The following is a 115343-nucleotide window of genomic DNA, read 5'->3' as shown; positions in this document are numbered from 1 at the left end:
GGGAATCATTTAATTTACCTGAAAGGAGTGTCTTGAGGATGCCTGGTGTAACCTCACCCAACCCAAACGATCCGCGCGTCATTCGAACACGTAGATTAATTCTCGACGCATTCGTTGACCAATTAAATAAGAAAGACTTCTACACGATTACGATCAATGACATTACCCAAAAAGCCACCATTAACCGTGCCACGTTCTATGCACATTTTCAAGATAAATATGCACTGCTTGAAACCCTTTTGTCAGACGCATTTTTGGAGTATGTTATCAAGAGGATTGATGCTGAGGCACGTTTGTCGGAGGAGATCATTCAGAAACTTATTCTTTCGTTATGTGACTATCACGACTCAAGTAACCAATGCGTTCATAAATATAATTCAGTGGCACCGATCCTGGAAGAACATATTAAGAATCAATTAGAGCAATTCATACTTCAACTCATAACAAGAGAAGCCAATAATACAGACCAAAGAACGTTAGAACTTGCCGCGACCATTTTAAGCTGGTCCATTTATGGTGTAACCTTTCGCTGGAATGTGGAAGGAAAAAAAGAGTCTCCTACAGATTTAGCCGAGAGAGCTGTGCCTTTAATCTTCAATGGGGTTGTCTTATCTCTAGTCTCACAAATCTCTTAGCAGAAAATGCGAATAAAAAGGGCCGTTCCCAGTATACTTCGATCAGTTCCTGGGACAGCCCTTATAGTATTTAGTAAAATAATTGCATCTTTTATTTAAAGAATTTTCTTAAACATCTCGATAACTTGTTCTTTGCTAGGTATGAACGGATTGCCCGGAGCGCAAGCATCCTTCATTGAGTTCTCGGCAAGCAGATCCAAATCCACTTCATTTACACCCAGTTCAGAAAGTTTGGAAGGAATCCCCACTTCCTTCGACAGGTCTTTGATTCTTTGGATTACATAGTCAGCGCATTCCTTATCCGTTTTCCCCTTATCTTCAAAACCGATGACCTTAGCGATGGCACGAAACTTCTCTGGTACATGCTTGGCGTTCTCCTCTTCCACAATCGGCAGCAGCATGGCATTGCAAACACCATGAGGCAAATCGTATACGCCGCCAAGCTGATGCGCCATCGCATGAACGTAACCCAATCCGGCATTATTAAATGCAAGTCCTCCCAAGAAAATAGCGTATACCATTTGCTCACGTGCTTCTATATCATGACCGTTGCTCACTGTACGAGCCAAATGATTAAAAATAATCTCTACTGCTGCCAACGCAGTGGCATCCGTTACAGGATAGGAACCTGGTGTAACCAAAGCTTCAATAGCATGGGTCAGAGCATCTAGCCCTGTAGCTGCCGTTAATGCGGCGGGTTTGTCTACCATCAGCTCAGGGTCGTTGACCGAAATCGTAGCTACACTATTCTTATCAACCATAACCATCTTGACCTTGCGCTCTTCGTCCGTAATGACATAATTGATCGTGATTTCAGCCGATGTTCCTGCTGTGGTATTAATAGCCACAATAGGAAGCGATTTGTGCTTGGATTTATGAACGCCCTCATACTCGGTTATATGTCCCCCGTTGGTAGCAATAATGCCGATTCCCTTAGCCGTATCCTGTGGTGATCCTCCGCCAATCGAAATTAAAAAGTCACATCCGTTTTCTTGCAGAAACTGAACACCATCATGTACATTTTTACAGGTCGGATTTGGTTTTACTTCATCGTATACCGCATAGTTCAATCCAATATCATCCAGCAAAGATGTAACCTTGCCTGCAATGCCACTCTTCATCAAAAATTTATCCGTAACGACTAGAGCTTTGTTTAAATTCAGTTCTTTTATATACGGCCCAACTTCATGCAAACAGCCTGTTCCCATAAGATTGATAGATGGTACAAAAAATACATGTGCGCTCATATAAAATCGGCCTCCTAAAGGATTCACTTCTTGTTGCCTCGCTAAATACGGAATTATTCTATAAAGTGAAATATTTCACATTTATAATTTTATCTTTATTTTATTTTGATGTCAATAATAAAACACAGATATTTATTGGTTTTATTTTTGTTTGTTTTGTTTTTTTAGTGAATCCAATATTTGGTACACAACTAATCGGAGGAAGCCTCGTACAACTTAGATGAACACATTAACAACGAGGTGATGACAGCATGACAATCAACAAGGGAGTATTGCTGGCTCTGCTGGCAGTATCGCTGCTCCAAGCAAACCCGTCTTATGCGAAGTCGGTACCGCTGACTCCAGTGACGACCGTTTATGTGGATGACCACCCGCTTCAGCTTGCCGCCGAGCCGCTGCTGCTAGACGGGACAACGCTCGTCCCCATGCGTCAGTTGTTTGAGGCGCAAGGAGCTGTGCTTTCCTGGAACGGATTCAGCAAAACCGTAACAGCAACCAAAACCGACACGGTGCTGACCTACCACATCGGGGAACTCGTTGCTACCCTAAACGGCAAAACGCTGTCCCTGAATGTTCCGGGACAGATCGTTGAGGGCAACACGATGATTCCACTGCGTTTTGTGAGCGAAGCACTTGGGAGCACAGTGAAGTGGGATGCCCTTACCCGGACAATCCGGATTGCCTCCAGGGACGATTTTTTCACAACAGTTCTTTCCAGGGTCAACCTGCGCAGCGAACCGGATTCATCGGGAGCTTCCCCTTCCCTGCGGCTTATTCCAGCCAGCGAAAAGGTTCACGTCATCCGCGAGGTCAATGCTCTCTGGCTGGAAGTGCGCACTAAAGACAACCTGACCGGATACATATCGGCAAAACCAAAATACAGCGACTATTCCAGCCCATCCCTGGCGGAACGGCAGGGAGATGAACTCATCGCCTACGGAGAGAAATTTCTCGGTACCCCTTATGAATTCGGCGCAGCAACCGGACAGACATCGACCTTTGATTGTTCTTCTTTTGTGGGGGAAGTGTTCCAGCATACGCTCTCTATCGACCTCCCCCGTGTCTCTTACGATCAGGCTAAAGAAGGGCGGGAGGTCGGGCTGAACGAGCTGCGCAAAGGCGACCTGCTGTTCTTCAGCGCACGCGGGCTAGAGATCGGCCATGTGGCTATCTATGCAGGGAACAACAAATTGCTGCATACATTCTCCAAAGAACGCGGCGTTCATTTTGACACGCTTGACGATAAATGGCAGAAACGTTTCGTAACAGCGCGCAGGCTGTTTTAGGACGAACCAGATAGCCAGTAACAGTAGGCTATTCCAGTCCACATTCATTATCTTCTAATTGCCTTTTGCCGGACGCTCCCTTGCGGATTGCGTTCAGGCGGCAAAAGGTCTGGATTCATTGTAAAATGGAGGTCATAACGTTTAAAGACTACGTTCGCTTAAAAAATTGGATTGAGGTATTAATCGTTTTGAAATACTAGGTAGAGTCTTTTGACTATAGACAGGAGGAATAAATAATTATGCAATTTGAGACAAACCGGCTCATCATTCGTGATATTTTCAGATCTGATTGGGAAAGTATACATACGTACACGTCATTGCCTGAAGTTACTAGATATACAGCCTGGGGACCGAATACAGAAGAAGATACAAAGGCATATATAGAACAAGTTTTAGCTTCGCAGCAGGAACAGCCACGACAAGACTACGAACTAGCCGTTTGTCTGAAAAATAATGGAATCCTGATCGGCGGTATGGGTATTCATGTCAAAGATACTAATGCAGAATTGGGTTACGTTTTGAATCCAGATTATCAAGGGAAGGGTTATGCAGCAGAGGCAGCACGAGCGTTACTAGACTTTGGATTTAGCACACTTGCTGTCCACCGTATTTATGCAACATGTCGTCCAGAAAACAAGGCTTCTGAGAAGGTTATGCAACAGATCGGAATGCAACGTGAAGGTTTGATGCGTGAACACTGGTACTATAAAGGCGAGTTTCATGATTCATGTTTGTACTCTATTCTTGCTGAGGAATATAACAGGACATAAACGGTGTTTTTTATATCTAAATATATTTTTGATTATTCAACAGACAATTACTCCTTGAGAAACATGTTACTGCGATAAAATGATATTTAAACCATTTAATGAGAAATAAGTTTGAGGAACTTTTCTGCACGATATAATTTTTAATTAAGGAGGGTCAACATGGAAGCTTTTGCAGAATATTTAGAGCATATTGATAACCCCCAACATCGGGCCCGAACGCAAGAGGTTTTGGCTTGGGTAACCAAGAAGTTTCCAAATTTAATGGCAAAAATTGCGTGGAATCAACCTATGTTTACGGATCACGGCACATTTATTATTGGCTTTAGCGTAGCCAAACATCATTTGGCCGTTGCCCCTGAAAAGGCAGGGATTAATCATTTTTCGGAGTTAATTGTGCAGGCTGGCTATGATCACACCAAGCAGTTGGTACGTATCCAGTGGGATAGTCCAGTTGATTTCTCATTACTTGAGAAAATGATCGAGTTTAATATTTTGGATAAGGCAGACTGTTCAACCTTTTGGCGGGAATAAAAAAAGGTTCCTTTTCTCGTAAAACTATACATCGAGCATCACAAATAAGTATTTTTCTTCTCGCCCCCTCTACCATCCTTCCAAATCTCATCATGCTAATCACCCTTAAAGTGACCCTATGCTATAATGTGGAAAGTATGGATTGTTACATGCACAGGAGGATTGGAGCAGAATGATTGGGAAATTTTTAATTTTCTCTCTACTATGGAGTTTGCTTGGCAACCCGTTTTTGGCAATGCTCGTACTCCTAATCGTGATCTATATATTAGATCGCAGCTTTGTCGGTGTATTGCCCAGCATCAGCAAACCATGGAAAAGAAGACGCAATGCCGCTCGATTGCGCCAACAGATTACGCTAAACGCCAACGATGTGGCTGCCAAGTTCGATTTGGCTCGTATCTGGATCGAAAGCAAGAAATATCCTCAGGCTTTGGAGCTGTTATTGGAAATTCAATCCCGTTATGAAGAATCAGCAGACTATTGGAACGCACGGGGAACGGCTGAAGTTCACACAAACCATCTGGAGGATGGAGAACAGGATTTACTGAAAGCACTGGACATTAACCCGCGGGTGCAATACGGTGAGCCTTATTTGCATTTAGCCGCTGCTTTCAAAGAACGTGACGTAAATAAGTCACTTCATTATCTGCAGCAGTTTCAGGAGATTCAGTCTTCTTCCAGTGAGGGCTATTATCTGACAGGCTTGATGTACCGTATGCTGGGACGCAAGGATGAAGCCACTATAGCCTTTAACCAGTCCATTGCCGTCTATCGTTCCCTGCCCAAATACCGCAAACGAAGTGAGCGCAAGTGGGCTGCGCGCAGCTTATTCCGTAAAATAATCGGCTAAACAGCACGCCTACTAGTGCAAAGAAAGAGGTTCATGATGGTCAGTTGCTACTGCCATGATGAACCTCTTTCTTTAATATACTTTGTCCGATCCCAAGCATCCTCTCACGCTCAGCGTAACGGCGCATAACCAAGCCGATTCAGCTCTTCCGCAATCACACGATAACCACGACTGTTCGGATGCACCCGGTCTAACGAAAGTAGTGCCCGTTCATAGCCCTCAAATGCGGGATAAATGTTCGCCACCCGGTAATTGGGTCCGCCCAATGTGTAGAGAAACGAGTTGTACTGGCGCACATATACTCCCGCCTCCCTTACCTCAGGAAAAGGATTATATAATCCCACCATCCGGATGATACATGGCTCACGCTGACCGGATTTTATCTGATACAGGGCATGTACAATTTGGCGCACATGTTCTTTGGTGTGATTCAGCGCTTGCGAAATGGAAGAACCTGACGAGCCGGAACCTCCAGCAAGGGCGCTGATGTATGGGCGCAGATCATTCCCGCCGATCGTTACCGTTATAAGTTCAGCCCGGCTGAGCGCCGACCGAAAAAGCGGATTGTTGCGGACCATTGACAGCAACTCCTGCGATGTCAGCCCGTTGATTCCCAGATTCTCGTAACTGACTGGCGTACGGAGATGTCTTTCTGCCATTCGCCGATAGATAGGTACAAATCCGCCGCTCAGCAACGTCCCCGCACCTGTTGTTAAAGAATCTCCAATCGCTGTATAGTGGTACGCCAATGAAACCCACCTCCCTCTTTCTACATAACATATCTTATGTAGAAAGAGGAACGCGGGACCCGGAGATTCGCTTATTCTTCGTCTATTTCATATACACAATGGAATTGCCCACCATCCGGCAAATCCTCTGATCCATATACGGCAAAGCCCACATTGCGGAAGAAATCTGCCCCCTCCGCATCCGTGTCCACAGTAAGCCGTTTCGGATTACGCTCCTGAATAAGCGTAAGCAGCATACCTCTGGCATATCCTCTATGACGGTTTTCAGGCAACACGGCCAGATGGCGAATTACGGTTGTTCCATCCTCCTGCTCCTCAAAGCCAACAATACCTACAATAAGTCCTTCATCTTCTACACCGAACAGCTTCCAGTCATCCGAGGCTTGATAGGTACGTAAAGCTGCTTCTCCGCGTTCAGGATGATCCAGCACAGCGTAGGTTAACAGCTCCAGAACCTCCTCACGATCTGAATCTGTTTTTATATTTTTAAACATTGTTTGTCGTCTCTCCTTAATATCCTGAAATTAGGATTACCTCTAATTCTCCATAATAAGCAACGGCCAGTTATCAAGCCACTGCTTCTCAAATACACGCTGACGAAAAGCCGTTGTGTGACGAAACAAAGGACTTTGCCGTACCCGCATATCCAGCAGATCTTCCAATCCATGCGGACAAATGACCTCTATTTGATCCTTGTCATTCAATCTAACCGCCACAGCCGTTGCCGTCTCTGGCCAGCGGCTCATCGCATCCTCTATCGAGGAATAAGGAGCCTCTCCGTTGCGAATATGCATCCGAGCCTGATTTTTGACAGACCAGTTACGTCCAGCCTGCTTACGGTTCAAGGACAATTCTAGATACTCATCTCGTTCCTCTAGCGTATTTTTCGGGTCAAAGTAAATAACATCAATATCGTTTAAAGGTGTAGCAGTTGTATAGCCATGGAGCTTGTCCCAAACCCGGTTACGTACATAGCCTGCGGCAATACATCCTTGCGGCAACTTCAGCTCTCGCACATATCGCAAGTCTTGCAGTACCTGCGGATCATTCATATATTGTATGATTCGTAGCACATTTTCTTCCGACTTCATCCTGCACTCAACTCCCTTTTTATGATGACAGTTGCTGCACCGATTCTCCTCCTTGAGCCGCGATCCGTGCTGTACGCTGCGCCAGACGGCGGCGTGCGACCAGAAGAAACGGAATGCCAATCACAACCGACAGGGCAACCGGAACAAAAACGGCAAGCGGCGCCGTTTGACCATAGATATCCAGCAACCAGCCACCAAATAAAGGAGCCAGCACGCTTCCCAAATTATTAAAGCCGATTGTACCGAAGTAGGTCCCTTTATATTGAGCATCTGCAATTTGGTCAATCAGTACGTCCAACATCGTGAACAATAACACTTCACCAACCGTAAACAGCACCATATCCAGTATAAACATCCAGCCTGAGTTTAGCATACCGCACAGCAACAGGCTGACCGCAATACATATATTCCCTGCAATCAAGGAATTCACCGGGGAAAATCGACTTGCCAATCGCACCAGCGGATATTGAAATGCCAATACACAAACCGCGTTGACCGTCAGCATGTATGTAAACCATCGGGTTCCTTCTGCGAAGGATAAGGACAAGAATTGAGGCATTGTGGAATTGGAATGAGCATAGCCCATCACACAAAATACCGTTCCCAGCAAAATCGGCATAAACACCGGATCACGGCTGGCTGTACGGAATGCCTCGCCCATCCGCAGTGGAGCCTCTCCCGCCGTTGTACCTATATGCAGATCCGATGCATACCGGGCAAATTGGATCAACAACAGTACCCCGTACAATGCGTACACACCAGCAGCTACCATAAACGGCGTCCCCGTGGATGCAGATCCTAACATTAAACCAAGCAACGGCCCTGCCACCACCCCAACATTAATGGCTGCATATCTCATATTGTAGATAAGCAGTCTTTTCTCCTTCGGGGTTACATCTGATAACAGTGCCCGTGAGGTTGGCTCGAACAAGGATCTGCACAGTCCATTCAGAGCATTAATGACAAAAAAGGCCCAGGCCGCTTCCGCCAACGCAAAAGCAACGAATACAAGCGCCCAGCTCGCAATGGACACCAGCATCACCTTTCGCCGTCCGATTCGATCTGAAATATATCCACCGTAAAAGCTGGCAAAAATGCCGACCAACGAGCTGACCGATACGATCACCCCCGTATGAAAGGGGGACACCCCTAGACGGGTGGTAAGGTAAATAGACAAAAACGGGATACTCATGGATGTCGCCATCCGTCCAAAAATTGTACCGACAATAATCGTCCAGGCCAGCGGGTGAATGGAACGTAACTGTTCTTTCATATATGTCTCTTACGTCCTCCTTCCGTATGCAAGTCTAACAAGGGGGAAATCTGTCTAGCACTGGTGAATATAGCGTTCCAGCTCTAAACACGTTGCTTGATAGACAGATTGGAGCGCAGACAACTTCGCTTTCGCATTCTCAAGTCGGTTCTCCCGTGCAAGCTGTTCAATATCGGACAGCAACGAGGACAAACGCCCGACACCCAGACTCACGCTGCCTGATTTCAACTCATGAGCAGCCTCTACTACTTTTGTGGCTTCGCCCGCAGCAGCCAGTTCTCTTAACCTATTGATTTTGGCAGGTGTATCACTAGTATACATTTCGACCAATGACTCCAGTAGTCCCGTGCTGCCATCCTCGTCCAGCATCATAATTTCACGTATAACTTCCTCATCCAAAATCGGCTTGGTTTCAGGCTTTGGAAGCCATTTGACAAGCTTTTCAGAGAGCCTTTCAATCGTTACTGGCTTCATCAAGTAATCGTTCACTCCAACCTCCTGGCCCCGTGCCTGATCCTCCTCGGACACATTTCCGGTCAAAGAAATGATTGGCACAGGTGGTTGCTGGTTTTCTGCTTCCCGCTGGCGGATCGCTTTCGCCGCATCATGACCATTCAGCAGAGGCATATGATGATCCATTAGAATACAAGCGTAGGATCGTTCGGAGGCCGCTCTTACAGCAGCTTGTCCATCCTCAGCAAAATCAATATGCTGGAATCCCAAGTGGTTAAGCTGTAATTGCACCACCTGACGATTTACCCGATTATCCTCAGCCACCAAAATAGTTTGAGAATGACTGTGCTCACGCAGCAACTCGCTAAACACCTTCAAATCACCAGTTTCATGCTTCTTCATTTCGTCTGCCTGCTCCGATCCTTTCATGAAGGGAATTTCAAACCAGAACGTAGAGCCTTGGCCTTCTTCACTGACGACCCCAATTTCTCCCTGCATGAGTTCCACAAATGAACTGCATATCCATAGCCCCAGACCCGTTCCTCCATATTGGGAGGCGCTTCCTTCACCGGCCTGTACATAGGGCTGAAACAGCTTATTCTGATCCTCCGGTGAAATCCCAATACCCGAATCCTGCACCTCAAACCGAACACGTTGGGAATCTTTTGTTTCCTCCACTAATTTTGTTCGAACGATGAGCAATCCTTCACTCGTAAATTTATTCGCATTGTTCAACAGATTGAGCAAGATCTGCATGATCCTTGCCGAATCTCCCTCCAGATGCTCTGCCACACTGGTATCGGTCTCTATACTCAACCGGTTACCCATCTGATAGATTTGCGGCTCCAACAACTGGGCAACGTGACTCATAATCGCCTGAACTCTGACATTTCCGATCTCCAGTTCCATCTGTCCTGCTTCCACTTTGGATATATCAAGCAGATTATTAATCATGTTCAACAACAGAGAGGCTGACTCACGTATCACACCGATGGCCTGCCGTTGATCTGGGGAAAGTTTGGATGAACCTAACATTTCGATCATTCCAAGTATTCCATTCATTGGCGTTCTGAATTCATGACTAACCACAGCCAGAAAAGTGCTCTTTAGGTCATTAGCCCGTACCGCTTCTTCCTTCGTCCGTGTTAATTCCGCATTACTTTTGGCAAGCTGACGCTGCAGATTGACCAGTTCGTTGTTCATTGATGAAAATTCATTCAGCAGCTTTTCTTCCTCAGCCTTGCTTTTCACAATCTCATCCGTTAATTGTTCGACCGTTTTCCGCAGGACAGCCATTTCTGCTGTCGGTTCCTTCATATTAAAAGGCCCCCTTTACAAAATGACTAACAGGTTCACAAAACTAACCTTATTTCCTGAGCGAAAGTAAGTCACCTGTAACCTCCAGTGCTTCCTCCGCACCTGGTGCGTATCCGTCCGCCCCTACTTCCTGCCACAAGTAGGAATCGAGATTAAAAGGCAAGCCTCCGACCATAATTTTCACATGGCTAGTAGTTGGGTCTTGCCGAATGAGAGCAATCAACCCTTTCACTAAATGGACATGGTAAGCCATGGTAGCTGAGATAGCCACCACATCCGCCTTGTAACTCACAATGGCCTGAAGCAGACTCCGGTTAGGTACATTGGCACCTAAATAATACGTATCCCAACCATCCATTTCAAATATATCAGCCAGCATACGCAGACCAAATTCATGCTGCTCGCTGCCTACACACGCCGCCACGAGGCAGCGTTCCTTACTTCCACTTCCCATCCATCTGGGGTACAGGCTGGAAATAATAAATTGAGTCGCGGCAGTGCAAAAATGCTCTTGACCGACGGTGATTTTGCCTTCATGCCATAGACGGCCTATTTCATATTGCGAAATTTGAAAAATATATTTATACGTATGTTGAATAGAGATACCCTCATCCAGCAAACGGACGATCCAATCCAAAGCCTGTCTGCGATTACCTGAGAGTAAATATTCCAAATATTGAGCCGCATTAGCAGCATAAGGATTATCATCTGTAATAAAAGAGGCATACTCCTCTTTCTTCCCAATTTGCTGTATCCCCAAATCCAGATGCTCCAGCACCATGGTTTTATCCGTATGATCGAAGTGCTCTATCAACGTCTCCTGGATTAATCTGAAATTGATGCTCAAATCTTCTTGGGTTATGCCGAAACCCTCCAGAAGCTTTTTTAACCAGGAAACATACTGTGTAAATAAAATAGGGCTGTTCATGATTACACTTTCAGCTAAATAGTTCAAACTATATATAGAATCCTGTTTTGTCTTTATTTTACCGTTATCCCCAAAACGCTGCAAAAGATCGGGCTGTAATTCGTATTGCTTATGGGTAACTAATTCAGCCAAAGCTCCTGCTTGCATCAATAGCGATTCACCTGCGGTATATTGCTGTATACTCATGTACAGCTCCTTCCCCGACAAGGTATTGTATTCGAAACAGATACTGGGGATTTGTTCCAGACGTGACTATTAGACAATTATACCTGATTTGCGTCTCTACATTAACCCTACTCCCCAAAATACGACAAAAAAATAAAATACCGAGAAGTCGGTATTTTATCTAAAAGCAGATTTAACCTGCACATGCACAATTTATGATCCGTTACTCTTCTGCCCCTCAGCCGTTAGTCCAAGCTTTTTTAACAGATGAATAGCCTGCTCTTTCTCTTCCACAGATAAGCCATCTACGGTCTCCATAATGACACGATGATGCTGCGGGAATATTTGCTCAAAGAAATGACGTCCATCATCAGTCAATTCTGCATAAATCACACGCCGATCATCTTGTGATGCACGACGGGTAAGCAAGTTTTTTTTCTGAAGTTTATCTACCACGTACGTAATATTCCCACTAGAGATTAGTACCTTTTCACCAATCTTCTGCAAAGGCTGTGGTCCCCGATAATACAGCAGATCAAGCACTCCAAATTCTGTTGTATTTAATCCATGACTATGAATGTCCCGATTCGTACGGGACGTGACCGAATTATAAGCACGAGCCAGAACAACGAACAAATTAAGTGCTAAGTCCTGATCATCTGGTTTTACAGACATATTAACAGCCTCCGTTACTCATATCTTTATTCCAAGATATCTTAATTGTGCACTTTTGTCAAGTTTAAGCGTTCCTTTCCCTGCTCTTACGGCCTATAAATGGAGGAATTACCGTCTATTATGAGAAGGTTACAGTTCATTATGTAAAAAAAGCCCGCTCTCAGCCAGTCTTAAAGCACTGATCCAGAGAGCGGGACGATTATGTTGTTATCCCTAACTTCTTACGTACAAATACGTAGGCAACACGGCCGCATAATACTCCCAGAACATTCAGTATGATGTCATCTACATCCATTGTACCTGCGCCCAGTAGCATTTGGGACACCTCAAGAATGACCAGTGCGATCACTATCGTTAACAACAGACTGCCTATACTTCGCATGGACACCCAAATGATAGGCACAAGGATACCGAAGGGAATAAATACGCCAATATTACCGAGCAAATTAACACCCCATACCCGAAAAGGAAACGACTCCATTGCCCGCAAGTATTGCCTAATCGTATCAAACGGAACAATATTATACGAATACGGGGGTCCTGGTCGTAATGTACGACCAAAACCGAGAAACATCCAATATAATAGAAGCCCTGTATATAAAATCAATAACATCAATGCCACATGATGAAGCAGGCGGGTCCTAGACATTACTTGTTACGGACGTCGATCTGTCCATTGGCCCGTGCGATAATAACCTGGTCCGCCATATTAATGAACAGTCCGTTATCGACTACACCCGGAATTTGATTCAAGCGGATTTCCAATTCCTGCGGATTCTCGATCGTACCATAGCGACAATCGGCAATATAATTACCATTATCCGTAAGGAAGCGCTCGCCGTCTTTCATACGCCATTCTGCTTTACAGCCCGTCCCCCGCAAAGCCTCCAACGTCCACTCACTGGCAAAGGGTACGACCTCAACGGGTAAAGGAAATGCACCCAGCACCTTCACATCCTTGGACTCATCGACAATAATGATTAATCGGTCGCTATTGCTTTCCACAATTTTCTCTCTCAGCAGGGCTCCGCCTCCACCTTTCACCAATACCAGTTGCTCGTTCACTTCATCTGCACCGTCGATGGTAACGTCAAGCCTTCCAATCTGATCAAACGGAATGATGGGAATTCCCAGCTCCCTGGCCTGATCCTCCGAGGCTTGGGATGTAGCTACAGCCTGTATATGTAATCCTTGTGCTACACGCTCACCGATTTTTTGAATAGCCCAAAAGGCTGTCGAGCCTGTACCAAGTCCTACTTTCATACCGTCCTGAATCGCTTCAACTGCTTTTTCGGCCGCTTTTTGCTTCAAATTCATTATCATCTCTCCCGCTATATAGGCTAGTATTATCATCATCCATTTTATAAGAGAACGCTTTATAATAACAGAGACAGCTTTTTACCATAACAAAGGCTGTTTTCATCGTGTTCATACTCCCCAAACCGTTCAATAGGTTCGTATCCCCGCTTGGTATAGAGAGCAATCGCTTCAGGTTGAGCCGCTCCGGTCTCCAGTTTAATTCTTACAACTCCTCGTTTGCTGGCCTCCTCTTCCAAAAAAGATAATAGACTCACCGCAATTCCTTGTCTGCGATAAGAGGAATCGACATAAAACCTTTTGAGCTCCATTTCTTCCGCATCTATAGGCCTAAGCCCTCCACAAGCCACCGGTTTTTCGTCCACATACACAACAGCGAAAACCATTTTTTTAACTTTCGGATTGGAAAAATCGACCAAGTAAATTTCGTCGGCAGGATACCTTTCCAGCAAGTCCTCATCCAGCCTTTGAATCAACTTATGCAGATCCTCATGATTACTCTCAACCTTTAAAATCGTAAGCTTGGACATTCTTCTTATCCCTCTTCTCTTTACATGGATATAAGGACTCATTTCGCAAACAATTCACAAAAACCGCGCTAAATCAAGCATTTCCAACGTCAAATATGAAAAATGTCCCAAATTGATAAGTGCATTTGACTCTATTATAAAGTATGATGGTTTCTGTTGAATAGTTGCTTATGGACTGTAATGAAGTCGAATTTCAAGTAGAAGTATAAATTGGAATATACTGAAACACAGACAGCGTTTACCTATTAAAAATTAATTTTTTATTGTGTAAGGTATTCATTTCAAGGGCTTTTCGTACGACATATATATAGGGATATCATACTTGTCTATAAAAGGACTTAAGACCTATTACTTAAAATTCAAGGGTCTATGATCTCGATTAATATGTTTGTAAGGGGGACTTGATTATCTCATTCGATAAGCGGTTCAACACCATATACAAAAATACAACCAGGGAGTGGAACATTTTGAAAAAGTGGAGTAGCTTATCATTCTTCACCAAAAACTTATTATTATCCTTCTTCAACATCGTATTGATTGGGCTAGTCCTTATTGTGTCCAGTTATTTGATCCAACGTACGATTTTGATAGACCAATTGCATGGGCAAGTGGAAAAAATCACATTGAAGTGGGCCCAGGGCATTAATTCCGATGAAGTAACCCAAGCGGTTCAAGAGAAAAATTATGATGGACCCGTTCAAACCAAACTCCGCGCGTATCTAGATAACATCATGGCGACGAATCCGAATATCTCTCATGCTTATATTTTCGGGACGGAGCTCGAAAATGGCAATCTAACATCTATTGTGGCGATGCCAACGGATCTCAGAGAAGCATTTGAAAAAGATAAGCTGCTCGTTGGCTCCATGTACGAGCAACCCAATGTCGTAGCAGTAGGCGTAACCGGTATGCTGGACAGTGGCAAACCAACATTCACCAGCTTCTACGATGATTCTTTTGGTACATGGACGACTTTGATGACTCCGATTAAAGATCCAAGTGGCAAAATCTTTGCATATTTTGCAGTCGATGCAGATGCCGGTGCCGTACCTGCAGGATTGACCAAGCTACTCATTAGCGGCGCTACCATTTTAGTGATTTTCCTACTGATCTGCCTGGCGCTTCAATATTGGGTTGTAAAACGCACGCTGTCCCCGATTAAGCAACTGATGTACGGTATCAGTGAAGTAAGCAGAGGAAATCTGGATGTTCAAATTCATGCAGGTCATGATGATTTGGGGCTCGTGAATCAGAACTTCAACAATATGGTAAGTCATATTAACAGCATTATGACCAAAGTGAAGCAGACAACGGATGAAGTCAATGAATCTGCCAAGGAATTACTCGCAATCTGCGAGCAAAACGGAATCAATTCCAACATCATCAATCAAAACATCAGTGAAATCACGGAGAATATCCGTTCGCAGGAAAAAGCAACAGGTGATAGTGCACGTGCCATGGCTGAAATGGCTTCGGTAATTCAAAATATTGCCACTAGTTCTTCCAATGTTGCGGAGGAAGCCAATTCGGTAGAGAAACGTTCTAATGAAGGCAACGAGATTGTAGGTAAGGTATCATCCCAAATGCACTTGATTACCGATACAGTAACCAATACTTCCCGTATCATCAAGTTGCTGGACAGTCGTTCGCAGGAAATTGGCAATATCATCAGTACCATTTCAGGCATCTCCAGTCAAACCAACCTGCTCGCTCTGAACGCTTCTATTGAAGCTGCCCGTGTTGGTGAAGAAGGTAAAGGCTTTGCCGTTGTTGCCAGTGAAGTACGTAAGCTGGCAGAACAATCTGCGGATGCAACCAAACAAATTACGTCCCTGATTGAAGAAATTCAAAGTGAAATCGGACAAGCTGTGAAGTCGATGGAGCAAGGAAACGTTGAAGTTCAAAACGGAATCGTCGTTGCCGGACAAGCAGGCGTGCTGTTCAATGATATTCTTCAAGCAACTAAAAATGTAGCATGGCAAATCCAAGAAGTATCCAGTGCTACTGAGCAAATATCTGCGGGTACACAGGAAATGACAGCAACAGCAGACGATCTTTCTTCCACCGTAACCAAAACAGCCAATAACAGTGTTCACATTGTGCGAACGGTGGAGGAACAAAAAGCTTCTTTGGATTCGATTATTGATTCATCCCATAAATTGACATCCATGTCTGAAGAGCTTCAAGAAATTACATCTTATTTCAAAATTGCAGACACCAACCGTACCAAATCATAATAACTATTTATCGACTCCAAAATTAATTTCATAAGTAAATCATTCGGTAATGCCTCCCTCCTGTTCATGCATTTGAAGGGATCGGAGGCATTTACTGAGTTTATCATTTATATTAAGACATCATACATTCAGGAGGTTAGCGTAATGGCTTCATTACTACAAAACAGCACACAGACAATCCCATCCCCATTCCTAGTTCCCTTGGATTGTGCACGTATACAACGCAAGCATACATCCTCTACTTATCAAGTAGAGTTAGAAGCGTCCATCTCGGAACAATTAAATCAGCAAAAAACTGCGGAAGACAAGCAAGCGTTGCTCTTATCAGCATATACTGCATGGGTATATCGCCTATCCGCAGAAGAAGAAGTTTCTTTTTCTACATTTGTGCCACAAACCGGTCTGCTTACAGCTTCGCTGACAGTCGAAAAGGAAACGACTTTTCACGAACTAGCAGACTTATTTCAGGACATGCTCCGTGAGCCTAATGCATACCTTGCGGAACCACAAGCCGATACTTCATTTTCGGCAAATCTGCCTACGGACAGCGGTGTAGAATCCCGTATTATGGACTGGGCTGTTAGTGAACACAATGGCGCTTATCAAATACAGATACGTTATGATCAATCACTCTTGCTGGAAACAACGGTTGTCCGATACGCAGAATACTTTGAAACCCTTTTGCGTGGCGCGCTAACCAACAGCCATGCACTTGTGAATTCCATTGATATATTATCGGATGCGGATCGAGCTGCTCACGAAGCTTTAAATAATACAGTTGTGAAATATCCTGAGCACCAAACTATTCATGGAATGTTTGAGGAGGCGGCTTCACAATACCCTGATCGTCCGGCTATTGCTTCACACACTGGAGAGTACACGTACCGTGAGTTGAACGAACGTGCTAACCAAGTCGCACGTGTCTTGTTATCCAAAGGTCTTACCAAAGGTGAATTCGTGACTATCTTCATGGAACGGAGCTTAGAGACCGTCATTTCACTGCTTGGTATCCTGAAAGCCGGAGGCGTATATGTACCTGTTGATCCCGCCCACCCTGCTGACCGGAGTAGCTACATTGTCGAAGACACGCGTTCTCCTTTTGTCTTAACAACTTCCGCACTCATGGAACAAGCGACTGAACTGTGCGGTTCCATTGAGACGGTAAAAGAAATTTTAGCGATTAACGGGCCACTGGCAGGCTATGCTGCAAGCAATCCGAACGTTAATGTAAGTCCGGATGATCTAGCTTATGTCATCTATACATCCGGCTCTACAGGCAAACCGAAAGGTGCCCTGATCGCTCACCGCGGTGTCGTTAACCTAGGAGCTGTCGTGCAACGCGATTGCGACATTACACCTCAGGATGTATTGACCCAATTTGCGACCTACAGCTTCGATGCATCCGTTTGGGATACAATTGGAGCCTTGTTTTACGGTGCAAAATTGTACTTGCTGTCTTCCGAAGAACGTGTATCTGTTGAAGAATTCGCTGAAGCCATTGCACGTACAGGCACGACGATTATTACCATTTTGCCGACCGTATTCTTTAATCAGCTATCTACGTACTTGTCAGACGAAGGCTATCGCAAACTCGCTAAGGTACGGATTGTTACCGTGGCAGGAGAAGCGCTGTACGGCTCACAAGTTCGAGCGTTCCAAAGCAAATTCGGTACAGATACCGACATCGTAAACGTATATGGACCGACAGAATGCACCGTAGCAACGACGACCCATCGGGTCCGTGGTGCCGTGCCTGAGCATGTCGTCAATATTCCGATCGGCAAGCCTATTTACAATTACAAAGTGTATATCGTTAACGATGATAACAAGCTTTGCCCTGTCAATATTCCGGGTGAAGTATGCATTGCTACTCCTGCATTGGCCCATGGCTATCTCCATCAGCCAGAACGTACAGCCCAATCATTCGTGGACAATCCTTTTGTTCCGGGTGAAAAAATGTACCGCTCGGGTGATATCGCCAAGCTGCTGCCAGATGGTACGATTGAATACGTAAGCCGCAAGGATTCACAACTCAAAATTCGGGGGAATCGGATTGAAATTGGAGAAATTGAAGACCATTTTTCCAAACATCCAGGTGTTCAGGACGTCGCTGTAGTAGCCGTCAAAGATCACACAGATCAGAACATGTTAGTTGGCTATTTTACCACTTCGGATGGACAATCCATTCCACAAGACGTTATTCAGTCTTATATTGGGGGCAAGCTGCCTTCTTATTTTGTACCAAGCCATGTCGTTCATCTGGAAGCCATGCCAATTTCACCAACTGGCAAGATCGATCGCAAAAAGTTGGCCCTGCGACCACTTCCGGAAGCGTCTGATCTTTCATTTGGCGGGGAACCTCTCCGAGAAGGAACCGAAACACTTATTGCCGAAGCATGGACTCAAGTGCTTGGTAAAAATAACATTGGCGCTACCGATGATTTCTTCCTGATTGGGGGCGATTCGCTTCGTGTCATTCATGTGCTGGCTATTCTAAAGCCGCGCTATGGCGCGCTGCGCATCGGAGATTTTTTCCGCTACAAAACCGTTCGCGAGCTTGCTGAATATGTGGAACAATTAGGTACGGAACAAACGCCGCAACGCAAGCCACTTGCGATTTCTCAAGAAAAAATGGACTTGAATGAGCATCCTATTGAGTTGTCTGGTGCTTCTGACTTAGCTGAAGTCCGCGACTTGCGCGTGATCTTGTTGACCGGTGCTACAGGCTATCTGGGCTCGCACATTCTGTATGACCTGCTTCAACGGACAGAAGCCAAAGTATACGCGATGGTACGCCCTTCTCAGGACGGTCCATCCGGTATCGAGCGTATTCAGTCCGTATTGACGGGATATTTTGGACAAGATATCTCCAGCTTGATCGAAGGACGGGTAAAAGCTGTCTATGGGGATCTGGAGCAAGCTGATCTTGGTCTCTCTTCCGTCGACCGCCATATGCTGGAGCACCAAATCGACGGCATCATTCACAGCGCCGCTGATGTTCGCCATTTTGGTGATTCGGCAGCCTTCGATCGCACGAATGTGACCGGAACACTGGAACTGCTGAAAATCGCTCAAGCCAAGCCAGGAGTATCCTTCCATCATGTCTCTACTATGGGAATACCAGAGGATCTTGCTAACGAAGGAAAATGGGAGTCGGCATTGGAGCTTTCTGCCTTCCCAGAAGAACTGAACGTGGACAACCTGTACACGAACAGTAAACTCGCGGCGGAGAGGCTGTTGTTCCAAGCAGCTCAAGCGGGTACGCCTGTCTCGATCTATCGCGCGGGCAATTTGACAGCCCATTCGGCCAACGGACGCTTCCAGCGAAATATCGACAGCAATGCTTATTATCGTATGATGAAGGCGATGCTGCTGCTGGGCAAAGCGCCACAAGCCGATTGGCATACGGACTTCACACCGATTGATTACGCCAGCCGTGCTATCGTAGAGCTGTCCGTTCATCAAAAAAGCGCAAACCGCATTTTCCATATCTGCAATCCGAACCCACTGCCATATGATGAACTGATCGCTATGGTAAACCAACTCGGTTACGCAGTAGAAACCCTGCCTTTTGACGATTACAGCGCTTGGCTGCTGAATCCGTCTTCCGGCATTCAGGAGGGTGCACTTCACCTTGCTATGGGACAACTGGAAGGTGACGGAGCCAAGGATTCAGCTTACCGTTACGGATGCTCTGTAACCGCAGCTCTGCTGGAACAAGCTGGCGTTCAATGCCCGGCAACCGACCTTAACTTTATTCGGAACATGATCCAGCATGCCGTCGAGATCGGTTACTTCCCGACCTCTTCATCGGTATCTGTAAAAGCAACACAGAGGTAACAAAGTTGTGATATTTCCCCCGCATGTTTTCGGTATGATAGACTAGATTTTGCTAGTTTCATATTTAGTATAAACCTCTATACTTTCAGAATTTTTTTGCATGCGGGGGATGTCATTCAATGAAACACACTTTTTTTAAAAGAACGTTGCTAATCATAAGTTTGTTGGCTATTTTAGGGATTTTGGTGTATGAAGCACGTAGCATATACCACACACCTACAGTTAAAGGGACTCATCGTACACGTACAGCTCATGCAGATCGACTGGTACGCCATTTATTCTCACTGACGCCTACACCAGATAAAGTATATTACCAAAACAAAGTCATTGTCCTGATGTATCATGAGGTGACCAAGACTCCACCTGATCCCGGCGCTCTCAAGCTTAGTAATTTAACGAGGCAGTTGGACGAAATGAAAGCTAACGGCTTCCACTGGATCACGATGAAAGAGTATACCAACTTTATTTTACATAAAGCCAAGGTTCCTGATAATGCGGTACTCATGACATTCGACGACGGCTATGAGTCCTTTTACACGGACACTTTTCCCGTGTTGAAAAAGTACCAGGTACCGGCAACCAATTTTCTCATCACGTCCACGATCAGCAATCCCAAGCACATTGGTATTCCAAAGCTCACATGGGATCAAATTCATCAGATGCATGCCGAAGGCATTGATTTCTACAATCACACCAATGACCAGCATGCTTACGGATACTCCAACACAGCCCGCACCAAACAAAAGCCGCTTCTGATGGGCCCGGTGTATTCGAAAAAGCTGGGGCGAATGGAAACAGAGAATGAGTTCAAACAGCGGGTTTATACCGACTTGGACATGGCTGACAAGAAGCTGTTCAAGCATCTACACAATGATCAGAATGTACTTGCCTTCCCTTATGGTGGGTATACCAAGGAGACGTTGGAAATTTGCCGTTCCTTGGGAATTGACGTTACATTCACGGTAAAACGGGGGATTAACTCGCCTGGGCAAATGAACGGCTATCGCGTCAATGCAGGTGGAATACACAATATTCCAGAAGTATTGGTGCAATACATGAAGGAAGGTGCTCCCCTTCGCCCACTTCCTTTTGCCCAAGGTCCTAACAAGGTATCCTAAACGTTAGCTAGCTTATTCAAGGATAAAAAAGAACCTTTAAAACCATTTATGTCGTGGGACTGACCCCATAACGTGAGACAAATCAAAACACCTTCAAGAGAATCGAACCATGTCGTAAGATATGGAGATAACCTTGGAGGTGTTTTTACGTTGGCAACGAGAGTGAGTTACCCCTTAGAAATAAAGATGAAAGCTATTGAAATGAGATTAGCAAGAGTTCCGGTAAGAGAGGTTATGGAGCAGTTGGGAATACGGAATAAAACACAGCTAAAAACATGGATGAGGTGGTATCGAAAAGGTGAAGTGCATCGTCTGGAGCAGCCTGTGGGTAAACAATACAGCTACGGAAAAGGTCCGGAACACTCTTCGGAGCTCGAAAAAGTAAAAGCGGAGAACCGGTTCCTGAAGCAGCAACTGGACCTGCTAAAAAAGTACAAGGAACTGGAAAGGAGGTGGAACCAGAGGTCGCCGTTGCCTGGATCGAATCCGTTCGAGACGAAGTGACGGTGTCTGAGGCTTGTACATGGCTCGGAATCGCAAGAGCGACCTACTACCGCTGGAAAGCAGCCGTGGAGACAGAGCGTACAGATGCTACGGTGGAGAGAATCCGGCAGCTTTGCATCCGTCATAAATTTCGGTATGGTTACCGAAAAATCACCGCACTCCTTCGGGCAGAGCAAAGAATAAATCACAAACGAGTTCAGCGGATTATGCAGCGTGAGGGGCTACAGTGCCGCGTGAGGATGAAGAAACGAAAGGCCACTGGGCAGCCCGCTCATCCAGCAGAAAATCTGCTGAAGCGGCAATTCCATGCAGAGGCGCCCCTGCAAAAGCTCGTCACGGACATCACCTATTTACCGTTTGGCGGAAAGATGTTGTACTTCTCCAGCATTCTAGACCTGTACAACGGGGAGATTGTGGCTTACAGTATAGCGGACAAGCAAGATACGTCCTTGGTTTTGGATACGCTGAATCAACTTCCAAAACGGACAAGCATGCTGCTCCATAGCGACCAGGGAAGCGTATATACGTCACAAGCTTATCAAGCTGCAGTAAAGGGAAAAGGCATTACCATGAGCATGTCCCGTAAAGGAACGCCCGCTGATAATGCCCCCATCGAATCGTTTCATTCCACACTAAAGTCTGAAACGTTCTACCTTGAAGATCTCATCTGTACAACGACTACAATCGTTGTACAGACCGTTCGAGATTACATCACCTACTATAACTCAATTCGGATTCAAACGAAACTAAATAACCAGTCGCCGGTAGATTTCCGACGACTGGCTGCTTAAACTTGAATGGTGTTTTGATCCCTGTCTCACAAACGGGGGGCAGTCCCCGTGGTTTTAAAGGTTCTTTTGTTGTATGAGATGTAGATTAGGGCCAGATGCGAATTGCCGCGATAACAGCCAGATGTACCGGGTAAAAGCTGCGCCACAACCAACGCGGTACCCGACTATAAAATCCGCTCTCTCCCGTTGCAAAACATACGATCAGAATGCTGGACAGCAGACTAAAGTGTTGGAGATTTGCGTGGTGCACCATATCATACACAACGTTCAAAGCAAAATGGGCTGCAATCATCATATATGAGCGAGTGTATCGATAAATGAGAACCAGCAGTAGACCATAGGCCCCGTAATCCATCTGGCTGAACTCCATGACCAGAGCTGAAAGGACGTACAGACCCGTTACAGCCGCCCAATGCTTCAAGCGGGATGCAGCAGCCAGCGCGAGCAACGAGGCCAGTAGCGTCCAGATTACATTCGGTCTGTATACATCAAACGCCAGCATATAGGGCACCTGAGAAATCAGAGCCAGCCCGAGTAGACGGAGCATATAGCTCCGCATATCTCGGGTACGGGTATACCCCATATACAGCGCGTAGGCATAGATTGGAAAAGCAAGTCTGCCGGCAATTCTCCAAGCCGGATCCGTCGGAAAAAACACAAGTCCGACATGGTCAATCAGCATCGTCAGCATGGCCAACCAATACATACAAGGCCCCCTTATTCATCTTTTACGTTTTTTCTTCTGTCAAGCTCAGAATGGCGTTCATGATGTCCGTTTTCGTAACCCGCCCTACCAACCCTTGAATTGGAGTTGAGGAGCTACATTGCTCGTCCAAAACTGGAAGACAATTGACCTGATGCCGAATCAGTCTCGATATCGCTTCCAGTAAAGAGTCTTCTGGAGCAAGCGTCGTCATTTGGGCCCGGCGCGTCATTGCCATGGTCACCGGGACGGTGTGAAGATCGGTATGCCCCAGCATGACCTTCAGCAAATCCTTGCGCGTAACAATTCCAATGAGCTCCTGCTCCTCCCCTGTGACCATCAGCGTGCCTGTATTTTGCTGAAACAGCATCAGCACCGCATCATAGGCGGTAGCGTCACCGGAAATCAAAATCGGATCACTAAGTATATCCGCCACAGTCAGCTTTTTGAGCATGTTGCCGATATGACTATCATATTTGGGGTAACGTCCTGGCAAGTAGCCTACCTTCGGCTTGGCATCCACCAGCCCGAGCATAACGAGCAGAGCAAGATCAGAACGGAGAGTCGGACGCGTCAGTCCCAGTGTTTCAGCAATTTTATCCCCTGTTACAGGTGCCAGACGCTGGACAATATCAACAATTTCCCGCTGTCTTTCAGACAGTTGAATAATGATTACCTCCTTATGAAGTGGGGTAGTATATATTATAAATGAGCATAGATCGGTAAATTTCAGCATCTTCCGACAATTCATCAAATTTTAATCATAGACAGCTTGTTTTCAAATTTAAAATGTGTCACAATTAAGGATGTAATACATACTAATTATAAGTTTAACGTGTGCAATATGCTACATTTAAATGAGCTAGTGTACATCGCATGTGATATGTATTATGAATTATATAAACCTGAGGAGGAAATCAAATGAAATTTTTCTTGGATACTGGTAACATTGAAGAAATCAAACGTATTGAACGTTTGGGTCTGGTTGATGGTGTAACAACGAACCCTTCACTGATCGCTAAAGAAGGTCGAGTGTTCAAGGAAGTCATTCAGGAGATTTGCAGTATCGTTGAAGGTCCCGTAAGTGCTGAGGTTATTGGTCTGAAGGCTGAAGATATGCTCAAAGAAGCTTATGATATCGCCAAGTGGGCACCGAACGTGGTTATCAAGCTTCCTATGACCGAAGACGGCTTGTACGCTTGTAACGAGCTGACCAAGAACGGAATCAAAACGAATGTAACACTGATTTTCTCCGCGGCTCAAGGTTTGATGGCAGCCAAAGCTGGCGCTACTTTTATCAGCCCGTTCGTAGGACGTCTGGATGATATCGCTGTTGATGGTATGAAGCTGATCCGTGAACTGAGACAAATTTTGGACATTCATGGTCTGAAATCCGAAATCATCGCCGCATCCATCCGCAATATTAAGCATGTAGAAGATGCTGCTCTGTCTGGTGCACATATTGCCACCATTCCAGGTTCCTTGCTCCCTTCTCTGTGGAAACACCCGCTGACAGACAGTGGTATCGAACGCTTCCTGAAGGACTGGGAAACCGTACCTAAAGCTTAATTCGCCAGTCATGGCAAACGATATTGCATTAACCCAAACAGCCCGTATTTTACGGGCTGTTTTTATATTTTGGCTTTAGTGATGGCAGAATTAAAAACGCCGAACAACTTTTTTTGACAAAATAACTTGTTGTTCATATAATTGTTATAACAACTAATTGATTTCAAAGTAATTTATGTACGGGAAACAGAAAGGAGTACCTTATGAATAACTTGCCTCCCGATTGTTCCATTGGGATGTTGCTCGGGATTACTCACCGCAAAATGAGTCAGCAGCTCTTGCAGCGTCTCAAGCCTTATGATATTTCCCCAGAGCAATGGTCGGTTCTGTACCAAATCTATCAGGCTGAGGGTTTAAATCAGAAAGAAATTGCAGCTAAGGCCGTGAAGGACCAGCCGACCACGACTCGAATTATTGATTTATTAGACAAGAAGGGCTGGGTACGGCGTGTGAATAGCCCTCAGGATCGTCGAGCCTATTTACTTCATTTGACTGAAGCAGGCCGACAGCTTGTAAAAGAGATTCTTCCTATTGAATATGATGCCAATCACGATTTTGTAAGAAGAATTTCCTCAGCCGATCTGGAGCAATTCCGCCAGACTCTTTTACAAATTCACGCCAACATGACCGAATCAGAAAAACAAGGAGATAACGATTAATATGCAACAAAGCAAGCAACCTCTTTGGACCAAGGAATTTATTGTTCTTACGGTTTCCAATTTATTTTTGTTTTTGGAATTACAGATGATTCTATCCTCTATTCCTTCTTATGTGAAAAATACATTCCACGCTAGTTCCGTTCAGGTTAGTCTCGTTACCACTTTATTTGCTTTAAGTGCGATTGCGGCACGGCTCTTTTCCGCCCGTATGCTGGAAAAAGGGCATCGCAGCACTCTGATCTTCGTGGGGCTGCTGTTTGCATTGGCAGGAACGCTGGGGTACAGTGTTTCGCCGACGATTACAGTGCTGCTGCTCATGCGGATGTTATTCGGGATCGGCTTCGGTATGAGCAGTACGGCTTTTCCAACGATGGCCTCTGACGTCATCCCGTCCAAGCGCCTTGGTGAAGGAATGGGGTATTTTAGTTTATCCACCAGTCTAGCGATGTCGATTGGGCCGACCATTGGCATCTCAATGCTGCAATACGGGAGCTTTAACCTGCTCGCCTATACGACAGCAGCTGTCATTATTGTTATATTCCCTTTGGCTCACTGGCTCATTCGTACATTACCTAAGGGGCACATCGAACCCCCTATGATTCCTTTGGAAGAGGGGCGAAAACCGGCATTTAACCGTAAACTGTGGATTCCCGCCTTACTGAACATGCTGATGTCTATTACATATGGCGGATTACTCAGCTTTATGGCGCTTTACGGAAATGAAGCAAATCTGGCGCACCCGGCCTATTTTTTCCTGTTTAATGCGGTTTCCGTGCTGATTGTGCGTCCCTTCTCGGGCCGTATTTATGATAAAAAAGGAGCAAAAGCACTGCTCATCCCCGGCTCCCTCTTTTTAATTGGCGGTCTGCTCCTGCTTTCCTACGCGCACAGTGATGATTTCATGTATGTGTCGGCTCTTTGCTACGGTATCGGATTTGGTGTGATGCAGCCAACCCTGCAAACCTGGATGATTCAGATTGTATCTCCTAAACAAAGAGGCATGGCAAATGGTATGTTTCTCAATTCCCTCGATTTCGGGGTTGCAGCCGGTGCGCTTATACTTGGCATTATTGCCAAAGCAAGTGATTATGCGTGGATGTACCGCCTTTCCTCGCTGTTTATTGTACTGTTTTTGCTGATCTATGTTATACAAATCATCGCAAGCCGTAAGCCTAAATCGCATGTTTCTCTCAATGGGTAAAGCTATTGTTTTCAAATACATTTAGTTTATAACTGCTTATAATCAAAAGCACCCGTTGCCATAGTTTCATGGACAACGGGTGCCTTTTCATTTATTTCGCAGGAGTTTTGCGTTTTAGCTTGGAAGAAAGAGGCTTTTCTCGGGCCACCCCTGTTAGCTCCTCATTTACACTCATACGGTCACTGGATTTGTCATCTGTTGGTTCATCCTGCTTGGGTTTGACCGCAAATAGCATCAGCAGAGCTGCAATGCCTCCCACTGCGGCCATCACGCCAAAGAGCAGACCATGTCCACTGCGACCCAGCAGCAAGGAAACAACCGGAGGGCCTAGCGATACCCCGACAAAGCGCATGCTGCTGTACAACGAAGTAATGGTTCCGCGCTCCTCTTTTTCAATTCCCTTCGTAATCAGGGCATCCAAACAAGGCAATGCGAGCCCAATTCCGCCGCCCCCTAACGTAAACAGTCCAATCACCGCATAAATATGTTGAAAAAATCCGAGAATGGCAAAGCTGATCGTCAATATGGTCAAACCGCTGAAACCGATCCATTTCATGCGCTTTTTGTGCTTGCCGATAATCTTGCCTCCTACATAAGAGCACAGACAGAGGGAAATAAGCGGAATGGCCAGCACAAAACCTTTCCAGACCCCACGGAGGTTGTAACGACTTTCTAGTATGTCGGATAAGTAGAACAAGACGCCAAAAATGACAAACATACAAATGCCGCCCATAGCGAAAATAGCATAGAGCCAGCGTCCTTTTTCGGCAAGCACCCGCTTCACATTTCCCACAAACTCTCGAAAAATAATCGGTTGGTTCTTACGTTTGGGCACATGGATCAGCCAAAGCACCAAAATGAGCGAAATCAGACAGAGACCTGGAATTACTGCCAATGGCAAAAACCATAGAACTGCTCCCAACGCGGCACCGAGGATCGGACTTAACACTTTACCGAATGTGTTGTAGGTCTCGACGACGCCCAGGTTCTTGCTGGCCTCATCCTCGTTTTCGTACAAATCACCTACAAGCGGAATGACTATAGGAAAAGCCCCTGCCGCTCCCGCACCCTGAAGTAGACGGCCTCCAATAATGGTCCAGTATGCTGCCGAATCGTGAAGCAGCCATGCTCCCGCCGCAGAAATCCCCCCTCCAATCACAGTCAGAATCAGACAGGGAACAATTACCGCCTTACGGCCAAATCGGTCGGAGAGATAGCCCGCAATCGGTATCAGTAAAATGGCCACTACCGCATATACTGTAATCAACATGCTAATCCGAAAAGAGCTTACATGTAGCTTACGTCCGATTTCCGGTAAAACAGGAATCAGCATGGAATTACCCAGCGTCATCATCAGCGGGATGGAACCTAACGCAAGCAGATTCCCTTTATTTTGTTGCATCCCGTTACCACCTTTGCAAAAGTAATAACACAGCTGTTCTGATTCGTTCAACAGATGTTATTGTGTTTACATTGGTGGGGATTTATGCGGTTACACTTTAAATCCACCGACCCTTGCATTCAGCAGTTGCGACATATCCGCCAGTGTATGAATAGATGATGCAATTTCCTCCATAGAAGCCAGCTGCTCTTCAGCTGCCGCACTGACGCTCTGGGTTCCCCCTGCCGACTGCTCTGCTACTTCACGTATGCGTTCCACCGCTTCCACCATTCGCTCGGAACCGCCGGACATCTGTTCTACAGACCGATTTACACTGTGAATCTGTTCGCTGACCAGTTGAATGGAACTTCCAATCTGACGAAATGCGGTTTCTGCGGATTGCATAACCTTTACGCCAGACTGCACTTCAACCGTCCCTGTCTGCATACTGGAAGCCACATTTCCAACATGCTCCTGAATATTTTGCACAAATTGTGTGATTTCTGCTGCTGAAACCGATACCTGCTCGGCCAATCTTCTTACCTCAGAGGCTACAACTGCAAATCCTTTGCCCTGCTCTCCGGCTCTTGCCGCTTCAATCGACGCGTTGAGCGCCAGCATTCCTGTCTGTTTGGCTATCCCGGTAATAACAGCTCCGATCATGCCAATCTGTTCGGCCTGTTCACTAAGTGAACGTACAGCACGTGCAGAGCTGTCTACACTTTCGCTTACCTTCTCCATCTGAAGCATAGCCTGACCTATAGATTGTTCTCCTGCTTCTGCATCTTTAGCGGCTGTATCAGACAACTCATACACCTGCTGGCTCGTAGCTGCAATATGCTCCAGTTCGTGGGCTAGTTCTTTTACGGTATCTGTAGTTTGTGTAATATCATCGACCTGATGCTCCATACCAGCCGCTAGCTCTTCCATTACACCGGAAGTATGACGATTGGCCTGATTCATTTCCTCTGTACTTACGCTAACCCGCTCTGCGGTTACGGTTAATGTACGCGCCGTATCCTGAGCATCCACTATAATACTGCGGAACCCCTCAATAAGCTTGTTGTAGGAGCTTGCAATCATACCGATTTCGTCTTTGGACGTAATATCCAGTCGGCTACGCAAATCTCCCCCACCTTCAGACATTTCCAACAGCTGCTCATTCATATGGTGTAATGGACGAATTGAACGAATCAAAACGATGGATTGAACAATACTGTAAATGATAACTAGAAGTCCTACAATACTCGTAATCAAGGATGTATTCGTCATCGTTTGGTGCGCTTGCTGTACTTTCACCGTTACCATATCTTCTTGAGCTTTGACAAAGGCTACTACCTTGGTATCAAGTTGCTTACGCAACACCCGTTCGTTTTCAAAATCATCGAGCAAATCAGAAAATGGCGGGAAAGCATCGTCTCTTGTACTCTGATACCCCGCTGTAGTCAGTAAACGATGAACTTGATTCATGTAAGTATTAATCCCCGTCTTGAGATCAGTCATTTTTTTCTTAGAATCCTCATTACCTGTATTAAGCAGAGCTTCTGTCTCCTGTAGCAACTTTGCAACTTCACTTTGCTTGTTTCCGATCTCTCGCCCGTACTGTTCATCACGAGTTAGCAAATATGCCCGCTCATCATTAGATATGCCGTTTAACAAAAATTGAAGAGACTTCGAGTTATACGCAATAGCCTCTTCACGATTCATAATATCCTTGTACTCATTCTCACTATGTACGCTTAAAATGTAATTGGTCAGCAGCATAGCTGCAATCACACTCGGAATCAGTATCGCGCTAAGAATCATTTTGGCCTTAATTGTTAAATTCATGAATCGGTCCCCCAGTTATTTCTGAATAAAATGTCCAACTTACTATATATCGTTTTATTCGATTGTTTTTTTGAATGAAACAGAAAAAGTGTATAGATTTTTAAATATACTTGTGTCTATTCAGTGAACATATATATCTTTTTTAATATCAAAGAACAAAAAAATTCAAAATTAGTAAATGAACTGTTTTCAGTTTGTACTCTTCGAATTTCGGACTATTAAAATGATATACTATGTATTGCTATGCCATAAGCCTCAAGGAGGATCTGCATGAAAAGTCTGGAACTCAAACCGCTTATTCACGTGCTTAACGAATTGGAAACCCGCAGCTGCCTGCTTGAGCAGCAGGGTAACATGATCATGAATTACTATCGTGAACCTCAAATTGCTAATGAACTCTATAAAATAAATTCCTGTACCAAAAGCGTGATTTCCGCATTAGTTAGTATCGCTATGGACCAGCAACGGGGACCGAAACCGGAGACGCCGATCCTCGAATTCTTTCCCCAGTTGGCCACAGATAGTGATTCTCGTAAGCGTGATATTACGATTGAACATCTGCTGACGATGTCCGCAGGCTTTAACTGGACGGAATTTGGCGGACAAAATTCTTTTCCTACCATGAGCAAAACGTCAGACTGGGTGCAATTTGTGCTTTCACAGCCATTATCGGATGTGCCAGGTACGCGAATGGAATACAGTTCTGGCTGTTCTCAACTTTTGGCCACCATACTACGTAATGTTTCTGGACAAACAGTTGCTGAATTTGCCGAGCAGCAATTATTCCAACCGCTCAGTATCGAAAGCTATCATTGGGAAACCGATCCTCAGGGTACTCATACGGGTGGATTCGGACTGCATCTCAGGCCGATGGACATGCTCAAATTCGGGCGGCTTTATCTGAACCAAGGAGGCTGGGAAGGACGGCACATCATCCAAACAGAGACAGTCCGATATTCAACCCGTTCGTTTCTTCCTGCTGCCAAACCACAAAAGGCATTTTACGGCTGGCACTGGTGGACTTCTTCCTTTTCAGATGAAACAGAGATAGGAACTGAAACGGACTATTTTTACGCTCTCGGCTTTGGTGGGCAATATATTGTTGTCGTCCCGTCGTATGACATGGTTGTTGTCGTTACCGCTGATAGATTTAAAAAGAAAAGGACTCCTGTAGATATTTTCCGGCAGTATATTGTACCGCTGCTACTCCAGCAGAATAAATAGAAATAAATACCAAAGCTAAAAGTTGCAACTGGTCTCTATCAAAAATCTGCATCAAAAAAGGCTTGCCTATTGGATCAGGCAAGCCTTTTTTTGCATATAATCGCTACATTATGACATACTTCATCCACTTTCTAGCGCCTTACCTAGCCCAAGTGAATCGTAAGCTCTTGCTGTCCGCTGGAAGCTGGTGTAATGGTTACACCCTGTTCTCCCGACTGGCTACTGCCTTCCTCCACTTGAACAGCCTTGTGGATACCGCGCAGGACTATCGACCATGGTTTAACAGCACCTTCTGCCTTCACCGTAATGACAGAATTCTTGCGGCTAGCAGTAACCGTTAGCTCCTCTTCACCTGACGTATTCACGATAATCGTTCGAGCCTGTTGCCCCTCACCAAGTTCAAACAAATGAAGCGCCACTTGATCAGCATAATCATAATCCGGACGACTGTTCTCATGACCGATTGCCAAAAGTGTGTTCGGCTTCACGAGCACAGGCAAAGTTGTAAAATCATGATGCTCGTTAACCCAACGACCACCTAACACGCTCTCATTCGTAAGTAAATTTGTCCACTTACCCTCTGGTACATAATACTGCACATTGCCTTCTTTATTAAAGATCGGGGCTACCAAAATGGAATCCCCCAGCATGTATTGCAGATCCAGCGTTGCACAGGTTGGGTCCTGCGGGAATTCCAATACCATAGCCCGCATCATCGGCAGTCCCTTTTCTGAGGATTCCACAGCAGAAGGATACAGGTATGGCATTAGCGAGCATTTGAGTTTTGTAAAACTGCGCACCACGTCGACTGATTCTTCATCAAACAGCCAGGGCACGCGATAGGATTCGTTTCCGTGCAGACGGCTATGAGAGGACAGAAGCCCGAATTGTACCCACCGTTTGTACACGTCCGGCGCAGCCGTTAACTCAAAGCCGCTAATATCATGGCTCCAGAAGCCGAAGCCGCTCAAACCAAGCGACAAACCGCCTCGCAAGGATTCCGCCATCGACTCATACGTCGACGAGCAGTCTCCGCCCCAGTGAACCGGGAACTGTTGCCCCCCGGCTGTAGCGGAACGCGCAAATAACGCGGCTTCATTTTTACCCAGCTTTTCCTCCAGCACATCAAATACAGCCTTGTTGTACAAATGCGTATAATAATTATGCATCTTCATTGGATCAGAGCCGTCATGATATACCACATGGGTAGGGATGCGCTCGCCAAAATCAGTTTTAAAGCAATCCACCCCCTGATCTACCAACACCTTGAGCTTTTCCTGGTACCAGGCGACTGCAGCCGGATTCGTGAAGTCAACCAGCCCCATCCCCGCCTGCCACATATCCCATTGCCACACGCTGCCATCGGCGGTTTTGACCAGATAACCATTCTCCATACCTTCATCGAACAAAATGGATTTTTCCGCAATATACGGATTGATCCATGCACAAATTTTGAGACCCTTTGCCTTCAATCTCTGCAGCATGCCTTCCGGATCCGGGAACATGTCTTGATCCCACTGGAAATCGCACCATTGGTATTCCTTCATCCAGAAGCAGTCAAAATGGAATACCGAGAGTGGCAGATCCCGCTCAGCCATCCCGTCGACAAAATGGTTCACTGTCGCTTCATCATAATCTGTTGTGAACGAAGTGGTCAGCCACAAACCAAAGGTCCAGGCTGGTGGTAATGCAGGCTTACCCGTCAGCTTGGTGTAATTGTCCAGTACTTCTTTAGGGTTAGCTCCACCAATAATAAAATACTCTAACGATTCGCCGGAGACGCTAAACTGAACCTTTGATACATTTTCCGATGCAATCTCATAGGATACCTTTTCTGGATGGTTGACGAACACACCATACCCTTTATTAGATAGATAGAATGGAATGTTTTTATATGCCTGCTCACTGCTAGTCCCGCCATCTTCATTCCAGATATCAACTACCTGGCCATTTTTTACGAATGGAGTGAAACGCTCTCCAAGTCCGTATACGTACTCACCGATGCCCAGCTCCAGCTGTTCCCGGAAAAAAGGCTGATCCTGCGGGTCTGTAATATAGCCTGGTCCCCGATGTCCGCTGCCTGTGACTTTGCGATCCTCGACATAAAAGCCTACATCCCAGCTCTTCCCGCGGCCGACTCGCACACTCAGATCGCCGCTTTTCAGTACCGCTACGTCCTCATCCACCGTAATGTCTACCTCTGTTGGCAAGGTGTGAATTTCAAAATTCGGTCCCTGATGCACCCGTCCCTTATGGTGGTTCAGACGCACCTGAATGACATTCGGCATAGGCGAGCTGTAGGTCGCTTTCAGCAACGCTCCGTTCAGCGTATCTCCTTTATGCTCGATCCGGTGGGTGGCTGCATATACCGTCATGGAAGCATCGTCCGTCACAATATCACGGATTTCAGCAGGATTTTGTATTTCATAGCCCTTGCGAACCATCCAATAGCCATCAGTAAATTTCATCTGTTTCTTCCTCCGCTTCAATCTTTATTTTCTTAATCTCAAATCGCTTGTTGGATTTTTTCGAAATCCTTACTATAATAATATTGATTTATGTAAGGGTTTACTTCTTTTATTTTGACGTATTGTATCAATATTTTGATGTTTTATATTTAAATCAGTTTGCGGAAAAGGAGTCATAGAAATGCAAAGAGAAATGTTGCGGGAAAACCGCATTCATGGCAATCCCATGTACCCAGTCAGCGTATACCCAAGCGTGGAGCAGTTGAACGGAAATAGTATACTGGAGTCTCATTGGCATGAAGAGATGGAGTTTATCATAGTCGAACAGGGGAGCGCCGTATTTCAGACGGATATGGTCTATACGGAGGTGAACGAAGGTGAAGCTCTTTTTGTCAACAGTGGTGAGCTTCACGCAGGTTATTTACAAAAAAGCGCTCGTTGCGTATTTTCTGCGGTGGTGTTTCACCCCGACATGCTGCACAGCCGCACGCAGGATACGGTGCAAACACAGTTTATTGACCCATTTATCAGTAAAAAGCTTGTCCCTCCCCCTCACATTCGTGGCGTGCAGCCCTGGGAGCAAGAGGTGCTGGCTGCATTGCGACACATTATCACCAGCCATGAGCAGAATGCGCCTGCCCGTGAACTGGCGACCAAGGCGCAGCTCTATAGCATGATCGCCTGTCTGTACCCACACATGACCCCCGCTAACGGAGAGGATGTGATTATGGCAGGGCAACGCAATAAAGTTGAACGGATCAAAAAAGCGCTGGTGTATATTAACAGTCATGCTCATGAGCCTATACGTTTACGGGAGATCGCAGATGAGATTGGAATGAGTGAGGGGCATTTTTGCCGTTTTTTTAAGCAGATGGTTCAGAAAAGCCCGGTAGAATATATTAACTATCATCGGATTCAAAAGGCTTGCAGGTTGCTGGAGCAAAGTGATCGCAAAGTGGTTGATATTGCGCTGGATGTTGGTTTTGACAATCTAAGCTATTTTATTGCGACCTTTAAAAAATGGAACGGCCTGACCCCTTCGCAGTACCGTAAGCAGCACGAAGCAGATCAGGCGCTTGCTGTCCCTTATATAACAGACTAATATGCATAGGATAAATCATTTATTTTTTTTGGGCTTCATAAGTACTAAAATTATTTTTCTTCCTCTTAACTTAGTAAATATGTAGCCAGCTACGCCTCCTAAAACAGAGGGAATTAACCACCCTAACCCTACATTATATAATGGAAGAAGATGAGTGAAAAAATCATTAATTACATTAATTTTTATTCCAGCAGCATTCAAGCCATCAAATAAACTAATGATAAAAGTTAATATCAAACTGCCTTGATATACTTCTGACCTTCCTTTAAATACGGGATGTAAAAAAGTTAAAAATATCAGAGAAATAGCAATAGGATATATTGCCATTAATACTGGCGTTGAAACCTTAATGAGCTGAGTTAAACCTATGTTAGCTACAAGGGTACTAAATATAGATAACATGAGAGCAACTCTTTTATAAGAGACTTTTGGAAATAATCCATGAAAAAAGGAAGAGCAGGAAGTGATAAGCCCCACACTTGTCGTTAAACACGCTACTGTAATCATTAAGCCTAATAGAATAGAACCATAAGATCCAAAATAATAGGAGGAAACCTTAGCTAACACCTCAGCCCCATTTCCTAAAACACCCAATTTTTCAACGCTAGAAGCTCCCATGTATGAAAGAGACGTATAGATAAAAGCTAAGAGTATAACCGCAATTGCTATCGCTTTGGCACAAATGATCATCAACTCTTTTTTGGAAGTAACTCCTCTATCCTTAATTGCATTCACAATGATAATTCCAAAAATAAAGGCTACAAGAGCGTCCAATGTTAAATAACCCTCTTGAAAGCCTTTGAAAAAGACATTCGATGTATAACCCTCCGCAGGTTCTTGGAACTTTCCTATTGGGTGAATAATAGCTACAATCACAAGTAATCCAATGAATGTCAATTTAATGGGTGTTAAAAACTTTCCGATTACATCAATAATTTTTGTAGGATTAAGTGATAACAAACATGCAACTGCAAAAAAAAGGATAGTAAATACAAAAAGTGCGACAGGATGATCTGCATTGTTTGAAAAAAAAGGTTTGACTCCAATTTCAAATGACACACTACCGGTTCTAGGAATTGCATATAAAGGCCCGATGGCTAGATAAAGAATAGTTGTAAAGACAATGCCGAATACAGGATGTACACGACTCGCTAAAGTTTGCAAATTGCTTTTGCCCGAAAAAACAAAGGCTGTGACGGCTAGTAATGGTAAGCCAACTCCAGTAACCAAGAAACCTGCATTGGCTATCCATACATTCTTTCCAGCCATTTGCCCAAGCATAGGTGGAAAGATTAGATTCCCTGCACCAAAAAATAAGGCAAATAGCATTGATCCTATAATGATAATAAAGGACGAAGAAACACTTTTCGACATAATAAATCCTCCAACTACGAATTCACAACATTTTGTTTTTATTCGTTTTCTCTTTAATTTGTATAATATATGTTAATAGGGACGTAGCCCATGTTGCATCCAAAGAACGGTATCTGATTGCCTAGAGTATGTAATATGGTGCTTTTCACAAATAATGCTCAGTTCGATCTAAATGCCATCACCAATCAGGGACAGCCATCCGCTCCCCCCTTCTGACTAGTGTAGGGTGATAACCTGTGCCTTTAGGGTGAGTGGGTTTCGTCTTAACTCGTCGTTACACAATACTCTATATACGATCACTGTTTCAAGTAACTTTGTACTTGCAAAATGAATCACTTCATCCCCTTGCTTTTACAATTATGATGCTACCCTATGTTTCTCCTCCTACTTAGTGAGCTTAATGAACTATAAGGGAATTTTACACTTAGGACTTATTTCTTACAAGACGTAGATGTAGTTACACACACCTGGTAGGTCTCGTAAAAGTTTTTAATTAGTTCAAACACCCATGTAACAGCATATTCTCATGTTACCGTCATATCGCTTACATCAAGAGCTGCCTGGTTGCTTTTGGATAAAGAAAGTGAGTTAACTCTCAAGCGTTCGCTATGTTAGATTTCTTTAAAATCATACGCATTCTTCATCTCTGTTCGAAAGAGTAATACATAATCTGTTTTGTATATTTTACCATATTTAATCCATATCAGGATCGGCTGTTTTATTCGAATTATCAACTGATTGTAATAAGCACAGGAAATCTTGGGAAAATGCCCTATGGAAGCATCTGAATAATCCTTACAATTAATAGTACAGACAATGCATACTGACGTTGTATACAATTTGAGCCGCTACAATTTAAAGGGGTGCTTAAACATGATGAATTTGGCAAAACGCAACTATTGGTCTTTGAGTATTTTTAACTTCGCTTATCTGTTTACATGGTCTGCCGCCATGTCTTTTTTTGTCATTTGGCTGGGACAAAGCCTGGGAATTTCACAAACCTACACGGGATTTCTATACGCGGCTAATTCAATCGTCGCCTTGATCATGCAGCCCCTGTTCGGTTACTTATCTGACAAGCTGGGCTTGAGAAAACATCTGCTGTACATACTCTTTACAATCCTTTTGCTCGTCGGACCCTTTTTTATCTATGTGTACGGTCCATTGCTTCAAACGCAGTTCGTCATTGGTGCCATTGTTGGTGCGCTATTTATCGGCCTGGTGTTTAATGCAGGTAACGGTGTCGTCGATTCGTATATGGACAAAGTTTCGCGTAAATATGGCTTTGAATACGGACGGGTTCGTATGTGGGGTTCGCTCGGATGGGCGGCGGCTACTTTTGTTGCTGGACGGGTCATCAATATCAATGTAAATCTGACCTTCTGGATCGCCTCGGTATCTGCCATTGTTGCCATGATCTGCATCTTCCTGACCAAAGTCGAAATTTCCGGACAGGAGCAGCAGAAAACAGAATCGTTGAAGCTAATTGATGTACTGCATCTCGTACGTACCAAAAAGTTCTGGTTTCTTATGCTATTCATGGTTGGCGTGACCCAAATTTATGAGGTATATGACCAACAGTTTGCCACATACTTCGTATCGCAGTTCAGTTCCAAAGCGGAAGGAAATCAATTCCTTGGCGATTTGAGCGCTGTGCAAGTTTTCCTGGAATTTGTGTTCCTTTTCGTTACCCCTTGGTTTGTAAACAAAACGACCGCCAAATGGGCATTAATTATTGCCGGGTCGATTATGTCTTTGCGTATTATCGGCTCTTCGTTGCCATTCGGTTCCATATGGGTCGCTGCAATGAAGATGATTCACTCCCTGGAGAAACCGCTTATTCTGGTAGCCATCTTCAAATATATTACCGTTAACTTTGACCAGCGCCTGTCCTCCACCATGTACCTGCTGTATTTGTTTATGGGCTCCCTGGTGGTTTCCATTTTCTCGCCCATTGTGGGGCATATGTATGAAGTATTAAATTTCCCGATTACCTATGTAATTCTGGGTTCCATTGCAGGCCTGTTCACCATCATATCCTGCTTTACACTGACAGCAGACAAGAAGAATGGGGAACGGTATCTGGAGGAACGCCGTAAACAAGATTTGAAAAGAGCAAACAAAAAAGCTGAAGCAGTTCATTCGTAATCTAATGGTTTGAGCTTAACAGAACAGCGGCAGTCTAGGACTTGTTTTTCTCGTCCAAGGCTGCCGCTCTTAACTCCAGTTAATTTGAAGCTTATTTTAAATCTTGAATACCGACACCGTTTGATTCATCTCTTCCGCCCGCTTGGCAAGCATGTTAGCACCTGCAGACACTTCCTGCATGGAAGCGGTAGTTTCCTCGACCACGCTTGCGACTGTTTGAGTAGAATCGGCTGCACGTTCGGAGATTTCAGCAATTTTTCTCATAGATTCCACCATAGAAACGGTTCCTTCATTTACAGATCTTGCTTCTACAGCCGCAGTGTCCACCTCACCGCTCACTTCTTCAACGGCACCTACAATCTCAGAAAAGACGTTACCGACACCTTCGACAAGCATCATACCTTCATTTAGAGATTGAACACCTTCGTTCATTGAAAGCACGACTTCGTTTGTTCTTAAGGTAATTTCGTTGACCAGAGAAGAGATCTTGCCTGTTGCTTCACTTGCTTGTGCCGACAAATTGCGTACTTCAAAAGCAACAACCGCAAACCCTTTTCCCTGCTCTCCCGCTCTTGCAGCTTCTATACTCGCATTTAGTGAAAGCAAGTTGGTTCGGGCTGCTATATCACTGATCATAGCTGTGATCTGTTTAATCTCCGCCGACTTTTCGCCTAGAATATTTACCACTTCAGCGGATTGAGTTACCTTGGTATGCACATCTCTTATTTGGGAGACAGTCGAAGACATTCGGGTTTTCCCGTTGTTTGCTTTTTCTTGTGCTTGGGTTGTGAGATTAGCCACATGAACAAAGCGATTGGTTATGTTGTCTACACTTTTAGAAACGTCTACCGTGTAATTCAGCGTTTCAGCTATATCTGCAAGCTGTGTCTGAGATCCCTCTGCGACTTGAGTGGCACTTATAGCTATCTGCTCGGTAGCGATGCTTGTCTGTTCCGCACTGGCCGTTAACTGTTCAGCCGTAGAGGCAACCAGTAAGGAATTATCCACAACTTCCTTTAAAAGGTTGCGCAGTGAATCGCACATTTCATTAAAATCGGATGCCAGTTCCCCGACCTCATCTTTTGATCGGATACTAAGGGGTTCCACTTGCAGGTTCCCCCTCGTTACCAGCTTTATCTGTTCCGCTATCTTTAATATGGGCTTAGTGAACGATTGAGCCAGTAAAAAAGAACCAATGATTCCAAGTATCGTACATATGATCGTCAGAGAAATCATTAAAATTCTACCTGAATGGTAAGATTGACTCGATTGATTAGCGGCATCAGTAGCGTACTGCTCATTAAGTAGCTTCAGTTTATTTACATCGTCTAATGCTGCCTTATAAATAGAAGAATTTCCATGAATGATCATGTAGGCCATCACTTTGTCGTTTTCTTCCATGGCAGCGGAAACCACTTTGAGATGGCGAAGATACATTGCCCACTGACCATAAAAGTTGGTGAACAGTTCTTTTTCCTCTGCCGTAGAGGCTAAACTTTGATATTCATTTACACTCTTATCCATTGAAGCAGTAGCTTTGGTTAGTTCTTCTTGATAAGTGCTGCGAACAGCCGCATCCTCTTCAAGTATCAATCGAACGGTGAGTCTATCGATTTCTGTAATCTGCTTATCCATACCCTGAAGAAGAATAACCGCGGGTAAAGACCTGTTATTTACCTTGTCAGAAGCCTCTCCCATTTCCGACATCTTAATGACGCCTATAACACTTGAAAGGGAAAGTACGATAACCAGTATGAGCGCTGCACTAATTATTTTTTTCTTTAACGTTAATTTAAACATCTTTATCTTCCTCCCGTGACTGGTCTCGTGTCATCACTGCTGAGCTTTCCAATATATGCGTATTTGGCGCAACAGCTCAGCCTTATCTATCTTTCCACTGATGTAGCTTTGGATAGATGCTCCTGTGATGGCCCCATGATCAGGTGGAAGGGTTGACATAAACGGCAGCGTCTTTCCGCTCGAGATATACGACTTGATTGATCTTCCCAAAGGATCGGCAGGCTCTAAATCAATATTTTTGAACGCGGGTACCGTATTAGCCTTGTTTACCAGAAAATCTTGTCCGGACTTGTCGTATACCAGCCAGTTCAGAAACTTCTTTGCTTCCTCTTGCTCCTGAGGTGTGGTAGCTGTGGAGTCAATGAAAATATACTTTGTTACACCGACTGTAATCTTAGCATTGTTAGGGTCATCCGTATTATCGCTTAACGGAAGGGGCAAAAAACCGTATTCCTCATTTGCTGTATCATTGCTCTTAATCCCCGCCCAAGCCCAGTTGCCCATAAACCAAAGCCCCACTTTTCCCTCTCCTAATGCTTTAGCTCCATCGTCATACGTGCTGTCCAAAGGCGAATTCTTATTGATGCTGTTATCCTTGAGTAGGTCTAAAGTTTGTACCCATCCAGACATCACACTGTTTTGGGACATGTCTATGGAGTTATCCTGCATACCTTTAACAAACTCCGGAAAACCCCCAGGCTGAACAGAATAAGACAAAGCTAAAAGATGAGAGCCGAGAGACCAGTCCATTGGTGAAAGCATGACCGGTGCTACTCCCGTCTTCTGAATCCTAGCCATTAATGAGTTCAGGCTGCTTCTGCTTTTTACCGAGGAAGCATCAAAAGCCCCACCTGTTGCTTTGTCCAGCACTTTCTTATTGTAAATTAATCCGTAGCCTTCCACTGCAAATGGAAACCCCAGCACAGCATCACTTTTCTTAACGGCGTCAAGTCCATTTTCTATCGTATCAGCTACCCACTTTTCTTTGCTTAAATCAACGGCTTTATCCAGAAATTGCTGAGCATCCCCAGGATCCAGCATCGACATGGTAGCGGGACTTCCTGAGCCGTACATCGACATCAGCTTTTGATATGCAGACGTCCCCTCAGGAGCGGTAATAATCTCCAAAGATACTTCAGAGTGCTCTTGATTGTATTGTTTTGCTACTTCTTCTAACTGAGTTTTTATTTCACTTTTGGAATTCAAAAGTGTAATCTTGGTCGTCTGCTGTGATACTGGTGAGGCTGAGCAACCTATAAACATCATTAAACATGCTAGAGAAATCGCAACTTTTAGCTGTATTCTCATTAACTTTCCCCCTAAGGATTTACTTTGATAAATTTTATGAATAATATTCAATGTTATCGACATAATTCCCCAGGAAGATTAGAAGTTTAAAGTTGGTAAATGTCGGAAGTTAATTAAATAGTACAAACTGGTTGTTACGTTAAGTTAACAGACAGGACAGCGCAACGATCTTTATCCAGTTGCGTCTTAATATGGGGTAAAGTTGCTGTGCAACAAATTAAACCAAGAAAGGAGCAATCATTTATGAAAAAAGCTTTCTTTGGGGCTTTTCTTACAATTTTTTTATTTATTTCATCGTCCACTACTTATGCAGCAGAAAATCAAATCAAAGTTGACGGTGTGACTACTACATCCGATGTGAAGCCCGAAATGAAGAACAAACGCACAATGGTACCTCTACGTGTTATTAGTGAAAGTTTGGGGGCTAGCGTCGAGTGGTCCAATTCCGAGGTTATTCTCGCAAAAAGCGATATGAAAGTGAAATTAGCAATAAATAGAAGCACCGCGGAAAAAAACGGAGAAAAGATACTGCTTGATGTAAAACCATACACGAAAAATAATCGCATATATGTTCCACTTCGTTTTATTGCAGAGACGTTTGGCTGTAATGTCAATTACAACAACTTTGCAGTGACTGTTGATACTAAACCATTGTTCATAGACGGTGTACAAGTAAAAGCATTGCAATATGAATACCATATGTTTATGGGCGGCGTAGTTCAGCAAATTAATGTAAATGCATTTAATGAAACCATTTATAATATTTTTGCAAAAAACATAGGTGAAAAGGTTGAAGCACCTGCAAACTACTCTTGGAGCTTCACTATTGACACATTTGGGTCTTATTATAAAAATGCACAATATGATTTCTTAGACCAAAAAGGGAAAAGCTTAGTTCGTTTTGATATTTATTCTTTAATTAGTCCTGTTCCATCTGAACTTTCAACAGAATATCCAGAGATTTTAGTTCATGACGTATCGAAAGATGAGTGGTATTTGTTTAACGATACCGCAAGAAAATCCATTAATCAGTTAATGTTTACCGCTGGGAAAAACGGTTTTCTGAAGATTATAAGTAACACAACTGTATAATGTGATTTTTTCTAATTACACTTTTTTCGTCTCCAAAAGATAAAAGGCAAATTCCCTGCTGAATATGCTTCACATGGGTTTGCTCTACAAACCTGTTCCAATCCTGCTCTATAATCGAGGCTTGATGAGCCATCTTTTCTAATGAACGATAACAGGGATGCATCTGCTCACCACTCCTTGACTTTTATAAAGGAATCGAAGATAACTTTTTTGGCTTCGTATATGAAAAACAGGGGTTATCCCTCAGGTCTGGGCAGACCTGCAGGACAACCCCCAGCGACGTGTTCTATCAGACTTCCGCAGCATCCTCTTCCACGAAAAGAGATACCTTGCGGATGCCATCCGCTCCGATCACGACAAGCCCCTGATCCGACAGACGGATTTCAGGGATAACGACCAGTGCGAGCAGTGACAGTGTCATCAGCGCGTTGTTCAGCATGCAGCCGGATTGCTGAAGCGCCCGGCTGATACTTTCGGACTGCGCAGCCACCTCTGCAAACGGAGCTGGGGACATCAGCCCGGCGATAGGCAGCGGGAAGCGCGTCTCACCCGAGGCGGATACGACGACCACGCCACCACGCAGGGCAACAGCCTGCTTCGCCGCCTGGGTCATGAGCTCGTCATCATTACCAATGACGAGCAGGTTGTGGCTATCATGCGCGACGGTCATGGCAATCGCAGCCGGCTCGGTGAAGCCTACACCTGTTACAAGTGCAACCGCGTGACTGCCACTGGCATGATGGCGCTCGAAAACGGCTATTTTGCACAAATCCTGTGCAGAATCTGCCGTGACTTCTCCATTACGGACCGGAACGGTCATCCGCACTTCCTTCGTGTCCACGTGATTTTCCGTAACACGAATCACTCGTACAGGTACATCCCCCTCCTGTACTGGAGCCGCAATGCGGAAATCTGCAGCACTCAGCTCTCGCCCCAGATGGACGGTGTCCATCACTTCCGCAGGATAATCGAAGCCGTCCCAATCGGCGACCATTTGACCGTGCTCGGCCACCAGCTGGCCCGCTGCGATGGTAGCCGTCACATTCACTTCGGCCAATCGGCCATCAAGCAAAATAATGTCGGCAATCGCACCCGGAATGATCGCTCCGATATCCCGTGCCACGCCGAAGCGCTCTGCCGTATTCAGCGTGGCCATCTGAAACGCGGTTACGGGCTTGACGCCCTGTGCAATGGCATGACGCACGACGAAATCCATCTGTCCTTCATGGAGCAAGGATTCTGCGCTGCGGTCATCCGTTACCAGCATCATGCGGCGCGTGTCGAGACCCATTTCCGTGCTGGCTCGGATCGTCTCGGCCACATCATGCCATGCGGAGCCTTGCCGCATCTTGGCATACATGCCGAGTCGGATACGCTCGGCTACATCCTCGGGCGTGACACACTCGTGGTCGCCCGTAATTCCCGCGGCTGCATAGACCGGCAGACGCCAATCATCGGAGGCCCATGTAAAATGGCCATCCGCCACCTTGCCCGCGCGCAGCGTGGCCTGAATTTCCCCGATCATCACATCGTCTCCATAGACGACACCAGGGAAATTCATGACTTCGCCCAGCCCGATCATATCCGGGCCCCAGCTTAACGCCTCTGCGACTTCCGCCGGGCCGAAGGAGGCACCCGTCGTTTCCAGTTCCGGACCTGTGGACGGCACGCAAGAAGCCACCTGCATGTAAGCAGCAAGCGGTGTCGTACGTGCTTCGTCCAGCATCAGACGAAGCCCTTTTAGACCCAGTACATTGGAAATTTCATGCGGGTCAAAAAAACCACCCGTCACTCCCAGCGGCAGTACAGCCTTAGCGAACTCAGTTACGGTCAGCTGTGTGCTTTCGATGTGACAATGTCCGTCCAGTAACCCCGGTGCCATATAGCGGCCTTCGGCTTCAATGATTATGGTGTCTTCTCCAATCGTATGACTGACGTCCCTACCGACGTAAGCGATACGAGAACCTTGCACAGCAATAGACATGCCTGGCAGCAATTCGCCCGATACCACATTGACCAGCGTTCCTCCGCGGATCACCAGCGATGCCTTGCGCTCCCCTCTAGCTGTAGCCACCAGCTCGGGTACACAGTCCGCCAGCGGCGGGCGTTGAAATACACTCTTCATGTCCATTACGTTTGTAACCTCCGTTTATGCTTCTTACCTGTTTTTCTTATTTGCTTATGTTACTGGAATACGCTCCATAATGCCAGCCAACTCTACATCTATTCAAGCATCGCATGGGTTTCTAAGGTATTTGCCCCCAGCTGATTGCCAATGTCCTCTCTATAGAACACGATCACGTTCTTCCACTTTGCGAGTATACGTATCCGAATCCCGTAAACTCACGAATGGCGTAATCTCCCCTATGCTATAAATATGCAGCAGATGCATCGCTCGCGTACAGGCGGTGTAGAATAACTTACGCTCACTCTCACGCTGGTATTGTTTCGCTGATCCGTCATAAATCAGGACCGCATCGAATTCCACGCCTTTTGCCAGGTAGGCCGGAATGATATGAATCCCCTTTTCAAAAGCGGGAGTTGTTTTCTTAATCAATTTTGGCTTCACTGACAGCTTTCCTTCCAGCGCTTCGTAGGCTGCCGCGCTTTCGTCAGCATTTTTACAAATCACCGCGATGGATTCATAGCCTTCTGCCAACAATTCTGTGACATTCCCAGCTATCTGTTGATGCAACTTTTCACGCGAATGCACCTCGGTTACAAGAGGCTTCTCACCCTTACGATTAAACGGTACAATGTGCTCTCCCCCAGCGACCATCCCCCGAGTAAATTCCACAATCTCCTGTGTTGAGCGATAGCTTCGTGTCAGGGAAATCATTTCGGTCTGATCTGCACCATACAAGTCATACAATGGCTCTGCATCCTGAAGCACCGAGGCATGGGCATAGATAGCCTGATTAAAATCACCCAGTGCCGTCATTTTAGCCTGTGGAAATAAGCGCTTGAAGAAAGCCAGTTGGAATGGGGAATAGTCCTGTGCCTCATCAATAAACACGTGACGGATGTTGCTATTAGAACGGAAACCCAGCATCAACTCACGCAAATATAAAAAGGGTGTCACATCCTCATACGCTAACTCCCCAGCCTGAATTCGTTCCAGAGTTTGTCGACTAATTTCACCCCAGCTGACGGGCAGCTCTGCATGATTCGCCAGTTGGCTCAGCAGCGTCTCGTTCATAAACAGCTCGCTGTAGAGCCGGGTCGTATCTACGAAGCGAAGCGCCTTAATCCATTTGCGCAGGGGCTTTAAGCGGTCACTGACCACCATACGCGCCAATATTTCTCTTTCACGCGTAAAATCGTCGAAGGTATCGCCCTTATTCTTGGATTTACGGCGCATGCGGTTATAGGCACGCTGATAATCCTCCGGCTCCATCAGATCCATCTGTTGATCCACCCATGGGGCGGAGCATTCTTCCTTACCAAAGCGGGCCAGCTCTTTGAGCATCCAATCCCGCAGCAGTTCCAATCGGTTCGCCAGCCGCACCGTAGAGTCGAATTCATAAAACTTGCGTGCCATTTGCTCTACTGAAACCACCTCACGTCCCTGAAAGCGGATGGGTTTAAAACGCATTCCCTCCTGTTCCAAATACGTCTTGTAGCCTGTAATCACATGTAAGAATGTCTTGGACGACTTAAAGCGGATACCCTCCATCCTAGCTTCATACCCAGGCTGTAACGACGCTGAAAGCACATATTCCAGCTGTTCAAATGGATCTTCTAACTGAAACTCCCGGCCCAAACGCCGCTCCAAATATTCCTGAAACGTGGCCTGAAGCATATTTTCCTCACCCAATTCAGGCAATACTGTCGATACATAACTGTTGAACATCGGGTTAGGCGAAAATAACACGACCTGATCCGCTCGTAAGCGATCCCGGTACTTATACAGCAAATACGCTACTCTCTGAAGCGCAGCAGAGGTTTTGCCACTTCCCGCCGCCCCCTGAACAATGAGCATCCGACTTCGATCATCACGGATGATGCGATTCTGCTCCTTTTGGATGGTAGCGACAATACTTTTCATTTGAGCATCCGAGCTGCGGCTCAATACTGCTTGAAGAAGTTCGTCTCCAATCGTCACCCCTGTATCGAACATAAAACGGATCTGTCCATCACGGATCGAGAATTGGCGCTTAAGCGTGAGTTCCCCTTCCATCTCCCCTGCCGGGGTCTTATATGAAGCGGGCCCCGGCATGTTATCGTAATAAAGATTGGAAATAGGCGCGCGCCAGTCGTATATCAGAAACTCCTCATCTTGATTATCCAGCAGGGAGGCAATTCCCAGATAAACACGTTCCGCAGTCTGCCCTTCCTCAGCAAAATCAATGCGTGCAAAATACGGTGAATCAAGTAACTTTTTCAAACGACCTAACGCCTCTGTAGAATGCTTGTGTCTTCGTTCCCGCTCAGACAAAATCTCAGACTGCTGACGCAAACTGGTGGACGTCTCGCCCACATCATCCGCCTCACTGAAATTGATCGTTACCTCATCCCAGAAGTCTTTACGCATATCGACGACATCTCCGCGCACAGAACCAACCTCTGTCTCTAGCTTCCGAATACGCCCGCTAATCACTGCGGTCACATCTTCTACTCTTCGTTGTTCTTCATTCCATTGCTGTTCAGTAGTCACTGACATCGCTCCTGTTCCGTTTCCTCCTGCTCCACGCAGGGCTCCCTTGCGTACAAACTATGCTCTATTATGGACCCGGGCATACTCACGGCATCCCCCTGATCCGGGAAAATTGACTAATCCTTTGAAGCATGCTATAATATAAAAAGAAGTGTGATTTACAACTTAAGCATATGGTTTTACCATAAAACAGAGCATCCTCTATTGTATCAAGTTCAGTCCCTGTTCGCAACCAGCGGGCTTTTTTTGTGCGTTCTGGCAACCTTCTATTAACCTGTTCTTACATAATTGAATTCATTACATAAAAAAGCGACCAGCCATCTGATTGATGAATGCGGTCGCTTTTCTTTTAGGAAATTCGCCTATCTGCTCTCTTCCACAGGATGAATATGATCGGCCAGTCTGCTCAGCCTCTCCAGCTGATGACCATAGTCGTACATCGCCGCAGCTACAATGGAAAGCCGCAGCATTCCCTCCTGACAATGGTCAAAACGTGTAATCGCATGCTTCATAAATTCGCCGTTGGCTTGCTGAAACAATTCACTTTCGTCCTCATTCGGTTTTAGCTTATTTTCGAATTTCAGTAGAGCATGCTCGTGAAAACGAATCAGTAGCTCCAGATGACTGTCAAAAAAAGCATCCGTTCCCTTTGGCCTTAAAGACTGGAAGTAGTGCCTTTCCACTGCATCCAGTACCTCATATCCTTTGTGCAAACTTCCGAGCATTTGTTTGTATACTACCATTTGTCTCGTTTGACTAAACTTAGAGCGCTTGAGTTTCTTCTGCTCTTCCTCGAACAAATGATATTTGTCCGAAAGCGATTTAATGGCTCCCTCCAGATTTCCTTTTTCCTCTTTAAAGACAGACTCCTTAATCTCATCGGAAATGGCAGTACGCAGCAACAAAGACATGCTGTTAAATACATTTTGAATCTGATTAATAAACTGCCTTTTCGGTTTCGGGGGAAAAACGCTAACATTGATGACAAAAGCAGACACAATCCCAATCAAAGTGAGCGCAAAGCGGGTCACCGCAAATTTCCAGTCTCCTGAGGCTTCCATTACAGAAACAACGGTCACAAGTGTCAATCCAACCGTATCAGCCATATTTATTTTCAGACATATCATAAGTACCAATACACATACCAGCCCGACTGCAATCGGCTCATTCGAAAATACCATTCCGCCCAGCAACGCCATGATTGCACCTAGTGTGCTTGTTTGGAGTTGATCCAGAAAATAACGCCACGACCTATATATCGACGGTTGCATGGCAAAAATAGCGGCTATCGCTGCCCCCACAGGCGAATGGGTGTTCAAAAGCGTGCTCAGAAAAAGGGCGAGCGTCACTGCGATTCCCGTTTTTAACACCCGTGCTCCAAAAGCCAAAGCCATCCCTCCTGCTTACCTTTCAAATTTATTCATACCGAATTACTATAATGAAAATTCAATGTAAAGTCCATGCTTTATTATTACCCAAATCAATCGGAGATCAGGAATATTTATGAAATGTACAGTTCCTGATAGAATACATATCAACAGAATTAACTTATTTTCAACAACGTCACAGGAGGAACTCATCGTGTCATGGATTAGCAAAATGTTAGAAGAGCCCCGAAAGTGGCCGCGTAATATCCGATTGTTTTTTATGGCCAATCTGCTGTACCAGATGGGTACGGGAATGTTTTCTGTGCTGTACAACCTGTATATCCAAAAGCTTGGCTTTGACGATGATATGAACGGCCAAGTGGTCAGCATGCAGGCGCTAGCGACGGCGTTGCTGTTCATTCCGGTCGGATTTTGGGGCGATCGGACGAGCCGCAAAAATATGCTGCTCATCGGCGCGTTATTCAGCGGCCTGGCCTTTCTCGCCCGTACCTTTACAGATACCAGTGGAAGCATGTTGGTATTTGCCGTAATCTCAGGTGTATTCGCCGCCTTTATTCAGGTGCTGGCTGTGCCTTTCTTAGCGGAAAGCATAAGTAAAGCCCAACGCTTAAAAATATTCAGCTATTACTCAGCTCTTGTACTGGCAGCCCAAGTCCTAGGCAGCTTCGGGGGTGGTGTACTCGCAGATGGGCTGCAGACGTGGGGAATCACACCGCTATCCAGTCTGCGGGTTGCTCTGTTCCTTGGAGGAATGGCAACATTGACCGCTTTTATTCCTCTATTATTCATCACAAAAACTACGGCAACCTTAGAAGCACCAGCTCCTGCCGAATCTTCACCTCAAACAGAACAAGTACATACGCCGCACAGTACATCCGATATACCTGACTCGGAGACGCCTGCTGCTTCTTCTGATCGCCGGGTTATTGGACAATTTGTTCTGGCCCAGTTTTTTCTTGGGTTAGGTTCAGGTCTGGTCATCCCGTATCTTAATTTGTATTTTACGAACCGCTTCTCCGTATCACTCAGCGCAATGAGTTTACTGATTGCACTCGGCCAGCTCATGACCATCCTCTCCATGTTGATCGGACCTACCCTCGGTAGCCGAATAGGACTGGTCAGAGCTGTAGTTGGCTTCCAAATGCTTTCGCTACCGTTCCTTCTCATTACAGGCTTTACGAACGTGCTATGGATCGCTTCCATCAGCTTTCTATTCAGGCAAGCGCTAATGAATGCAGCCAATCCGCTGCAAACCGCCATTCTCGTCGAACGTGTGTCAGATAAAAATCGTGGCATTGCCAACTCCATTCTCCAGACGACCTGGATGCTAGGCACCGCAGGTATGGGACCTGTACAAGCCTATTTGGTTACAACTTATGGCAACTACTGGGGCTATGCCATCACATTTAGCATGACAGGTGTTTTCTATATTTTGTCTTCCCTCGTCTATTACAGAATGTTCCGAGAAAAGCGCCCGTCCGCGGGCCAGCTTTTACAAAACCCGGCAAGCCCGTAAACAAAATCATGACACAATAAAAGCCGGAGCCTCCAAGCGGACTCCCCTGGAACGTCATAGGATAAATGAGAATGGCGGAGGAGGAATGAAGGCATGCTTCGAGTTGCATTATTTACGGACACGTATACGCCTGACGTGAATGGCGCTGCTCTGACCCTGGAACGATGGATTGGCTATCTGGAGACACATGGAGTATCTACGCTCGTCTTCGCACCGGAGGCAGACCATCATCTGCCCTCTGGGCCGGGTGTGGAGCGATTTCGGAGTATTCCCTTTTTATTGTACCGGGAATGCAGACTTGCGATCCCCAACGCCAAACAGATCAACGAGCGTCTGTCAGCCTTTTCCCCGCATTTGATTCATGTCGCTACTCCGTTTAACCTTGGCCTGTATGGAACAAGCTACGCAGCCAAACACCATATTCCACTCGTCGCCTCATATCACACCCACTTTGATAAATACCTCGAATATTACAAGCTTCGCTGGCTTGAACCCGCGTTATGGAAATACATGCTCTGGTTTCACAGACATTGCGAAAGGGTGTATGTCCCTTCTCAATCAACCATGGAATTGTTGCGCAATAAAGGAATGGGGCAGCTCGAAATCTGGAGTAGAGGCATTGATACTGACCGATTTCAACCAAAGGTGGACCGTAATGCAGTATGGAGGAAATGGGGCGTTCATGCAGATGCATTTGTTATTTTGTATGTGGGCAGGCTTGCACCGGAAAAGGGGATAGACACGTTACTGGATTCCTATCTCCAGTTACCCGACGACGTCCGCGCAGCCTCTGTGTTGGTCATTGCAGGAGATGGTCCATTGTATAAGGTCAAAACTACAGCGGATATAGGGGTACCGGAGCATGCAGTCCACTGGCTTGGTTTTGTGAAAGGGCCGGAATTAGCTGAACTCTACGCCGCAGCCGACGTATTTCTCTTCCCTTCCACCACGGAAACCTTCGGCAACGTTGTACTGGAGGCTATGGCGAGCGGTACACCTGTGGTCGGTGCCAATGAAGGCGGGGTAAAAGATAATCTAATCCATGGAAAAACAGGACTATTGTGTCCTGCTGGGGACGCCGCTGCCTTTGCCAAAGCTGTACACCTGTTGTACGAGGATGCCTCACTTCGCGATTCTATGTCCAGATCGGGTAGAGCCTACAGCCTGGAGCAGACGTGGGACCGTATTTTTGAACGGCTACTGGACAGCTACATGGACGCAGCAACCCTACACCTCGACAGCCGTCCCATGACGCGAATGTAGCCTTCAAAAACAGCGAAATTCCAGATAGCATGATAAAAGCGAGGTAAATAAATTCTGCTAATACCTTAATTGTTTCAGCAGCTTGTTATGTACCCCACTCAACAAAATCACTGCGGTCAAGGCACCGATGAACGCAAGAAGCATATCCCATTGGGTATCCCATACATCTCCCTGTGTGCCCAAAAAGGCTTCTGCTGCCGTTCCGGTTGCCTTGGCTACAGCAAACTCAATCAGCTCGTACACAGCGCTGATCGCAAGACACACACTAACCGTGAGGAAAGTGAGCCAGCTCCCGCTTCCCAAGGCCGTTTTACGCAACAGCACTTCCCTGACAATGAGTGCAGGTACAAAACCTTGTACAAAATGCCCAAGTCGATCATAATAATTGCGCTCCAGTCCGAACGTATCCCGGATCCAGTTGAACAGTGGCATTTCGGCATAGGTATAATGTCCACCGACAATCAAGATCAATGCGTGCAGCCAGATTAGGGTGTATACCAGATTGGTAAACCGAAATCTACGGTACAAAGCCGTCAGCAGCACAGCTCCCAAAACCGCGGGTAGAACTTCCAGTACCCATGTAAAATAATCCACCGGGCGAATCAAGGACCAAATGAGGGCAAGCGCCAGCAATACAAGTAAAACAAGCGGGTAGCGATCATTTTTAGACCATGCCGTTGCCTGGTTCATCTTCATTCCTCCTCAGCCCAAAGCTCTAGCCTTCGTTCGTTACGATATGTTTGACACGCCCAACCTGTCCGTCTGCCAAACGCACTTTGATTCCATGCGGATGACGCGGGGAATTGGTCAAAATATCTTTCACCGTTCCTCGCGTCAGCTTACCGGTAGGCTGATCCTTTTTAAGTACAATATCTACCTGAAGACCAGCGCGGATATCGGATCGATTCTGTCCGTTCATTGTAGCTATTCCTCCTTTGTTTTTACATTTTTTGATGATATCCAGCCACTCAGCTGCAATCAAATCACCAGCGACGCCATTCGTCCTGGCGGTTGTTCCCCATCCAGACTACGCACATCGTGGATACATAGCTGACGAGCAAAATGACGAATACCATCCCACTAAACTCCACAAAATGAGTACGTTGCAAGGAGTCTGCCCATATGGAAGATACTTGTGCATACAGTTGAGAGGGCGCAGAAACAATATCCCATGTGTTCCCTCGAAAGAAACGGCCAATGTAAATACCCAGGCTACTCAACAAGAGTACCGCCAACATAAACAGCCAACTAACAAGCCCACCACGTGCACGCTGTACCAATTGTCGTACGGATTCGAGCGATACAAAACCCATTGTCAGGCCAAGTACGGCTACCAGCAGCATTCCCAGTACATGATTCCAAAAGTACGGATTTCCCCAGAAACGTTGCTCCCCGAGAAATGGATATCTGGCGAATACATGCAGCAAATCTGTGATCAAATAGGGTGTATTGGGATAAAAGAAAAGCCATGCCGCCCCCGTAACCCAGAGTAAAAATGTCCTTGTTCCCCGCCTCCACGAGCTGTACATTACATCAAGCAGTAGCGTCAACAGCATAGGAATCCAGGCCAACATCATATTCCACCAAATAAAAAGATAAGGGCGGCCCCCTGAGGGCAGTCGCACGTTAATGATCCACAATGTACTGATTACGGAGCATAAGGCCAGTGCTAAAAAAACATAGAGTTTTAGTGGATAATTTAACGATCTTAAACGGGCATACATATGTGTCTTTCCTCCTTGTAACCGTCCTGCCTTCCTGACGTTCCAATTTACACCTGTTCTGGACAGTGTACACCACAATGGCTTCAAGCTCAATGGAAGCGCTCTACCCCGGCATAAATGAACATAAAAAAACATCCGTTCTCCGGGAATTGACCTCATCCCCGAAAAATAGATGCTTACTGTGTTTTAGACTTCACTCACAGGTAAAGGCGACATACGAATGCGGATCGTATGATCAAACGGAGTCACCCAATTAACCAGCAATGTATGGCAATCCATGGGGAGAGTGGCTCCCCTTACCGAATTAGCCTTATGCTCTACGGTTGTTCCCAGCAGCTCAAACCACGCATTCCCAGATTCATAGCGCGCCATACCGCCAGTCCAACATTGAACCGTTTCGTTAACCAGCCTGTATTCCCCGCAAGTGAAGCGTCCTTCGCGCCCAAAAATAAAACGAATCTGTGTCATGCAATCTACTGGACCCTCTGAGCGAAAACGAAGCGTCCACACATCACCCTGACGATCCACATCGACCCGAATTTCATGCTTTTGTTCATGGGTTAATGGCCGTTTGTGATGCGGAAGCAAGTACCACGGACTGACTTCCTCCTCCGAGGTAGGCGGCAGATCTAAGGCCGCTACAGGGCCATAATAACCTTTGACCTGTGTGCCCGACAGAGTCCAACCATGTTCGTGAGCTGTCAGCTTCTGCATGGGTACAAAACCAGGCGAGAAATACGATGCAGCCTGAACCGCCAATAATCGTGCATCTCCGTGCCGCAACGATAGGAATGATGAAGCCTCGGTCATCAGTGTGGCACTGGTATCCTCCTGCCGATATCGAACGACTGGCGCTCCAAAGTCCGTATGCAGTCGGCTATGATAAATCTGCTGGTGATGGCCTGCCTCATCCATTCGACTCAGATAGTCAGCCCTTGGGAAGTCTCCGTTCAGTAGTTGGTTATAGGTGACAGGTAATGTAGCTGGCGATACTTTACGAGTTTGCAAACGCGGATCTAGTAAAAAGCGCACAGCCGCATTGATAGGAGCACCGCCAGGATGATCCATGACTTGAATAGCGGCGACAGCCATCGCTTCAAATATAGCGTCCTCATCCTCTGTAGCCAGCATGGCATATGGTAGAAGATAAGAAGATAAGTTCATGATCACCCCAAAATCCTGTCTCCCTGAATACTCTGTGACCACTTCGCCATCAGGATGGACAAGGTACACCATCATGCGTAAATTACGGCGCACCGACTCTAGTAGCTCCGGCAGTTTTAATAATCGGGCAGCATGAATCAGCATAATATCGCTAACGGCATTATAAATTCCGTTGCTGCGCTCCGTCCATTCGCCATCTGGTGTCCCGTCCAGCCCTTCGGCTAGCCAAGCCTCAGCCCGCACGAGCGCCTCGGGCAGATCAAACAGCTCATGTAGAAATCCCAGCGCAGCACACAATACCCAACGGTGATTTGGCGTATGGCAACCTCCGGTCAGCATGACCGGAATCGTCCGCTCCAGAAACAAGTAGATCGCATCAGTCACCCGACGCAACTCCAGCCAGTCGTCACCAACCAGCAGCTGATAGACCTGGGCGTAGCCTACCACCACGAACGCTGTATCCGGTGGCGAGTGAAAATTGGTCCAGCCCGGTGAAATAGAACCGTCCTCATGCTGCACACGTAGCATGTACTGCGCAGCCAGCTCCAGTCGGATGAGTACATCCTCATTCCGATAATATGCAGAATCCGGATTGACGAGCGCTGCCGCCCAGATCGCCATTGCGGCAGGAGTACCAACCGAATGATTAGGCCAGGCGATTCCATTCTCATCATCAGTCACTCCGCCGTAATAACGGCTGTCAGCATCCAGTACCTGATGGTCCATACCTGGTTTTACCCAGGCATCGTTGATCGCTACGATTTTACTATACATTCCTCTCAACCCCTGTAATATCCATAATCGTTTATCATCCTTGCGGCTGAAGCTTCGCTATCTTACTTGTCAGCAACTCATGGCTACGTTCAATATCCTCCGGCTGACAAGCTGCTTTCAGCTCATAAACCTTAATAGGGGCCTGCCGGATAATATTCACGAAACGATCAAAGAACTCCAGATCACCGCTATGAATATAAGGGCACCAGTGATCAGATAATCCAATGGTTTCATGAATATGAACACCAAGAATATAGTCGATCATTTCATTGGCTTCCTTGGCGTTGTCGTACAGTCCCATTCGGTCCATAATCATACCGTGTCCAATGTCATACCACAGATAGACAGGTGCACCCTTCAAACGATCTATAATCGTCTTTGCCTCCTGCAACGTAGGCATCTGATAGCAACGTGAACGCGTTTCAATGCCAATGGCTACATCATATCCCTTGGATGCGATGCGGTCACACACCTCTTCCAGACTATCACGGATGCGTTGTACATAGTGCCCACTCAGTGAATTCCGACGCTCCAGCATTTGGCCCCACAACGTTTGATAAGCAGCAGAATCCCTGCCCTGCTCATTGAAAATATCCTCTAGTTCCTCACTGATATCATATGGAAATGGAACCTCTCCGGGATGCACAACTACCGCTTTTGCACCATAACGATGCGCATATTCCGCAGATTGCACCAACAGCTCTATCGCACGTTGTCGCTTGCTTTCATCGTCAAACCCGAGCAGAACGGAATCCGTGCCGTAATCCGGGTCTGGTGTATGAGGAAATGTATTATGCACACTCGATATGCCGATTTCTCCCCGCTCAATCATAGGCTCAATCGTCGTCAGCATTTCCCGGGTAATGTTATAGTTCAACTCCACCCTGCTAAAGCCCAACTGACGGATTTCCTCTACAAGTTCTCGGCCGACCGTATGCTTTTTAATATTCCAACAGGTGGAAAAGGAATATTCCCCCTTCGCCTTCATTATCATCACCCTTTCACCGCTCCCACCATCACGCCGCTGACAAAATATCTTTGCAGCCACGGATACACTAGCAGAATTGGAACCGTTGCAAAAATGACACTTGCTGCCTTCAACCCTTCAGGCGTAATTCTCGCGCCACTGGCTCCTTCCAGCCTGGTTAGCTCGGATACCATATTATTTTGAATCATTTGATACAGCTTGAGCTGTAACGGGAACAAGTCGGGGGTTTGAATATACATCAGCGTATCCTGAAATCCGTTCCAACGGCCTACACCGTAAAACAGGCTTAATGTCGCCAGCACAGGCAGGGACAGCGGCAGTACAATCCGAAGCAAAGTGCCGAACTGGCTGCTGCCATCGATTTCTGCTGCTTCTCCCAAGCTTTCTGGAATCCCATTAAAAAAGGAAATCAAAATAATCAGATAAAACGGGCTGATCAGCCCTGGTAAAATAAGGGACCACATATTATTCAACAAATGTAAGTCGCGCACCAGAATGTATTCAGGAATGATGCCGCCGCTGAAAAACATCGTTACTACAATAATGAACATAATCGTTTTACGACCTCTTAGGTGTTTCTTTGTTAATGGATATGCTGCGATAATTGTCATTAACATACTCAGCACTGTCGTGATCAGCGTCAGCATAACTGTAAACCCGAGCGAACGGATCATGCTCATATCAGAAAAGACCTTTCCGTATGCCTTCAAATTGAACTCTACTGGGAACAAAGTAACTTCCCCGGATGTAATGGCCCGGTTCGAGCTAAAGGAAATAGACAAAATGTGAATAAACGGGGCCAAGCACAGTAGTACAGCCACAGCCACTAACACGGTGGTTACGATATCAAAGGTGCGATTTGCAGTACGTTCACTCATCAGATGTCAGCTCCTTTCCCCTTACATAATACTTTCATCTGTCAGTTTCTTGGAGGCATAGTTAGCTCCTAATACGAAGATGAGACCAACCACAGCTTGGAACAGGCCTACCACCGTTGCCAGCGTATATTGCCCGGATTCCATCCCGATGCGATACACGAACGTGCTAAGTACATCGGAATAATCTCGAACCGCCACATTTCCAATTACATAAGGACGATCAAAGCCAATGGTGATCATATTACCCAAATTAATGATAAGAAGCGTAGCAATAGTCGTTTTCATGCCAGGGATCGTAATGTACCAAATTCTTTTCATGCGTCCTGCACCATCTACCTCGGCAGCTTCGAACAATTCCCGGTTAATCCCGGTCAAGGCAGCGAGGTACAAAATCGTTCCCCAGCCTGCACTTTGCCACACCCCTGTCAGCAGGTAGGTGAGTACCCAGTCATTTTTATCTGTCAAAAATGGAATCGCCTGAAACCCGAGCGAAGTAAGCACATTGTTGATCATGCCGGACTGCGTACCAAACACCTGGTACACAATCCCGCCAATAATCACCCACGAAATAAAATGGGGAACGTACAAAATCGTTTGTGACAGCTTTTTAAACCAGACTACTTTCATTTCATAGAGCAAAATCGCCAAGATTAAAGGTGCTGGAAAAGATACCAGCAAATCAAGCAGATTTAGCACGATGGTATTGCGCAGCGTTCGATAAAAATCATCCATACGAAACACTTCTCTAAACGCATCGAACCCGATCCACTCACTCCCTGTAATTCCCTGAAAAAAGTTGAAATCCTTAAACGCGATCTGTACTCCCCACATCGGACCATATTTGAACACAATGAAGTAGGCCAGGGGCAGCACAAGCAACGCGTATAATTGCCAATATCTGCGGAAGTAAACGTTCCCTTTCATGCGCTGTCTCCTCCTTTACTTTCCGCCTTCTTACTTGCCTGTCATGGCCTTATAAGCTTCGGTACGCTCATCCAATATCGCTTGACCACCGCTCACCATATAATCCTTCAACGCCGCTTCGAATGTTGCATCAAACTGCGCCGGAGGCACCATCACGGATTTAACGACCATTTCGTCAAACTTATCCAGCAATGAGTTACTGTATTTGGACTCGGCTTTAATCGGATGGTCAAATTTCACTGGTGAAATTGTGTCCGTGTTGGAAATATCCATCGCCTTGCGAACATCCTCCTGGAATTGGGACGGCATGCCCAAAACAAAGGCTTCCTTGTTTTTGTTATCGTCTCCTGCAATCTTGCCATTCGCAATAATGACCACATCACCCTGATTATAGATACGATCCTGCGCTTCTTGTGTCGGTTTCTCCTTGGCAACTGGAATTCCGTCTTTCAAGGTATAGTTCTCGCCTTCCACACCATTTTGCATATCAAGCAACACCTTCTCGGAAGACATCCAGTCGAGATACTTGATCGCCTCAATCGCATGCTCACTGGATTTAGGTACCATAATGTAGAGTCCATTGGATGCAAATTCTGGCTTGGCGTGCTTACCCTCACTGTTGGTATAAGGGTCCATTGGAGTCAGCTTCGCTGCGGACTGGTTAGCCAACAGATTCGGATAGGCGGAGTCGTTATAATAGATGTTGTCGTAATCTTCACTGAAAAAACCGGTATTTCCGCTTTGAATATCCTGAGTCAGCTGTTTTTTGTCCTTATCCAGACCAAAGTCCTTGCTGATCAGATTCTCATTGTAAAGCTTGTTCATAAACTGAACTCCATCCTTGAATCCAGGTAGCAGGATTGGATAGTCACGGGAACCCAGCTCTTGGGTTAGCGTATATTTCTGCTCATCTGTCACTGGCTTAATAAAAGACCACAACAGCGGATCATATTGCCCCGGCTCCATCGTCATCCCCAGCGGAACGACCTTACCGCCGGTCTTGCCGGGGTCTTTTTCCTTGAACGCTTTTAGCGTGTTGTATAGTTCGTCTGTCGTTTTAGGAACAGGCATATTCAGCGTATCGAGCCAATCCTGACGAATAAAAGAGGAATATTTCCCTAAGATGGTACGTTTGCCAGGAATGGCGAACTGCTTGCCCCCCACCTGACCGTAGCTGAGCGTATCTTCACCGAGGAATTTTTTAAGATTTGGGCCGTACTCATTCAGCAGAGGGGTCAAGTCTGTCAGTCCACCCTGCTCCGCATACCGTTCAAAGGTTCCGGAATCATAAGTGAACACGATATCAGGTACATCACCACCGCTAGCCATCAGAACATTCAGCTTGGTAACTTCTTCGGAGCGCTGAACGGGCACGTACGTCAGATCAATATCGTTGGGTTTGCCAAAGTTTTCTTTTGCATATCGGGTTAAATAGCTGTCAGTAATGGTATAGCCCTGAGGTGTATTGCCTCTGTCAAAAATTTCAACCTTCAATGAACCACCCTTGTTTCCGGTAGCGGTCGAAGTCTTGTCCGCCTCACCCGACGAGCATCCGCTCAATACAACCGACAGTGCAACCGTAGCTGCAAGCAGCAGACGAAGCTTCTTCAATGTTCCTCCAGCCTTATTCCCACTCATTCCTGAACACCCCTTTGTCTGCTTTTCCCGTTCGTCGCCTCTTCTGATGAGGAGGTTATGACATTTCATGCATCTGCATGAGTCTGTCCCTTTTGGTCCGGGATGTGCCTTAGTATGACATGACCGCAGGAAAACTGACAATAAACTAGTTTCCCAATCATAAACCGGTTGATTGAAAGCGATTACTGAACATGATGAAGCGCTTACTCTTATTAAAAATCACTATTTTCCTGTGAATAAACCATTTTCTTTGTTCGTTTCGTGTGAGCTATAGTTCCATATCACGTGATTTAAAAGTTTTTCGCACGAAAAAAAGAGCATCCTCACCCTCATCAGGGATTCGATGCTCACACTACATTTTGTTAATTTCAATGAAATACTAACGTCACTACTCCTACTGTGAAGTCTCTGAAGGGAGGCTCATGGATAGCTTGCGTACCTTCCCTGTTTTCCCATCCTTACGGCTACGTGATACATAAACCATCATTAATGCCCCCAAGGTTGCGCTGATCAGACACGCCAGGTTCATTAATTGCGGCCCTCCAGCGTGAAGAAGAAAGCCATTTAACAAATTACCTACAATCCCTGCCAGCCCGGCAAATACCATATTGAACACGCTTTGTCCGGTCGCTTGCATATCCTTTTCAGTTACATGTGAAACATACTCGACCGCTGCGATGTAGAAAAAACCAAATGACAATCCGTGCAGCACCTGCACAGCAATCATAACGGTAGGGTCGGGAAAAGCTAATTGAATTCCCCATCGAATCATATAAGCGACTGCTCCTAGCAAAAGAGTTCTCTCTAACCCAATCTTTCGAATCACTCGTGAAGCGAGCAGCATGGAGGGGACATTCGTAATGGACGCAATCAGCAGAGCAACCCCGACCAAATTCGTAAGTCCTCCCGACATCTTAAAGGCCAATACGAAATAGGTGTTGAATGCGGTTAACGTCTGATTTACTAAAAAACTGCCCCCCAAAAATATTAAAAATGTCCTGTTGCGTATCAATTGACCAATGCCGTCCGAAAACGATTTGCGCAGCACGAGATCTTCCTCCGTATTTTTCGGCAACGCCAGCGCCGTCAGGGCCGCAAGACTGTTCAGCACCAAAAAAGGTACCCACATCATAGTCACAGATAACAGCGATACAAATAGCCCCCCGGCGTAACCGCCCACCGCATTGCCTATACTTGCCATAAATCGTATACTGCCATAGGTCGTTCCTGCCTTCTTGGCCGCCACAATCGCATAGGAATCCGCAATCGGCGCCTGCGTTGCCGTAAATATTGCCATAGTGGAATACACAAGCGCCATCAGAACAAAACGCTCCGACTGATAACATACAGCCATAATCCCCGGAACCGCTACACTCAAAATGAGCACCAGCCGCATTTGACGATATTGATCCACAATAATTCCCCATATCGGCTGAACCAAAATGGATACCAGCGTACCAATCGCCATCAGAACACCGACACTGCTGCTCGTCAATCCATTCTGAACCAGCAGTAGTGTCAAATATGGATTAAACATGCCCCCTGCCAAGCCAATAAACAAATAGAAGCTTCGTAGCTTCAGCATTTGTGAGCCTACCATCTGGAAACCTCCCTGTTGTTTAGCGTACCGAGCTGCCCAGAATCGTAGCCAACGCTCCGATGGCCCCGGCTTCATTCCCCAGACCAGCAGGTACAATAGTACAAGGAATATCCGTCCATAAGGCTACTCTTTGCCGAATTTCATCCAAATAATACGTGTTACCTTCTGCTACACCGCCACCTACAACGATCATTTCCGGGTTCAGCAGGCTGATCACATTCGTCAAAGCCATCGCCATATGCACTAGCGCAGGCTCCAAAATCATCTGTGCTTCTACATCCCCTTCGGACGCCGCTTGCAATACATGTCTCGCCCCTACCTCGTCCCTGTTTCCTCCTGCTAGCCGGATCATGTGTGTACCTGGTATGCCAGAGGCGAGTGCTGATTTTACACTGCGCGTTATCGCCGTCCCCGATGTTAAAGATTCGAACACACCGAACTCATCCGTCCCCTTCTGTTTTGCTGCTTGCCGTGCCTGTTCCTCGCCTGCAATCCAATAAGCCATTTCACCTGCTCCGCCTGCGGCTCCCTTATACATCTCTCCATTTAAAATAAGGCCACAACCGATACCTGTTCCCACCGTTATCATCATCACATGCCGTAATCCCCGAGCTACCCCTAACCATTGTTCTCCCAAAGCAGCCATATTCACATCATTATCCAGCACCAAGCGACCACTGTATCGGTGTGCAACGATAGATCGTATACTTTCATGCGCATTACCGCCATGCGTACTGTCGCCATGTATACGATCTTGAACACTCCATGGAATTGCCGGGGCGTGGGTAATCGTTCCGCTATCGTTATCTACCACACCGGGGAAACCGATACCTATGCCTTTTAACTGTGCCAGCGACAAGCCTTCCTGCTTTAGACAATGTTCCAGCTCCTCGAATAGACTCTCAAAGAAAAAATGGGCATCCTTCGTATGAACCGTCGGAAATTTATGCCTCACCACTACTTGCTGTTCCGCTGTGCCGATACAGATCAGCGTCTTCGTCCCGCCAACATCAATGCCTGCGGCCCAGCCGGAAGCCTTCGGCTCATCCCTGTGTTGCTTTTGTACATACATGTCCGCCATAGCCATCCTCCGTCATTCCGGTTCGCCATCATGCCTGCCAATACATCGGCTGTTGACGCCCTGTAGGTTCAAGATATGGACATAAGTATCGCATTTGAACACCTGTGCCGCAATAAACTAAATTCCGCCCCATAAACTGACGCGCTTTACTCCCCCTTTTAATGAAAAAAACAAAAAAGGCGAGCGCCTATAGCGCTCCCCCTGTTAATGAATCCTCCGGTTTTAATCTCAGCTTGCGATAATCTCCCGGCGTTACGCCGACTACCCGCTTAAATACCCGCCCAAAGGTAATCGAATTGGCATAACCAACCTGAGTCGCAATATGCTGAACCGTTTCGGTCGTATTACACAGCATTTGCTGGGCATGATTCATACGGAGTCGAGTCAAAAAATCGACGAATTTCATATCAAATTCTGTTTTAAACAGATGACTGGCATATTTAGGTGACACATCAAAACGTTCACTCAAATGATTTAACGATAAATCCGGATTCGTATAGTGCTCTTCAATATATTGCTTCATCTCGCTAACCATGGCCCGGTAGCTTTTGGTTTCACTGGCGGCAACATAAGTCCGATACACAGTGGTCATGTGCTCCAACATCAGCGTATGCATCACAGCCAATGAAGAAGCAGACTCGACCTCAGATTTCCATCGTTCTGCTTCCGGCCCGTTAAAATAACGATCCAGTGCCCCCGATACATCCTTCATCTCACGCATTTCTCGTTCCAGCAGTTCTTGCAGCCACTGCATTACCGTTAAAATATCTCCATCCTTCAGCTTGTCTGTTTCCATCGCCCCAAATAGTCCTTCCAGCTGTACACGCCAATCGTGGCTGGCTAGCCGAAAAGAACGAATTGTCTCCGAAATCAGCGGCAAATAGGAGTATAATGGAATGTCATCGGCCTGCGGAACCTGTTCACTGGTTACAATATCACGCACTCCAAGCGTTAACCGGTACCGCAGAGCAGAAATCGCGGACCGATAGGAATCCTGAACATGCGCCAACTCATGAATCTGACCGCCTATCCCAATCGTGAGCTGTACACCCAGATGCCCATGCAGCCACTCACAGCCTGTTTGTGCCATTTCTTGCAGCTTCACACCCAGTAAGCCTTCCCCATCATCTACCTCTTTCCGCAATAAAATGGAAATTCTTTTACGACTCATCCATTCTGCCCAGCCCTGCCATCCATAGGTAGCTGCTAGTTCCTGTACCACACCAAGCAACGACAGGCTTAAACGCTGATCTTCGCCCCCATGATCCTCTAAACGTCTGCTACCGTCTGCTGTCTGTGGCAGATCCAGATCGTGCAACTCTACCACCATGACAGCATAAACCAGAGTAACACCTCTCTTCCCGCCATCCGCAAAAGGAGAAAGATCATTCAGCCGAAGCTCTACCGTTTCGGTGCCTGTACCTTCCATAAGATCAAGGAACAGCTGCCGCCGCCGAATGAGTATATTCGCATGCTCCTGCTGTTCATAATCAATCGTTTGCCGAATCAGACTTTGCAACGCATGATCAATCATCCACAGCTCGTCCTTGTTGTTTTCCTCACCCGGACGGCTGGGCAGTTGTTGAATACGCTGCATCATCAGCTGAATTGGCCTGTAATTTCTGCGGGTCACATAAATAATGTAGATCACCGCTAATATAACAACAGCCAATCCAACTACAATCCAGACGTAAGAGATAACAGACACCCACTCGAACAACTGTCCGGCACGAATACCACTTTCAAAACTCCATCCCAGCCGGGGGGACATCAGATGAGTCAGTTGCTGCCCGTCCTCTGCTTTTACAGCATCTTTTGTACCGGATGCAGCTGGATAAATGGTTTGACCGCTAGCATCATTAATCACCAGATAGGAAACTGTCGGATTCGTCATTTGACCAATCATTTGCTGCAACGGATACACACCGATATTGATTACCAGCAGCCCTTGTCCTCCAAAAGGCAACGGGAGGCGCTTATGCATCGAAATTACACGTTCTGACGTATGTGTTCCCGGCTCCGTCCATTCCCGCACAGGTGACCACTGCCGATCCTCCGACCGAAGAGCCTGCTCAATATACGGATAATCACCGAATGTCGAAGCATCCTGAAGTCCACTTCTCGTTAACACCGTGTGATCCTTCGTTCGATAAATATAAACGGAATGTACCAGTTCATGATTATCCTTAAGCGCGCGTAGGCTTCCAACCAGCCCATACAGCATCGTGCTGCCACTTTGCGCCTGCCCATTCAGAAAAGAACTGTAGCTCTTGTTCGTCTCCGCCTCGCTTAATACGTCCATTTCTACCTTTGTCAGCGACTTCTCCACACTGTCCATCACAAATCCGGTTGTAATCCGATTCGCCTTTCCAGTTTCATTGCGCGATATTTCGTTTACAATCAGGAAGGATAAAAAAATGAGGATCGACACCGTTAACATAAAAATCGGGAAATAGGAAAAAAGCAATCTCCTGTACCAGCTCTTTCGCATCATGTCCTCTCCCCCTGCCGCCTAATGCTTTCATGACCCTCTCTATAGGGCTTCGCTCAACACTAAGCATACTCGCGATGTCAGTTTTAATGCGGCTTTGATTATACTTTGAACCTATTCTACCAAAATTAGATGCTAAATAGATAGATTTCTTACAAATGATCTGTTATCACTTAAGTCGAAAACCCTCTTTTGTTATGTATATTAACATTATGAAAACGCTCTACATATCATAAAATAAATTTATATTATAAAAAAAGCTTATCCATCATCTACTTAAAGACGGATAAGCTTTTACTTCTGTCTAACCTTGTATCCAATTGACCAATGAATGTACTGTCAATGTACCCGGCGCAGCTGCCTCAAATACTGAGGCACCGTTGCGCAAAGCCAAAAATTCCACTGTTTTTGGAATACCAGGAGCCAGATCCAGATGGTTGTCGCTGAAAATACCTTCCTGCTCTGCCGATAGCCACACGTGTCTAGCAAGTATATCCGAACACAGCATGAATCTGCTGCCCCCGCTTCCCTGAATCTCTGTCACTTCAATTTTCGCCTGCGGTAAATCCATCTCTTTTGTGTCTGCAAAATAAATTTCACCAGAGGCCACCTGTTCATCATTCTGCGTCAGACACGCGACCAGCATATGCTCCGCACGGTTCAGGCCACTCAGCCATTTGTCGATAGGCAGTATATGTACAATTCCTGCACCGCCTGCTGGTTGATTTACCTTAACGTTCTCTTCACGAATAGCCTGGCTGCTACGGATATGCATAAGCGTCAGCCGCAGCGTTCCTGATATCGGCTCTAGTGTATCGTTGACCAGATGCAGGGCCTTATTCCCCTGTTCTGTATCTGTTGCACTCAACAGCACATCGGCAAAGCTGCGCTTAGCCGTATATTGGAGCGCTTTCCAACGACCAAAATAGTCCATACTCGACCAGGAGGCAACGGGCCAGCAGTCATTCATTTGCCAGTATAATGTTCCCATGCAATAAGGCTTGTGACGACGATGCGCCTCTATAGCTACTTTCATTGCTTCTGCCTGTAAAATTTGGCTCATGGGAAGAAAACTTGTAAAATCCTTTGGCTCTCGCATGTACCGCTCCATATATTCTTTAATCAGACGATTGCCTGCGCTGTTCTTCTGATGTGCCAGCATCACCGCAGATTCCAGCTCCAAATCCTTTTCTTCCGCATAAGTACGAACGGACTTGTATTCTGGAAAGGACTGAAAACCATATTCACTCATAAAACGACCCACATGGACATGGTAATTCTCAAACGGCTCAGACGCGTGCCATACACCCCAATAATGAATATCACCTGCAGCTGAAGACCGATGGGCATGCTGGTTCCGATCTCTCGTCAGGTCAATCAGCGGGGAGGAGGGCCAATATGCTGTCTGCGCAGACCAGGTGTGCACCGCTTCTGGTAGAATCCGATGAAAGAGCGTTTCATAATCATCCCACAGGCGCTCCCGTTGCTCAGGTGTGTAGTCCTTTTTCCAGCCCCAGCCTCCGTTCTCTTCATAATGCGCCCATGCAGAATCGATCTCATTGTTGCCGCACCATAAGGCAATGCAGGGATGATGACGCAGCCGCTTGATATTGTCCTCGGCTTCCTGTGCCACATTGTCCATAAAATCCTCATCCACTGGGTACATGCTACAGGCGAACATAAAATCTTGCCACACGAGCAAACCGTATTCATCACAAAGCTCATAAAATACGTCTTGTTCATAAATACCGCCACCCCACACCCGCAACATATTCATATTCGAGGTTGCTGCACTGGCAATTTCATACCGATATCGTTCCATCGTAACTTCAGTGACAAAGCTGTCATTCGGAATATGGTTAGCCCCTTTTGCAAACACTGGAATTCCGTTCAGCTCAAAATAAAAGCTCTCTCCTGCTGCATCCCGTTCACGTACAAGACGGATGGAACGCAGCCCCGTTTTTACTGATTTTTCCGCGATTACAGCTCCTTGTTCTTGTTCCACCAATTCGGCCACAAACGTATATAGATGCGGCTCCCCCAGCCCACGGCACCACCACAGCTTCGGCTTCTTCATCTCCAGCTCCAGCTCCACCGTCTGCTTCCCCTTCAGCAGCCGAACTGGCTTGGACCACACCTTCCCGTCAGCGGAAATACGCAACTTGGCATCTCTAATCTCATCTGCATTTTCGATCTCTACCACTGCCATGAGTTTAGCCCCTACCGAGTTCACCTCGTCCTGTCGAATAAACAAGTCTCTCACGATCAGACCCGACCACGCTTCGATCCGGACCTCTCTCCAGATACCGCTCGTCACCAGCCTCGGTCCCCAATCCCAACCATAGTGGTAGGGAGCCTTACGTGCGAAAACGCTTACCTTTTTGTCGAACAAACCACCTATCTCGGACTGATCATTGGGTGCAGGGAGTCCATAACCTAAGCTTTCCAGCTTGGGTACATCTTCAGCAATCGGAGAACGAAAACTGATTTCCAGCCGATTTTCCCCTTGCTGAACAAATGCCTTCACATCTTGTCTCCATACCCGAAACATATTATTGGCTGACAAGACAGATTGACCATTCACTTTTACATCCGCGTATGTGTCCAGACCTTCCAACACCAACTCTACACATTGACATTGAAGCTGATCTGCATTTATCTCAAAATGGGCTTCATATACCCAATCCTGCTTATCAATCCACTGTACCTCCATCTCGTTCATACCGATAAACGGATCAGGAATTTTGCCATGTCGTAAAAGATCGGTATGCACACAACCCGGCACTTTCGCGCTGAGCCACTCATCACTTTGTGCTTCCCTAAACCTCCAGCCATCCAACCCTATCACATTAACCATCGTCACAAGCCTCCCTATAAGCATGATTGGGAACATCTGGATTCATCAGTAACATAACAAAAATAACATTAAGCTAACAAATTAGTCAATTGTTTTTTGGAACAAATGACAAAATACAAAATAAAAGTCGCCCTCTGCCCCTAAACAGGCTAAAAGCGACCTCCTTCGTCTCCACGGTGTATGGTGTCAAACACGTATCTGGACATTAACTATATGTGATTGTGCTGATGGAACGCTCACGGTCATCATTTTCCCGACTGATCCGGGGTGCATGAACTTCCCGTACGAATAGCTCAGCATGTAGCAATTTTTTCTCGACAGGCGAGTCCGGGTTCGTTATGCGCCACAACAACTGGTCCACTGCACGCATTCCCAGCAATTCCTTATCCACTCTCACCGTGGCATAAATCGGCATTTGTTCATTCGTATCGTCAAACCCGGTCACTCCGCAACGCCTCGGAACGTCAATCCCCTTTTCTTTCAGCACATCCACGACTTGCGCAGCAGTCACATCATTAGCACATACAAAAACCTCAGGCAGTTCGTCCTCAGACAACTTGTCCATTTCCTCAGCAAGCGCCTGCGCTCCTCCGTGAAGAAGGGCTTTATTCTGCCGCAATTCTACTCCGCTCATTTCCAGTGTGGAACGACAAGCTTCCCAGCGTTCGTAGAAACTGTGAGCGTCATCAATATGACCCACAAACTGAAAGCGGGTATAGCCCCTGCACAGCAAGTCCTTCATTAATTCACTCATGCATGTGCGATTATCTGTAAACACCGTATCACTTAAAAATGCAGAATCCCAATGATCTACCATAACGACCGGAATACCCATCCGATAAATGTTCAGCAACAACGAAGTTGAAATCGTTCCTACTGTGATAATCCCTTTAATCGCCTCCGGGTTCAGTAGAGAAAACGTATCTTCAGTCGAGGGCTCCGTTAACGTGATCATATCCATACCCTTACGGTTCAGACGCTCGGAAATCCCTTCAAATACAGGCCCCCAGTACCTGGATTCCCTGTTCTGGTACCTAATATTCGGAAATAACACTAGCACGGTACCCGACCATTCTCTGGGATCTGTGTCCCGAGGCTCTACCCCTGTCATTTTGGGATGACTGCGAAAATAGCCCATCTGGGCAGCAAGCTTGACCAGAACCGCCCTTGTTTCGTCACTTACACCGGGTTTGCCTGACAGTGCACGCGAAACAGCGAACTTTGAAACGCCCGCCGCATCCGCAATTTCTTGCAACGTTACTTTTCCACGCATCTTCTCACCCAACCCTATTCGGAATCTTTTTCTACCTTAACCTTTCTAATACACGGGTGTACCTATAAACTGGTACCATCGTAGCATACTTTGTTTTAGATCATCAAATGATAGATTTGTACAAATCCACACCCTCCACCAAAATATGTTTGCTTAATAAAAAAACAAACCGCATAACAAACAATTATAAATAACTTGACGTGAGGTTTTTTATTTCCTACAATTTACTATTGAAAGCACTTACATTGTGTAAATCATACTTATTAAGGGGGATTTGCAAATGTTCATGAACAGGTCGGTACGTCAGAGCTCCATCCTGCTCCTGTCTTTGCTGCTGCTCGTTACAACGGGCTGTGCGAACGGAACAGGCAGTAAGGCAGAAAAGGAAGATCCTAATGACACCAGCCCTATTACATTTACTTTCTTTGGCGGTGATTCCAGCTCTAACTGGAACAACATGAAGGATGCTGTCGGGCAGGAAATTATCAAGAAAACGGGCGTTACGCTAAATGCTGAACATGCTGTCAATGGCCGAGGCGAGGAAAAGTTTGCTTTAATGGCAGCGAGCGGAGAGTATCCAGATCTCGTGTACCCCAAATCAGACATTGGCAAGCTGGTCGATGCCGGAGCACTCATTGACCTAACCGACCTCATTGACAAATACGGCCCTAACATTAAGAAAGTGTATGGAGACTATTTTAATCGTATTAAATATAGTAGTGAAGATCCAGCCATCTACACGATCCCGACCAATTTGGGTGTGGATCACATCGCGTTTGATGCACAAGCCGGCTTCGAAATCCAGCATCAGGCACTTAAGAAGCTTGGATATCCTAAAATCCGCACCGTTCAAGATTTTGAAAAAGCACTTAAAGATTATGTCGCCAAATACCCTACTACCAATGGCCAGCGAACCATCCCCCTATCACTTGATGCCGAAGACTGGAAAATTCAAATTACAGTGACTAACCCGGCTGTTACTGCTACAGGTGGACCCGACGATGGCGAATATTATATTGATCCTAAAACACACAAAGCCATTCTTCACTACAAGCGCCCAGAAGAACGTGAATATTTCCGTTGGTTGAACCATATGTACAATGAAGGACTGTTGGATAAGGATACTTTTGTGCAAAAAAGTGATCAGTATAAGTCCAAAATCGCCGCAGGCCGTGTCATCGGACTCATTGATCAGGAATGGAACTATCAAGATGCCGAAAATGCGCTCAAGGCAGCAGGTAAGGATGAATTCACTTACGCCCATTTTCCAGTCACTTTAAATGAGAAATACGAGGATCATTCCCTCCAGCCCATTGGCTTCGATACCGCATCCGGGATCGGAATTACAACCTCATGTGAAAATCCGGTGCGAGCTATCAAGTTTCTGGATTTTCTGGCCTCCGACGAAGGACAAATTTTACGAAATTGGGGAATTGAAGGCCAGCATTACAACGTAGAGAACGGCAAACGAGTCATTCCGGCGGATGTGCAACAACGTAAAAACACCGATAATGCTTCTTTTAGCAGAGAGTCAGGTATCGGTTTGTACTGGATATGGGGGCCACATTACGGCGATAGCGTAAAGGACCCTTCTGGCAACTATTACACAACCAATTATCCGGAGATGATTACCGAAAATTATAGTCAAGCCGAAAAAGAGTCCCTTCAGGCATACAAAGCCCAGACGTGGAAAGACCTGTTCCCGAACGAAAAGGATTTTCCGGTAAAAGAGTGGGGGGCTGCCTACAACATGCCTGTTCCGACCAATACGAATTACAATGTTATTTATCAAAAGTCGCAGGACATTGTACGCAAACGCATTCCTGAGGCCGTACTCGCCAAGCCAGATCAGTTCGACGCTGTGTATGACCGCATGCTCCAAGAGCTGGATCAGGCGGGTGTGCCAAAAGCTGAAGAAATCTACACTGGCCTAATCCAAAATCGCCTGAAACTGTGGTACGGCGAAAAATAGGGTTTGCTTTTTAATGAAATATTATAGGGCTGACAGACAATGCTGTTCAGCCCTTCTACATTAACTTTTATATTAAACATTCTGTTTGGTTTCTTTTTCTTTCCAAGAATTACTTTTGCCTGAAACACGATTGACGTGAAACAATAAAATGATAGGAATCAACGCAATCCCGCCACACATCACCCAAGATATTTGAATAGGTGTTTGATCGGAAGACAAATCCGTAAAATTACGACTGATGATACCTGTCACGATTAAACCTACGCACATGCCTAATTGTGAAATCGCAGAATCCAGAGATAGTAGTGTAGAACGATACTCATTAGAGATTCTTTTGTTCAGAAAAATTTGTTTGGCAACCGGATACATGCCGCGCCCAATTTCATAGATCAAAAAGGTAAGCAGTACAGGATAAAATGTGTTGAACGCACCGGCTAAAATGAGCCATATCCCAATCATACCGCAAGCATACATGAGTATATGTACATCACTGTATCGTGCGCCTAGCTTTCGAACCAGGTAACTTCCCAAAGTCATACATAGTGAATACCCTGCCTTGATAAACCCCATAATCCAAATCCCTTGTTCAGAAAGGCCAACCAGACGTGGCTGTTGAAATGTATTCCCCGCCGAGTTCGAAAAGCTGATAAATAAGCCAATCATAAACACAATCCAGATAGACTTATTTTCAAAACCGATACGGACTCTTTCTCCGATAATCGTTTTAATGCGAGTAGTAGACGTCTTTCGATGAGCAACATTCTCCTCATCCATATAAAAGGAGCATAGAAAAATGCATACAATAATAGATAAAATGCTAGCCGCCCATGGAAGTGAATAGTTAAAAGTTGCGAGGAAGGCCCCCAACAGACCACAAATAAATCCCGAAATGTACTGTATACTGTTAGAGGTTGTAAAAAGAACTTCCATGGGCTTATCACTATTTTCCACAACCCATGATTCCAACGAACCTGATTGTAAACATATAGCCAGACCCCCAAAGACTTGCGCAAACACAAGCACCCCGATATGATCTGTCCAAACGAACAACACACTATAGAGTAGAAAACAACAAAGTCCCAAAATAACAGAAATTTTTCTTCCATACTTATCTGCAATAGCCCCTGTGGGTATCTCAAACAAAAAAATACTTACAAAGAATACAACTAGTAAGAAGTTCGCACTCTGCAAAGAAAGTCCTTTAGCTAATAGAAAAAGGATGAGCGTAGTCCCCGTGATTTCACTCATAAAAAATTGAAGAAAGCTGACGGAGTAAAATAGCTTATGAGGTTGCACTCTCAGGATTCCGTCGCTTGCTCTGCAGCCTCGTATTCACCGCGCAAAATCCCCATCTGAATAATGTCATAATAGTGCCCTTCCCTGAATAGCTTTTCCCGTAGCCGACCTTCCTCCTTGAAGCCGCATGCCAAATAGCAACGGTATGCACGTTCATTGAACGCATAGACCTCCAGCTCCAGCCGATGCAGGTTCAGCGTATGAAATGCGAATTTTTGTAACAGCCGGATCGCCTCCCGTCCGTAACCTTTGCCCAGGTCACCTTCACGCCCGATCACAACACCAAGGGTAGCGTGCCGATTTACCCAGTTGATTTTGAATAAATCCAGTTGTCCGATATAGTCCAGTGTGTCTTTATGCGCAATGACAAAACCTTTGATCTCGGGGTTGCCGTCAATCATCATCTGCACAAAGGATTCGCTATTCACCTGTGAATGCGGGTAGATAAACACGTCGCTTAAACCACGTGTGATTTCCGGGTCATTGACCCATTTTCGGATATCTGGTACATCTTCTTGACGGTATTCTCTCAATACTATTCGTTTTCCAATGATATGCGGCATCGTAATCTTCCCTCCAATTATGTATTTGTTTTGGCAATACTATCTCCCCGCCAACACCTTTACGCTTCCATTACTCTCACAAACTCTAGAAAACGTGTACCTTTATAATGAAGCTCCCCACGATCCCCGATCACAATCATACCAAAGTCCGTATCCTTCACCTCCAGCTCCATACGCTCACCCCCGTCAAACTCAAAGGTGATATAATAATATGTCGAAGCTGAAAAATCGCCTGATCCCCCACGCACTCTCGTCCGTTTATCCACAACCTTACATGAACGTTGTACCCGTTCGGCTGCTTGATTGGACAGGCCCGCTCCTATCGTTTTGACAATTCCCATAATCATTACAAAAGCAATGAGTCCAAATACGATAAAAAAGATCATATTAAACGATTGAAATTCCATAAAATCACTTCCCATTTGCTTCATCCTTTCTACAGTAAAATGTAAATTTTCCATTCTATTGCCCATTGACAAATCGTACATCTTCACCCTCAAAAACTCCAATACTTTTTTAACATACTTACGAAAAAAAAGTTCTTTCGCTCTTTTCCGCACCCCGCTTGGACTTATACCCGATCTGGGTCCGCTGATCCCCTCTAGACCGATTGACAAAACTATATATAGATATAAAATAGAGAATGTACTCTAAATATAGTGTAAAAAACGTATTTATGCCCGATATCTTGAAGATACAGGTATGAAAATACATGTAAATATAGAGTCAAAAATTTTAAATGGCACAGCCAGCAAGGGATTCCAGCTATGATGGATCTCAGGCAATGCCGTTTTCTTTTTTCGTTAATTGTTTAAGGAGGTTGCATACCATGCTGATTGCATATGATTCCAAGACCGGCAATGTAAAAAGATTTATAAACAAGCTCAAGCTTCCAGCGGTTCAGATCGAGGAGCAAATGACTATAGAAGAACCTTACGTACTTATTACATATACAACCGGGTTTGGGCAGATACCTGAGAGGGTATCTTCCTTTTTGAAAAAAAATGCACAAAACCTTGTTGGTGTAGCTGCAAGCGGCAACCGTAACTGGGGTGAGAAATTTGCCAAAAGTGCGGATTTGATTGCCGACCACTATAATGTCCCCGTAATTAGTAAATTTGAATTATCTGGAACGTTCGGAGATGTAGAGCGTTTTAAACAGGAGGTGAGCCGAGTTGCGGCATATTGAATTGAACAACATGTTGATGAAACGCGATACAGACGGCTTTTTCCAATTGGAAAAGGACCAAGAGGCTGTAGCGGAATTTATGAAGGAAGTTCAGGAACGGAGTTTGAAGTTTGCTGACACAGCCGCTCAAGTACTGTATATGATTGAGAATGATTATTACGAAAATTTCTATAACAGCTACACGGCTGACGAAATTAATGATATTTTCCATATCACTCATAGCTATAATTTTAAATTTCCTTCCTATATGGCAGCATCCAAGTTTTATACCGACTATGCAATGAAAAGTAACGACCGTAAAGTCTATCTGGAACATTACCCTGACCGGGTTGCTGCTGTCGCGCTGCATTTAGGACGCGGTAATGCCGATACGGCACGCCTGTTGTCCCGCTCGATGATGGAGCAACGTCTCCAGCCAGCGACGCCAACCTTCCTGAATGCAGGCAAAAGCCGCCGTGGGGAATTGGTATCCTGCTTCCTGCTCGAAATGGACGACTCCCTGAACTCAATCAACTATGTGCTGAACACCTGCATGCAGTTGTCCAAAATCGGCGGAGGTGTTGCCGTTAATCTGTCGAAGCTGCGGGCACGCGGTGAAGCGATTAAGGGTGTAGAAGGCGCAGCAAAAGGCATAATGCCTGTGCTGAAGCTGATGGAAGACGGCTTCTCCTACGCAGATCAAATGGGACAACGTAAAGGTTCTGGCGCAGCCTATTACAACATTTTCGGATGGGACGTGCTTGAGTTCCTGGATAGCAAAAAAATCAATGCTGACGAAAGAGTACGTCTCAAGACACTTTCTATTGGATTACTGGTGCCAAACCGCTTTTACAAGCTGGCTCAAGATAATGAACCGCTGCATGTATTTGCTCCTTACAGTGTGTTCAAAGCCTATGGAACGCATCTGGACGACATGGATTTGGATGAAATGTACGACACGCTGCTTGCTGACGATCGGGTGAAGAAAAAAATAGCGATGAGCGCACGTGACATGCTGACGAAAATTGCCATGATTCAGTTGGAGTCTGGTTATCCATATATCATGAACAAAAGTAACGCGAACCAGGCACATGCTCTTAAAAACGTGGGTCAAGTCAAGATGTCGAACCTATGCACGGAAATCTTCCAGTTGCAGGAAACCTCCGAAATTACAGATTACGGACAACAGGATACTATCCGCCGGGATGTGAGCTGTAATCTGGCTTCTCTGAACATTGTAAATGTGATGGAACATGGTAAAATTCGCGAATCTGTTCATGAGGGTATGATCGCGCTCACTTCAGTCAGCGATATGACCCAAGTAGCTAATGCACCAGGTGTTGCGAAAGCGAACCGTGAAATGCACTCCGTCGGTCTGGGTGTTATGAATCTGCACGGCTACTTTGCCAAAAACAAAATTGCGTATGAAAGCAATGAAGCAAAAGACTTTGTCCGTACCTTCTTCATGACGATGAACTATCATTCCATCGAAAAGAGTATGGAAATCGCGAAAGTAGCTGGACAAAGCTTTTATGGATTTGAGGAATCGGATTATGCGACAGGCGTATATTTTGACCGATACCTGAACACAGATTATCGTCCGACAACTGCACGTGTGCAAGAACTGTTCAAAGGCATCTATGTTCCGACTTCAGCGGACTGGGACAAATTAAAAGCAGATGTGATGAAAAATGGCCTGTACCACGCCTATCGTATGGCAATTGCGCCGACTGCTAGCATTTCGTACATTCAAAATGCAACATCCAGCGTCATGCCGATTGTTGAGCAGATTGAAACCCGTACCTATGCCAATTCGACGACCTACTATCCAATGCCTTATTTGCAAAAGGATAACGTGTTCTTCTATAAATCCGCTTATCAAATGGATCAGTTCAAAGTGCTTGATCTGATTGCAGAAATCCAGCCGCACGTGGACCAAGGGATTTCGACCGTGCTTCATGTGAATAGTGACGTGACTACGCGTCAGTTAGCACGTTGCTATCTGTACGCCGCACACAAAGGACTTAAATCGTTATACTACACACGCACCAAAAAGCTGTCTGTGGAAGAGTGCCTCACCTGCTCCATCTAAAACATAAATGGTAACAAACTGTAGTATAAAAATTAGATTTTGAATAGATATGGATGCTTTGCATTAGAAGCTGTATCCAGCGTGTGGTTCAGACCTTTTACGGGACTGGACAAGACCCTCGCGGATACAGCTTCCGTATGTCAAGCATACGATGATTCGCCTGCACTATTTCAATATGTGTTTCCAGGGAATCTCGCAAGCTGAAGGGAGAATGCTAACAATGACAGGTATACAAGCTGTAAACTGGAATCGCTCGGACGATGATTTCACACTGATGTTCTGGAACCAGAACATTATGCAATTTTGGACGGATGATGAAATCCCGTTGTCTGACGATAAAATGTCCTGGGTAACCCTCAGTGATATCGAAAAAGAAGCCTACATGAAGGTGCTGGGCGGATTGACGCTACTGGATACCATTCAAGGCGGCGTGGGTATGCCGCAAATTATGGAGCATGTGGACGGACTGCAACGCAAAGCCGTACTAAGCTTTATGGCGATGATGGAACAAATTCATGCCAAGTCGTACAGTAGCATCTTTACAACGCTAGCTTCCACGGAAGAAATTGACGGTGTGTTCCGCTGGGTGGAAGAAAATCCACATCTCCAAACCAAGGCAGAAACCATTCGTCAGTATTATATGAATATCCACACACCCAAAGACCTGTATCTCGCTATGGCAGCGTCGGTGCTGTTAGAAAGCTATTTATTTTATAGCGGCTTCTTCTACCCTCTTTATTTGGCGGGCCAGGGCAAGCTGACATGCAGTGGAGAAATTATCGATTTGATCCTGCGGGATGAAAGTATTCACGGTGTGTACGTAGGTGTACTGGCACAGGAGATTTATGCAGAATTGGCCGAGGAAGAACAACGTGATCTTTACCAGACGCTGGTAGGCTTGCTCCGCTACTTGCACAATAACGAGGAACAATACACCGAGCAAATTTACACTCCTATTGGACTCGTAGACGATGTGAAAGTCTTTTTGCGCTACAACGCCAACAAGGCCATGATGAACTTGGGCTTTGATCCACTGTTTGAAGAAGAAGAAGTTAATCCCATTGTATTCAACGGTATCAGCACCCACACTAAGCAGCATGATTTCTTTTCTAAAAAAGGAAACGGCTATGTGCGGGCGATGAATGTAGAGCCGCTGACAGATGATGATTTTAATTTTGGCGTATAAGTACAAATACGTGAAATTAATTTAGCAAGGTGATACTATGAAGAGCCATCCGCATACGGATGGCTCAGACTGTAAACAAAGTAGATAGTTTACATATTTCAGGATTTTGCAAAATTCGATTCCAGTCGCTCCGAAGTGCAAGATATAGACGAACTATACCATTTCGATCTATATCTTGTTCATTGGAAGTCGCTTATGGGATTTTTGCAAAATCCTCATTTACTTGCGTTCGCTTATATAAAACTGGTATTGCCGCTGCTATAAGGATCATACCCATAAAAGTGGGTGCGGCATGACCAAGTGACACATAGATTTGACCTCCAATGATAGGCCCAATCATTCTTGCTAAAGCCTGAATAGATTGACTACCTCCTTGAATCCTTCCTTGTTCACTAGAATCGACAGACTTGGAGAGCATCCCATTGAATGAAGGCCCAAAGATCGAATCACCAAAACCAAATATAAACATTCCAGCGATAAAAAGAGGATAGAATGAGAACAAAGTAGATAGCGCAATAAGACTGTAGCCTATAATCTCCGAAACCATTCCAAGAATTGCTATCTGTTTATCATTAAGTTTTATCAAAAGCTTTGGCATGATGAAACCTTGTGAAATGATGTCTTGGAAGCCCATAATTGAAAACATAAGTCCGATTAGTGCAGGCTTCCAACCGAAGGTATCCATTGTAAATTGTGAAAAAACGGCCTGTAAAGATCCGTTGGGTATCCAAAGTAAGAACGCCGAGACAAGTAGCCTTCTTAAGCTTTTCATGGAAAGTATGTTTGCAAGCTGTGTAAGTGGATTCAGTCTTACAAAGGTAATCTCTTTCAGTCTATTATTCTTGGCAAGGCTCTCTGGCATAAAAAAGAATCCATAAACAACATTCAATAAAGTTATGATTGCTCCAAAATACATAGGTACAGAATAACCAAACTTGGCAAGTAATCCGCCTAGAGTTGGGCCAATGACAGTGCCTACACCTACAACCGCACTCACCCATCCAAAGTATTTGGTTCTCTGTTCTGGAGGAATGATGTCTGCAAAATATGCGAAGATCGTGCTTATGCTCCCACCTGTTATCCCCTCTATTATGCGTCCCGCAAATAGTACCCATAGAGCTCCTCCTATGCCAAAAACCAAGTACCCGATTGCGGAACCCAAAAGGCATACTAAGAGCAATGGACGACGGCCATATTTGTCACTCAGAGCTCCAAGTACGGGGGCCGCAAAAAACACGCAGAAGGCATAAACAGAGGTCAGCAGCGTGACAACGATAGCTTGTTGTCCCGGATTGCTTATATAAGGCTGTACTAAGAATGGAACGACAGGTGCTATGATACTGAAGCCTATTCCGCAAAGAAATACAGAGATAAGGCCGAATATTAAAGCGTGTTTATCTACAATTTGTTCTGTGTTCTGTTCATGGTGTGATCTAAATTTGAACACTTAAATTCTCCCCTTAAAAATTGTTATTTTGCTTCCAAGGAAGCAAAAATATCGTATCACAGTTTTGCTTCCTCGGCAACAAAAAAGTAGCAAAAAAAATGCAGCCCGTTCTCAATAGAACCCAGCTGCCTGTGGTTTGATTTTCATTATTCAAATTTATTCCGACTTAATATCTACACCCTGTTTCTTTATTTCTGCATCCAAATGCCTACTATACTTTTCCAGGAAGCTAATCATACTGTCAAATTGCTCCTCAGTTACCTGCTCAAATACAGCTTTATCCCGCTCTTGAAACTCTTTGTGCAGTTCCTCATGGATTTTATAGATTACTTTCCCTTGCTCCGTAAGCCTAAAATAGATTTCTTTCTTGTTATCCGGCTTCTGGTAGCTTTCGATAATGCCTCTTTTTATGAGCTTCTTAGTTATTTTACTTATGGCACCGCTAGTCATATAAAGGGACTCCGCAAGTTTTGTCACGTTGGAATCTACATTTCTTTCAATGTATTCGATGCAATGTACTTCAGAAGACTTATAACCCTTAAGACTGTCTTCCATCTTATCCTTATTAAGCCAAACCATCTTGTTATATAAGTCCCTGAAACCCATTATGACCTGTTCTTCTTTGTTCATGGCCTGTCCTCCCACCCGTTGGTGCATTAACAACATAATATAATATATTTTTGTTTCTATTTCAACAATAATAAAATCATTATTTATTCTAGGAATTGAACTATACGTAAAAAAAACGGCCAGATCGCTAAAGTAGCGGAATCGAGCCGTTTTCCATTTCTTAAGACCGAGCCTCTGTGAACATTTGAAAGGTGACACCAAACTTGTCTGTTACATTCCCATAAGCGGGACTAAAATGGGTTTCCTGCAAAGGCATTCCCACCTGTCCTCCTTGCTGTAGAGCATCAAACATTTTTTGAGCTTGCTCCACACTATCGGTTGTAATACAGATACTCACCTGATTTCCGCTGCTAAACGGTGATCCGGGAAAGGTATCAGAAAACATGAGCTCTGTCTCACCCACTTTAAGGGTAGCATGTCCCACACGTTCCTTGACCTCTGCGGGAATGGGAAAATCGGGGTTTTCCGGCATTTCCCCAAAGGTTTGAATAAAAAGCAGTTGAGCATCCAATGCCTCTTCATAAAATTCGATTGCTTCTTTTGCATTTCCATCCATCGTGATGTAAGGAATCAAACGTTTGGACATCTTCAACACAGCTCCTTTAATTCGAGGTGATTACCCAGCCATTTCTCCTGTATTATATACAAAACTTGTCAAGAAAAACAAATCTGTATTCTTAGCTTTCATGCACCTGAACGCCAAGCTGCTTTAGCTCCTTTATCGCTTCCGTAACGTTACGCTGTGGATGAAGCGCAGAGATCATCTGTGCAGTGATTGGAACGCCGTTGAAAATCTGGCTTACCACCCCTAGAGAAATCGGCAACTCATAGTAACTTTCAGCCCAATCCTGATATTCCTCCGGTGTAACTATAATTTTCCCCAGCAAAAAGGATGAGCCATCGTCATACGCCTCGGGAATGTTCGCATTGCCCATACGCCACTCCTTATCTTCCGCTTTCCTCCACATACAAAAGGTAACGTCCTCCTTCTCCAGGGCTTCGTCTTCCAAAAGCTCCATCATATCATCAGGCACACCGTCGTACATGCCCGGCCAAACCTCATATTCGTCTCTCGCATGAGGACTTACAGGGGATTCGTGGTCAAAACCCTTCAACAGCACACCTCCACGCGTCCATAGCATATGAATCGTATCTCCAGCGCCGTTGTTCACCTCACCCAGGCATACATCACCAGACCATTCAGATTGCATACGATACGTGCGTAACCAATCTTCTGGGGACAATATAATGTCCAGCGCTGACAGCAGCATCATTCTGTCTTTTAAACCATTCGGCGTTACCAGTGCATCAAGCATCATATTCTTCATCATTCCTCCACCTTGTCCATGCGTACTAAGAATTCATCTGTCCCTGCCTATATCTTTCAAGCTTCGCCCGCTCAATCACCTTCCGAATGAATGGTCCTTTGGCTTCGGTATACGCTGCACGGTCATATTTGAATTGGTACGCCAAATCTTTTTTTAAAGTATCATACGCTCGCAGGCTATCAGGATGCGCTTTTAAGTAATCTCTGAACAATAGATGGTTTTCCCAATGCTCACCTTTATACTTGTAAATATGCAAGTGATGAGTCCCAGCTCCCCATTCTCCACGGCGAAAGAAAGCTCTCTCTGGAAAATCAGGCTTATGTACATATTCATATTGAAACCCTTGTAGACGCTCTCGATGTTCGGATTGAAGACTTGCCAACTCTTCTACTCCAACCATAATATCAATAATAGGCTTGGCTCCCAGATTAGGAACGGACGTACTACCGATATGCTCTATGCCGACACATACATCTTTGAGAGCCTCTACAATTTTCCTTTGCTCTCGCATATACTCTTCAGCCCACTGCGGGTCATACCCGGATATTTCCACCTGCGAGGACATACATGAACACACCTCCACTAGCTTTCTAAAAAATGCCTTCCAATCGTGCTTGGCACAAATCAGAAGGCATTCTCTTGTTCAAATTAAAAATCATTCAGCAATTCCAGCCCTATTATTCGGCTTCTCAATCACGATCAGACAGGTACTGTCTGGCAAAGGAACCCGCTGGCCCTGCTCATCCATGAACTCAACACGGCTGGACAGCGCCTCGGCATAGCCCTCCTGTAAATAATGGCGGCTCACCCGGATAATCGCTTGTGATCCAAGTGTGTTATGGATACACTCTTCATACTGTGACGGGGTAAAATAACCAAACTGCTCCTGCACTTCATGCACATAGGCTTCCGCCCCCCATGTATAGGTATATAGAAATTCCATCGCATCGTTCACTGGCAAAACAGCCTCATGCTCACCCACACGCTCTATTTCAATGTGGCGGCCTGCAAAATCTTGCGCATACCGCATCAGCCATTCCATTCCGTCCGGCTCCAAGAATCGAATTCGTCTGCGCTGCTCTACTGGTTCGGTCATAATACCGTCACGAATGATGATACGCCCGCCGGGTGCAAGCACACGATAGGCACTCTGCAAAGCAGCCTCCACCGTTTGTGGATTGAACCGAATTCCATCTCGTTCGATGTAGGAATAGAGCTCGTGAAGAATCGAAGAGAAGATGACCGTGTCCATGCTCCCCGTTTCCACATATTCCTCCAACCGAAGCGCATCTCCTTTGATGACATCCCAACGATGGCGCTCCAATTGCTTTTTACGTTTAAGTGCCTCAATGACATTCACAGAAATATCAAGACCTAATGGCTTCGCATCTGGTCTTTCCTGTTCGATCAGATCCAGCAGCACGCCCCCGCCGGGTCCAATATCCAGTATGCGGGTTCCCGTCACGTAATCCAAAATGACCCTTTTGTAATCTACGGTCTGGTTCATATCTGTAAGATACGTTTCCTCATTGTGAAAGCGATCATAAGCATCACGCCGTAATCCGAACAGATCGAACAGCAGCAGGACTGCTTTGTCATACAGAGGCGTTTTTTCTGCTTCAATACAAAAATCGATTAGTTTCTCAGCCGCAGATGAAAATACAAAATTAAAAAATACAGTACTCGGCAGCTCCTCTTTGTGCTCCACGATCACACTCAAATGAGGATTATGCTTCCGTTTCCCTTTTGAGATGTCCTGCCAGGACAGTGCACTTAAATATTTTTCTATCATTCGTTTTTTATATACGTTAATTTTCTTGACACCACGATAGTCATAATACATCGTATTCATAAGCGATTCGAAGCTGATATGGCGAACGGTCGCAGGCTGTTCCTGCCCCGTCCCATCCCTTAATGTGAGTAAGAATACCTTTACCAGTTCTTGAAGTGAAAAATCCTGCAAAGCTGATTCTACATACCAAAGTGTCCGATTCTCCAACGGAGCCAGCGCCTTCTCTACATTCAACTCCTGCTCTAGTTCTGTGTAAGCCTGCTCGAACGGCTCTCCTTCATGAATCGAAACCGACCGTAATCTCTCCAGTCGCTCCTTTACACTCCAGACTACAGGAGCGTTATCCCATGCAATCCAGCCGATCAGCTGCTCTACTTCACTGCGTACTTGGTCCCATAATGCAGGTTCTACCCCGGCGATAATACACTCGTTCAGGGCCCGTAAAACAAGCTCCAGTTCCTCAGAGCTCAGCCAGCCCTTACGAGTAATTTCAAGCAGCAGTCGATTTTCCGCAAAAGGAATTTCTCCCCGTATATATTGCCCGATCAATCCATGCGTCTCAATCAGAATTCGGGTCATGCTATTGCGTGGGTACGCAGGGGACTCCGCTTGGGCCTGTCTGACATACAGTTGGGAGGAGCCAATATTATGTACAAATAAATTAATGCCCTCATGCTGCCAGCGTAGCCGTTCGCGGACTGTGCCTCCTTTGGCTGTCTCAGACCACACCAACACATCCTCCAGTAGCTCTTTAACCCAGAATGACAATGGAAGTCCGTCCAAAATAAGCAACGTACGCTCCACGTAATCCAGTACAGGATTGGCATCCTTTAACTCACCTATAGATCGAATGCGTTCCAAATTTACAATACGCTCCTCAGCCGAAACAAGCAGCTTTAACCAAGTCGGTGTATCCCAGGCCAGATCATTTTCTTTCCTGTAATTAGCAATGGCTTTTAACGATTGCAGCATTTTTCTCACCTCGTGTGATTCGGATTCGGTATGCACAGGAGACTTTGGATAGGACATTTGGATAAAACCTTGTATATATTACACTTTACCATACATTTGTAGCTTCCATCTCGTGGAAAATATTAAACATTTGTATCAATCAACCGCTTGACATACTTGCCAAACGCATACATAACCCCCAAATGTACTTTGGCCTGTGTATATTTATAAATAAACCAAGGCAGCGATGGCACATAATCATGAATGGCTACGACACAAATATTTGTACCGGGAATTTGCAGGAACTCAAGCCTGCCGCGATGGTCTTCCTTTACAGTGGCAAAAGTACCTCCTGTGATTCGATAGAGTGCAAACTCAGAGGTGCTCTGCGCACGGTCATAAATCATTTCTAACAACGGCTTTCGACTACCCAAGAGATACAACTGATAGGTATCCGGGCCTCCTGTCTCGACACGCACCCAAGGTTTTGCAAAGACCGGAAGCCAGGCCAAATAGCGTTCTCCGGCCCATGTTGCATCCTTACCAGGCGGGAGTTTGATCCGTTGCACCGAGCGTACATCAGATTTTAATGATCGAATTGCTGACTTTAACGGCTTTTTGGACTTGCTATGGGAATTCTTCTTATGCCGATATTCTTCTTCCTGCTCGAGTGAGGTTCGAGCTGCTTTGTCAAAGGAAATCTTCCCATCGCTGATGCCTTGAACCTTATGTTTCCGTTGCGCCACCATCGGATGAGCCAAGCTTTCAATCAGCGGATAAGCCATCTCTTTGGGGGCTCCAGTCACTAGGGTAACCCAAAGGCGGGACAGTTTGATCGTCAGCAACGGCACATTAAAAAAGCGACGCTTTTTATCCATTATTTCCGCTGTTCTTTGCATCATTTCTCTATATGTCATAACCTCCGGCCCGCCTACGTCTATAATTTGTTCATCAAGAGTACGGTTGCCGATGCTCCGATCCAGCGCATTCAAAATATCCTCCAATGCAATCGGGTGGGTCTTGGTTCGGGTCCAACGAGGTAGAATCATGACTGGTAATCTGCGAACGAGCTTGACCAAAATTGGAAACGATGAACCCTGTGGGCCGACGATCAAGCCTGCACGAATTGTGGTTACAGGTACTCCAAAAGACTTCAATACACGCTCAACCTCCAGACGGCTGCGTAAATGTCGGGATAGTTCATCCTCACTTGTATGCTCGGGAAGGATACCGCTCAAGTATACAATCTGCTTCACCCCGTTATTACGCGCTGCCCGGGCAAAATGCTCTGCCAAAATCACATCCATATCCTCAAATGTTCCTTGTGTCAGCTTCGCTGAGGGCAGCATGGAATGAATGAGATATACGGCATAATCCGCTCCATGTAATCCTTGATTTGCATCCTCCATGGAAAAAAAATCACACGAGCGCCATTCCACGTGCTCTGTATTTTTACGCTGATCTCCACTGCGGGATAAGGCAATGACATCTGCATGCTCAGTCAGCCTCTGCAGCAGATTATGCCCGATATAACCACTGGCGCCTGTCAGTGCAATTCGGGATCTGCCTTTTGGATACAATGCTTCACACTCCCGCTCTACTTGTCTTATCTCAGGTTCCGGTCGATACTGCTCATCTATACGCCTTTGTCTGTCATTACGTTGCTGCTCATTCACTACACACCGCTCCCCACTCGTTATCACGCTCTGTGTTTCACATACCCTGATTTACAGTGCCCGTAACAAGCCCCATGACAAGACATGGAAACGTAAACTAGACAGTGCCACCCCAGACAAAACAAATGACCGTAACTTCCATATAAGGAGTTACGGTCAGCCTGTTTACTTCCATATATAGTTTAACGGGACGACTCCCACTACCTCCATCTTCCGAACTTATCATTCTGCACTTCGTTAACCTGTCCAAAAAATACCTGCTGGATCTATTTCTACCTGTTCGAGCTGTTCTTCAAAGCACGGATTAGGTGCAATCTCTTTTACGCGCTGCCAGCTTTCAGCCTCTTGCCGGGCATATACATGCCAATGATTTTCCTCCCAGCGAAATTGGACAATGTCCGTGCGATCCCACGACTCAGTTTCATTAGAAGGCCTTTCCTCCGTCAAGATCAAACAGTTATCCTCTATTTGATAAATGAGCCGCACGTCAGAACGCACGTAGCCTGGCACCTTTAGCGCAATATAGCCATTCAGCAGGTATTCAACCTTTTTAACGGTAAACGGATCAATCCGCTTGTTCACGAGATTTCCACCCCTTGATCAATTCGTAAATATTACGATTTAAATATAGCAGAAATCGAAGTTTTTGAAAAGAGTCCTCATTGCCGTCCCAAAAGCAAAAAGATATCCTCCAGCCTGAAGGCTCAGAAGATATCTTATTACTCTTGTTATACGCAGTCGAATCATAATTCCCTATGATTTCTAGAAAGTTACAGTACCGCTGTGCAACACGTCAACCATCTATAATAGATTTCGCTTATTTATCAACAGAAACGCCATCTGGTGCTGGAATACCAAAATCAGGTGTTCCATCTTCCTTCCAGTTGAACGGCTGAACACGTGTATGACGATTCGGATCATACAGCGGATCACCTGTAATTTCCTTGTAGTTCCGGGCGTGATATACGATTACATCGCTACCGTCAGCAGCAACCGTAAAACTGTTATGACCTGGCCCGAATTGTCCTGTTTCCTCATTGGTGCAGAATACCGGCTCAGGTGATTTCGTCCATGATTTCGGATCAAGTAAATCCGCATTCTCATCTGCTGTCAACAGGCCCATGCAATAATTGTGGTCTGTGGCGCTAGCTGAATAACTGATAAAGATCCGCCCGTTCCGTTTCAGAACCGCTGCTCCTTCATTCACCTTAAAACCGATGATTTCCCAATCATATTCAGGAGTGGAGATCATGACCTGCTCACCGCGCAGCGTCCACGGATTGCTCATTTCAGAAATATACAGATTGGAATTACCGACGATGTCCGGGTCCTTCTGAGCCCACACATAATACAGAACTCCATTATGCTGGAAGGTTGTCGCATCGAGAGCGAACGTCTCCCAACGGGTTTTGATCTGTCCTTTTTCCACCCATTCCCCTTCTAGAGGATTAGCTGAATCATTTTCCAGCACGAACATCCGGTGGTCGAACAGGCCTTCCTTCGTTTCCGTTGTACGAGCTGCTGCAAAATAAATGTACCATTTGTCGTTAATATAATGAATTTCCGGTGCCCAAATGTTCGCACTTAACGGGCCCGTTTCATATTTGTGCCATACTGCGACAGGCTCTGCTGTACTCAAGCCTTGAATAGTACTTGCTCGTCGAACCTCAATGCGGTCATACTCTGGCACAGATCCGGTGAAATAATAGTATCCGTCACTATGCTTGTAAATCCAAGGGTCTGCCCGTTGCTCAATGACCGGATTATTAAAGGGTACAGATTGATTCATGGTTTTTCTCTCCTCTATGTGTAGTATGTAGTTCATACAATTAATCGCTGATACGTTTTCCCCAGATGGAAATTCCCTTTTCATTCATACCTGTGAAAATTAGAGTATGGCGACCGAGCTCCCAGTCCCATGAAGGAAGCAATAACAGTTCTTCCTTTGTTCCTTCGGATGTATTGCTCCAATCCATTGTTAGAGTACGCTTGCCATCAAAGCTCCAGTGACCTTCAAGAGAACCACTGGTTGCCCGCCCTCCATCTTCAAGACGGAGCGGTTCAGCTTCCACCTGACCATCTACTTCCTGCCTTATCACGATGCGCTCCCAGTTGCCGGATAATAGCCTTTTGGGTATATCCTGCTCCTTTTCCCCCGCATAGCGCTCCGGAGAGACGACCGGCCAGCCCTCTGCCGTCCATAATATTTTGCGTACATGCAGGTACGGCCAGCTCTTGTCCGTTTCTCCCCGCGCATGATGTACAATATAATAATCCGCACCGTCCTTCAGGACAGAATTGTGACCTGGCGCAACCCAGCCTTCTCCTTCGCTGAACCGATAACCGCCCAATACCTTGTTTCCAATCTCGTATTGAGGCAAATAGCTGGTATCTGCCATGTCATGTCCATTCATGTCCACATAAGGCCCTGTGATAGAATCTGAGCGAGCAACGCGAACATTGTAGTCCTCGAACAAAGAATCATACGAGACGAACAAGTAGTATTTACGGAACATTGGATTGTACACAATGTAAGGCCCTTCTACAGCACCGTCCTCAGTTGCCCGATCTCTGGCAGCGATATTTTTGCCATAGCCGGACTCTTTAAGCTTTCCAGTCAGGGGATCAAGCGGCGTAATGTAAATACCGCCGAAAAAAGAGCCGTATACCATCCATGGATTTCCCTCTGCATCCAGCACCGGATTGGCATCAATCGCATTCAGCTTGTCATGCTCTCTCGTTTTAACGACCAGCCCCTCATCCTTCCAAGGGCCTTCCGGGGAGCTGGATGTCTGCAATCCGATCGCAGACCGTGTGCTGCCAAAGGTAGAAGCGGAGTAATACATCCGATAGGTATCACCCATCTTGATGATGTCCGGTGCCCACAGATTGGTTGCTGATGACCACGCCTCCGCTTCCTTTGGAATGCCGGGGAGTGCATACTGAACCCAGTTCCAGTGAATCAGATCAGTCGATTTGCGTACCATAACACCAGGTCTCAATTCTCCACCTGTCTTTACATCCGTTGAGTAGACATAATAGCCTTGATCTGTTTTGATAATCGCCGGGTCATGTGCATTGTTAATGGTCCAGCGCTGTTCATCGTTAATCGTACTTTGATCATACAAGTGATCGGGAGGCGGAGCCTGCGGATACACAGGGTCCGGAGTGTTATCCCCACAGCCGGATAGACCCAGCATGAGCAGCATAACCATAACTGTTATTCTCCTCCTTCCTTTACCCATTACATATTGTGACTGCCTTACATCATTCATCCATACCCTCCAAGTGTCAATTAGCCTTTGACACCCGAAATGGCAACCGATTCAATAATTTGTTTCTGGAAGATCAAGAATATAATCAGTACAGGTAACAAGGCTATAATTGATGCTGCCATGATAAGCGGATAGTCCGTCTGAATGGCGTAAGTCGCATTAAAATTCGCGATAACCAGCTGCAGTGTCTGCGTTTCTGGTGAGTTCAAGTAAATAATCGGTGCCAAATAATCGTTCCAAATCCCCATGAACCATAAAATAAGCTGTGCTGCAACTGCTGGCTTAATGAGCGGGAACGTAATCGACGAATAGAGTCGGAAATAAGAACTTCCGTCAATTTTAGCAGCTTCGATAATGGCATCTGGTACACTAAGCAAGTACTGCCGCAGGAAAAAGATCATAACTACATTTCCGAACAAACCTGGAACAATCAGAGGCAAAAGTGTATCGACCCAGCCAAGTTTGGAAAACATCATAAACTGTGGAATCATAACCGTTGGGTATGGAATCATCATAGATGCGATGAGTGCCAAAAACAGTTTGTTTTTATGAGGGAATCTCAGCTTTGCAAATGCAAAAGCGGCCACACTGGATGTAAAGGTACCTATAACGGTAACACTTACAGCCACAATCACGCTGTTCTTGATCCCGCTTAACAAAGGTCCTGCTTCCCAAATTTCCTTATACTTGCCAAACTGGAACACCTCTGGTATCCATACTGGTGGAAGAGCAAAGACATCCTGCTTTTCTTTCACCGAAGTGGACAGCATCCAAAGCAGCGGCGCGATCATCACAATCGCTCCAATCGCTAGTACAATAAAGATAATGGTATTGGTAACTTTCGTTTTTTGACTATGGGACATAATCAGACTCACTCCTTTCCGCGAAAATCAATCCCCATCAAAGGACGATTTTTCATTCATTTTGAATTGAATCAAAGTTACGATAAAAATGAAGATGCCGAGAATCATAGCCATCGCGGAGGCATATCCCATTTGCAGGTTTTTAAATGCCTTATCCCAAATATAAAAGACGATTGAGGCGGATGAGTATTCCGGACCCCCTGTAGGTGTCATAATGTTCATTTCAGTAAAGATTTGCGAACCACCAATGATATTAGTTACGACCAGGAAGAAGGTTACTGGTTTCACCATTGGCCATGTAATATTGCGGAACATCTGGAATCCGCTAGCTCCATCTAGCTCTGCTGCTTCATAATAAGAGCGAGACACGCTTTGCAGGGCTGCCAAATATAGCAGCATCGTATAGCCGAGACCCTTCCAGACGGTCATGAGAATCAAGGCCGGTTTGACCGTATCCTTATCCATCAGCCAGTTAGGACCCTTAATACCGAATATTTCGAGGAATTGGTTCACCAAACCATAGTCTCCGTTGTATGCCCAGTTCCACATAATAGAAACGGCAGCCAACGAAGAAATAACCGGGATATAGTAAATCACACGAAATGTTGTCGTACCTGGAATCTTGCGATTCAAACCTAGTGCCAGCAGTAAAGCTAGTACAAGACCGATTGGAATACCCAGCATTAAGAAAAGAGTATTGTACATCGATTTATAAAAGAGCTCATCGCTAAATAAATCTTTAAAATTGTCGAAACCAATAAAATTCATTTGTCCCAATCCGTCCCAGTCTGTAAAAGAGCCGTATAACGAATAGACAAACGGGAATAACGTAAAGATTAGCAGACCGAGAATAGGTGGAAGAATAAATAAGTATCCATATATCTTCTCTTTGCGGTAGAGATTAGATTTGGTTATCACAGGGCTCACCTCTGTTTCTAATTTGGAATGAAGATGATGTTAGCAGCATGATATTTAGCCACTAACATCATCCTTTTTTCCTCTATTTACGCATTATTTCTGTGATTTTTTCTCTTGCTCCACCGCTTTATCCAGCAGTTTCTGCATTTTCGGTTGTTCTTGCTTCAGATAATCTGCCGCCGTAATTTTGCCGTCCAGTACAGGCTGAATATCTGTGAAGAAAATATCATACCATTCTGCATTATACGTATAGTTGCCTGGTAATGAGCGTCCATAGTCATTTACGATATCAATAAATTCCTGTTTATTGTTAGGCTTGGTTTTCGTATCTTTGGACCATTCATCAGCCATGTCCAGCAGATTCGGAATTTGTACCTTGGCATCTACCAGCTGCTTCATTCCTTCTTTGGAAGTGGTCAGGTAATTAACCAGTTCTACAGCTTCATCTGGATATTTTGTTTTAGAGGAAACACCGATACCCAGGGAACCAATCCATGTTGCCGATTTTCCAGTCGATCCGGCTGGGAACGGCAGCAAATCATATTCGAATGGCAGTTTTTCAAATGTACTCATATCCCAAGGACCTACCGGGAAGAATGCCATTTCGCCCTTCATCCAACGTTGGTATGTGTCCAATGTTTGCGATTGTTCAATACCAGGTGTGATTTTATATTTGTTTTGCATGTCAGCAAAGTACTGAAGCGCTTCCGCAAATTTCGGATCATCAACCGTTACTTTGGTTTTGCTCTCATCCAGCCAATCCGCCCCATTGCTCCATACAAAGGCTTGTAATGCCCACTGAACGTTAAAGCCTGTACCATACTGATCTGGCTTGCCGTCACCATTGGTATCTTTGGTTAACTCTTGGTTGACCTTGATGAACTCATCCCATGTATACGGTTTGTCTTTATCAGGCAAAGGCACGCCCGCTTTTTCGAACATCGTTTTGTTGTAGCCAAGTGCGAATGGACCCAAGTCCTTCGGCATACCGTAAATATCTCCTTGACCGGCCATTTTACCGTCATAGCGATATAAATCCACACCGTATTTCCAAATGTTATCTAGGTTTATATCCTTATTCTTCTCAATGTAAGGGGTGAGGTTCTTCAGTACCCCACTGTTTACATAAGCTTTCACATCTCCAGGGTTAAAATAAAAAACATCTGGAAGATTATTTCCTGTGATCGCAGCTCTAAGCTTTGTAGCATATTGGTCCGCTGCTGTCACGACCATTTTAACCTTTACGCCAGGATGTTCCGCTTCAAATTTCTTAATTACTTCCTTATAAGCCTTTTGCTCATCTGTTCCACCACGGAACATGAATGTCAGTTCCTTGCTTCCATCACTACTGGAACTTCCCCCGCCACAACCAGTCAATGCAGCCATCATTAACAACAGAACAACCATTGCTATTGCAAAACCTTTTTTCTTTATCAACGCGACCCCTCCTAAATTTAAATGAAACCGCATACATTTGGTGTTAAAATAACTTCATACCACTCGGCCTAATCTTTAACTGTGCGGTACACAACCCGTTGTTGATTGCCGCTGTGATTATCATCCCTCTCATGTACCATATAATTAACATTTTACTTTATCAATAATGAATTCGTTTACAAACAAAATATAGCATGCCCTTCCTCAGTTCGTCAATGTATTTTTCAATCTTTTTAAATAATTATAAAACATAGATTAGAGTAATATGAAAAGCAAAATTAAATCGTACTTAAGTTAATTTTTATCTAAAAAACTAGAAATAAAACTTAAATACGATTCATTTTTGAAATAATCTCTAATTTGGAGTCTAATTCACTCCCCTCTTTATTTAGTAAAAAAAATTTACAAAAAAGCAGTTTACTTCTTTTTGATTTTATTTTAACATAAATCAAAGTAAAAAATATAAGCGCTTACATCACAATTTTTATAGATAAGGATGGTCTATAGATATGATTTATATTAAGGACTTAATGTCAGGGTTAGATATTTTTAAAGCACTGGGGTCAGAAATCCGCATTCAAATTCTCGAGCTACTTGCTTATCAGGGCCAAAGTATGAATGACATTGCCAACAAACTTAATTTGAGCAACGGTACCATTACAATGCATATTCGAAAGTTGGAAGAATGCGGCCTTGTGGAGATCAATACCGTGAGCGGCAAGCACGGTACCCGAAAAATGTGTTATTTGAACAAGGATAAGCTGATGGTAGATTTGCGCAGCAGAGAACAAAAAAATGTGTATGAGGTTGAGATTCGCGTAGGTCATTATAGTAACTACCAAGCGTCCCCCACTTGTGGATTGGTGACCCGAGACAGCATAATCGGTGATTTTGATGATCCACGCTATTTTGCAGATCCCGGGCGGCTGGAGTCGGAAATGATCTGGATGGCCGAAGGTTTTTTGGAATACCGCATCCCCAACTATCTGAAAGCGAATCAATCCTTTAAGGAAATTCAATTCTCCGCAGAACTGGGCTCAGAAGCACCCTGCTATTGTGAGGAATATCCCTCTGACATTTGTTTTCATATTAACGGTATCCCTATTGGGCACTGGACCAGCGCCGGAGATTTTGGAGAAGTGCCGGGGGTTCTGAATCCAGATTGGTGGCCACCGCATTTGAATCAATATGGTATGCTCAAATTAATTCGCATCAATCAGCATGGCAGCTTCATTGACGGGTGCCGCATATCCGAAGTCACAATAGACGATATTAACCTTAACTATAAAAGCGACATTACACTCCGTTTATCCGTAACCGATCAATCGGAAAACAAAGGTGGGCTCACTATTTTTGGCAAAAGATTCGGGAATTTCAGTCAGGATCTGCTTGTACGCGTACTTTACGATGTGCACGGGGAGGACAACACTAACTCCTGACACTCTACATGTAAAAAAATAGGCCGAAGCCTGTATTCATTGAATACATGTCCTCGGCCTAAACATCCTGATTCTCACTTAAAGAGATATAGATCAATAAATAAAAAATGACTGCTATCCCAAACACCAGCCAGCAAAAGGACAGCAAATGAAGCCTTGGTCCTGCATGTACTCCCCATCTCCAAATATCCGCAAGGAGCACCAGTGGCTGCAATAATACATCCCAGCTATTCCAGCGAGCAAATCTGCCAATATATACGCCTATGCTGGCCAGCCACAACAACACAAAAACTACAGCCCATGCGAGTCCACCTGAACAAACCCTCCTCAGCATATGGTGGATCACCAATACACAAAGGGATGTAAGAAAAAGGCCCAGCCCTGCTGCTGAAAAAGACGTAAATAAGATAAACCAAAATTGTGTGTTCAACCAAAAACGTGTATCAGGATTCATATCGTAAAAACGAAACGCATGAAGTAACTCAGTCACCAAATAAAGAGCATTCGGCAGAAAAAACAACCATACAATTGAAGAAAAAAATAAAAGAATACTTCTCACTTTTGTACTTTGCAGTCTGGATAAAGCCATCATTCCCAGAGTGATAAAGACCGGAACCCAGGCCAGGAATATATCCCAGTACAGAAATTGATACATCCTCGTTCCGCTTGTGGACTGTAAATACATAATGAGTCCGAAACAGCCCAACGTAGCTACAAGCAGCACTCCCAACAAACTGGGCAGCTTGTAGCCCTTCCTTCTTAACAGCAAGTTTCCATCTACCTCCTGCCTGAGTATGCGTATATACGTCTTTTTAAGTCCTATTTTATAGCGCTTTCATACTTAGAGAGAAAGCCTTTGTCTATTTACTCCACATTTCGTATGTCCTCGGATACATGGTTTGTTATCGTCAAGGCATCAAAGGTAACAGCACAGCCCTCCCCCACCGGGGATTGAGCAACAACTCCAACTTTTAGCTGGTTAGGAACATTCATACCAAAATATCTCGCCAGCTTCCAATGCTGACCGTCTGATGAATAATGGAATGCAAAGCAATTTCCAGCTCGTGCCACTCGTAAATATGGATTGGACACGTCCATCGCCCCAGAGATACAATCATCGGATGTATCCCGAGTGACCACACTAAGAATAGATGGAGTGCTTTCAAAATATTCAAAACACAGCTTAGCCCAGTGGGTATCATCCGCCATCATCATCAAGCATCCTGAATCATAAGGCTGCTTCATATCAACACGGACCCTCGTCCATATTGTAAAATCACCTTGAAGCGTTGTATGCAAAAAGGGTGCGGACGATTTAGTCACTGCGCCAGACGGATCCCTAAAGAAATCTGCCTGTGAAGGTGCAGAAATTTGCAAAGACTTGGAATCATCGAATCTCCACTCAGCCGGCTCATTGATCCAGCTCCAATCCGCCGGCAAAACTTCACTGCTAAAGCGTTCAAATACGTTCATATGGATACCATTCCTCTCTGGCAATATAGTCATATAACACATTGAAATCTGGGGCACAATCCCCTTGATACCACTATATACGTTATTTTCCAGTCGTCAATGATGATGATGTGTCTTTAAAGTTTATAAAAAAAAGACTTGCCATCCTGAAATGTTGTGCTTATAATTACACCTAACTTGATACGGTAACAAATTTCAATGACGAGAACGAGTAAGCTATACAGCGGATTTGCAGAGAGTTGGGGCAGGTGAAAGCCAACATTCCGAGGGTAGCCGAACGCCATCTCTGAGAAGCGGGCTGAACCTGAAGTAAGCTCTGCCGCCTTTCCAGCGTTAACCGGAACACGTATTGATGGATACGTGAACAGAGTGTCATTTCCTATGGAATGAAACTAGGGTGGTAACACGGGTATAAACTCGTCCCTTTTACAGGGGCGGGTTTTTTTGTTTTTTAAAAAGGAGGAAATCATCATGACAAATGTATCGACAGCAGTATCAATAACCGATTTTTTGACTCCAGCTGTACGGGAAATGCCACCTTCAGGCATCCGTAAGTTTTTCGAATATAGTACAGGCAGAAAAGATATTGTATCGCTTGGTGTCGGTGAACCTGACTTTGTAACCCCTCAACATGTCAGAAAGGCCTGTATCACAGCACTGGAAAATGGTAAAACATCATACACACCGAATGCTGGTCTTCCCGAGCTTCGTGAGGAGATTGCCGGATATCTGGAGAGCAGCTTCAGCACATCCTACAACCCGACAGATGAAATCATGGTTACCATTGGCAGCAGTGAAGCACTGGATTTGGCACTACGCGCCCTGATCACCGCACACGATGAAATACTCATTCCGGCTCCATGTTATATTTCGTATTCACCCATCACGTTTCTGAACGGAGGACATACCGTAACGGTTGAAACCTCTGCGGATCAGCAGTTCAAGCTGACAGCTGAGGCACTCCAAGCCAAGCTGACTCCACGATCCAAAGTGCTTATTCTCTGTTATCCGAATAATCCGACGGGTGGGGTGATGACCTATGAGGATTGGCTACCGATTGCCCGCCTGGTTGAGGAGCATAATCTTGTCGTCATATCAGACGAAATTTATGCTGAACTGACCTATGGACAGAAGCATGTAAGCTTCGCTGCTCTGCCGGGAATGAAAGAGCGCACCCTGCTCATCAGCGGCTTTTCCAAAGCATTTGCGATGACAGGCTGGAGGGTCGGCTACGTGTGCGGCCCAAGAGAGTTGATTTCAGCTATGCTGAAGATTCATCAATATACCGCCATGTGCGCTCCTATTATCGGGCAAATTGCCGCAATTGAATCCCTGCGTAACGGGCTGGAGGAAAAAGATCGTATGATGGAATCCTACAATCTGCGTAGAAAATGGTTCGTTGAAGGCCTATGTCAGACAGGACTGCCATGTCACGAACCAAACGGTGCCTTCTATGCTTTTCCCTCCATTATGCACACAGGGTTAAGCTCAGAGCAGTTTTCCAAGCGGTTGCTGGAAGAAGAAGGAGTCATTACTGTACCCGGTTCCGCATTTGGCCCAGGCGGCGAGGGCTTTATCCGCTGCTCGTATGCATCATCACGAGAACAGTTGGAAATGGCTTTGGAACGCATCAGCGTATTCTTGAAACGTCTATAAATACGATTTTTCCTATCATGAAATAAACATGAGTACTGGATGAAAGTTACTTTAGCAGCTTCTGAATAAGCTTTTTCTGGTGTGCTGGCAAGCCTTCCGGCCATTCCCCTACACGGCAATCACAAATGTCGGAGATTTCGGCGCTTGGTCGGAAAGTATCCAGGAGTCCGGTCGTCCTAATCTTTAGGATGTCCGGTATTCAGAACATTTTGCACAAAATCAGTCTTGGCCTCCGTGTATGCTTCACGATCATGCTGATTTTCCATCGCCAGCCGTCTTTTTAATACATCATATTGCTGAATCAGCTCAGGCTGTTCACGAAGTCGATTCCGAAACAATAGCTGCTGATCCCAATGCTCATCAGATTTAAGCATGAGATGCAGATGTCCCTTTCTTTGATCCTGTTCCACTTTAACCAAAAATCTTCTCCATTCCCGACCGTCCAATTCAGGTGGAACATAGTTCCAGCCTGCTGGTTGTAAAGCAGATACGACCTGTTCCAGTTGATCCCAAGATTCTAATTTTGCCATAATATCAATAATGGGCTTAGCGGAAAGATTGGGAATTGCCGTGCTTCCTATATGTTCGATTTCCGTCACCTTAAACGGCAGTAATAACTCCCGCAACTGGTGAATGACCTTTAAGCCCTGCTCTGACCAGGCAGGATCAGCATTCACTATTTTTACAGGCTCCGTAGCCCACACCGGCCAATGTTCCTGGTTTTGCTCCTCATGCATTCATGATCCCCCCCTAATTTCCACGCATGTATTCTCTCATTCAGCTGATATTCGGAAAGGCAATGCTTCGTGCATTCAGTTCTAAAGCTAATTGGAGTGCATTATGGTAGCATTTCGCCAATAGCTCCTCTTCCCGATGGTCGCCACCATTCCACACAGGACCGACAGTATGAATAACATATTCAGCATACAGTCACGTTTAATAGTTCAATTTGGGTATCCATTGATCCTGCTCCTCTTCTAAAAATCAACCGTTTATATAGTCATCTTATAGTCTCCACAGGCAATTTCTACTATATCGTCATAGGTTTTCAGCATAAGGTGCTTTAGATTTTTCCCCCGTGCACTTGCTATTGTAGCCAATAACGGCGTATCTGTAAGCTCATCAAAGCTGCTGCCCTGCGTATATTCCCGATCAGACAGGTGCAAAGCAACGTCCAGTTCAATCATGTTGAAGTAGTAGACTTCTGTGAATATCAGTTCGTAGGGCACAAAACCATCTGTTGCTTCCGCTGCCAGCCCCCCATTAATCTCTCCCTTCAAAACTAGCTCCTTCTTCGAATAATTCATATGCACATGGTCCAAATAGATCGCATCTCGTCCATACAATGCTCCAATCGGGGTTTGAACAGCCTTTATCTGTGGCATCCCTGCTTCTTCCCTTCATCTCTATTTTCCATCCAGTAATATAAGTAAAGTCGCAACCGCCTGATCTACAAAAGAGCGCGCTGGACGTGATTTCATCATCACGGTAATCCCGATTAACAAAGAGACCATCGTATGGGCCAGAGCTCGTGCGTCCATGCTAGCCTCCAGCTCTCCTGATCGTATACCGCGCTCAAGGGTTTCCTGAAAGACGGCAGAAAGATACATCTGATGTTCTCTGGTTAAAATTTCAAATCTTTCATCATGAGGGGCTAATTCTACCATCGTATTGATACAAAAGCATCCCCTATTAGGCCCATCCTCGTACTCTTCTGCCACGATTCCTCCAAAAAAATTGTAAAACGCTTCTTTTACAGAAGAATTGCTTTGTAGTCTAGAGCGTACATAAGCAGCGTGGGATTGCGTATATTTGCGCAGCGCGGCTTCGAATAATTGCTTCTTGTCTCCAAAAGCAGCGTAAATGCTAGGGCGCTGAATTCCCATTTTGGAGGTTAAATCGCTTAAAGATGTAGCCTCGAATCCTTTTTCCCAAAAAATTTGCATCGCTGCATTCAACGCTTGATCTTCATCAAATTCCCGTGGTCGAACCATAAGCAGCTCCTTCTTTTCATATCGTTCAGTATATTAAGATTGTATGATCAGGAAAAGAAACTGTCAAATATGTACATGATAAAATCTTGACATTTTATATATGCACGAGTTATATTGACCTAAATTCATTACATACCAATCGGTATATTATACTCAACGGTATGTAAATTACAGAAAGCGACGTGGTATGTGAAAATGAAGACGTCAGAAGAAAAAGCGGTACTCCTCCCTCATCAAACGGTAGCAAATGCTGCCGAAACAGCCCCCATTCCCTCCTTGTCCCGATCTGTGGCACTCTTGTTTGCCATAGCCTGCGGGCTGGCTGTCGCTAACATTTACTATGCACAGCCATTGCTGGATGCGCTGGCAAACGAATTTGGCATTACGCACTCATCGGTAGGCATGGTCATTACCATCACGCAAATTTGTTATGCGTTGGGATTATTGCTGCTCGTCCCGCTTGGCGATCTTTTGAATCGACGACGACTGATTACAGGGCAAATGCTGCTATCCGTGCTGGCACTAATCGTGGTTAGCTTTGCTCCTACCCGTACAATACTGCTTATGGGAATGGCAATGATTGGACTGCTGGCTGTAGTCACTCAAACACTCGTGGCTTTCGCCTCTACCTTGGCTAATCCGACTGAACGTGGGCGTATCGTAGGTCTGGTGACCAGTGGAGTCGTTATCGGCATTCTGCTGGCACGAACCGTGGCCGGTGTATTAACTGATCTGGCAGGCTGGCGTTCAGTTTACCTTGTTTCTGCTATACTTACGCTGTTTATGGCTGTAGCTCTGTTGCGGGTGTTGCCAAAGAACGAACCCACAAGTGTGACACTTTCCTATCCGCAACTGCTCCGCTCGGTTATCGTACTGTTCGTGCAAGAACGAATTCTGCGTATTCGTGCTGTCCTTGCGCTGCTCATTTTTACGGCGTTCAGCATATTGTGGACTTCGCTTGTGTTACCTCTCAGTGCCCCGCCTCTATCTCTTTCACATACAGCCATCGGAGCCTTTGGCCTGGCTGGAGTCGCCGGGGCATTAGCAGCAGCACGAGCAGGGCGTCTTGCCGATCAGGGCTTGGGACAACGGACGACGGGTATCGCACTAGTTGTATTGCTGCTATCCTGGTTACCTATCCGCTACACCGAGCATTCTCTGTTCGCTTTAGTTCTTGGCGTAATACTTTTGGATTTGGCCGTACAGGCTGTACATGTCACCAACCAAAGCCTGATTTTCAATGTTCGCCCTGAGGCACGGAGCCGACTTACTGCAGGCTACATGATATTTTATTCCATCGGTAGCGCCACCGGGGCCATTGCTTCCACTCATATGTACATCTATGCCGGATGGAACGGGGTGTGTCTATTAGGAGCTGGTGTCAGTGCTCTGGCTCTCATCTTTTGGGCTGTAACTCGACGTTCAACTTGATGGGGAGACTGCTATTGATTGAATCAGAAAAACCGCCGGGTCCACGACAATGACCGGCGGTTCTCTTCTGTCACAACAAAATCATCACTTGATTGCAATATAAATCAAAACAGGTTCATCAGGACTGCCGTACACTTCAAAATCACCTGTGTATGTCCGCTCCCCTTGTCCCGTGGCAGCCCACTCCCAGATCGTCTGCCATACACGGAAGACAGAAGAGGGTTCCTGAGTTGCCTGAAAAATGGCGTAGCGTGCAGCCGGAATGACAAGTTCTTCAAGATCATCAGGAGTCTGGAAATCAACAGCCGCTTCCTTCCCGATAAAAAATGTATACTCGCCCAAAGCTCCATTTTCATAGTCAGTATAGCAACCATAGACAGAAGCATGTCCTGCTTTTTCCTTTATCCGACCAGGCACGTCCTCACTCCAAAAACGTTCCCACATGCTTGGAATGATCCCGTGAGATGTTTGTTCATTCTGATTACTTGTACGTGCTTTCAACCCAATCAAACGGATCTCACCTCGATATTCTTCCCGAATGGGTCCATCCAGTGTAAGCCCCGTATCCTCTGAGGACCGCCATCGTTTCAAAAACGGCAGGTAATTACGCAGCATCGAAGTCGCTTCTTCTTCCTGCATCCCCTTCTCTACCAGGAAAGGCACAGACTGCTGAATCATTCCCTCCATAGTCAATTCAGGCTGTACAAATTCGCCTTCCTTGTAACAATACTTGCAATACTCATCCGTTTTATGATGTTGTGCATCCGTTCCATATTGGTCCTCATGCTCCAACGGCATCCCGCAACTTTGACAAGCTTTATCCATCCTCGTAAATCCCCTTTCGCTAACTGATATCAGGTATGCCACCAGTATAACGAAACAAACCTGACAACTATGGGTCAGGTTTGTTTTACTTAATCTAAGATGATTCCCGAACTTCTTCATAATTAGACGCAATACTCAGCGCCATCTTATGAATCTTGTCTCGCAAATGGGTTGGTTCCTTGACAACCACATCCGGTCCCAGGCTTAAAATAAATCCGTACGCCCATGCATCCTCAGGAAACGGGACCGAAACCGTATAGATCCCTTCCTCCTGCTCGGTCAATGCTTCTACGCCAAACCAGTCCTCCGCCAAATGCCTTGAATTACGGTTAAATTGTAGCGTAAATGGTTGTACGGCTCTGGATGCCTCCATCCGTCCCTCATTCCACGGCAGCACTTCATAAGAAAGGTCCCTGCGAGCAAAAACTGTCTCTGTAACCACAGGGTCACTCATGCGGGAGAGTTTGAATAGACGAAACTGCTCCCTATCGGGACAATACGCATATACAAACCATTGTTGTCCTTTCAGAACGAGCGTATGCGGTTCAACATTCCGTTCCGTTATGGCTCCTTCCGCATTTCGATAGGTAAAAGCGACAGTACGCGCTTGGCTCATTGCTTCTTTCACCTTTTTCAATTTGCCTTCCTGTGCAGCTTGATTTCCCCATCCCGAATGATCGACGATAAACTGTGTGGTACGGACACTAAATCGCTCTTTCCCGGACTCCGGTATGATATTTTCAAATTTATGAAGTAACCGCGACACATTTGGGCTGCCCAACGTCGAGGACAAACTCTGCAGCCCCATCACAATGTCCTTGACATCGTTATCCGTCAGCATACTGCGATCCAAACGGTATCCTTCCATCAGACCGATTCCCCCATTGGCTCCCTGATAAGTCACCACCGGAATACCTGCCATACTAATCGCTTCAATATCTCTATAGATCGTCCGGATCGAAACCTCATATAAATCAGCCAGTTCCTTCGCTTGTACTCTATTTTTCTTTAGCAGCAAAATGACGATAGAAAGCAATCGGTCAATTTTCATTTTTTCAAAACCTTTCACCCTTAGTAAAAATAAGCCATGAGTTCCTCATTATATTCCTGTCCGTGATATTCTAAAGCATTCTTTTCTATACCATAGGTTTCAAATCCCAACTTCCTATACAGCTTAACAGCAGCTTGATTGGTAGTTACCACACTCAGGTTAATTTGCTTCAAACCTTCCAATTTTCTACCTTGGCTGATGACTTCCAATAAAAGTTTTTTAGCGATCCCCTGACCTCGGTAGGTCGATGGTACATAAACTCCCCAAATCGTTCCTTTATGCTGCGTTTTTATTTTTTGTTCTCTTCTAAACCCAGTCATACCAGCCAGCTGATGATCCTTTGTAAATGCACCAAGTATGTAATGATCTCGTTTATTTTGTATCTGCTTCACCACATCAGATAATGGAACTCGTGCAGCTTCCTCATAGGAGGTTCCAAAAGCTTCAGGGTTCATTTGCAGGGCTTCCAGTCTCAAATTCCAATACGCTTCAGCGTCTGCTGGTTGTATATTCCTGATTAAAATCATGGTTTCCCGTCCCTCCAAATGTTTTCCTTCATCTTACTCTATCTTTTATCTAAAATGAATCTGTTATTCTTCGATTAAAATAACCTCAGGTGCTCTATCCAGCCGGATAGAATGCCTGAGGTTTCAATAACTCCTTACAAATTATGACTCGTAGCGCTTCAGCACAATAACCGCATTATGACCACCGAAGCCGAAAGAATTAGATAGCCCAATATTTAGTGGAACCTTGCGCGCTTCGTGAGACACATAATCCAGATCGCAAGCAGGGTCTGGATTATCTAGATGCATGGTTGGCGGAATGATACCTTCTCGCAGGCTTTGCACAAGTGCAATCGCTTCAACACCGCCCGCAGCCCCCAGCATATGACCCAGCATGGACTTATTCGCAGTAACCGGAATCTGATAGGCATAATCACCAAAAAGCTTGTGGATTGCAAGGGTCTCAGCGACATCCCCGACAGACGTACTCGTCGCGTGGGCGCTAATCACGTCCACTTCCTCAGGGGAGATGTGAGCCGAACGAAGGGCCGCTTTCATCGCCAAGTAAGCTCCAGTTCCTTCGGGATGCGGTGCAACCATGTGATAAGCATCCGAACTGGCTCCATAACCGATGACCTCACCATAGATTTCCGCACCACGTCGGATAGCGTGTTCCAGTGACTCCAGTACCAGAATACCTGCACCTTCGCTCATGACAAAGCCGTCCCGATTCTGATCAAAAGGTCGACTTGCTATAGAAGGCTCCTCGTTACGTGTGGACAAGGCAGTCGCATTAGCGAAACTCGCCAAGGCCAATCTAGTCACCGCCGCTTCAGCCCCACCGGCAAAAATGACATCTGCATCTCCTGTACGAATCGTCCGAAACGCCTCTCCAATTGCTGTATTCCCAATAGAGCAAGCCGTCACGGGTGAAAGCGTAGGTCCCATCGCTCCAAACGCGATACTAATTTGAGCAGCAGCCATATTCGAGATCATCATAGGTACCAGCGTTGGGCTAACTCTACCCGGTCCACGATGTAGCAGCACATCTACATTGTCCACCAACGTATCCAAACCGCCGACTCCCGATCCCACATAAACACCGACACGCTCCAAATCGGTGTGATCCAGTTCCAGACCGGAATCCTTGAGTGCTTGCTCTGCCGCATATAATGCAAACTGAGTAAACCGATCCATTCGTCTAGCATCTTTACGTCCCCATTGTTTTTCTGCATCAAAATCCTGTACCAGTCCAGCAATTTGTGCTTTCAAATCGGACACATCGAATGTATCAATTTTACGTATACCTGAATTGCCTTCCAGCAAATTCTTCCACAACGTGTCCACTTCATTACCCAGTGGGGAAACGACACCCATACCTGTTATCACTACTCTTTGCATAAGCTATTCATTCCTCCTGCTCGGTGACTTACTTATAATCCTCATTTTACCCTCGTCTTATCCTATTACAAGTGTTTGTTTATCCTGGTATAATGAACACTACTATAGTAAACGCCTTATTTGCTCACTTCGGATATACCCATTGAATGGAGAGAAAATACCTATGAAAACGGAAGCACGTCTGGAAGCACTGTCTGTTTTTCTAAAAACAAAAAGAGCCCGCCTACACCCACATATGGTCGGTCTCCCCCAAGGATCACGTCGCAGAACACCAGGCTTGCGCAGAGAAGAAGTCGCTCAGCTGGCAGGTGTCAGTACGACTTGGTATACCTGGCTGGAGCAAGGACGAGATATTAAGGTGTCCGCCTCTGTGTTGGATGCTATTGCTGCCGCATTGCAGTTGAACACAGACGAGCGCAAATATTTGTATGATTTGGCGATCGAGGCCGGGTCTCACAGCCTTCCTGCTCCTGCAGAGCAAGCCGTCATTTCCCCCTCTCTGCAAAAGATCGTACAAGAGCTACACTACTGCCCTGCTATTATTTCAGATCGGCGCTGTCATATTGTCGGCTGGAACGCCGCTGCTGCTCATGTTTTTATGGATTTTGCCGAGCTACCCCATGAGCAACGCAATATGATTGAACTGCTATTCACCAAAAAGGAGTTTAAAAGTCTAGCCGTGAATTGGGAACACTTTGTAAAGGGATTCCTTGCTATTTTCCGCGCTTATTACGGGCAATACGTGACAGACCCCTGGTATGCACAATTTATACAAAATATGAGCCAGGCCTACCCAGAGTTTAACGAGCTTTGGAATCAGAGTGAAGTAAGCTCCGCACCGGAGGTGCTCATTGAATTTCGTCATGCCAAGGCTGGCAAAATGCTATTTGACCTGACTTCTCTTCAGGTACAAGGCAGTGTTGATCTCCGTTGTAGCATTTACACCCCCAATGCGCAAACCTCTACGGAAAGTAAACTCCAAAAGTTAATGGAAGGCAGCTAAAGGATTTCATCCCTCCTGTTATGAAGATATCTTTTTCCGTCCATACTACATCTACGATCTGTGCTAAATAGATGCCACATATGTGACAGAACCAAGAGCTTCAACTGTGCTACTACCAGGAGGGAGGGAATCATCATGAAAGCCAAATCGACAAGTTCCCCGCATATACACAATCAAGCGCCACTGCCTGTTCCGGTGCAATTTGATCGAAGCTGGCAGGATGAGCTGGACCAACGCCTACGCAAAGGTGGCCCTTGGGGAGATTGGAATCTGTATCAGCTGGCCATTGAGGCTGAAAAAGCCAAGCTGGTGCCGAGCTTCGATGAGCTTCAATGTCTACAGCATTTGCAAGACCTCACTCCACTACCCCATCAGCTGGATACCGCTCGGAAGGTACTGTTTCAAATGTCCGGACGTGCCATTCTTGCCGATGAAGTCGGCCTAGGCAAAACGATCGAAGCTGGAATGATCCTAAAAGAATATCTGGTTCGCGGGCTGGCTTCCAAAGTGCTTATTCTTGTACCCGCATCCCTGGTCCTACAATGGGTGCGTGAGCTGAACAGCAAATTCGGTATTCCCGCTGTTGCCCAGAAGAAAGCGTATTCTTGGTCTTCCGAGGTCGTCGTGGCCTCTATGGATACCGCCAAGCGGGAGCCCCATAGTAACATCCTGCTAGATACCGATTATGACCTGCTCATTATAGACGAGGCTCATAAGCTGAAAAATAAAAAGACATCCAACTACCAGTTCATTATGAAGCTGCGTAAAAAATATTGTTTGCTCCTGACAGCAACACCTGTACAAAACGATCTGTCTGAGCTGTTTAACCTGATTACACTGCTCAAGCCCGGTCAATTGGGAAGACATGGCGATTTTTCAGCCAACTTTGTTGTAGATAAACGTCTGCCTAAAAATGAAGATCAGCTCAAGGATGAGCTGTCTAAAGTCATGATCCGCAATCGTCGCGGAGAAGGCCCGGTTCAATTCACCAAACGAAATGTTTCCAACATTCACTTGGAACTTTCGCCGGAAGAGCAAGCGCTGTACGATGGGGTGACCTCTTTTGTCAAAGAGCAATACCAGGCGAATGGCGGAAATTTAAGTAGCATGCTGTCTCTCGTCACCCTTCAACGGGAAGTGTGCAGCAGCCGGGACGCTGTGTTCGTGACGCTGGTCAATTTATCCAAAAAGATGGCCCCAGACTCTCCTCTACGCGATCGTGTCTGGGATTTGGTTGCACACATTAAAGCGATCAAGGCCAATTCCAAAGCAGAAAAAGCGCTTGAGCTTATCCGTCAGATGAACGAAAAAGTGATCATTTTTACAGAATACCGAGCCACACAGGAGTATTTGCTGAACTATTTCCGTGACCGTGGCCTATCTGCTGTTCCTTACCGAGGCGGCATGAACCGTGGACGCAAGGATTGGATGATGGATCTGTTCCGTGGGCGCATTCAGGTCATGATTGCCACCGAAGCGGGTGGTGAAGGCATTAACCTGCAATTTTGTCACCATATGATTAACTTCGATTTACCGTGGAATCCCATGCGCGTGGAGCAGCGGATCGGACGGGTACATCGACTTGGACAGACGCATGATGTTAATATTTTTAACTTGTCCACAACTGGAACGATTGAGGAGCATATCCTGCATCTGCTGCATGAAAAGATAAATATGTTTGAGATGGTCATTGGCGGATTGGACGTTATTCTGGAGAAGTTTGAGAAGAAAGAATCCATTGAAAAAAGTTTGTATAAAATTATGCTTGAATCCAGTAGCGATGATGAAATTCGCAAAAAAATGCAAAATCTGGGTCACTCGCTGGATTCCATCAAACAGGAAATGGAACAACTGGGCACAGACCAGCCAAACACCGAGAATTTATTAGGCTTAGCAGGCAATACGGTTCCTCCAGGCAAAGCTCGACGCAGTGTGAAGGGAGGTCGCTAGTTTGACCATGAATGCACAGCAAGTCCAGCGCTTTGTCCACACCTATCTGGAAGCTACCGGATGTAGTGTCATCGAGAGGTCGCCCCACCATGTAACCGTCAAGCTTTCTCCAGAAGCGGATAAAGCCTTAACAAACCGCCCCTACTATTGGGGATACGTAGAGCGTACTGGCGTTCCAGCGCAGACGATGTCCTTCACTTTCATCTTTGATGGGGAAGCCTATCGCACAGAACAGGAACGTTTAGCGGATCATACGCCACCAACTCCAGCATCAGGCAACGCAGCACAGGATCAGGTCATGGGGCGTTACTTCGGTCATGTACCGACGTTACCACAATTGGGACCTGGACGTATTTTGCAGGAGGAGCTTCGATATGGAAGCCGTCGGCTGCATCAAATTTTTGAAGCCGCACGAGATGGAGGGAAATATGTTTATTTGTTTGAGCAGCCTGATGCCCGTCAGCTGTCTGCCCGCTCTCCCGTAGTCTATGAAGCTTGGCTCAGCATTTGCTATAAGATTGAATTCGCCTGCGATTTGAAGCGTGAGGAACTTCAGTGGCTAGGTATTTCGCTCAAAAGCGGCACCATTGTAACCGATTTTGGCGCCATGCTCGAAACCCGGCAGCTCAGCCCGCTGCTGGCGGGCAATATGCATGTACAGCCTGCCAAGCTATCTGTCCCTGAAGCTTCCACCTCGCTTGAAAGCTACATCACTGAACAACTCCGTCAGCAAGATTATGGTTGGGCTGAGCAGGCGAAGGAACGATTGCGCGAGGAATTGGAGGTTATTGACCACTACTACGATGATCTAATCAAAGAGCAGAAAGAGGAAGAGGATAAAAAAGAAGCCATTTCAGAGCAGCATCAAGCCCGCCGTAAAGAAATGGTATGGCAATATGAGCCAAAGGTACTCGTATCCGCCATTAACTGCGGGATATTTCATCTGCGGTAACCGATATCTCTCGCTCCTTCGCAGGAAAGTTGCAGAGGTATCGTCAGCTTGTAACATCTTGCTTCAGCCTACATCAGTTTCCGCTGCTGTAACCACAAGTTTGGTTAAACATGTCTCCTATGTATCGACAGCAAAAAGCGAACCTGGATACGACATTTATGCCGACAAGGTGCAGCAGTCTTTTTATCGGACAGGCTGTATGCTGGATAAAAAAGAATGCCTCCGTCGGGCAATCAAGCCGACAGAAAGGTGGATTACATTGAATAAGAGTCATTCCGGGCACTATAGCATAGGTATGATCGCAGCTGTTCTGATCGGCCTGTCCGCAGTCTGTCCGTTCACTTCCATTCATGCGGCTCCCTCAGCCGCACAAGGCAACAATTTAAACTCGGTGTCTCTCTACAACGAAAGCTCGTGGGTTCCTCCATTGAATTCCACGAGTCCTATTCCCCCTTCCCCAGGTGACGTTTCAGCAAGTTTTCCTACTGAGGAGCAAGGCGTGCCCGCAGACGTAAAACAGACTGCGGACAACACGGTACAATCCCTATCATCGCAGCCCCCTTTTGCCTCGTGGAAAGATGCTGAGCTTAGCTATCATCCGCTCGGACCTGGAACCCATAGTTGGCTTGTTCAAGTAAACCGTGCGGGAGAATACATCGGCTACCTGATTATCGGCTCAGACTCCAATGGCGCATATCAACTCAACGAATACGGGAATGGTCCGGGCGGGCCTTATAGTATGGCTGTACTTCGTCAATCCCTGGTGTCGCTCACAGATACTGACCTTTCATCTATCGACAAGCTGCAAATCACACCTATGTATGAGGAACCGCTACTAGCCTACTGGCTGGTGCGTTCCTCTACAGGCAGCGAAATATGTATTGATGCTGTGACTGGCGATCCGTTACCTGTAGAAGTGGCAGATGGGAGTTGGAAACATAAGCTCCAGAACAACGCATTCTCTTTATCTGTACCCTTTTTGAAAACAAAGGCGCAAGCGGTTACGGTCTCGTCTGCTCCTTTTGATCCCTATGACGATCTGGGTTGGCTTCAACCCAAGCAAAAACTTTCTGTCCGTAACACAGCCCAATTTATGGATACACTGAGTATTTCACCGCGTATTATATTTTCTGCCACAGGTATCAATTTTGCCTTTGGAGGTCCCTTATCCATTAGTGGGTATCAGTCCTGGATATCCCCAGATCATCCGTCCCAACCCAATTTATATGCGTTAACCTACCATCATGGACTGTCCCGATTTGTACCATTAAAACAGTTATTGTCAGCTGGTGAATTTTTTCGTTTGGACTCTTAGTTATTAAGAAACACGCAAAATGATTCGGAATGATCCCTACAACACAAAAAGAGACCTCAAATGGCATCCCTATGCCTCTTGTGGTCTCTTTGGCGAGTTTAATGTCGCTCTCTTCGTTCTCTGCGTGTGGATTTCATCCACATTTTCAGAGCCAGAGGCAACATGCCAAACCATTTGCTCACCCACGGCTCTCTGGCTTGTTTTTGACTGCGTCGAACATCACGCGGCGTTTCCATATAGCGAACAATTCGCTGCGTAATATACGTCACCAGTTCGTCACTCTTCGCCATCCTCCATGACCTCCTCTATTCTGCCCCTATCATGTCCATTCACATTGCTTGGAAATATCGGATTTACACGTTAGGTGCAGATACAACTAGCTTGCTCATTTTCCAAAAGGTCTAACCCCTGTGGGAATAACTATGCATGGTTTCCCTTAAATGGAACATACTATCTTCAACATAACAGTTACCTCAAGGCTAATTGTTATGTTTGAAGGCAGCTACGTTGCTTTAGGTTTGATGTCTGTTATGCATGGTTTTTCAGTAAACAATCAATTCGTCCACTGGAGGAATAGAACGTGCGAAAAAAAAAGTTAAACAAGATATGGCTGAAAGGGCTGGGGTTGAGTCTATGCATCCTTTGCAGTGCTGTATTTGCCCCATTTACCTATCTAGCTGCTCAGCCCAACGAGAAAAGTAGCGAACCGAACAAGTATACAGAGGGTCCATCCAACGTACATTCGTCCTATCACGCTTTTGCCAAGCCCGTTGTCCTGATTGATGTAGGCCATGGCGGTGTGGATGGTGGAACAAGTCACAAAGGGCTTTTGGAAAAAGATATCAATCTCGCCATTGCTCAAAAGCTGTACTTGATCTTACGCTCCCAGGGTTACCCTGCTGTCCTGAATCGGGACAAGGACTACGCACTGAGTGACGATAACCGTTGGTTGCAGTCCAAATCCCGGCACCTTAAAGACCTGGCTCAACGTAAAAGTCTAACAGAACAACTGCCCACCGCTTTGGTTGTAAGCCTGCATGTCAATTGGACCAAACGTACCGAAAAACGTGGACCCATTGTGCTGTATCAGGATGAAGGCAGCAGCTATCTGTTGGCTGAACGGATTCAGCATTCATTAAACCGCTTATTTTGCATGAATAGAGAAACAGTGTACGGAAAACCCTTTTATCTTCTGAATAAAATCCAGCATCCCGCTGTAATTGTGGAAACCGGATTTATCAGTAACGAACAGGACAGAGCCATGCTTTCCGGGGATCGCGGTCAAAAAAGCATTGCTGAAGCTGTTGCCGAAGGCATTATTGCGCATCTGACGGCATGGTAGTGTTGGTGGCTGGGTCTCCAGTCCATCCCCATACAGCACGCACCAAATCGCTAATACCCACAAATTTGGCGTGCTCCTTTAGCTTGGGAACCGATGAATGAAGAGCCGAGGATGTATACATGCCAGACACGCCAACGTGCCCAATCGTTACGCATGTATCGTGCTCGTCCAGCCACTCAACCACTTTTGTAAGTTGCCGATTCACATGAGCGAGTGTATGGACATCATCCAGGAAAACATCATTGCGTACCGGTGGCATTCCCTTTTTAGCGGCAAGTTCAGGTACCACTGACCAATAATTAGTACGGCTGTCGACAAAAAATAGTCCATGCTCCTTACAAACATCAAGAACAATAGACATAATGCGTTTATCCGAAGTGACCTTGGAACCCATGTGGTTGTTCATTCCTATCGCATAAGGAACATCCTTTATGGCTGCTGTCACCTTAGCGCGTACTTCTTCATCCGTCATATTTGCCTTAATTGCTCCGGGTCCAAGCCATTCGGGCTTTCCCTGCTTTGGTTCCATTGGAAGATGGACGATGACATCATGACCACGCTTATGCGCTTCCATAGCGTCCTGCTTGGTTGTAGGCAGGAAAGGCATCACAGCAACGGTAATCTTAACGGGTAAATTTAAAATTTGCTCAGTCCCTTTCATATTATTTCCCAGATCGTCGATAATGACGGCAACCATCTTTTGCGGCACGTCCTGTTTGTCTAATGCTTTTGCAACACCAGTACTACAGACCATGAATAACATGCATACCGAAATACAGAGTACTACGGTTCTCCGTATTTTAGAGCTTGAATGGAAAACAGGTACATAAGCTGGCTCTTTCCGGCCGCGAGATGCCTTTAAAGCCTTTTTTATTATGTTTCTCATGTGTAGCTTCCGTCGTGTACTCATTGCGGGTCAGCCTCCTTCTCTGTCCCTTCATTGTGTGAGTAACCTCGTCTAAATATGTATAAGGCAGATCCATGGAATACTCCCTGATCTGCCTTATCGTGCGTAGAAACGTATATTAAAGCCGCTTACCAGTTCTTATCAATAAATTCATCACGGCCTGATTGGGCCCGATCTTCCTTATAGTGCTTCACGTTTTTCTTGTGGTAATCCTGATGATAATCCTCTGCCGGATAAAAAATAGAAGCAGGAAGAATCTCCGTTACAATTGGCTTATCAAAACGTCCACTTTGTACCAACTGCTCCTTGGACTGTTGCGCAAGCTCACGTTGCTGCTCTGTATGATAAAAAATTGCGGGTTTATACTGTGTACCCCGGTCCTGGAATTGACCTTCCCCGTCGGTAGGATCTGTTTGCGGCCAATATAATTCGAGCAGCTTTTCATAAGGAAACAGCTCAGGCTCAAAAGTAATCTGCACCACCTCGTAGTGACCTGTAGTTCCTGTTTTAACCTGCTCGTAGGTCGGATCAGGAATCGTTCCTCCAGTGTATCCTGACACAATGCCATGAATGCCCGGCTGCTCCTCAAACGGAGTCACCATACACCAGAAGCATCCACCTGCAAAAGTTGCTTTCTCCATATTTCATCCAACCTTTCAATAGCTTCAATCATAAAGTGCGTTATTTTTTATCATATCTTAAAAGATAACCTTATAAAAGAAATTTTCTCCCTTTACAAACCTCAACCGATATCCGTATTACATAGTCGTCTGGATTTTTTTCTGCGAAATAGTTGAGCAAATCCACTGCGTACGCACTCCCGCACACAGTCATCCCTTTACTCGCTATATACTCTTTTATAACGGAGTACGCTTCAGACATTGTTTCATATGATCCTCTGTGATTTAAGACAGCATAGAGGCCTTTGGGTTTGGTAACTATTCTCTCTCCCACAGTCGGAGCCTTTAGCTTATTGGCAATATAATCGGAATAATAATCCCCTGACTCAAACCGATCCTTGGATAAAATGGTCCAGATCGGAAACTCATAATCAGTAAAGTGATTTTCGCAATAATCTCGATGTTCACTTAATTTGTGAGCAAACTCCTTATCACCATCACCCTGTTCCAGTTGTGTGGCAATGAAATATTCCTCTTCACATTCTTCTATCGACGGTCCATCGTGTAACTCTCCCTTGGCTTGCTCCGTCATTTCAATGGCATCTTTCAATAGGCTTTGCATCCGTTTTATTCTAATCCGTTCCACTTCAAGGTCATGCAGTTTCTGTTTGAATAGCTCTATGAGCAGAGGCGTATTCTGATTCTCAATAAATTCCTTGATTTCCTGTAGTGAGCTTCCCGCCTTCTTTAGCACATTAATAATATCAAGCGCGTAGCATTGCTGAATGGAGTAAAAACGATAGCCTTTTGAGTTTGTGAATTCTGGTTTCAAGAGCCCGATCTCATCATAATGGAACAGGGTATGTTTGGTGACTCCGCAAGTCTTGGCCAGCTCACTGGTAGTAAAGTATGGGCTGTGACTTTTTGACATAACTCATTCCTCCGTTATGTTTTAGAAGTTTAGTATGTCTATTTTATCCCGAGAATTAGCACTTGACTATAGGGTAACCCTATAGATTAAGGTTTTAAATTGTAATAACTTAAATTTATATTCACGGAGGAACAACATGTCTAAATTCAAACGCTGGTTGGTTCTGGCTATCGTATCAAGCGCTCTTTTGCTTATTGTGATGGATATGACCATCCTGTATACCGCATTGCCGAGCTTAACCCATGACCTCGGTGCATCAGCGTCAGAAAAATTATGGATTCTCAATGGCTACTCGCTCGTTATGGCGGGTCTGCTGCCAGCAATGGGAACGCTTGGGGACCGCTTGGGTTATAAAAAAATCTTTACCCTCGGGTTGCTTGTATTTGCTGCTGCTTCGCTTACTGCCGCCTTTTCCCCCGTGCCCTTTGTATTGGTGGCGTCTCGGGTTCTTCTTGCAGTCGGAGCGTCTATGATGATGCCCGCTACCTTGTCAATCATTAGGGTTACATTTACAGATGAACGCGAGCGTGGATTCGCGATCGGCATTTGGGGCTCCGTTTCTGCAGGAGGAGCAGGACTAGGTCCTATCGTCGGCGGGCTTCTTTTAGAGCATTTTTGGTGGGGTTCTGTATTTTTGATTAATTTGCCGATTGCGATCATTGCTTTTGCATTAACTCTGATTTATGTTCCAAAACATGCGGGCAATAAAGAGAAAAAATGGGATCTTACCGGCTCCATCCAAATCATGATCGCCATGGTGGGACTCATCTATTCCATCAAAGAGTTTGCCCGTCGTGACGGGTCTCCAATATTGGCCGTAATAGGTGCGGTTATCGGCGTCTTGGCACTTATCATCTTTATCCGTCGTCAAAATAAAAGCGCTAGCCCTCTTATTGATCTTACTTTATTTAAAATTACAAGGTTCAGCACCGGATTTATAACGGCCTTGGTGGGTGCATTTACACAGATGGGGATTCAATATATTGTAACTCAGCGTCTTCAACTGGTGGAAGGTCTGTCGCCTCTCCAAGCAGGACTGTACACGATCAGCATACCGATTGCATCTCTCATTGCTGGCCCCTTAACCGGGTCCATATTGCATCGCTATGACGTTATCCGTATTAAAAGCTTCTCTCTTCTGATTGCCGGTCTGGGAATGGGCATCTATCTCACGCAATTTAATTCAGGCATGGCCGGGCAGATTCTTGGATTGGCTTTACTTGGTGTGGGTTTGGGAGCAGGTATGACAGCAGCATCTCACTCCATTATGAACTATGCCCCGGCACACAAAGCAGGCATGGCTGCATCGATTGAAGAAGTTGCCTATGAAATGGGGGGAGCATCAGGGATTGCTATCATCGGAAGCATGTCAACTCTTGCGTATTCCCTAGCTATGAAAGTCCCTACGGGACTCCACGTTCCAGCGAATGTGAAAGACAGCCTGGATGAAGCGCTCATAGCTGCAGAGGGTTTGCCTGCCCAGGCTGCAGAAGCACTGAAAGATGCGGGCCGTTCTGCTTTTGATCAATCCTTTTTTGTTATCCTTGTGGGAGTAACTGCAATTTTGGTGGTAGCTTCGCTAGTTGTCCGTTTGGCAGGGGCGCGCTCCAAGAAAAAAAGAGATGTTGAGTTTTGATACAGTTAATTCCATGTAGTTAATTCTAAACAACTGCCGCTACATCTTACGAGCGGCAGTTGTTTTATTTGTTATTTTTTGAGTGCCTCCAAAAGTCTCGTATTTAGTAGATTCAATTAGGAAAATTTCGACAGCCATTGGTAAGCATATTGAGTAGATTGAACTGAAATAAGATCAAGCATGGCAAGGCTGGAAAGAAAGAGATAGAAGAGGTGAAAATATCGACTTCATAATAGAAATGGGAAAAAATCCACCGGAATGCGCTTATAAGGTCATTCCAACAGTAGACTTATTATCCTGTTCTCATAGCTTCGGAGAGATTTCTTCGACACAGGTCTTGGGTACAACTTAAATCTTTTAAGCATACAAAAAGGTCCGCAAACTGCTACAAAAGCAATTCACGAACCTGTATATTATAAGATGATGCGGTCGAGAGGACTCGAACCTCCACGGGGGTTAGCCCACACGGACCTGAACCGTGCGCGTCTGCCAATTCCGCCACGACCGCATATATGTTGTCATATACCTCGAAAGATCTATCTTTCTTAGCGACAAGATAGATCATACCATGCTCATATCAAGATGTCAAACCTTTTATGTTTGTTAATTTCCCCTTGATAAAAAAGGAATAATAAACTAAAATAAGAACATAAGTTCTCGGGAACGAAGGTTCTTTTTTTTTCAATCGGTTATGAATTATCATCACATTTTCCTAAGGCGGTGAATGGTAATGACTTCTTTAGATACTACTCAGCATGAATGGTCTCTTGTGAAAAGTTATCTGCTCCTTACCTTTATTCAAAAAGTATTTGAGCGGGACAGCCTAATTCTTGAAGAAAGCGGTATGCTGAAAACCCCTGATCTTTATGTCGAAATGGTTAACGCAGGTGTAGATCGTACCGGAATCCTGCTATCTGAAATAAAGCATGAATTTAATAAATATCACATTCATGTTCTAGACATACAACAAAACCACTCCGGCGTTCACGCCACCTATATAAGTAAAGGAAATAAAGAGCAGTTCAATATGGCTATGCCAGCATTCCGTAAAGAAATGTATGAGCGGATGCGAGCATATCTGGGGCTCTCGACCTCCATGCCTCATACAGCCGCCCTTCCTTTACTAGAGAAACATCGCCCCGAATTACCAAACAATTCAACTTCCAAACCCCTACGCATCGTTGAACGAAGTTTGGTTACATCCTCTTTGGCCTATAAGCGTAAAACGTCTCGCCCTGCTGCTTTTGCCGCAAGCAGAAGAGCATAGTCCCCGCACAACAAACACGCAAAAGAAAGAAGCTTCCGCAGACACCAACTGTGCTCGGAAGCTCCTTTCCATAACCATCATATATCAAAATCGATCTATATTCGCTATCACGAAGTATAAGCATATCTATTAATGATTTGCTTTATTGCAACGCCTTCTGTACACGCGTAACCCCTTGACTTAGAGCATGTCCTCCACCTACTGCTGCGGCCACAGCAATGGTCTCCATAATTTCCTGATCACTGGCTCCTTTGGACCGCGCCTCGTCCACGTGATAAAACGTGCATACTTCATTGTTGGCAAATAAGCCAATGCCTAGCGCAATCAGTTGCTTGGTTTTCTCATCTAAGCTGCCGGCTTGAAAGCACTCTCCGGTAAAGCGATGATATGCATGAACTACCTCGGGCAACTGATCTTCCAAATGGCTGATTTGATCCTTGTATGCATGTACTTTTTCGTCCATAACCGTCATTGACACAGCACGTCCTCTCTGTTGGATTTCCCTTCATTACTGTGTCCGATTTAGAGTTTCTGTATGCCTAATGAATCGCTCAGTTATTTTTATCCAACACCCATTTGGAACCCCTTCCTAACCCAGATCTATCGGATTGTGACGCGGCTCGCCGAACGGCTGGTATGTATAACTGCGATCCAACTTGACCACACGT

Annotated in this window: 98 protein-coding genes, 1 tRNA gene, 1 pseudogene and 1 other annotated feature (1 of these 101 running past the window's edge); of the genes and pseudogenes, 32 read left to right on the top strand and 68 right to left on the bottom strand. The window is 45.6% G+C overall.

Features of this window, described 5'->3' with window-relative positions:
• Positions 1-38: 38 nt before the first annotated feature.
• Positions 39-635 (top strand): TetR family transcriptional regulator, encoded by a 597-nt coding sequence (locus ACM1ND_RS09885; protein ID WP_023988140.1) that lies wholly within the window; start codon positions 39-41, stop codon positions 633-635.
• A gap of 95 nt (positions 636-730) precedes the next feature.
• Here ACM1ND_RS09885 and ACM1ND_RS09880 read toward each other — a convergent pair whose 3' ends face one another.
• Entirely contained in the window at positions 731-1882 is a 1152-nt protein-coding gene (locus tag ACM1ND_RS09880) for an iron-containing alcohol dehydrogenase (RefSeq protein WP_025718549.1), read from the bottom strand.
• A gap of 251 nt (positions 1883-2133) precedes the next feature.
• Between ACM1ND_RS09880 and ACM1ND_RS09875 the strand changes: the two genes are divergently transcribed.
• The 4 genes from ACM1ND_RS09875 (at position 2134) to ACM1ND_RS09860 (ending at position 5319) form a co-directional block, all read left to right on the top strand.
• Complete coding sequence (locus ACM1ND_RS09875) at positions 2134-3168, top strand: stalk domain-containing protein (RefSeq protein ID WP_069080042.1); 1035 nt, start codon at positions 2134-2136, stop codon at positions 3166-3168.
• A 239-nt stretch (positions 3169-3407) separates the two neighbouring features.
• Positions 3408-3938, top strand: a complete 531-nt coding sequence (locus ACM1ND_RS09870) for a GNAT family N-acetyltransferase (RefSeq protein ID WP_023988137.1) — start codon at positions 3408-3410, stop codon at positions 3936-3938.
• A gap of 159 nt (positions 3939-4097) precedes the next feature.
• Positions 4098-4469: an iron chaperone gene (locus ACM1ND_RS09865; RefSeq protein WP_023988136.1), complete on the top strand. Its 372-nt coding sequence runs from the start codon at positions 4098-4100 to the stop codon at positions 4467-4469.
• Positions 4470-4641: 172 nt separating this feature from the next.
• Complete coding sequence (locus ACM1ND_RS09860) at positions 4642-5319, top strand: tetratricopeptide repeat protein (RefSeq protein WP_076264268.1); 678 nt, start codon at positions 4642-4644, stop codon at positions 5317-5319.
• Between the two features lie 110 nt (positions 5320-5429).
• On the opposite strand, the gene ACM1ND_RS09855 is transcribed toward ACM1ND_RS09860, so the two are convergent.
• The 10 genes from ACM1ND_RS09855 to ACM1ND_RS09810 form a co-directional block, all read right to left on the bottom strand.
• Complete coding sequence (locus ACM1ND_RS09855; protein ID WP_254348066.1) at positions 5430-6068, bottom strand: GDSL-type esterase/lipase family protein; 639 nt, start codon at positions 6066-6068, stop codon at positions 5430-5432.
• Between the two features lie 71 nt (positions 6069-6139).
• Positions 6140-6562, bottom strand: a complete 423-nt coding sequence (locus ACM1ND_RS09850) for a GNAT family N-acetyltransferase (protein WP_023988130.1) — start codon at positions 6560-6562, stop codon at positions 6140-6142.
• Between the two features lie 42 nt (positions 6563-6604).
• On the bottom strand, positions 6605-7159 hold the full coding sequence (locus tag ACM1ND_RS09845) for a nucleotidyltransferase family protein (protein WP_023988129.1): 555 nt from the start codon (positions 7157-7159) through the stop codon (positions 6605-6607).
• Positions 7160-7178: 19 nt separating this feature from the next.
• Entirely contained in the window at positions 7179-8432 is a 1254-nt protein-coding gene (locus ACM1ND_RS09840) for an MDR family MFS transporter (RefSeq protein ID WP_028542757.1), read from the bottom strand.
• A gap of 54 nt (positions 8433-8486) precedes the next feature.
• On the bottom strand, positions 8487-10202 hold the full coding sequence (locus ACM1ND_RS09835) for an ATP-binding protein (RefSeq protein ID WP_071558900.1): 1716 nt from the start codon (positions 10200-10202) through the stop codon (positions 8487-8489).
• A 49-nt stretch (positions 10203-10251) separates the two neighbouring features.
• Positions 10252-11316, bottom strand: a complete 1065-nt coding sequence (locus tag ACM1ND_RS09830) for a cobalamin B12-binding domain-containing protein (RefSeq protein ID WP_418027626.1) — start codon at positions 11314-11316, stop codon at positions 10252-10254.
• 192 nt (positions 11317-11508) lie between these two features.
• Positions 11509-11970: a MarR family winged helix-turn-helix transcriptional regulator gene (locus ACM1ND_RS09825; protein WP_013309820.1), complete on the bottom strand. Its 462-nt coding sequence runs from the start codon at positions 11968-11970 to the stop codon at positions 11509-11511.
• 199 nt (positions 11971-12169) lie between these two features.
• A complete protein-coding gene (locus ACM1ND_RS09820; RefSeq protein ID WP_069080051.1) occupies positions 12170-12619 on the bottom strand; it encodes a VanZ family protein in 450 nt (149 codons plus the stop codon).
• Complete coding sequence (gene rpiA / locus ACM1ND_RS09815) at positions 12619-13287, bottom strand: ribose-5-phosphate isomerase RpiA (RefSeq protein WP_025718577.1); 669 nt, start codon at positions 13285-13287, stop codon at positions 12619-12621. The genes ACM1ND_RS09820 and rpiA overlap by 1 nt, the downstream gene beginning before the upstream one ends.
• Positions 13288-13346: 59 nt before the next feature.
• Entirely contained in the window at positions 13347-13817 is a 471-nt protein-coding gene (locus ACM1ND_RS09810) for a GNAT family N-acetyltransferase (protein WP_028542760.1), read from the bottom strand.
• A gap of 467 nt (positions 13818-14284) precedes the next feature.
• Between ACM1ND_RS09810 and ACM1ND_RS09805 the strand changes: the two genes are divergently transcribed.
• The 4 genes from ACM1ND_RS09805 to ACM1ND_RS09790 all read left to right on the top strand — a co-directional run bounded on the left by ACM1ND_RS09805 (position 14285) and on the right by ACM1ND_RS09790 (position 22307).
• Positions 14285-16054, top strand: a complete 1770-nt coding sequence (locus tag ACM1ND_RS09805) for a methyl-accepting chemotaxis protein (RefSeq protein ID WP_023988122.1) — start codon at positions 14285-14287, stop codon at positions 16052-16054.
• A 144-nt stretch (positions 16055-16198) separates the two neighbouring features.
• Positions 16199-19894: an amino acid adenylation domain-containing protein gene (locus ACM1ND_RS09800; protein WP_418027625.1), complete on the top strand. Its 3696-nt coding sequence runs from the start codon at positions 16199-16201 to the stop codon at positions 19892-19894.
• 119 nt (positions 19895-20013) lie between these two features.
• Positions 20014-21012 (top strand): polysaccharide deacetylase family protein, encoded by a 999-nt coding sequence (locus ACM1ND_RS09795; RefSeq protein ID WP_069080053.1) that lies wholly within the window; start codon positions 20014-20016, stop codon positions 21010-21012.
• Between the two features lie 150 nt (positions 21013-21162).
• A protein-coding gene (locus tag ACM1ND_RS09790) for an IS3 family transposase (protein ID WP_418027049.1) occupies positions 21163-22307 on the top strand; the annotation gives its coding sequence in 2 pieces (ribosomal slippage) (positions 21163-21436 and positions 21436-22307; 1146 coding nt in all).
• 85 nt (positions 22308-22392) lie between these two features.
• On the opposite strand, the gene ACM1ND_RS09785 is transcribed toward ACM1ND_RS09790, so the two are convergent.
• Both ACM1ND_RS09785 and ACM1ND_RS09780 read right to left on the bottom strand, forming a co-directional pair.
• Entirely contained in the window at positions 22393-23013 is a 621-nt protein-coding gene (locus tag ACM1ND_RS09785; protein WP_069080054.1) for a TraX family protein, read from the bottom strand.
• A 22-nt stretch (positions 23014-23035) separates the two neighbouring features.
• Positions 23036-23746 (bottom strand): CBS domain-containing protein, encoded by a 711-nt coding sequence (locus ACM1ND_RS09780; RefSeq protein WP_034095015.1) that lies wholly within the window; start codon positions 23744-23746, stop codon positions 23036-23038.
• A 185-nt stretch (positions 23747-23931) separates the two neighbouring features.
• Between ACM1ND_RS09780 and fsa the strand changes: the two genes are divergently transcribed.
• The 3 genes from fsa to ACM1ND_RS09765 all read left to right on the top strand — a co-directional run bounded on the left by fsa (position 23932) and on the right by ACM1ND_RS09765 (position 26439).
• A complete protein-coding gene (gene fsa, locus ACM1ND_RS09775) occupies positions 23932-24579 on the top strand; it encodes a fructose-6-phosphate aldolase (protein WP_013309811.1) in 648 nt (215 codons plus the stop codon).
• A 203-nt stretch (positions 24580-24782) separates the two neighbouring features.
• On the top strand, positions 24783-25238 hold the full coding sequence (locus ACM1ND_RS09770; protein WP_023988117.1) for a MarR family winged helix-turn-helix transcriptional regulator: 456 nt from the start codon (positions 24783-24785) through the stop codon (positions 25236-25238).
• Position 25239: 1 nt separating this feature from the next.
• Complete coding sequence (locus ACM1ND_RS09765; RefSeq protein ID WP_075154062.1) at positions 25240-26439, top strand: MFS transporter; 1200 nt, start codon at positions 25240-25242, stop codon at positions 26437-26439.
• A gap of 91 nt (positions 26440-26530) precedes the next feature.
• On the opposite strand, the gene ACM1ND_RS09760 is transcribed toward ACM1ND_RS09765, so the two are convergent.
• Together ACM1ND_RS09760 and ACM1ND_RS09755 are read right to left on the bottom strand one after the other, a co-directional pair.
• A complete protein-coding gene (locus tag ACM1ND_RS09760; protein ID WP_418027624.1) occupies positions 26531-27841 on the bottom strand; it encodes an MFS transporter in 1311 nt (436 codons plus the stop codon).
• A gap of 90 nt (positions 27842-27931) precedes the next feature.
• Complete coding sequence (locus ACM1ND_RS09755) at positions 27932-29650, bottom strand: methyl-accepting chemotaxis protein (protein WP_023988114.1); 1719 nt, start codon at positions 29648-29650, stop codon at positions 27932-27934.
• Positions 29651-29920: 270 nt separating this feature from the next.
• On the opposite strand from ACM1ND_RS09755, the gene ACM1ND_RS09750 reads away from it, so the two are divergent.
• Entirely contained in the window at positions 29921-30874 is a 954-nt protein-coding gene (locus tag ACM1ND_RS09750; protein ID WP_071558905.1) for a serine hydrolase domain-containing protein, read from the top strand.
• A gap of 143 nt (positions 30875-31017) precedes the next feature.
• Here ACM1ND_RS09750 and yicI read toward each other — a convergent pair whose 3' ends face one another.
• Complete coding sequence (yicI, locus tag ACM1ND_RS09745; protein ID WP_071558906.1) at positions 31018-33342, bottom strand: alpha-xylosidase; 2325 nt, start codon at positions 33340-33342, stop codon at positions 31018-31020.
• Positions 33343-33523: 181 nt separating this feature from the next.
• Here yicI and ACM1ND_RS09740 point away from each other — a divergent pair, with 181 nt between their 5' ends.
• Positions 33524-34444 carry an AraC family transcriptional regulator gene (locus tag ACM1ND_RS09740; protein WP_279831071.1) on the top strand — a complete coding sequence of 307 codons (921 nt, stop codon included), beginning with the start codon at positions 33524-33526 and terminating at the stop codon, positions 34442-34444.
• A 15-nt stretch (positions 34445-34459) separates the two neighbouring features.
• On the opposite strand, the gene brnQ is transcribed toward ACM1ND_RS09740, so the two are convergent.
• Entirely contained in the window at positions 34460-35818 is a 1359-nt protein-coding gene (gene brnQ, locus ACM1ND_RS09735; protein WP_023988110.1) for a branched-chain amino acid transport system II carrier protein, read from the bottom strand.
• 873 nt (positions 35819-36691) lie between these two features.
• Between brnQ and ACM1ND_RS09730 the strand changes: the two genes are divergently transcribed.
• Entirely contained in the window at positions 36692-37966 is a 1275-nt protein-coding gene (locus ACM1ND_RS09730; RefSeq protein WP_034095014.1) for an oligosaccharide MFS transporter, read from the top strand.
• 96 nt (positions 37967-38062) lie between these two features.
• Here the strand turns inward: ACM1ND_RS09730 and ACM1ND_RS09725 are convergent, their stop codons facing one another.
• Together ACM1ND_RS09725 and ACM1ND_RS09720 are read right to left on the bottom strand one after the other, a co-directional pair.
• Positions 38063-39766 (bottom strand): methyl-accepting chemotaxis protein, encoded by a 1704-nt coding sequence (locus ACM1ND_RS09725; protein WP_034095013.1) that lies wholly within the window; start codon positions 39764-39766, stop codon positions 38063-38065.
• Positions 39767-39799: 33 nt separating this feature from the next.
• The gene (locus ACM1ND_RS09720) at positions 39800-41074 is read right to left on the bottom strand and encodes an ABC transporter substrate-binding protein (protein ID WP_254348034.1); all 1275 of its coding nucleotides are present in this window, start codon (positions 41072-41074) and stop codon (positions 39800-39802) included.
• A gap of 243 nt (positions 41075-41317) precedes the next feature.
• Between ACM1ND_RS09720 and ACM1ND_RS09715 the strand changes: the two genes are divergently transcribed.
• Positions 41318-42166: a copper amine oxidase N-terminal domain-containing protein gene (locus ACM1ND_RS09715; RefSeq protein ID WP_071558910.1), complete on the top strand. Its 849-nt coding sequence runs from the start codon at positions 41318-41320 to the stop codon at positions 42164-42166.
• 289 nt (positions 42167-42455) lie between these two features.
• Here the strand turns inward: ACM1ND_RS09715 and ACM1ND_RS09710 are convergent, their stop codons facing one another.
• From ACM1ND_RS09710 to ACM1ND_RS09700, 3 genes are all read right to left on the bottom strand, one after another.
• Positions 42456-44297 (bottom strand): adenine deaminase, encoded by a 1842-nt coding sequence (locus ACM1ND_RS09710; protein WP_028542774.1) that lies wholly within the window; start codon positions 44295-44297, stop codon positions 42456-42458.
• A 153-nt stretch (positions 44298-44450) separates the two neighbouring features.
• Positions 44451-46829, bottom strand: coding sequence for an RNA polymerase recycling motor HelD (gene helD / locus ACM1ND_RS09705; RefSeq protein WP_233903858.1), 2379 nt, complete (start codon positions 46827-46829; stop codon positions 44451-44453).
• A gap of 356 nt (positions 46830-47185) precedes the next feature.
• Complete coding sequence (locus tag ACM1ND_RS09700; protein WP_175405266.1) at positions 47186-48217, bottom strand: FUSC family protein; 1032 nt, start codon at positions 48215-48217, stop codon at positions 47186-47188.
• Between the two features lie 187 nt (positions 48218-48404).
• Between ACM1ND_RS09700 and ACM1ND_RS09695 the strand changes: the two genes are divergently transcribed.
• Positions 48405-49727 carry an MFS transporter gene (locus ACM1ND_RS09695; RefSeq protein ID WP_071558911.1) on the top strand — a complete coding sequence of 441 codons (1323 nt, stop codon included), beginning with the start codon at positions 48405-48407 and terminating at the stop codon, positions 49725-49727.
• 93 nt (positions 49728-49820) lie between these two features.
• Positions 49821-50990: a glycosyltransferase family 4 protein gene (locus ACM1ND_RS09690; RefSeq protein ID WP_053325197.1), complete on the top strand. Its 1170-nt coding sequence runs from the start codon at positions 49821-49823 to the stop codon at positions 50988-50990.
• A gap of 57 nt (positions 50991-51047) precedes the next feature.
• On the opposite strand, the gene ACM1ND_RS09685 is transcribed toward ACM1ND_RS09690, so the two are convergent.
• From ACM1ND_RS09685 to ACM1ND_RS09625, 13 genes are all read right to left on the bottom strand, one after another.
• A complete protein-coding gene (locus ACM1ND_RS09685) occupies positions 51048-51680 on the bottom strand; it encodes a DUF2238 domain-containing protein (protein ID WP_023988099.1) in 633 nt (210 codons plus the stop codon).
• A gap of 25 nt (positions 51681-51705) precedes the next feature.
• Positions 51706-51909 (bottom strand): YwbE family protein, encoded by a 204-nt coding sequence (locus tag ACM1ND_RS09680; RefSeq protein ID WP_013309792.1) that lies wholly within the window; start codon positions 51907-51909, stop codon positions 51706-51708.
• 64 nt (positions 51910-51973) lie between these two features.
• Positions 51974-52714, bottom strand: coding sequence for a DUF1361 domain-containing protein (locus tag ACM1ND_RS09675; protein WP_069080066.1), 741 nt, complete (start codon positions 52712-52714; stop codon positions 51974-51976).
• A gap of 186 nt (positions 52715-52900) precedes the next feature.
• Complete coding sequence (locus ACM1ND_RS09670) at positions 52901-54652, bottom strand: hypothetical protein (RefSeq protein ID WP_071558912.1); 1752 nt, start codon at positions 54650-54652, stop codon at positions 52901-52903.
• Between the two features lie 34 nt (positions 54653-54686).
• Positions 54687-55646: a sugar phosphate isomerase/epimerase family protein gene (locus ACM1ND_RS09665; protein ID WP_034095012.1), complete on the bottom strand. Its 960-nt coding sequence runs from the start codon at positions 55644-55646 to the stop codon at positions 54687-54689.
• Positions 55646-56518, bottom strand: coding sequence for a carbohydrate ABC transporter permease (locus ACM1ND_RS09660; protein WP_103744386.1), 873 nt, complete (start codon positions 56516-56518; stop codon positions 55646-55648). The genes ACM1ND_RS09665 and ACM1ND_RS09660 overlap by 1 nt, the downstream gene beginning before the upstream one ends.
• A 21-nt stretch (positions 56519-56539) precedes the next feature.
• Positions 56540-57442, bottom strand: coding sequence for an ABC transporter permease (locus ACM1ND_RS09655; RefSeq protein WP_025721738.1), 903 nt, complete (start codon positions 57440-57442; stop codon positions 56540-56542).
• A gap of 30 nt (positions 57443-57472) precedes the next feature.
• Positions 57473-59080: an extracellular solute-binding protein gene (locus ACM1ND_RS09650; protein ID WP_418027623.1), complete on the bottom strand. Its 1608-nt coding sequence runs from the start codon at positions 59078-59080 to the stop codon at positions 57473-57475.
• Between the two features lie 394 nt (positions 59081-59474).
• Positions 59475-60680: an MFS transporter gene (locus ACM1ND_RS09645; protein ID WP_075154049.1), complete on the bottom strand. Its 1206-nt coding sequence runs from the start codon at positions 60678-60680 to the stop codon at positions 59475-59477.
• A 19-nt stretch (positions 60681-60699) separates the two neighbouring features.
• Positions 60700-61761 carry an ROK family protein gene (locus ACM1ND_RS09640; RefSeq protein WP_341062853.1) on the bottom strand — a complete coding sequence of 354 codons (1062 nt, stop codon included), beginning with the start codon at positions 61759-61761 and terminating at the stop codon, positions 60700-60702.
• Positions 61762-61948: 187 nt separating this feature from the next.
• On the bottom strand, positions 61949-64255 hold the full coding sequence (locus tag ACM1ND_RS09635) for a helix-turn-helix domain-containing protein (protein ID WP_341062854.1): 2307 nt from the start codon (positions 64253-64255) through the stop codon (positions 61949-61951).
• 301 nt (positions 64256-64556) lie between these two features.
• Positions 64557-67109, bottom strand: coding sequence for a beta-mannosidase (locus tag ACM1ND_RS09630; protein WP_418027622.1), 2553 nt, complete (start codon positions 67107-67109; stop codon positions 64557-64559).
• 205 nt (positions 67110-67314) lie between these two features.
• Positions 67315-68382: a LacI family DNA-binding transcriptional regulator gene (locus ACM1ND_RS09625; RefSeq protein WP_023988088.1), complete on the bottom strand. Its 1068-nt coding sequence runs from the start codon at positions 68380-68382 to the stop codon at positions 67315-67317.
• Positions 68383-68662: 280 nt separating this feature from the next.
• On the opposite strand from ACM1ND_RS09625, the gene ACM1ND_RS09620 reads away from it, so the two are divergent.
• The gene (locus tag ACM1ND_RS09620; RefSeq protein ID WP_023988087.1) at positions 68663-70354 is read left to right on the top strand and encodes an ABC transporter substrate-binding protein; all 1692 of its coding nucleotides are present in this window, start codon (positions 68663-68665) and stop codon (positions 70352-70354) included.
• Between the two features lie 72 nt (positions 70355-70426).
• On the opposite strand, the gene ACM1ND_RS09615 is transcribed toward ACM1ND_RS09620, so the two are convergent.
• Genes ACM1ND_RS09615 through ACM1ND_RS09605 form a run of 3 tightly spaced genes read right to left on the bottom strand, consistent with a single transcriptional unit; the run spans position 70427 to position 72635 of the window.
• On the bottom strand, positions 70427-71650 hold the full coding sequence (locus ACM1ND_RS09615) for an MFS transporter (protein ID WP_418027621.1): 1224 nt from the start codon (positions 71648-71650) through the stop codon (positions 70427-70429).
• A gap of 2 nt (positions 71651-71652) precedes the next feature.
• Positions 71653-72213 carry a GNAT family protein gene (locus tag ACM1ND_RS09610; protein ID WP_339201851.1) on the bottom strand — a complete coding sequence of 187 codons (561 nt, stop codon included), beginning with the start codon at positions 72211-72213 and terminating at the stop codon, positions 71653-71655.
• A gap of 59 nt (positions 72214-72272) precedes the next feature.
• The gene (locus ACM1ND_RS09605; protein WP_069292104.1) at positions 72273-72635 is read right to left on the bottom strand and encodes a DUF2500 domain-containing protein; all 363 of its coding nucleotides are present in this window, start codon (positions 72633-72635) and stop codon (positions 72273-72275) included.
• A gap of 407 nt (positions 72636-73042) precedes the next feature.
• Between ACM1ND_RS09605 and nrdI the strand changes: the two genes are divergently transcribed.
• The 3 genes from nrdI to nrdF all read left to right on the top strand — a co-directional run bounded on the left by nrdI (position 73043) and on the right by nrdF (position 76659).
• Positions 73043-73402 (top strand): class Ib ribonucleoside-diphosphate reductase assembly flavoprotein NrdI, encoded by a 360-nt coding sequence (gene nrdI, locus ACM1ND_RS09600; RefSeq protein WP_016819181.1) that lies wholly within the window; start codon positions 73043-73045, stop codon positions 73400-73402.
• Positions 73389-75473, top strand: coding sequence for a class 1b ribonucleoside-diphosphate reductase subunit alpha (gene nrdE, locus ACM1ND_RS09595; protein WP_023988084.1), 2085 nt, complete (start codon positions 73389-73391; stop codon positions 75471-75473). Before nrdI ends, nrdE begins: the two co-directional genes overlap by 14 nt.
• A 220-nt stretch (positions 75474-75693) precedes the next feature.
• The gene (gene nrdF, locus ACM1ND_RS09590) at positions 75694-76659 is read left to right on the top strand and encodes a class 1b ribonucleoside-diphosphate reductase subunit beta (protein ID WP_025723500.1); all 966 of its coding nucleotides are present in this window, start codon (positions 75694-75696) and stop codon (positions 76657-76659) included.
• 193 nt (positions 76660-76852) lie between these two features.
• On the opposite strand, the gene ACM1ND_RS09585 is transcribed toward nrdF, so the two are convergent.
• From ACM1ND_RS09585 to ACM1ND_RS09525, 13 genes are all read right to left on the bottom strand, one after another.
• Positions 76853-78106: an MFS transporter gene (locus ACM1ND_RS09585; protein WP_418027620.1), complete on the bottom strand. Its 1254-nt coding sequence runs from the start codon at positions 78104-78106 to the stop codon at positions 76853-76855.
• A 156-nt stretch (positions 78107-78262) separates the two neighbouring features.
• Positions 78263-78736, bottom strand: coding sequence for a MarR family transcriptional regulator (locus ACM1ND_RS09580; RefSeq protein WP_023988081.1), 474 nt, complete (start codon positions 78734-78736; stop codon positions 78263-78265).
• Positions 78737-78896: 160 nt separating this feature from the next.
• Positions 78897-79322, bottom strand: a complete 426-nt coding sequence (locus tag ACM1ND_RS09575) for a VOC family protein (protein ID WP_053325184.1) — start codon at positions 79320-79322, stop codon at positions 78897-78899.
• A 91-nt stretch (positions 79323-79413) separates the two neighbouring features.
• Positions 79414-80067, bottom strand: coding sequence for a hypothetical protein (locus tag ACM1ND_RS09570; protein ID WP_418027619.1), 654 nt, complete (start codon positions 80065-80067; stop codon positions 79414-79416).
• Between the two features lie 22 nt (positions 80068-80089).
• A complete protein-coding gene (locus tag ACM1ND_RS09565; protein ID WP_053325183.1) occupies positions 80090-80629 on the bottom strand; it encodes a GrpB family protein in 540 nt (179 codons plus the stop codon).
• Positions 80630-80719: 90 nt separating this feature from the next.
• The gene (locus tag ACM1ND_RS09560; RefSeq protein WP_028542794.1) at positions 80720-82828 is read right to left on the bottom strand and encodes a class I SAM-dependent methyltransferase; all 2109 of its coding nucleotides are present in this window, start codon (positions 82826-82828) and stop codon (positions 80720-80722) included.
• A 122-nt stretch (positions 82829-82950) separates the two neighbouring features.
• The gene (locus tag ACM1ND_RS09555) at positions 82951-84483 is read right to left on the bottom strand and encodes an NAD(P)H-binding protein (RefSeq protein WP_305954065.1); all 1533 of its coding nucleotides are present in this window, start codon (positions 84481-84483) and stop codon (positions 82951-82953) included.
• A 237-nt stretch (positions 84484-84720) separates the two neighbouring features.
• Positions 84721-85065 carry a DUF3024 domain-containing protein gene (locus ACM1ND_RS09550; protein WP_231517263.1) on the bottom strand — a complete coding sequence of 115 codons (345 nt, stop codon included), beginning with the start codon at positions 85063-85065 and terminating at the stop codon, positions 84721-84723.
• Positions 85066-85300: 235 nt separating this feature from the next.
• The gene (locus tag ACM1ND_RS09545) at positions 85301-86272 is read right to left on the bottom strand and encodes a family 43 glycosylhydrolase (RefSeq protein WP_068940562.1); all 972 of its coding nucleotides are present in this window, start codon (positions 86270-86272) and stop codon (positions 85301-85303) included.
• 40 nt (positions 86273-86312) lie between these two features.
• A complete protein-coding gene (locus tag ACM1ND_RS09540; protein WP_023988073.1) occupies positions 86313-87698 on the bottom strand; it encodes an arabinan endo-1,5-alpha-L-arabinosidase in 1386 nt (461 codons plus the stop codon).
• An 80-nt stretch (positions 87699-87778) separates the two neighbouring features.
• Positions 87779-88621 (bottom strand): carbohydrate ABC transporter permease, encoded by an 843-nt coding sequence (locus tag ACM1ND_RS09535; protein WP_023988072.1) that lies wholly within the window; start codon positions 88619-88621, stop codon positions 87779-87781.
• 27 nt (positions 88622-88648) lie between these two features.
• Positions 88649-89539 carry a carbohydrate ABC transporter permease gene (locus ACM1ND_RS09530; protein WP_023988071.1) on the bottom strand — a complete coding sequence of 297 codons (891 nt, stop codon included), beginning with the start codon at positions 89537-89539 and terminating at the stop codon, positions 88649-88651.
• Between the two features lie 93 nt (positions 89540-89632).
• Positions 89633-90976, bottom strand: coding sequence for an ABC transporter substrate-binding protein (locus tag ACM1ND_RS09525; RefSeq protein WP_023988070.1), 1344 nt, complete (start codon positions 90974-90976; stop codon positions 89633-89635).
• Positions 90977-91485: 509 nt separating this feature from the next.
• Between ACM1ND_RS09525 and ACM1ND_RS09520 the strand changes: the two genes are divergently transcribed.
• A complete protein-coding gene (locus ACM1ND_RS09520) occupies positions 91486-92415 on the top strand; it encodes an ArsR/SmtB family transcription factor (RefSeq protein ID WP_023988069.1) in 930 nt (309 codons plus the stop codon).
• A gap of 58 nt (positions 92416-92473) precedes the next feature.
• Here the strand turns inward: ACM1ND_RS09520 and ACM1ND_RS09515 are convergent, their stop codons facing one another.
• Positions 92474-93184: a DUF1361 domain-containing protein gene (locus ACM1ND_RS09515; protein ID WP_339201844.1), complete on the bottom strand. Its 711-nt coding sequence runs from the start codon at positions 93182-93184 to the stop codon at positions 92474-92476.
• Positions 93185-93279: 95 nt separating this feature from the next.
• Entirely contained in the window at positions 93280-93888 is a 609-nt protein-coding gene (locus tag ACM1ND_RS09510) for a DUF1349 domain-containing protein (RefSeq protein WP_075154043.1), read from the bottom strand.
• A 189-nt stretch (positions 93889-94077) separates the two neighbouring features.
• Positions 94078-94316: a binding site (T-box leader), on the top strand.
• 43 nt (positions 94317-94359) lie between these two features.
• Between ACM1ND_RS09510 and ACM1ND_RS09505 the strand changes: the two genes are divergently transcribed.
• Positions 94360-95544 carry an aminotransferase class I/II-fold pyridoxal phosphate-dependent enzyme gene (locus tag ACM1ND_RS09505; protein ID WP_418027618.1) on the top strand — a complete coding sequence of 395 codons (1185 nt, stop codon included), beginning with the start codon at positions 94360-94362 and terminating at the stop codon, positions 95542-95544.
• 176 nt (positions 95545-95720) lie between these two features.
• Here the strand turns inward: ACM1ND_RS09505 and ACM1ND_RS09500 are convergent, their stop codons facing one another.
• The 4 genes and pseudogenes from ACM1ND_RS09500 to ACM1ND_RS09485 form a co-directional block, all read right to left on the bottom strand.
• Positions 95721-96281: a GrpB family protein gene (locus tag ACM1ND_RS09500; RefSeq protein ID WP_023988065.1), complete on the bottom strand. Its 561-nt coding sequence runs from the start codon at positions 96279-96281 to the stop codon at positions 95721-95723.
• Positions 96282-96324: 43 nt separating this feature from the next.
• A pseudogene (locus ACM1ND_RS09495) lies at positions 96325-96474 on the bottom strand (macro domain-containing protein); the annotation flags it as partial.
• Positions 96475-96536: 62 nt separating this feature from the next.
• Entirely contained in the window at positions 96537-96929 is a 393-nt protein-coding gene (locus ACM1ND_RS09490) for a hypothetical protein (RefSeq protein ID WP_023988064.1), read from the bottom strand.
• A 21-nt stretch (positions 96930-96950) separates the two neighbouring features.
• Complete coding sequence (locus ACM1ND_RS09485) at positions 96951-97538, bottom strand: TetR/AcrR family transcriptional regulator (protein WP_023988063.1); 588 nt, start codon at positions 97536-97538, stop codon at positions 96951-96953.
• A 195-nt stretch (positions 97539-97733) separates the two neighbouring features.
• On the opposite strand from ACM1ND_RS09485, the gene ACM1ND_RS09480 reads away from it, so the two are divergent.
• The gene (locus ACM1ND_RS09480) at positions 97734-98969 is read left to right on the top strand and encodes an MFS transporter (protein ID WP_069080864.1); all 1236 of its coding nucleotides are present in this window, start codon (positions 97734-97736) and stop codon (positions 98967-98969) included.
• Positions 98970-99053: 84 nt separating this feature from the next.
• Here the strand turns inward: ACM1ND_RS09480 and ACM1ND_RS09475 are convergent, their stop codons facing one another.
• From ACM1ND_RS09475 to fabF, 4 genes are all read right to left on the bottom strand, one after another.
• Complete coding sequence (locus ACM1ND_RS09475) at positions 99054-99794, bottom strand: zinc ribbon domain-containing protein (protein WP_069080855.1); 741 nt, start codon at positions 99792-99794, stop codon at positions 99054-99056.
• Positions 99795-99888: 94 nt separating this feature from the next.
• Positions 99889-100845, bottom strand: coding sequence for a helix-turn-helix transcriptional regulator (locus ACM1ND_RS09470; protein WP_071559648.1), 957 nt, complete (start codon positions 100843-100845; stop codon positions 99889-99891).
• A gap of 20 nt (positions 100846-100865) precedes the next feature.
• Complete coding sequence (locus ACM1ND_RS09465) at positions 100866-101372, bottom strand: GNAT family N-acetyltransferase (protein ID WP_071558923.1); 507 nt, start codon at positions 101370-101372, stop codon at positions 100866-100868.
• A 141-nt stretch (positions 101373-101513) separates the two neighbouring features.
• The gene (gene fabF, locus ACM1ND_RS09460; RefSeq protein WP_071558924.1) at positions 101514-102752 is read right to left on the bottom strand and encodes a beta-ketoacyl-ACP synthase II; all 1239 of its coding nucleotides are present in this window, start codon (positions 102750-102752) and stop codon (positions 101514-101516) included.
• Between the two features lie 163 nt (positions 102753-102915).
• Between fabF and ACM1ND_RS09455 the strand changes: the two genes are divergently transcribed.
• The 4 genes from ACM1ND_RS09455 (at position 102916) to ACM1ND_RS09440 (ending at position 107972) form a co-directional block, all read left to right on the top strand.
• Positions 102916-103755, top strand: a complete 840-nt coding sequence (locus ACM1ND_RS09455; protein WP_023988057.1) for a helix-turn-helix transcriptional regulator — start codon at positions 102916-102918, stop codon at positions 103753-103755.
• A 135-nt stretch (positions 103756-103890) separates the two neighbouring features.
• A complete protein-coding gene (locus ACM1ND_RS09450) occupies positions 103891-105705 on the top strand; it encodes a DEAD/DEAH box helicase (protein ID WP_071558925.1) in 1815 nt (604 codons plus the stop codon).
• A gap of 1 nt (position 105706) precedes the next feature.
• Positions 105707-106657 (top strand): YqhG family protein, encoded by a 951-nt coding sequence (locus ACM1ND_RS09445; protein ID WP_053325174.1) that lies wholly within the window; start codon positions 105707-105709, stop codon positions 106655-106657.
• Positions 106658-106715: 58 nt separating this feature from the next.
• Entirely contained in the window at positions 106716-107972 is a 1257-nt protein-coding gene (locus ACM1ND_RS09440; protein ID WP_418027617.1) for a hypothetical protein, read from the top strand.
• 98 nt (positions 107973-108070) lie between these two features.
• On the opposite strand, the gene ACM1ND_RS09435 is transcribed toward ACM1ND_RS09440, so the two are convergent.
• Positions 108071-108262 carry a YqzE family protein gene (locus ACM1ND_RS09435; protein WP_023988052.1) on the bottom strand — a complete coding sequence of 64 codons (192 nt, stop codon included), beginning with the start codon at positions 108260-108262 and terminating at the stop codon, positions 108071-108073.
• Positions 108263-108552: 290 nt separating this feature from the next.
• Between ACM1ND_RS09435 and ACM1ND_RS09430 the strand changes: the two genes are divergently transcribed.
• Entirely contained in the window at positions 108553-109314 is a 762-nt protein-coding gene (locus ACM1ND_RS09430) for an N-acetylmuramoyl-L-alanine amidase (RefSeq protein ID WP_023988051.1), read from the top strand.
• Here ACM1ND_RS09430 and ACM1ND_RS09425 read toward each other — a convergent pair.
• From ACM1ND_RS09425 to ACM1ND_RS09415, 3 genes are all read right to left on the bottom strand, one after another.
• On the bottom strand, positions 109289-110224 hold the full coding sequence (locus tag ACM1ND_RS09425; protein WP_053325173.1) for a divergent polysaccharide deacetylase family protein: 936 nt from the start codon (positions 110222-110224) through the stop codon (positions 109289-109291). The genes ACM1ND_RS09430 and ACM1ND_RS09425 overlap by 26 nt on opposite strands.
• 125 nt (positions 110225-110349) lie before the next feature.
• Complete coding sequence (gene msrA / locus ACM1ND_RS09420; protein ID WP_028542807.1) at positions 110350-110862, bottom strand: peptide-methionine (S)-S-oxide reductase MsrA; 513 nt, start codon at positions 110860-110862, stop codon at positions 110350-110352.
• 70 nt (positions 110863-110932) lie between these two features.
• Positions 110933-111772, bottom strand: coding sequence for a MerR family transcriptional regulator (locus ACM1ND_RS09415; RefSeq protein ID WP_053325172.1), 840 nt, complete (start codon positions 111770-111772; stop codon positions 110933-110935).
• A 136-nt stretch (positions 111773-111908) separates the two neighbouring features.
• Here ACM1ND_RS09415 and ACM1ND_RS09410 point away from each other — a divergent pair, with 136 nt between their 5' ends.
• Positions 111909-113408: an MFS transporter gene (locus tag ACM1ND_RS09410; RefSeq protein WP_023988047.1), complete on the top strand. Its 1500-nt coding sequence runs from the start codon at positions 111909-111911 to the stop codon at positions 113406-113408.
• A 424-nt stretch (positions 113409-113832) separates the two neighbouring features.
• On the opposite strand, the gene ACM1ND_RS09405 is transcribed toward ACM1ND_RS09410, so the two are convergent.
• A tRNA-Leu gene (locus tag ACM1ND_RS09405) sits at positions 113833-113916 on the bottom strand.
• Positions 113917-114138: 222 nt separating this feature from the next.
• Between ACM1ND_RS09405 and ACM1ND_RS09400 the strand changes: the two genes are divergently transcribed.
• Positions 114139-114675 carry a hypothetical protein gene (locus ACM1ND_RS09400; RefSeq protein ID WP_023988046.1) on the top strand — a complete coding sequence of 179 codons (537 nt, stop codon included), beginning with the start codon at positions 114139-114141 and terminating at the stop codon, positions 114673-114675.
• A gap of 142 nt (positions 114676-114817) precedes the next feature.
• Here ACM1ND_RS09400 and ACM1ND_RS09395 read toward each other — a convergent pair whose 3' ends face one another.
• On the bottom strand, positions 114818-115147 hold the full coding sequence (locus tag ACM1ND_RS09395) for a carboxymuconolactone decarboxylase family protein (protein WP_013309744.1): 330 nt from the start codon (positions 115145-115147) through the stop codon (positions 114818-114820).
• Between the two features lie 117 nt (positions 115148-115264).
• Positions 115265-115343, bottom strand: partial view of a hypothetical protein gene (locus tag ACM1ND_RS09390; RefSeq protein WP_023988044.1) — the end only. It continues 143 nt past the right edge of the window; only the last 79 of its 222 coding nucleotides appear in the window; its start codon lies beyond the right edge, outside the window; the stop codon is at positions 115265-115267.

Origin of the sequence: Paenibacillus sp. JJ1722, assembly GCF_048282685.1 — a bacterium.
In the GTDB taxonomy this organism is placed as follows: domain Bacteria; phylum Bacillota; class Bacilli; order Paenibacillales; family Paenibacillaceae; genus Paenibacillus; species Paenibacillus polymyxa_B.
Note: the sequence above shows the minus strand (reverse complement) of the source record. Positions and strands in the feature narration are given on the sequence as shown.

Bases quoted from the DNA above. Each gene is read 5' to 3' on its own strand.
- ACM1ND_RS09640 (WP_341062853.1), bottom strand. From the start codon at position 61,761: ATGGCGGACATGTATGTACAAAAGCAACACAGGGATGAGCCGAAGGCT.
- ACM1ND_RS09820 (WP_069080051.1), bottom strand. From the start codon at position 12,619: ATGTCTAGGACCCGCCTGCTTCATCATGTGGCATTGATGTTATTGATT.
- ACM1ND_RS09675 (WP_069080066.1), bottom strand. From the start codon at position 52,714: ATGTATGCCCGTTTAAGATCGTTAAATTATCCACTAAAACTCTATGTT.
- ACM1ND_RS09520 (WP_023988069.1), top strand. From the start codon at position 91,486: ATGATTTATATTAAGGACTTAATGTCAGGGTTAGATATTTTTAAAGCA.
- ACM1ND_RS09680 (WP_013309792.1), bottom strand. From the start codon at position 51,909: ATGAACGGACAGAATCGATCCGATATCCGCGCTGGTCTTCAGGTAGAT.
- ACM1ND_RS09870 (WP_023988137.1), top strand. From the start codon at position 3,408: ATGCAATTTGAGACAAACCGGCTCATCATTCGTGATATTTTCAGATCT.
- ACM1ND_RS09665 (WP_034095012.1), bottom strand. From the start codon at position 55,646: ATGATAATGAAGGCGAAGGGGGAATATTCCTTTTCCACCTGTTGGAAT.
- ACM1ND_RS09465 (WP_071558923.1), bottom strand. From the start codon at position 101,372: ATGATTTTAATCAGGAATATACAACCAGCAGACGCTGAAGCGTATTGG.
- ACM1ND_RS09865 (WP_023988136.1), top strand. From the start codon at position 4,098: ATGGAAGCTTTTGCAGAATATTTAGAGCATATTGATAACCCCCAACAT.
- ACM1ND_RS09650 (WP_418027623.1), bottom strand. From the start codon at position 59,080: ATGAGTGGGAATAAGGCTGGAGGAACATTGAAGAAGCTTCGTCTGCTG.
- ACM1ND_RS09860 (WP_076264268.1), top strand. From the start codon at position 4,642: ATGATTGGGAAATTTTTAATTTTCTCTCTACTATGGAGTTTGCTTGGC.
- ACM1ND_RS09685 (WP_023988099.1), bottom strand. From the start codon at position 51,680: ATGAACCAGGCAACGGCATGGTCTAAAAATGATCGCTACCCGCTTGTT.
- ACM1ND_RS09505 (WP_418027618.1), top strand. From the start codon at position 94,360: ATGACAAATGTATCGACAGCAGTATCAATAACCGATTTTTTGACTCCA.
- ACM1ND_RS09765 (WP_075154062.1), top strand. From the start codon at position 25,240: ATGCAACAAAGCAAGCAACCTCTTTGGACCAAGGAATTTATTGTTCTT.
- ACM1ND_RS09780 (WP_034095015.1), bottom strand. From the start codon at position 23,746: ATGCTGAAATTTACCGATCTATGCTCATTTATAATATATACTACCCCA.
- ACM1ND_RS09395 (WP_013309744.1), bottom strand. From the start codon at position 115,147: ATGACGGTTATGGACGAAAAAGTACATGCATACAAGGATCAAATCAGC.
- ACM1ND_RS09435 (WP_023988052.1), bottom strand. From the start codon at position 108,262: ATGGCGAAGAGTGACGAACTGGTGACGTATATTACGCAGCGAATTGTT.
- ACM1ND_RS09835 (WP_071558900.1), bottom strand. From the start codon at position 10,202: ATGAAGGAACCGACAGCAGAAATGGCTGTCCTGCGGAAAACGGTCGAA.
- ACM1ND_RS09630 (WP_418027622.1), bottom strand. From the start codon at position 67,109: ATGGTTAATGTGATAGGGTTGGATGGCTGGAGGTTTAGGGAAGCACAA.
- ACM1ND_RS09540 (WP_023988073.1), bottom strand. From the start codon at position 87,698: ATGGTTATGCTGCTCATGCTGGGTCTATCCGGCTGTGGGGATAACACT.
- ACM1ND_RS09410 (WP_023988047.1), top strand. From the start codon at position 111,909: ATGTCTAAATTCAAACGCTGGTTGGTTCTGGCTATCGTATCAAGCGCT.
- ACM1ND_RS09625 (WP_023988088.1), bottom strand. From the start codon at position 68,382: ATGCGTGGAAAAGTAACGTTGCAAGAAATTGCGGATGCGGCGGGCGTT.
- msrA (WP_028542807.1), bottom strand. From the start codon at position 110,862: ATGGAGAAAGCAACTTTTGCAGGTGGATGCTTCTGGTGTATGGTGACT.
- ACM1ND_RS09690 (WP_053325197.1), top strand. From the start codon at position 49,821: ATGCTTCGAGTTGCATTATTTACGGACACGTATACGCCTGACGTGAAT.
- ACM1ND_RS09545 (WP_068940562.1), bottom strand. From the start codon at position 86,272: ATGAATCAATCTGTACCCTTTAATAATCCGGTCATTGAGCAACGGGCA.
- ACM1ND_RS09730 (WP_034095014.1), top strand. From the start codon at position 36,692: ATGATGAATTTGGCAAAACGCAACTATTGGTCTTTGAGTATTTTTAAC.
- ACM1ND_RS09760 (WP_418027624.1), bottom strand. From the start codon at position 27,841: ATGCAACAAAATAAAGGGAATCTGCTTGCGTTAGGTTCCATCCCGCTG.
- ACM1ND_RS09700 (WP_175405266.1), bottom strand. From the start codon at position 48,217: ATGGCTTTGGCTTTTGGAGCACGGGTGTTAAAAACGGGAATCGCAGTG.
- ACM1ND_RS09655 (WP_025721738.1), bottom strand. From the start codon at position 57,442: ATGAAAGGGAACGTTTACTTCCGCAGATATTGGCAATTATACGCGTTG.
- ACM1ND_RS09575 (WP_053325184.1), bottom strand. From the start codon at position 79,322: ATGTCCAAACGTTTGATTCCTTACATCACGATGGATGGAAATGCAAAA.
- ACM1ND_RS09740 (WP_279831071.1), top strand. From the start codon at position 33,524: ATGCAAAGAGAAATGTTGCGGGAAAACCGCATTCATGGCAATCCCATG.
- ACM1ND_RS09610 (WP_339201851.1), bottom strand. From the start codon at position 72,213: ATGCCGCATATCATTGGAAAACGAATAGTATTGAGAGAATACCGTCAA.
- ACM1ND_RS09825 (WP_013309820.1), bottom strand. From the start codon at position 11,970: ATGTCTGTAAAACCAGATGATCAGGACTTAGCACTTAATTTGTTCGTT.
- ACM1ND_RS09800 (WP_418027625.1), top strand. From the start codon at position 16,199: ATGGCTTCATTACTACAAAACAGCACACAGACAATCCCATCCCCATTC.
- ACM1ND_RS09400 (WP_023988046.1), top strand. From the start codon at position 114,139: ATGACTTCTTTAGATACTACTCAGCATGAATGGTCTCTTGTGAAAAGT.
- ACM1ND_RS09490 (WP_023988064.1), bottom strand. From the start codon at position 96,929: ATGCCACAGATAAAGGCTGTTCAAACCCCGATTGGAGCATTGTATGGA.
- ACM1ND_RS09720 (WP_254348034.1), bottom strand. From the start codon at position 41,074: ATGAGAATACAGCTAAAAGTTGCGATTTCTCTAGCATGTTTAATGATG.
- ACM1ND_RS09560 (WP_028542794.1), bottom strand. From the start codon at position 82,828: ATGCTGCAATCGTTAAAAGCCATTGCTAATTACAGGAAAGAAAATGAT.
- yicI (WP_071558906.1), bottom strand. From the start codon at position 33,342: ATGAAATTTACTGATGGCTATTGGATGGTTCGCAAGGGCTATGAAATA.
- ACM1ND_RS09645 (WP_075154049.1), bottom strand. From the start codon at position 60,680: ATGGTAGGCTCACAAATGCTGAAGCTACGAAGCTTCTATTTGTTTATT.
- ACM1ND_RS09425 (WP_053325173.1), bottom strand. From the start codon at position 110,224: ATGAGTACACGACGGAAGCTACACATGAGAAACATAATAAAAAAGGCT.
- ACM1ND_RS09840 (WP_028542757.1), bottom strand. From the start codon at position 8,432: ATGAAAGAACAGTTACGTTCCATTCACCCGCTGGCCTGGACGATTATT.
- ACM1ND_RS09470 (WP_071559648.1), bottom strand. From the start codon at position 100,845: ATGAAAATTGACCGATTGCTTTCTATCGTCATTTTGCTGCTAAAGAAA.
- helD (WP_233903858.1), bottom strand. From the start codon at position 46,829: ATGTCAGTGACTACTGAACAGCAATGGAATGAAGAACAACGAAGAGTA.
- ACM1ND_RS09725 (WP_034095013.1), bottom strand. From the start codon at position 39,766: ATGTTTAAATTAACGTTAAAGAAAAAAATAATTAGTGCAGCGCTCATA.
- ACM1ND_RS09755 (WP_023988114.1), bottom strand. From the start codon at position 29,650: ATGAATTTAACAATTAAGGCCAAAATGATTCTTAGCGCGATACTGATT.
- nrdF (WP_025723500.1), top strand. From the start codon at position 75,694: ATGACAGGTATACAAGCTGTAAACTGGAATCGCTCGGACGATGATTTC.
- ACM1ND_RS09605 (WP_069292104.1), bottom strand. From the start codon at position 72,635: ATGGGAAGTGATTTTATGGAATTTCAATCGTTTAATATGATCTTTTTT.
- ACM1ND_RS09875 (WP_069080042.1), top strand. From the start codon at position 2,134: ATGACAATCAACAAGGGAGTATTGCTGGCTCTGCTGGCAGTATCGCTG.
- ACM1ND_RS09415 (WP_053325172.1), bottom strand. From the start codon at position 111,772: ATGTCAAAAAGTCACAGCCCATACTTTACTACCAGTGAGCTGGCCAAG.
- ACM1ND_RS09670 (WP_071558912.1), bottom strand. From the start codon at position 54,652: ATGTATAGTAAAATCGTAGCGATCAACGATGCCTGGGTAAAACCAGGT.
- ACM1ND_RS09885 (WP_023988140.1), top strand. From the start codon at position 39: ATGCCTGGTGTAACCTCACCCAACCCAAACGATCCGCGCGTCATTCGA.
- ACM1ND_RS09750 (WP_071558905.1), top strand. From the start codon at position 29,921: ATGAAAAGTCTGGAACTCAAACCGCTTATTCACGTGCTTAACGAATTG.
- ACM1ND_RS09475 (WP_069080855.1), bottom strand. From the start codon at position 99,794: ATGGATAAAGCTTGTCAAAGTTGCGGGATGCCGTTGGAGCATGAGGAC.
- ACM1ND_RS09510 (WP_075154043.1), bottom strand. From the start codon at position 93,888: ATGAACGTATTTGAACGCTTTAGCAGTGAAGTTTTGCCGGCGGATTGG.
- ACM1ND_RS09580 (WP_023988081.1), bottom strand. From the start codon at position 78,736: ATGAACAAAGAAGAACAGGTCATAATGGGTTTCAGGGACTTATATAAC.
- ACM1ND_RS09850 (WP_023988130.1), bottom strand. From the start codon at position 6,562: ATGTTTAAAAATATAAAAACAGATTCAGATCGTGAGGAGGTTCTGGAG.
- ACM1ND_RS09450 (WP_071558925.1), top strand. From the start codon at position 103,891: ATGAAAGCCAAATCGACAAGTTCCCCGCATATACACAATCAAGCGCCA.
- ACM1ND_RS09795 (WP_069080053.1), top strand. From the start codon at position 20,014: ATGAAACACACTTTTTTTAAAAGAACGTTGCTAATCATAAGTTTGTTG.
- ACM1ND_RS09485 (WP_023988063.1), bottom strand. From the start codon at position 97,538: ATGGTTCGACCACGGGAATTTGATGAAGATCAAGCGTTGAATGCAGCG.
- ACM1ND_RS09455 (WP_023988057.1), top strand. From the start codon at position 102,916: ATGAAAACGGAAGCACGTCTGGAAGCACTGTCTGTTTTTCTAAAAACA.
- ACM1ND_RS09770 (WP_023988117.1), top strand. From the start codon at position 24,783: ATGAATAACTTGCCTCCCGATTGTTCCATTGGGATGTTGCTCGGGATT.
- ACM1ND_RS09570 (WP_418027619.1), bottom strand. From the start codon at position 80,067: ATGATGAAGAATATGATGCTTGATGCACTGGTAACGCCGAATGGTTTA.
- ACM1ND_RS09480 (WP_069080864.1), top strand. From the start codon at position 97,734: ATGAAGACGTCAGAAGAAAAAGCGGTACTCCTCCCTCATCAAACGGTA.
- fsa (WP_013309811.1), top strand. From the start codon at position 23,932: ATGAAATTTTTCTTGGATACTGGTAACATTGAAGAAATCAAACGTATT.
- brnQ (WP_023988110.1), bottom strand. From the start codon at position 35,818: ATGTCGAAAAGTGTTTCTTCGTCCTTTATTATCATTATAGGATCAATG.
- ACM1ND_RS09620 (WP_023988087.1), top strand. From the start codon at position 68,663: ATGTTCATGAACAGGTCGGTACGTCAGAGCTCCATCCTGCTCCTGTCT.
- ACM1ND_RS09810 (WP_028542760.1), bottom strand. From the start codon at position 13,817: ATGTCCAAGCTTACGATTTTAAAGGTTGAGAGTAATCATGAGGATCTG.
- ACM1ND_RS09845 (WP_023988129.1), bottom strand. From the start codon at position 7,159: ATGAAGTCGGAAGAAAATGTGCTACGAATCATACAATATATGAATGAT.
- ACM1ND_RS09535 (WP_023988072.1), bottom strand. From the start codon at position 88,621: ATGTCCCATAGTCAAAAAACGAAAGTTACCAATACCATTATCTTTATT.
- ACM1ND_RS09880 (WP_025718549.1), bottom strand. From the start codon at position 1,882: ATGAGCGCACATGTATTTTTTGTACCATCTATCAATCTTATGGGAACA.
- ACM1ND_RS09785 (WP_069080054.1), bottom strand. From the start codon at position 23,013: ATGTATTGGTTGGCCATGCTGACGATGCTGATTGACCATGTCGGACTT.
- ACM1ND_RS09830 (WP_418027626.1), bottom strand. From the start codon at position 11,316: ATGAGTATACAGCAATATACCGCAGGTGAATCGCTATTGATGCAAGCA.
- ACM1ND_RS09660 (WP_103744386.1), bottom strand. From the start codon at position 56,518: ATGAGTGAACGTACTGCAAATCGCACCTTTGATATCGTAACCACCGTG.
- ACM1ND_RS09565 (WP_053325183.1), bottom strand. From the start codon at position 80,629: ATGTCCTCGCAGGTGGAAATATCCGGGTATGACCCGCAGTGGGCTGAA.
- nrdI (WP_016819181.1), top strand. From the start codon at position 73,043: ATGCTGATTGCATATGATTCCAAGACCGGCAATGTAAAAAGATTTATA.
- ACM1ND_RS09635 (WP_341062854.1), bottom strand. From the start codon at position 64,255: ATGATGCGAAAGAGCTGGTACAGGAGATTGCTTTTTTCCTATTTCCCG.
- fabF (WP_071558924.1), bottom strand. From the start codon at position 102,752: ATGCAAAGAGTAGTGATAACAGGTATGGGTGTCGTTTCCCCACTGGGT.
- ACM1ND_RS09710 (WP_028542774.1), bottom strand. From the start codon at position 44,297: ATGGACATGAAGAGTGTATTTCAACGCCCGCCGCTGGCGGACTGTGTA.
- ACM1ND_RS09500 (WP_023988065.1), bottom strand. From the start codon at position 96,281: ATGCATGAGGAGCAAAACCAGGAACATTGGCCGGTGTGGGCTACGGAG.
- rpiA (WP_025718577.1), bottom strand. From the start codon at position 13,287: ATGAATTTGAAGCAAAAAGCGGCCGAAAAAGCAGTTGAAGCGATTCAG.
- ACM1ND_RS09715 (WP_071558910.1), top strand. From the start codon at position 41,318: ATGAAAAAAGCTTTCTTTGGGGCTTTTCTTACAATTTTTTTATTTATT.